Source organism: Pseudomonas sp. P8_241 (assembly GCF_034008315.1).
In the GTDB taxonomy this organism is placed as follows: Bacteria; Pseudomonadota; Gammaproteobacteria; order Pseudomonadales; family Pseudomonadaceae; genus Aquipseudomonas.
The window spans coordinates 2,139,521-2,254,863 of record NZ_CP125377.1 but is presented as its reverse complement, the minus strand read 5'-3'; the positions used below and the strand labels follow the sequence as shown (position 1 = coordinate 2,254,863).

At 59.5% G+C, this 115,343-nt stretch carries 102 protein-coding genes and 4 pseudogenes (2 of these 106 running past the window's edge); 57 read left to right on the top strand and 49 right to left on the bottom strand.

Annotated features, from left to right (window positions below; translation table 11 throughout):
* Positions 1-312: the beginning of a DUF1302 domain-containing protein gene (locus QMK58_RS10325; protein ID WP_320396226.1), read on the bottom strand. 1,560 nt of this gene lie to the left of the window's left edge; only the first 312 of its 1,872 coding nucleotides appear in the window; its start codon is at positions 310-312; the stop codon falls past the left edge of the window.
* 722 nt (positions 313-1,034) lie between these two features.
* On the opposite strand from QMK58_RS10325, the gene QMK58_RS10320 reads away from it, so the two are divergent.
* Complete coding sequence (locus QMK58_RS10320) at positions 1,035-4,853, top strand: SIR2 family protein (RefSeq protein ID WP_320396225.1); 3,819 nt, start codon at positions 1,035-1,037, stop codon at positions 4,851-4,853.
* A 542-nt stretch (positions 4,854-5,395) separates the two neighbouring features.
* Here the strand turns inward: QMK58_RS10320 and QMK58_RS10315 are convergent.
* The 4 genes from QMK58_RS10315 to QMK58_RS10300 all read right to left on the bottom strand — a co-directional run bounded on the left by QMK58_RS10315 (position 5,396) and on the right by QMK58_RS10300 (position 10,140).
* On the bottom strand, positions 5,396-5,869 hold the full coding sequence (locus QMK58_RS10315) for a GNAT family N-acetyltransferase (RefSeq protein WP_320396224.1): 474 nt from the start codon (positions 5,867-5,869) through the stop codon (positions 5,396-5,398).
* Between the two features lie 750 nt (positions 5,870-6,619).
* Complete coding sequence (locus tag QMK58_RS10310) at positions 6,620-7,615, bottom strand: AraC family transcriptional regulator (RefSeq protein WP_053157831.1); 996 nt, start codon at positions 7,613-7,615, stop codon at positions 6,620-6,622.
* Between the two features lies 1 nt (position 7,616).
* Complete coding sequence (locus QMK58_RS10305; protein ID WP_172681815.1) at positions 7,617-8,630, bottom strand: AraC family transcriptional regulator; 1,014 nt, start codon at positions 8,628-8,630, stop codon at positions 7,617-7,619.
* 259 nt (positions 8,631-8,889) lie between these two features.
* Positions 8,890-10,140, bottom strand: a complete 1,251-nt coding sequence (locus QMK58_RS10300) for an OprD family porin (RefSeq protein WP_053157828.1) — start codon at positions 10,138-10,140, stop codon at positions 8,890-8,892.
* Between the two features lie 360 nt (positions 10,141-10,500).
* On the opposite strand from QMK58_RS10300, the gene antA reads away from it, so the two are divergent.
* The 15 genes from antA to QMK58_RS10225 all read left to right on the top strand — a co-directional run bounded on the left by antA (position 10,501) and on the right by QMK58_RS10225 (position 24,644).
* Positions 10,501-11,904, top strand: a complete 1,404-nt coding sequence (gene antA / locus QMK58_RS10295; protein WP_053157825.1) for an anthranilate 1,2-dioxygenase large subunit — start codon at positions 10,501-10,503, stop codon at positions 11,902-11,904.
* A gap of 3 nt (positions 11,905-11,907) precedes the next feature.
* Complete coding sequence (antB, locus tag QMK58_RS10290) at positions 11,908-12,399, top strand: anthranilate 1,2-dioxygenase small subunit (RefSeq protein WP_320396223.1); 492 nt, start codon at positions 11,908-11,910, stop codon at positions 12,397-12,399.
* A 19-nt stretch (positions 12,400-12,418) separates the two neighbouring features.
* Positions 12,419-13,441 carry an anthranilate 1,2-dioxygenase electron transfer component AntC gene (antC, locus tag QMK58_RS10285; protein WP_320396222.1) on the top strand — a complete coding sequence of 341 codons (1,023 nt, stop codon included), beginning with the start codon at positions 12,419-12,421 and terminating at the stop codon, positions 13,439-13,441.
* A 105-nt stretch (positions 13,442-13,546) separates the two neighbouring features.
* Positions 13,547-14,707: an ABC transporter substrate-binding protein gene (locus QMK58_RS10280; RefSeq protein WP_320396221.1), complete on the top strand. Its 1,161-nt coding sequence runs from the start codon at positions 13,547-13,549 to the stop codon at positions 14,705-14,707.
* A gap of 66 nt (positions 14,708-14,773) precedes the next feature.
* Positions 14,774-15,685 carry a branched-chain amino acid ABC transporter permease gene (locus tag QMK58_RS10275; RefSeq protein ID WP_053157813.1) on the top strand — a complete coding sequence of 304 codons (912 nt, stop codon included), beginning with the start codon at positions 14,774-14,776 and terminating at the stop codon, positions 15,683-15,685.
* 10 nt (positions 15,686-15,695) lie between these two features.
* Positions 15,696-16,712, top strand: a complete 1,017-nt coding sequence (locus tag QMK58_RS10270; RefSeq protein ID WP_053157809.1) for a branched-chain amino acid ABC transporter permease — start codon at positions 15,696-15,698, stop codon at positions 16,710-16,712.
* On the top strand, positions 16,709-17,458 hold the full coding sequence (locus tag QMK58_RS10265) for an ABC transporter ATP-binding protein (RefSeq protein WP_053157807.1): 750 nt from the start codon (positions 16,709-16,711) through the stop codon (positions 17,456-17,458). Before QMK58_RS10270 ends, QMK58_RS10265 begins: the two co-directional genes overlap by 4 nt.
* Positions 17,451-18,137, top strand: coding sequence for an ABC transporter ATP-binding protein (locus tag QMK58_RS10260; protein ID WP_053157805.1), 687 nt, complete (start codon positions 17,451-17,453; stop codon positions 18,135-18,137). The genes QMK58_RS10265 and QMK58_RS10260 overlap by 8 nt, the downstream gene beginning before the upstream one ends.
* A 6-nt stretch (positions 18,138-18,143) precedes the next feature.
* Complete coding sequence (locus QMK58_RS10255) at positions 18,144-18,947, top strand: alpha/beta hydrolase (RefSeq protein WP_320396220.1); 804 nt, start codon at positions 18,144-18,146, stop codon at positions 18,945-18,947.
* 242 nt (positions 18,948-19,189) lie between these two features.
* Positions 19,190-20,134, top strand: a complete 945-nt coding sequence (locus QMK58_RS10250) for a PDR/VanB family oxidoreductase (RefSeq protein ID WP_320396219.1) — start codon at positions 19,190-19,192, stop codon at positions 20,132-20,134.
* Positions 20,135-20,151: 17 nt separating this feature from the next.
* Positions 20,152-21,483 (top strand): aromatic ring-hydroxylating dioxygenase subunit alpha, encoded by a 1,332-nt coding sequence (locus QMK58_RS10245; protein WP_320396218.1) that lies wholly within the window; start codon positions 20,152-20,154, stop codon positions 21,481-21,483.
* On the top strand, positions 21,473-22,006 hold the full coding sequence (locus QMK58_RS10240; protein WP_320396217.1) for an aromatic-ring-hydroxylating dioxygenase subunit beta: 534 nt from the start codon (positions 21,473-21,475) through the stop codon (positions 22,004-22,006). The genes QMK58_RS10245 and QMK58_RS10240 overlap by 11 nt, the downstream gene beginning before the upstream one ends.
* The gene (locus QMK58_RS10235) at positions 22,006-22,599 is read left to right on the top strand and encodes a cysteine hydrolase (protein ID WP_320396216.1); all 594 of its coding nucleotides are present in this window, start codon (positions 22,006-22,008) and stop codon (positions 22,597-22,599) included. Before QMK58_RS10240 ends, QMK58_RS10235 begins: the two co-directional genes overlap by 1 nt.
* Entirely contained in the window at positions 22,596-23,384 is a 789-nt protein-coding gene (locus tag QMK58_RS10230) for an SDR family oxidoreductase (RefSeq protein WP_053157792.1), read from the top strand. The genes QMK58_RS10235 and QMK58_RS10230 overlap by 4 nt, the downstream gene beginning before the upstream one ends.
* Before the next feature lie 27 nt (positions 23,385-23,411).
* Entirely contained in the window at positions 23,412-24,644 is a 1,233-nt protein-coding gene (locus QMK58_RS10225) for a dienelactone hydrolase family protein (RefSeq protein ID WP_053157789.1), read from the top strand.
* A 68-nt stretch (positions 24,645-24,712) separates the two neighbouring features.
* On the opposite strand, the gene QMK58_RS10220 is transcribed toward QMK58_RS10225, so the two are convergent.
* The 3 genes from QMK58_RS10220 to QMK58_RS10210 form a co-directional block, all read right to left on the bottom strand.
* The gene (locus QMK58_RS10220; RefSeq protein ID WP_053157786.1) at positions 24,713-26,230 is read right to left on the bottom strand and encodes a nucleobase:cation symporter-2 family protein; all 1,518 of its coding nucleotides are present in this window, start codon (positions 26,228-26,230) and stop codon (positions 24,713-24,715) included.
* A 341-nt stretch (positions 26,231-26,571) separates the two neighbouring features.
* Positions 26,572-27,408 carry an arylamine N-acetyltransferase family protein gene (locus QMK58_RS10215; RefSeq protein WP_053157783.1) on the bottom strand — a complete coding sequence of 279 codons (837 nt, stop codon included), beginning with the start codon at positions 27,406-27,408 and terminating at the stop codon, positions 26,572-26,574.
* A 113-nt stretch (positions 27,409-27,521) separates the two neighbouring features.
* Positions 27,522-28,316 carry an exodeoxyribonuclease III gene (locus tag QMK58_RS10210; RefSeq protein ID WP_320396215.1) on the bottom strand — a complete coding sequence of 265 codons (795 nt, stop codon included), beginning with the start codon at positions 28,314-28,316 and terminating at the stop codon, positions 27,522-27,524.
* Between the two features lie 186 nt (positions 28,317-28,502).
* On the opposite strand from QMK58_RS10210, the gene QMK58_RS10205 reads away from it, so the two are divergent.
* Positions 28,503-28,820 carry a hypothetical protein gene (locus tag QMK58_RS10205; RefSeq protein WP_320396214.1) on the top strand — a complete coding sequence of 106 codons (318 nt, stop codon included), beginning with the start codon at positions 28,503-28,505 and terminating at the stop codon, positions 28,818-28,820.
* Between the two features lie 54 nt (positions 28,821-28,874).
* On the opposite strand, the gene QMK58_RS10200 is transcribed toward QMK58_RS10205, so the two are convergent.
* The 3 genes and pseudogenes from QMK58_RS10200 to QMK58_RS10190 all read right to left on the bottom strand — a co-directional run bounded on the left by QMK58_RS10200 (position 28,875) and on the right by QMK58_RS10190 (position 32,541).
* Positions 28,875-30,281, bottom strand: coding sequence for a DUF1254 domain-containing protein (locus QMK58_RS10200; protein ID WP_320396213.1), 1,407 nt, complete (start codon positions 30,279-30,281; stop codon positions 28,875-28,877).
* Positions 30,282-30,424: 143 nt separating this feature from the next.
* Positions 30,425-30,688, bottom strand: a pseudogene (locus tag QMK58_RS10195) (diguanylate cyclase); the annotation flags it as partial.
* A gap of 98 nt (positions 30,689-30,786) precedes the next feature.
* The gene (locus QMK58_RS10190; protein ID WP_053157771.1) at positions 30,787-32,541 is read right to left on the bottom strand and encodes a L,D-transpeptidase family protein; all 1,755 of its coding nucleotides are present in this window, start codon (positions 32,539-32,541) and stop codon (positions 30,787-30,789) included.
* An 81-nt stretch (positions 32,542-32,622) separates the two neighbouring features.
* Between QMK58_RS10190 and QMK58_RS10185 the strand changes: the two genes are divergently transcribed.
* The 4 genes from QMK58_RS10185 to QMK58_RS10170 all read left to right on the top strand — a co-directional run bounded on the left by QMK58_RS10185 (position 32,623) and on the right by QMK58_RS10170 (position 36,293).
* Positions 32,623-33,324: a murein L,D-transpeptidase catalytic domain family protein gene (locus QMK58_RS10185; RefSeq protein WP_053157768.1), complete on the top strand. Its 702-nt coding sequence runs from the start codon at positions 32,623-32,625 to the stop codon at positions 33,322-33,324.
* Between the two features lie 179 nt (positions 33,325-33,503).
* On the top strand, positions 33,504-34,319 hold the full coding sequence (locus QMK58_RS10180) for an alpha/beta fold hydrolase (protein WP_053157765.1): 816 nt from the start codon (positions 33,504-33,506) through the stop codon (positions 34,317-34,319).
* On the top strand, positions 34,309-35,511 hold the full coding sequence (locus QMK58_RS10175) for a PAS domain-containing sensor histidine kinase (RefSeq protein WP_053157761.1): 1,203 nt from the start codon (positions 34,309-34,311) through the stop codon (positions 35,509-35,511). Before QMK58_RS10180 ends, QMK58_RS10175 begins: the two co-directional genes overlap by 11 nt.
* Positions 35,508-36,293: a transporter substrate-binding domain-containing protein gene (locus tag QMK58_RS10170; protein ID WP_320396212.1), complete on the top strand. Its 786-nt coding sequence runs from the start codon at positions 35,508-35,510 to the stop codon at positions 36,291-36,293. The genes QMK58_RS10175 and QMK58_RS10170 overlap by 4 nt, the downstream gene beginning before the upstream one ends.
* Before the next feature lie 66 nt (positions 36,294-36,359).
* Here the strand turns inward: QMK58_RS10170 and QMK58_RS10165 are convergent, their stop codons facing one another.
* Positions 36,360-36,581, bottom strand: a complete 222-nt coding sequence (locus QMK58_RS10165) for a hypothetical protein (RefSeq protein ID WP_053157755.1) — start codon at positions 36,579-36,581, stop codon at positions 36,360-36,362.
* A gap of 188 nt (positions 36,582-36,769) precedes the next feature.
* Between QMK58_RS10165 and dusA the strand changes: the two genes are divergently transcribed.
* Positions 36,770-37,765, top strand: coding sequence for a tRNA dihydrouridine(20/20a) synthase DusA (dusA, locus tag QMK58_RS10160; RefSeq protein ID WP_082344444.1), 996 nt, complete (start codon positions 36,770-36,772; stop codon positions 37,763-37,765).
* A gap of 52 nt (positions 37,766-37,817) precedes the next feature.
* Here the strand turns inward: dusA and QMK58_RS10155 are convergent, their stop codons facing one another.
* Positions 37,818-38,654: an undecaprenyl-diphosphate phosphatase gene (locus QMK58_RS10155; protein ID WP_053157751.1), complete on the bottom strand. Its 837-nt coding sequence runs from the start codon at positions 38,652-38,654 to the stop codon at positions 37,818-37,820.
* A gap of 544 nt (positions 38,655-39,198) precedes the next feature.
* Between QMK58_RS10155 and QMK58_RS10150 the strand changes: the two genes are divergently transcribed.
* The 3 genes from QMK58_RS10150 to QMK58_RS10140 all read left to right on the top strand — a co-directional run bounded on the left by QMK58_RS10150 (position 39,199) and on the right by QMK58_RS10140 (position 42,662).
* Entirely contained in the window at positions 39,199-39,939 is a 741-nt protein-coding gene (locus tag QMK58_RS10150; RefSeq protein WP_053157748.1) for a winged helix-turn-helix domain-containing protein, read from the top strand.
* 294 nt (positions 39,940-40,233) lie between these two features.
* Positions 40,234-40,893 carry a winged helix-turn-helix domain-containing protein gene (locus QMK58_RS10145; protein ID WP_053157745.1) on the top strand — a complete coding sequence of 220 codons (660 nt, stop codon included), beginning with the start codon at positions 40,234-40,236 and terminating at the stop codon, positions 40,891-40,893.
* A gap of 374 nt (positions 40,894-41,267) precedes the next feature.
* A complete protein-coding gene (locus tag QMK58_RS10140; RefSeq protein WP_053157742.1) occupies positions 41,268-42,662 on the top strand; it encodes an undecaprenyl-phosphate glucose phosphotransferase in 1,395 nt (464 codons plus the stop codon).
* A 122-nt stretch (positions 42,663-42,784) separates the two neighbouring features.
* On the opposite strand, the gene QMK58_RS10135 is transcribed toward QMK58_RS10140, so the two are convergent.
* Entirely contained in the window at positions 42,785-43,648 is an 864-nt protein-coding gene (locus QMK58_RS10135; RefSeq protein ID WP_053157739.1) for a LysR family transcriptional regulator, read from the bottom strand.
* A gap of 96 nt (positions 43,649-43,744) precedes the next feature.
* Between QMK58_RS10135 and QMK58_RS10130 the strand changes: the two genes are divergently transcribed.
* On the top strand, positions 43,745-44,644 hold the full coding sequence (locus tag QMK58_RS10130; RefSeq protein WP_320396211.1) for a DMT family transporter: 900 nt from the start codon (positions 43,745-43,747) through the stop codon (positions 44,642-44,644).
* Between the two features lie 140 nt (positions 44,645-44,784).
* Here the strand turns inward: QMK58_RS10130 and QMK58_RS10125 are convergent, their stop codons facing one another.
* Positions 44,785-45,678: a LysR family transcriptional regulator gene (locus QMK58_RS10125; protein WP_053157733.1), complete on the bottom strand. Its 894-nt coding sequence runs from the start codon at positions 45,676-45,678 to the stop codon at positions 44,785-44,787.
* Between the two features lie 160 nt (positions 45,679-45,838).
* Here QMK58_RS10125 and ampC point away from each other — a divergent pair, with 160 nt between their 5' ends.
* Entirely contained in the window at positions 45,839-47,005 is a 1,167-nt protein-coding gene (gene ampC, locus QMK58_RS10120; RefSeq protein WP_053157730.1) for a class C beta-lactamase, read from the top strand.
* A gap of 279 nt (positions 47,006-47,284) precedes the next feature.
* Here ampC and QMK58_RS10115 read toward each other — a convergent pair whose 3' ends face one another.
* The 3 genes from QMK58_RS10115 to QMK58_RS10105 all read right to left on the bottom strand — a co-directional run bounded on the left by QMK58_RS10115 (position 47,285) and on the right by QMK58_RS10105 (position 49,719).
* Positions 47,285-47,836, bottom strand: coding sequence for a DUF4174 domain-containing protein (locus QMK58_RS10115; protein ID WP_053157727.1), 552 nt, complete (start codon positions 47,834-47,836; stop codon positions 47,285-47,287).
* Between the two features lie 227 nt (positions 47,837-48,063).
* Positions 48,064-48,849 (bottom strand): sulfite exporter TauE/SafE family protein, encoded by a 786-nt coding sequence (locus QMK58_RS10110; protein WP_053157724.1) that lies wholly within the window; start codon positions 48,847-48,849, stop codon positions 48,064-48,066.
* Between the two features lie 189 nt (positions 48,850-49,038).
* On the bottom strand, positions 49,039-49,719 hold the full coding sequence (locus QMK58_RS10105; protein ID WP_256220610.1) for a hypothetical protein: 681 nt from the start codon (positions 49,717-49,719) through the stop codon (positions 49,039-49,041).
* A gap of 288 nt (positions 49,720-50,007) precedes the next feature.
* Here QMK58_RS10105 and QMK58_RS10100 point away from each other — a divergent pair, with 288 nt between their 5' ends.
* On the top strand, positions 50,008-50,829 hold the full coding sequence (locus QMK58_RS10100) for an aldo/keto reductase (RefSeq protein ID WP_053157718.1): 822 nt from the start codon (positions 50,008-50,010) through the stop codon (positions 50,827-50,829).
* A gap of 29 nt (positions 50,830-50,858) precedes the next feature.
* Positions 50,859-51,329, top strand: a complete 471-nt coding sequence (locus tag QMK58_RS10095; protein WP_053157715.1) for a DUF1810 domain-containing protein — start codon at positions 50,859-50,861, stop codon at positions 51,327-51,329.
* On the opposite strand, the gene QMK58_RS10090 is transcribed toward QMK58_RS10095, so the two are convergent.
* The gene (locus QMK58_RS10090) at positions 51,294-53,654 is read right to left on the bottom strand and encodes a DNA polymerase II (protein WP_320396210.1); all 2,361 of its coding nucleotides are present in this window, start codon (positions 53,652-53,654) and stop codon (positions 51,294-51,296) included. The genes QMK58_RS10095 and QMK58_RS10090 overlap by 36 nt on opposite strands.
* Positions 53,655-53,926: 272 nt before the next feature.
* Here QMK58_RS10090 and QMK58_RS10085 point away from each other — a divergent pair, with 272 nt between their 5' ends.
* Positions 53,927-54,367: a CBS domain-containing protein gene (locus QMK58_RS10085; RefSeq protein WP_053157709.1), complete on the top strand. Its 441-nt coding sequence runs from the start codon at positions 53,927-53,929 to the stop codon at positions 54,365-54,367.
* Between the two features lie 53 nt (positions 54,368-54,420).
* On the opposite strand, the gene QMK58_RS10080 is transcribed toward QMK58_RS10085, so the two are convergent.
* Complete coding sequence (locus tag QMK58_RS10080; RefSeq protein ID WP_053157706.1) at positions 54,421-55,044, bottom strand: glutathione S-transferase; 624 nt, start codon at positions 55,042-55,044, stop codon at positions 54,421-54,423.
* Positions 55,045-55,318: 274 nt separating this feature from the next.
* On the opposite strand from QMK58_RS10080, the pseudogene QMK58_RS10075 reads away from it, so the two are divergent.
* Positions 55,319-55,639 (top strand): annotated as a pseudogene (locus tag QMK58_RS10075) (hypothetical protein); the annotation flags it as partial.
* 162 nt (positions 55,640-55,801) lie between these two features.
* Here the strand turns inward: QMK58_RS10075 and QMK58_RS10070 are convergent.
* A complete protein-coding gene (locus QMK58_RS10070) occupies positions 55,802-56,896 on the bottom strand; it encodes a DUF1615 domain-containing protein (protein WP_053157698.1) in 1,095 nt (364 codons plus the stop codon).
* 208 nt (positions 56,897-57,104) lie between these two features.
* On the opposite strand from QMK58_RS10070, the gene QMK58_RS10065 reads away from it, so the two are divergent.
* Entirely contained in the window at positions 57,105-59,315 is a 2,211-nt protein-coding gene (locus QMK58_RS10065; protein WP_320396209.1) for a TonB-dependent siderophore receptor, read from the top strand.
* A gap of 107 nt (positions 59,316-59,422) precedes the next feature.
* Here QMK58_RS10065 and QMK58_RS10060 read toward each other — a convergent pair whose 3' ends face one another.
* Positions 59,423-59,692, bottom strand: coding sequence for a hypothetical protein (locus QMK58_RS10060; protein ID WP_053157691.1), 270 nt, complete (start codon positions 59,690-59,692; stop codon positions 59,423-59,425).
* Between the two features lie 157 nt (positions 59,693-59,849).
* Here QMK58_RS10060 and QMK58_RS10055 point away from each other — a divergent pair, with 157 nt between their 5' ends.
* A complete protein-coding gene (locus tag QMK58_RS10055) occupies positions 59,850-61,385 on the top strand; it encodes an FAD-dependent monooxygenase (protein ID WP_053157688.1) in 1,536 nt (511 codons plus the stop codon).
* Between the two features lie 115 nt (positions 61,386-61,500).
* Here QMK58_RS10055 and QMK58_RS10050 read toward each other — a convergent pair whose 3' ends face one another.
* A complete protein-coding gene (locus QMK58_RS10050; protein WP_053157685.1) occupies positions 61,501-62,211 on the bottom strand; it encodes a glutathione binding-like protein in 711 nt (236 codons plus the stop codon).
* A gap of 369 nt (positions 62,212-62,580) precedes the next feature.
* On the opposite strand from QMK58_RS10050, the gene QMK58_RS10045 reads away from it, so the two are divergent.
* Positions 62,581-63,252 carry a histidine phosphatase family protein gene (locus tag QMK58_RS10045; RefSeq protein WP_371259783.1) on the top strand — a complete coding sequence of 224 codons (672 nt, stop codon included), beginning with the start codon at positions 62,581-62,583 and terminating at the stop codon, positions 63,250-63,252.
* Between the two features lie 64 nt (positions 63,253-63,316).
* Here QMK58_RS10045 and mnmH read toward each other — a convergent pair whose 3' ends face one another.
* The 4 genes from mnmH to QMK58_RS10025 form a co-directional block, all read right to left on the bottom strand.
* Positions 63,317-64,420 carry a tRNA 2-selenouridine(34) synthase MnmH gene (mnmH, locus tag QMK58_RS10040; RefSeq protein WP_053157679.1) on the bottom strand — a complete coding sequence of 368 codons (1,104 nt, stop codon included), beginning with the start codon at positions 64,418-64,420 and terminating at the stop codon, positions 63,317-63,319.
* Complete coding sequence (gene selD / locus QMK58_RS10035) at positions 64,420-65,454, bottom strand: selenide, water dikinase SelD (RefSeq protein WP_053157676.1); 1,035 nt, start codon at positions 65,452-65,454, stop codon at positions 64,420-64,422. Before selD ends, mnmH begins: the two co-directional genes overlap by 1 nt.
* Positions 65,455-65,624: 170 nt before the next feature.
* Complete coding sequence (locus QMK58_RS10030) at positions 65,625-66,581, bottom strand: quinone oxidoreductase family protein (RefSeq protein ID WP_053157673.1); 957 nt, start codon at positions 66,579-66,581, stop codon at positions 65,625-65,627.
* Between the two features lie 102 nt (positions 66,582-66,683).
* Positions 66,684-67,463, bottom strand: coding sequence for a helix-turn-helix transcriptional regulator (locus tag QMK58_RS10025; protein ID WP_320396208.1), 780 nt, complete (start codon positions 67,461-67,463; stop codon positions 66,684-66,686).
* A 146-nt stretch (positions 67,464-67,609) separates the two neighbouring features.
* Here QMK58_RS10025 and QMK58_RS10020 point away from each other — a divergent pair, with 146 nt between their 5' ends.
* Positions 67,610-67,837: a DUF6555 family protein gene (locus QMK58_RS10020; protein ID WP_053157668.1), complete on the top strand. Its 228-nt coding sequence runs from the start codon at positions 67,610-67,612 to the stop codon at positions 67,835-67,837.
* 56 nt (positions 67,838-67,893) lie between these two features.
* On the opposite strand, the gene QMK58_RS10015 is transcribed toward QMK58_RS10020, so the two are convergent.
* From QMK58_RS10015 to QMK58_RS10005, 3 genes are all read right to left on the bottom strand, one after another.
* Positions 67,894-68,052, bottom strand: coding sequence for a metallothionein (locus QMK58_RS10015; RefSeq protein ID WP_082344443.1), 159 nt, complete (start codon positions 68,050-68,052; stop codon positions 67,894-67,896).
* A gap of 80 nt (positions 68,053-68,132) precedes the next feature.
* Positions 68,133-68,588 carry a DMT family transporter gene (locus tag QMK58_RS10010; RefSeq protein ID WP_172681813.1) on the bottom strand — a complete coding sequence of 152 codons (456 nt, stop codon included), beginning with the start codon at positions 68,586-68,588 and terminating at the stop codon, positions 68,133-68,135.
* Positions 68,588-69,082, bottom strand: coding sequence for a DMT family transporter (locus QMK58_RS10005; protein ID WP_320396207.1), 495 nt, complete (start codon positions 69,080-69,082; stop codon positions 68,588-68,590). Before QMK58_RS10005 ends, QMK58_RS10010 begins: the two co-directional genes overlap by 1 nt.
* A gap of 112 nt (positions 69,083-69,194) precedes the next feature.
* Here QMK58_RS10005 and QMK58_RS10000 point away from each other — a divergent pair, with 112 nt between their 5' ends.
* Positions 69,195-70,127 carry a LysR family transcriptional regulator gene (locus QMK58_RS10000; protein WP_053157662.1) on the top strand — a complete coding sequence of 311 codons (933 nt, stop codon included), beginning with the start codon at positions 69,195-69,197 and terminating at the stop codon, positions 70,125-70,127.
* 118 nt (positions 70,128-70,245) lie between these two features.
* Here QMK58_RS10000 and QMK58_RS09995 read toward each other — a convergent pair whose 3' ends face one another.
* Positions 70,246-71,562 (bottom strand): Na+/H+ antiporter family protein, encoded by a 1,317-nt coding sequence (locus QMK58_RS09995; protein ID WP_172681816.1) that lies wholly within the window; start codon positions 71,560-71,562, stop codon positions 70,246-70,248.
* Positions 71,563-71,886: 324 nt separating this feature from the next.
* Between QMK58_RS09995 and QMK58_RS28935 the strand changes: the two are divergent.
* The 3 genes and pseudogenes from QMK58_RS28935 to QMK58_RS09980 all read left to right on the top strand — a co-directional run.
* Positions 71,887-73,176 (top strand): annotated as a pseudogene (locus QMK58_RS28935) (HAMP domain-containing protein); the annotation flags it as partial.
* 102 nt (positions 73,177-73,278) lie between these two features.
* Positions 73,279-74,034, top strand: coding sequence for a methyl-accepting chemotaxis protein (locus QMK58_RS28930; RefSeq protein WP_371259782.1), 756 nt, complete (start codon positions 73,279-73,281; stop codon positions 74,032-74,034).
* Between the two features lie 311 nt (positions 74,035-74,345).
* The gene (locus QMK58_RS09980) at positions 74,346-76,022 is read left to right on the top strand and encodes an MFS transporter (RefSeq protein WP_053157653.1); all 1,677 of its coding nucleotides are present in this window, start codon (positions 74,346-74,348) and stop codon (positions 76,020-76,022) included.
* A gap of 127 nt (positions 76,023-76,149) precedes the next feature.
* Here QMK58_RS09980 and QMK58_RS09975 read toward each other — a convergent pair whose 3' ends face one another.
* Genes QMK58_RS09975 through QMK58_RS09960 form a run of 4 tightly spaced genes read right to left on the bottom strand, consistent with a single transcriptional unit; the run spans position 76,150 to position 78,763 of the window.
* Entirely contained in the window at positions 76,150-77,466 is a 1,317-nt protein-coding gene (locus QMK58_RS09975; RefSeq protein WP_053157650.1) for a sensor histidine kinase, read from the bottom strand.
* The gene (locus tag QMK58_RS09970; RefSeq protein ID WP_053157647.1) at positions 77,463-78,131 is read right to left on the bottom strand and encodes a response regulator transcription factor; all 669 of its coding nucleotides are present in this window, start codon (positions 78,129-78,131) and stop codon (positions 77,463-77,465) included. Before QMK58_RS09970 ends, QMK58_RS09975 begins: the two co-directional genes overlap by 4 nt.
* 3 nt (positions 78,132-78,134) lie before the next feature.
* Positions 78,135-78,455 carry a PepSY domain-containing protein gene (locus QMK58_RS09965; protein ID WP_053157644.1) on the bottom strand — a complete coding sequence of 107 codons (321 nt, stop codon included), beginning with the start codon at positions 78,453-78,455 and terminating at the stop codon, positions 78,135-78,137.
* Positions 78,455-78,763, bottom strand: coding sequence for a PepSY domain-containing protein (locus tag QMK58_RS09960; protein ID WP_320396206.1), 309 nt, complete (start codon positions 78,761-78,763; stop codon positions 78,455-78,457). Before QMK58_RS09960 ends, QMK58_RS09965 begins: the two co-directional genes overlap by 1 nt.
* Before the next feature lie 211 nt (positions 78,764-78,974).
* Between QMK58_RS09960 and QMK58_RS09955 the strand changes: the two genes are divergently transcribed.
* From QMK58_RS09955 to codA, 3 genes are all read left to right on the top strand, one after another.
* Positions 78,975-80,054, top strand: a complete 1,080-nt coding sequence (locus QMK58_RS09955; protein ID WP_053157638.1) for a hypothetical protein — start codon at positions 78,975-78,977, stop codon at positions 80,052-80,054.
* A gap of 74 nt (positions 80,055-80,128) precedes the next feature.
* A complete protein-coding gene (queD, locus tag QMK58_RS09950; RefSeq protein WP_008056290.1) occupies positions 80,129-80,485 on the top strand; it encodes a 6-carboxytetrahydropterin synthase QueD in 357 nt (118 codons plus the stop codon).
* Between the two features lie 202 nt (positions 80,486-80,687).
* Positions 80,688-81,932, top strand: coding sequence for a cytosine deaminase (gene codA / locus QMK58_RS09945; protein WP_053157635.1), 1,245 nt, complete (start codon positions 80,688-80,690; stop codon positions 81,930-81,932).
* A gap of 125 nt (positions 81,933-82,057) precedes the next feature.
* Here the strand turns inward: codA and QMK58_RS09940 are convergent, their stop codons facing one another.
* A complete protein-coding gene (locus QMK58_RS09940) occupies positions 82,058-83,044 on the bottom strand; it encodes a DeoR family transcriptional regulator (protein WP_053157632.1) in 987 nt (328 codons plus the stop codon).
* 164 nt (positions 83,045-83,208) lie between these two features.
* Between QMK58_RS09940 and QMK58_RS09935 the strand changes: the two genes are divergently transcribed.
* Complete coding sequence (locus QMK58_RS09935; RefSeq protein ID WP_053157629.1) at positions 83,209-84,360, top strand: MFS transporter; 1,152 nt, start codon at positions 83,209-83,211, stop codon at positions 84,358-84,360.
* 197 nt (positions 84,361-84,557) lie between these two features.
* On the opposite strand, the gene QMK58_RS09930 is transcribed toward QMK58_RS09935, so the two are convergent.
* The 3 genes from QMK58_RS09930 to QMK58_RS09920 form a co-directional block, all read right to left on the bottom strand.
* Entirely contained in the window at positions 84,558-86,981 is a 2,424-nt protein-coding gene (locus QMK58_RS09930; protein WP_320396205.1) for a TonB-dependent siderophore receptor, read from the bottom strand.
* 98 nt (positions 86,982-87,079) lie between these two features.
* Positions 87,080-88,063, bottom strand: coding sequence for a FecR family protein (locus QMK58_RS09925; protein WP_320396204.1), 984 nt, complete (start codon positions 88,061-88,063; stop codon positions 87,080-87,082).
* Between the two features lie 145 nt (positions 88,064-88,208).
* Complete coding sequence (locus QMK58_RS09920; protein WP_053157620.1) at positions 88,209-88,709, bottom strand: sigma-70 family RNA polymerase sigma factor; 501 nt, start codon at positions 88,707-88,709, stop codon at positions 88,209-88,211.
* Positions 88,710-88,941: 232 nt separating this feature from the next.
* On the opposite strand from QMK58_RS09920, the gene tynA reads away from it, so the two are divergent.
* Entirely contained in the window at positions 88,942-91,230 is a 2,289-nt protein-coding gene (tynA, locus tag QMK58_RS09915) for a primary-amine oxidase (protein WP_320396203.1), read from the top strand.
* 172 nt (positions 91,231-91,402) lie between these two features.
* Here tynA and feaR read toward each other — a convergent pair whose 3' ends face one another.
* The 3 genes from feaR to paaY form a co-directional block, all read right to left on the bottom strand.
* Positions 91,403-92,317 (bottom strand): transcriptional regulator FeaR, encoded by a 915-nt coding sequence (gene feaR / locus QMK58_RS09910; RefSeq protein ID WP_320396202.1) that lies wholly within the window; start codon positions 92,315-92,317, stop codon positions 91,403-91,405.
* Between the two features lie 102 nt (positions 92,318-92,419).
* Entirely contained in the window at positions 92,420-93,343 is a 924-nt protein-coding gene (gene paaX, locus QMK58_RS09905; RefSeq protein ID WP_320396201.1) for a phenylacetic acid degradation operon negative regulatory protein PaaX, read from the bottom strand.
* A 158-nt stretch (positions 93,344-93,501) separates the two neighbouring features.
* Positions 93,502-94,098 carry a phenylacetic acid degradation protein PaaY gene (gene paaY / locus QMK58_RS09900; protein WP_053157607.1) on the bottom strand — a complete coding sequence of 199 codons (597 nt, stop codon included), beginning with the start codon at positions 94,096-94,098 and terminating at the stop codon, positions 93,502-93,504.
* 347 nt (positions 94,099-94,445) lie between these two features.
* Between paaY and paaF the strand changes: the two genes are divergently transcribed.
* The 6 genes from paaF to paaK all read left to right on the top strand — a co-directional run bounded on the left by paaF (position 94,446) and on the right by paaK (position 100,654).
* Positions 94,446-95,219 carry a 2,3-dehydroadipyl-CoA hydratase PaaF gene (gene paaF, locus QMK58_RS09895; protein ID WP_053158000.1) on the top strand — a complete coding sequence of 258 codons (774 nt, stop codon included), beginning with the start codon at positions 94,446-94,448 and terminating at the stop codon, positions 95,217-95,219.
* Positions 95,220-95,270: 51 nt separating this feature from the next.
* Complete coding sequence (gene paaG / locus QMK58_RS09890; protein ID WP_053157604.1) at positions 95,271-96,062, top strand: 2-(1,2-epoxy-1,2-dihydrophenyl)acetyl-CoA isomerase PaaG; 792 nt, start codon at positions 95,271-95,273, stop codon at positions 96,060-96,062.
* Between the two features lie 3 nt (positions 96,063-96,065).
* Positions 96,066-97,583 carry a 3-hydroxyacyl-CoA dehydrogenase PaaH gene (paaH, locus tag QMK58_RS09885; RefSeq protein WP_053157600.1) on the top strand — a complete coding sequence of 506 codons (1,518 nt, stop codon included), beginning with the start codon at positions 96,066-96,068 and terminating at the stop codon, positions 97,581-97,583.
* On the top strand, positions 97,576-98,025 hold the full coding sequence (gene paaI / locus QMK58_RS09880) for a hydroxyphenylacetyl-CoA thioesterase PaaI (protein WP_053157598.1): 450 nt from the start codon (positions 97,576-97,578) through the stop codon (positions 98,023-98,025). Before paaH ends, paaI begins: the two co-directional genes overlap by 8 nt.
* Positions 98,018-99,229: a 3-oxoadipyl-CoA thiolase gene (gene pcaF, locus QMK58_RS09875; RefSeq protein WP_053157595.1), complete on the top strand. Its 1,212-nt coding sequence runs from the start codon at positions 98,018-98,020 to the stop codon at positions 99,227-99,229. Before paaI ends, pcaF begins: the two co-directional genes overlap by 8 nt.
* A 99-nt stretch (positions 99,230-99,328) precedes the next feature.
* Positions 99,329-100,654 carry a phenylacetate--CoA ligase PaaK gene (gene paaK / locus QMK58_RS09870; protein ID WP_053157592.1) on the top strand — a complete coding sequence of 442 codons (1,326 nt, stop codon included), beginning with the start codon at positions 99,329-99,331 and terminating at the stop codon, positions 100,652-100,654.
* A 60-nt stretch (positions 100,655-100,714) separates the two neighbouring features.
* Here paaK and QMK58_RS09865 read toward each other — a convergent pair whose 3' ends face one another.
* The 7 genes and pseudogenes from QMK58_RS09865 to QMK58_RS09835 form a co-directional block, all read right to left on the bottom strand.
* Entirely contained in the window at positions 100,715-101,680 is a 966-nt protein-coding gene (locus tag QMK58_RS09865) for a hypothetical protein (protein WP_320396200.1), read from the bottom strand.
* The gene (locus tag QMK58_RS09860) at positions 101,677-101,931 is read right to left on the bottom strand and encodes a hypothetical protein (protein ID WP_053159893.1); all 255 of its coding nucleotides are present in this window, start codon (positions 101,929-101,931) and stop codon (positions 101,677-101,679) included. The genes QMK58_RS09865 and QMK58_RS09860 overlap by 4 nt, the downstream gene beginning before the upstream one ends.
* A complete protein-coding gene (locus QMK58_RS09855) occupies positions 101,928-102,830 on the bottom strand; it encodes a hypothetical protein (protein WP_320396199.1) in 903 nt (300 codons plus the stop codon). The genes QMK58_RS09860 and QMK58_RS09855 overlap by 4 nt, the downstream gene beginning before the upstream one ends.
* 34 nt (positions 102,831-102,864) lie before the next feature.
* Entirely contained in the window at positions 102,865-104,016 is a 1,152-nt protein-coding gene (locus tag QMK58_RS09850) for a hypothetical protein (protein WP_320396198.1), read from the bottom strand.
* On the bottom strand, positions 103,994-106,135 hold the full coding sequence (locus QMK58_RS09845) for a toxin VasX (protein ID WP_320396197.1): 2,142 nt from the start codon (positions 106,133-106,135) through the stop codon (positions 103,994-103,996). Before QMK58_RS09845 ends, QMK58_RS09850 begins: the two co-directional genes overlap by 23 nt.
* Positions 106,132-106,983 (bottom strand): DUF4123 domain-containing protein, encoded by an 852-nt coding sequence (locus QMK58_RS09840; RefSeq protein ID WP_320396196.1) that lies wholly within the window; start codon positions 106,981-106,983, stop codon positions 106,132-106,134. The genes QMK58_RS09845 and QMK58_RS09840 overlap by 4 nt, the downstream gene beginning before the upstream one ends.
* Positions 106,980-109,006: pseudogene (locus QMK58_RS09835) on the bottom strand (type VI secretion system tip protein VgrG). The gene QMK58_RS09840 and the pseudogene QMK58_RS09835 overlap by 4 nt, the downstream one beginning before the upstream one ends.
* A 676-nt stretch (positions 109,007-109,682) precedes the next feature.
* Between QMK58_RS09835 and paaA the strand changes: the two are divergent.
* The 7 genes from paaA to QMK58_RS09800 all read left to right on the top strand — a co-directional run.
* Entirely contained in the window at positions 109,683-110,672 is a 990-nt protein-coding gene (gene paaA, locus QMK58_RS09830) for a 1,2-phenylacetyl-CoA epoxidase subunit PaaA (protein WP_320396195.1), read from the top strand.
* A gap of 126 nt (positions 110,673-110,798) precedes the next feature.
* Entirely contained in the window at positions 110,799-111,080 is a 282-nt protein-coding gene (gene paaB / locus QMK58_RS09825; RefSeq protein ID WP_053157074.1) for a 1,2-phenylacetyl-CoA epoxidase subunit PaaB, read from the top strand.
* Between the two features lie 8 nt (positions 111,081-111,088).
* Positions 111,089-111,850, top strand: a complete 762-nt coding sequence (paaC, locus tag QMK58_RS09820; RefSeq protein WP_320396194.1) for a 1,2-phenylacetyl-CoA epoxidase subunit PaaC — start codon at positions 111,089-111,091, stop codon at positions 111,848-111,850.
* A complete protein-coding gene (gene paaD, locus QMK58_RS09815; protein WP_053157070.1) occupies positions 111,837-112,370 on the top strand; it encodes a 1,2-phenylacetyl-CoA epoxidase subunit PaaD in 534 nt (177 codons plus the stop codon). The genes paaC and paaD overlap by 14 nt, the downstream gene beginning before the upstream one ends.
* A gap of 34 nt (positions 112,371-112,404) precedes the next feature.
* Complete coding sequence (paaE, locus tag QMK58_RS09810; RefSeq protein WP_320396193.1) at positions 112,405-113,481, top strand: 1,2-phenylacetyl-CoA epoxidase subunit PaaE; 1,077 nt, start codon at positions 112,405-112,407, stop codon at positions 113,479-113,481.
* Between the two features lie 147 nt (positions 113,482-113,628).
* Positions 113,629-113,937 (top strand): DUF485 domain-containing protein, encoded by a 309-nt coding sequence (locus QMK58_RS09805; RefSeq protein WP_053157064.1) that lies wholly within the window; start codon positions 113,629-113,631, stop codon positions 113,935-113,937.
* Positions 113,934-115,343: the 5' portion of a cation acetate symporter gene (locus tag QMK58_RS09800; RefSeq protein ID WP_053157061.1), read on the top strand. 237 nt of this gene lie beyond the right edge of the window; 1,410 of the gene's 1,647 nt are visible here — the first part of the coding sequence; the start codon lies at positions 113,934-113,936; its stop codon lies off the right edge, out of view. The genes QMK58_RS09805 and QMK58_RS09800 overlap by 4 nt, the downstream gene beginning before the upstream one ends.

Below are 115,343 nucleotides of genomic sequence, written 5' to 3'. Positions count from 1 at the left end.
TTTGAGTTCCAGGTCATGCACGCCCTTGAAGATCTTCGAGAAGGTCTCGCCTTTCTTGAAGTTCAAGCGATTGTCATCTGACACCCGGGTCGACGCCTCGCCACGCTTGCCCTGGGAATTGAAATTGGAAATGAAATCCGGGTCCGGACCACGCACGGCCCAACTGGCACCAACCGATAACGATGAATCGAATTGCCCCTGTACCTCCCCGATATTGAAATTTACAGCGTTTGCCTGGGCACTGAAGCCTGAAGCGACAGCGATGGCCAACAGGTGTGGCCGAAAGCCTCTGTGCATTGTTGTTCTTATCATGCAGCACTCCGATTACGGATGAGGAAAAATGAGCGTCAATCGCTCAGACGAGTCAATAGCGCACCAATTGCTTCAAGCCCTGGGAGGCACTCGTAGGTTTCGGGAGCGGTGATTGCTCGGTGACTTTTTGTGTTTTTTTCAGTTACCGCGACGCGATGCTATGAGTCAGATCGCGTAATACGGCCCCTCAAAGGAGGGGAAAACGGGGGGGAGTGGGGGTGAGTTGGTGGGGTACTCGAATAGATCACCCTCAAGCATCTATAAACTCTGAAGATTTGGGACGAATTGGCGCCTCCAACTGCGCTGGAGACCGGGAAGGTGGACGTTAATCGGGGGGCTCTTTGATGTTTTTGCCTGTTACACAGGTATAGGGGTAACGCCAAGCTTGTTGACCTCTATGGGTCGGTTTCAGCCGGCCGTAAAAGGCAGAAATCGGCCGATTCTGTTGAAAAAGTCGGGCATGGTTTGCGCGTCGGAAAAGTACGCGTCCGAGATTGAAATCTTTACTTTTAGCAGAGGCTTCCGGACTCGGATTTCACGTAGCAGCGTGCAAAAAAGGCGTTTTAACCAGTCAATGTTCAGGCAGTTTGGGCAGACCGACTTTTTCAACAGAGTCGGCCAAAAGCGGCCATTGAGTGACTACGAAACCAGGGGCGAATCAGTCTTCCTCTTACCCCCTTTTCTTTTGAGAGATAGCTTAGTAGTTTGGCCGGTATCTAAATTTGAGTGGCACTTCGTCTATGCGCTTTTTTTGTGACGGACCAAATATTCCTGACTTATTACTAGAGCGACGAGATCAAGGCCGAGTCGTGTTTCTCTGTGGGGCTGGCGTTTCCCTAAATGCTGGAATGCCAACATTTCTTGACCTCACCAAACACGTCATGGATTTTTTTGATCCGCCCGAGTCGTCTCAGGTAGCGACATCCTTTCAGCCATGGGTAGAGGAGGACGAAGGTCCAAAGACCCCTCTAGACCAAATTTTTCACCTGCTCTATCAGGAATACGGAAGGGCCGATGTTAACGCGTTAGTCGCAGAGCGCCTTTGTGCTGACTCAGGGGGGAGTGAAAGCAAAGAACATAAAATTGTTTCGAGAATATCGTCAGACCAAGCGGGAAATCCTCAGGTCGTGACCACTAACTTTGACCTTTTATTCGAGCAGACCCTAGATGGAAAGTCGGGCATTATCTACGAGCCGCCAGCGTTTCCAGACATCAGCCTCGGAGTACCATTAACGGGTCTCATTTATCTTCACGGCCGACTTAAGGAACCGGATGCCTCTCAGCATTCCTATGTGCTTAGTAGTGCAGACTTTGGACGAGCGTATTTGTCTGAGGCTTGGGCGACAAACTTTATACGTGCCCTCCTAGGCAGTTACACCGTTGTTCTGGTTGGCTACCAAGCTGAAGACCCGCCAGTGAGATACCTCCTTCAGGGGTTGAACCATGATGGTTTGTCGGACCGATCCAACCTTTATGCATTTGATAAGGGAGATCCCGAGGAAATTGAAGCGAAATGGCGTGATCGCGGCGTAACTGCAATTGCTTACAAGGATCACCCCCATCTTTGGCAAAGTTTGGGAGCCTGGGCAGATCGGGCCGATAACGCTCGGGGGTGGAGGTCCAAAGTAATTGATTTGGCGATGCAAAGTCCCCGTCAGATCGCTGCCTTCGAACGAGGGCAAGTAACCCATCTGGTACGTACTGCTCCAGGCGCACGGTTGTTCGCAAGCGCTGATCCCTCTCCTCCGGCAGAGTGGCTGTGTGTTTTTGACTCCGCTTGTCGAGTGGCTAAGAAAAGTAAAAGTTACGGCGAGGATGCCGAGATTTTCGACCCTTTTCAGGAATATGCCCTCGATGACGATCCTCCTCGGCCCTTAGCGCCTGGACGCCTTCTCCGTAGTCTGCATGACAATATATTTGAATGGCGTCGTGGCGATACCAATCCATCTGCCTCTCACAGGCTTGGAGGTCGGCAGGCAGTAGGCTTCGAAGAAATGCCTCCAAGATTAAATTATCTCTCCAACTGGATTTCCAAGAATCTGGGCAGCACTGTTACTGCCTGGTGGGCTCTGCGTCAGAATGGACTGCATCCGAGATTGATGGCTGGAATTCGACGTGAACTAAGGAAAAAAACAAAACTTCACCAAGAGGGAAGACGCATTTGGAATCTCATTCTTGAACACCAGTCCGACAGTCGAAATTTTTCCCAAGACAGTGACTGGTTCGAGCTAAAGGATAGGATTGAAGTCGAGGGATGGACCTCAAGCGTACTCAGGGACTTCGAGGACGTAACTAAGCCTATTCTATCTTACAGTCTACCGTTTGGTATTGGGGCATCGAAGCCACCATTTCAATCTTGGGAAGAAATCTGCTCCACAGAGTTGGCCGTATGGGAAGTAAAATTTCCTGATAGACACGGGGAGGCAATAGACATCCCCGATGAGGCTCTGGAATCCGTATTCAATATTGTTGAAGGGCACCTTCACAGAGCCGCTGGGTTGCTGAAAGATCTAAACATAAATTATTTTACCACGCCTACGTGCTACCCGAACCGGGAGGTAGATGGTCAAGAGCATGAACGCGACGCCACATTTCGGTGGTTCGTCGAACTGCTTATACGGATGATTAGACATCTCCCTACCAAAACACGTGCACACGCGATAATGTGGTCGACCGACGACAAATATTATTTCAGGAAGCTCAAACTATTCGCAATGAATCATGCTGATTTGTTTGAGGCTGACGAAGCCGCTGAGGTTGTATTAAACCTGAATCAGGAGCTGTTTTGGGATGACGGAGTTATCCGAGAGTTGATGTTTTTAATAAATGACCGGTGGGAGTCATACTCTGAAGCTAACAGGATTGCACTGGCAGACCGGATACTGAACGGACCAGACAAGAGAGAACAATGGTCGGAAGATGAATTTCTGAACTTCAAGCTTCAGATTGCATGCCGCTGTACAAAGTGGTTGACTCTCCAAGGTCGAGATCTTTCCAAAGACCAAACAGCGCGATTAGACGAAATGATTGCCAAATTGCCTGAATGGAATGACGGTTGGGCCTCAAGTTTTGTTACTCAACACTACGGCTATTCTGGAAGCGTCGTCGTGGATGAAGCCCCTGACACAATAATTGACTTGCCTGTAAAAGAGGTTTTGGAGCAGGCTAAAATATGCCAGCAGCGTGCCTTTCGCAGCTTTACAGAAAAGCGTCCCTTCAGCGGACTAGTCAAAGCTAATCCACGTAAAGCACTAGCATCACTGTCGTATGAAGCCAGAAAAGGTGAATATCCTCAGGAGTTTTGGTCTACTCTGATCCGAGAATGGCCAGAGAATACTAAGTCCCGGTTGTTCCGGTTTTTTTTAATTAGGTTATGTGGGCTACCAGATGAAAGCATTAAGGAGCTTCGGTACGCGATAGGGCAGTGGATTGAAAAGAGATTCTTGACGGCCTATCAGTTCGATAAAGACCTTGCTTGGAAAACATTTGACCATTTGGTGTCGGGATTGACAGCTGGTAAAGGGGGCGCCGGCGAAAGTGGAGATGGGGAAATACGTGGATTTGGCGAAATAGTTCGACGCTCTCGGCGTACTGTTGATTACGCATTTAACCGACCAATTGGAAACACTACAGAGGGGCTGCTCAATACATTGAACTCCCTGGGTTTGAGCGAAGGGCAAGGGATTCCAGAGGATTTCAAGACACGTTTAGAGTTGCTGATTGCTGCCCCTGGGGATCAATCAGACCACACTGTATCCTTACTTACCCAGCAGATTAACTGGCTTTATTACCTCGACCCCAAATGGGTTATGGGTCGGATCATGCCATGGTTCAACTTTGAGAATTCTGCATCAGAACCAGCGTGGAATGGTTATTTGTCGGCAGCGAAGATACCTCCGCTAGAAATTGGCATGGAGCTCAAGCCACTGTTGCTCGAGTTGTTCCCGACCATCTACCTATGGGACTGGGATCACGGCCTTGTCGAAATAGCAGCTCAGATTGTTGTAGAGCTTGCAGTCTTCCACAGTGACAAGCCGGATGGGTTAAACGTCAAGGAAGCCCGACACTGCCTTCGCTCTATGAATGACCAAAACCGGCAGGACTCAGTAACGCAGCTAGGGAAAATAGGTCAACGTGAGGAAAACGGTTGGTCTATTCATGTTATCCCATTTATCAATACAGTATGGCCGAGGGAGCGTGCATTCAGGACTTCAACTCTTGTCCGCTCGTGGGTCTCTCTACTATTACAGACTGGAGAGAGCTTTCCGACGGTACTTAATTCTGTTTTCCGATTTTTGGTTCCGGTAGAGGGAGTGAGGCATTGGCTTTATCGCTTCAGTAGAGGCGCAAGGGATGAACAGTCTTTGACTGTTATGTATCCAGAGGCTGTCTTGCAGTTAATTGATGCGGTCATCCCAAATAGTGCGGAGAATATTCCGTACGAATTGGCCCAGATACTCGAAATTTTAGAAGAAACTGATCCGAATCTTGTGCAGAGTCGCAGCTTCCTACGATTGATCAACCTAGTTGAGGGGTCGTAGATAAATCAATTACTTCGAACAATCCCTCATCGGTGCGGCAGCAGCTTACCTTTGAGGGGGATAGCTCGCGGATAAAATTATCTAACCCGAATGGTTCAGCTGACTCGTACCTGGCTTTTCTAGGTGTCACGACAGGCCGCTTTTGGGCCGATGCCTGTCTGTCGCCACCGTCAGCTATGGGGCGAAAACAGAGCCACGTGACCGTCCGCTACTGGCCGTTTCCTGCCCCTCGTGATAGGCAGAAAACGCCCAAGAGCGGTCGTCGGTTAAATGCGGCATCAAGGTGCACTCGCAGAGCTGAGGTTTCCACCGCGCCAGGTCGTGCCCATTACTCATAAGCTTCTGCTGGTCGGCCATACGAAGCTGGAGAGCACCATTCGATTATGGGATCGAGGTCGATGACGCCTTGGAGATGGTGGAACAGACTGAGGTTTGACTATGCATAGCGACGGTCGAAGTCAGGCCGTCGCTAACCGACCCATAGTTGCCTGTTGCCAAGGACTTTAGGTTACCCGAAGTGGTCGCTGATCCAACCCGAGCATTCATGTGCCGCATTTTAGGTTTTTCTGCATCAATGCATTCTGAAGAGTTATACCCCGACGGATCGGAAATCCTCGTCGCACTACATGAAAACCGTGCAATTCAAAGAACGGTTCAGCCGTTATGCTGACATCTGAAGTTAGCTCGTCAATGCCAAGAAACCTGGCTTCTTCATGAATTCGGTTCATGAGTAAGGTGCCTATTCCTTGCCGAGGATGAGTACCCGAGACAAAAAAATGGTCGATGTAACCGTTCGGTTGGATGTCGGCATAGCCCACTATTTTCCCTTCTGACTCGGCGACGAACGGGCGGAGATTTCGGAGGTGCTCCGCCCAAAGCGCCTGATCAAGATCAGCAGGGGCCCAAGCATCGATTTGATCGGCAGTGTAATCGCGTGACGCGACTTTATGGATGGCAGAGTAAAAAACTTGGAACAACGCAGTCTCATCCCCGATTCTGAACTGGCGAATCTCCATAGTTTACTCGTAAGGCGTCCGCGAAAGACGAGGAGTCTGCCATACCTGGTAAAAATCGGAAATAAACGATCTCAGGTTCCATAGGAACAACTGAGTGGCTGCTTTCGGTCTGCAGCCCTTGGCGGCAGGAAACAATCGGCCTATTTCAGCCGATGCTGACCGGCAACATGACTGGGTTGTTGCCGCGCACGGATTGCCATATATGTTAGGGATTATTTCATTAAAGTTGGTTAGGCCTTAGCCCACCAAGCCTCGCAATACGAAAAAGCTATCATCTGAAATACGCTTCCAGAAAGTAGCCGCGAGGTGAAGTGTCATGCGATGCACCATCACTGAGATCGCCCGACGCGTCGGCATATCAAAAGCCGCCATCATTCAGGCGCGCAATCAGGGTCGAATTCCTGAATCAATTTTCGTCGTGACGGAAAGCGGACAGACTTGCATCGCTGACGCTGAGCTGGCGGAGCAGATACTGAAGGGGACCATTGGGTTTAGGATGAAGAGCATGCTGCGAATGCCTAGGTTCTAGGTGACCGTTTGTCGCCTCGCAGTGGTTTCTTATTTAGGGGTACGTGAAGGGGTACGCCGTTGTTTTAATTTGGGAGTTTCCCTGTATTTATGCGGCCTACAGGTGCCATGTTCGAGTCCAGGTCGTGGAGCCATATAAGGTTCCAGAGAAGGCTTCAAAGATCTCTGAAACCCCCGAAAAACCCGCCTTCTGGCGGGTTTTTTCGTTTTGGCATTTCCTGCTCATGCCTGAGACTTCATCGTCTGCTTCGGCAACTCTCCAAACCGCTGCCGATAATAATTGGCAAACCGCCCCACATGTCCGAACCCGAACTCCAGCGCCACCTCAGTCACACTGGAGTGCGGCCGCGCCAGCAAGTAATCCCGAGCGGCTTCAAGCCGTAATCCGCGCAAACGGTCCATCGGGCTTTGACCGTATTCGCGCTGGCATAACGTGTGCAGGCTACGAATACTCACCCCGGCAGCAACCGCCAATTCAGCCAGGGTGATGCCCTGCGCAAGGTGATCGCGCATACAGCTGTCGATTTTTTGCAGTTGGCGGGCGGGCTGGCGCGGCGAAGGCGACGCCTGTTGCGCAACACCACAATGGCTGAGCAGAAACAGCGGAAGGCTTTGCTCCAGATGCTGTAACCAGCGTGAAGGCGTTGCGCTCGCCTCGCCCTCGGGCAAGTGCTCCAGCAACTCGCTCACCAGACGAAACCAGCGTATCGCCAGTGGGCGCTGCAAGCGGCTGACCGGCGCCAACGTGAAGTCAGACGGCAAGTCATCGGCCAGCGCCCTCTGGCCGGCATCGAGCAAGGTCCGGGGCAGTTTGAGAATCAGTTGCTCACACCCCTCTTCCCACACCACTCTCGCGTGTTCACGCGGTGACAGAATCGCCACTTCTCCGGGGCTCACGCCATAGCCCATGCCGTCGGACTCAAGGGTGGCCTTGCCGCGCAAGGGCATCTGGACCAACACGAAATCTTCGAATGGTTGCGGCCGGATTTCTACCTGGCCGCCGTAGCGCAGCGCATAGAGCTCGCAGCTGGCGACCTGGCCGCGATAGAACGCCGTATCAACGCCGCCACGTGGCCAATCCAGCTCATGTTCCACCAGCGCTTGCCCCATCAAGCGCTGGGTTTCCTGCGCCGAGCGACTGGTAAAAACCGGCTCGCGGCACATCAGCGACAGGTTCAGACCTACGCTGTTGGCGGTGGCGGCTTGTAATGTCGTCATCTCAAAGCGACCGATTGCGACGGGCTTCGCTGCGTTGCAGGGTGGCACTGGGCGTTTCGTTGAACAGCTTGCGGTACTCGCTGGCAAACCGACCCAGATGCGAGAACCCCCAGCACATAGCGATCACGGAAATGTTACGTACCGAGGCGTCTTCGAGGATTTCCTGGCGCACGGCGCCGAGGCGAAATTTTTTCAGGTACGCCATGGGCGAGACGCCGAAATGCTTGCGAAAGCCTTCGAACAGTTTGAAGCGGGACACACCTGCCGCCGCCTCGATGTCTTCCAGGTGCATGTCTTCGCGGGCGTTGCTTTCGATGAAGTCCTTGGCGCGTACCAGGTAGTACGGCAACTTGGCGCCCAGTTGGTCGCGCAGCTCGGCACTGTAGTTGTTGGGCTGGGAAAGAATAAGTCCCTTTATCATCGCGCTTTCGATATCGCGGGTGAAATACACCTGATTGAACAGATCGTGACCGCGCTCCAGCTCATCGATGTAGTAACGGGCCAGCCGCCACCAGGAGGCAGAGGCACCGTTGACGGCGTCCATCACCGGCTCGAATTTCAGCGGCATTTCCAGCGGGCGTTGCAGCATGCCTTCCAGGGTCTGGCGCATGGCCATGCGGGTGATCACCACGGAGATCTTGTGGCAGTCTCCGGCCATGGTCAGTGCCTGGGTTTCATGGGGCGTCACGATCAGCCCCTGGTCCTGGCTGGAGTACAAACGACGGCCGTCCTTGATCAGCTCCTGCTCGCCGCGAATCGGCAGGCTGAGGCTGTAGCAATTCAGGTGTTCTGCATCCTCGACGCCGATGGTCACGTCGGTGCCGTATTCCATTCGGCCCAAGGTCGTGGACATGGATTTGAATACATTGGCCTTGTGGTGAAACTGAATCCGGTTTGGCTGGCTCGTCTGCAGTTCGTGCGGCCCGCAAATGCCTGCCATCCACGCACGGGCACCGGCCAGGTCGTAGCGATCTATGCGGATATCTCGAAACTGGGCAACATTTGGTTCGGTCATCTCAGTACACCCACGGCAATAGACATCGACACGCTCTTCGGCGCGTATTTACATTGGGTCTGCAAGGGCTATGCCCAGCCGGTGCGAACAGGCGATATCCGCATTTTTTGGCTAGTAATCGGAAACTATCTGGATATCGAACGCGTTGAGCGGTGTTGATGCGCACAGCAACGGTGCCGGCCATGGTCAACGCCATGGGTAATGCGCTACCCAAGGCGTCACTTCAGCGCACAACCGCGTTCGATTTGAGGGCAGGACGTTACCAAAATTTCCAGGTGTAGGTGGTGATCAAGCGGTTCTCCGCCCAGTCGTTGCCGTGACTGAATTTAGAGACAACGTTTCCGGCCTCTACACCCACGCCTTTGAGCGGACCGCTTTGCACCACATAAGACAGCACGAGATCGCGCTCCTGTTCCGCTGCCTGGCTGAGGTTGTCGCCACGGTCCACCGACGTACCCTTGAAGTAGCGGGTCATGAAATTCAGGCCGGGCACGCCGAGGGCGGCGAAATCGTAGTCATAACGAACCTGCCAGGATTTCTCGTTGGGCTTGATGAACCCCACGCGCGACCAGTTCACCAGAAACGGCTGTGGTACATAACCACCCAGGGTCGGGAAGTTACTGTCGCCAAGCATGCGCTGGTATCCCACACCGAAGCGGTGCCCGCCTTTTTTCAGCGAGGTCATGGCGCCGTAGGAGCGGTTGTCGATGTCCCCGTAGAGTGCGTCGCCGTCTTCGTTGTTATTGAAGTAACGCAGGTCGGTCTTCAGCCCATAACCGTCGCCCAGGTCTGCCAGATGAGTAATGCCCAGGTAGTGTTGCTGATAGATGTCCTCCAGTTGCGCGTAGAAGTAGGTACCGGTCAGCGAGGGCGTCAAGGCATAGCTGGCACCGGCGAGGTTCAGGCCGTCACTGCCATGGCGCACGCCGGAACCGGTCTGCAGGTACAGCTTTTCGTAGTTGGAGGAGTTACGCGCCCCGATCTCCGTCAGCCGTCCGGCGGTCAATGTCAGACGGTCGACCTCCTTGGACTCAAGCAAGGCACCGCGATAGGTCGTGACCAGTTGGCGCGAATCGTCAATGATCACCACCGGCAGAAACGGCCGCAGCTCACCGACTTTCAGCTCGGTTTTCGAATAACGCATCTTCAGCGTCACACCGCCGCGGCCGTATTCATCGGCCTGCTCCTGACGGCTTTGGCTGTAAGGGATGATGGTGTCGTCGCCGCGCCCGCCTCCGCCGTCCAGACGATAGGCATACTGACCCTCTGCATCGAGGCCGAACTGCACCGGGCCTTCGGTGTAGCCGGAGGCGAAACGCAGGTCGAAACCCTGGGTCCAACTGCCCACTCGAGAATGGGGTGGGTTGTTCTCCTTGTAATCCCGATCAATGTAAAAGTTTCGGGTGCCCAGCGTCAGCTTGCTGTCATTGACCACATCCGCCTGTGCCAACAATGGCGCCAACAAACCAAATGTTTGAACTCCACGAACCAGCCACGCTTTATCCAACATATTATTTCTTCCCCTGCTGCTTATAGAGCAACACATAAATAGAAGGCACTTCTGGCACAGAACCCAAGGCCGTTAGCAATGGCAGTTTTTACTGACCTGAAGCGAGACACTCTGGTGGTGCTTGGATCGAGATTAAGCCGCAACAAGTTCATCAGCGGCTATCCCGTTACTGGAAGACAAATAGCCATTTGCTCAGCCACCCGGCGCGTAAAAACCCAATTATTACTGGGTCATACCGCTAACCACAGGGGATCAGGGCTTATTTTCCGGATGAGTTTCCACTATTAAGCGGATAGACCCTGTTCGCCACCCCGTCATTAAATGAAGGCGTGAATTAGCCCATTGGCCGAGGACTGGGAAATGACAACTGCACGAAGTATCGAACAGTGGAAAAGCTATATAGAAAGTTGCCTGGACTTCCGCCCGCAAGACGGCGTTTATCGTATTGCCCGCGATATGTTTACCGACCCGGAACTTTTCGATCTGGAAATGGAACTGATTTTCGAGAAGAACTGGATCTACGCCTGCCATGAAAGCGAAATCGCCAATAATCACGACTTCATGACCCTGCGTGCCGGTCGCCAGCCGCTGATCATCACCCGCGACGGTGAAGGTCGTCTCAACGCCCTGATCAACGCCTGCCAGCACCGCGGCACCACCCTCACCCGCGTCGGCAAGGGCAACCAGTCGACCTTCACCTGCCCTTTCCACGCCTGGTGCTACAAAAGCGATGGCCGCCTGGTGAAGGTCAAGGCGCCGGGCGAATACCCCGAAGGCTTCGACAAGGCGACCCGTGGCCTGAAAAAGGCTCGTATCGAAAGCTACAACGGTTTTGTGTTCGTCAGCCTGAACGTGGATGGCACCGACACCCTGGAGGACTTCCTCGGTGACGCCAAGGTGTTCTTCGACATGATGGTGGCCCAGTCGCCAACCGGTCAGCTCGAAGTGCTGCCGGGCAAATCGGCCTACACCTATGACGGCAACTGGAAACTGCAAAACGAGAACGGCCTGGACGGTTATCACGTCAGCACCGTCCATTACAACTACGTGGCCACCGTGCAGCACCGCCAGCAGGTCAATGCCGAGAAAGGCCTGACCGCCAGCGACACCCTGGACTACAGCAAACTGGGCGCCGGTGACAAGGAAACCGACGACGGCTGGTTCGCTTTCCACAACGGCCACAGCGTGCTGTTCAGCGACATGCCCAACCCGGCCGTGCGCCCGGGTTACGCCAGCATCATGCCGCGACTGGTCAAGGAACATGGCCAAGGCAAGGCCGAGTGGATGATGCATCGCCTGCGCAACCTGAATGTCTACCCGAGCATGTTCTTCCTCGACCAGATCAGCTCACAGCTGCGGATCATCCGTCCACTGGCCTGGAACAAGACCGAGATCAACAGCTTCTGCCTGGGGGTCGTCGGCGAGTCGGATACCGATCGGGAAAACCGTATTCGTCAGTTCGAAGACTTCTTCAACGTCTCCGGCATGGGTACCCCCGATGATCTGGTGGAGTTCCGTGAAGCCCAGCGCGGTTTCCAGGCCCGCCTTGAACGCTGGAGTGACATTTCCCGCGGCGAAGGCAAGTGGGTCAAGGGCGCCACCCGCAACAGCGAAACCATTGGTATCGCTCCGGCACTGACCGGCACCGAATTCACCCATGAAGGCCTGTACGTCAATCAGCACGCCAACTGGCAGCGCTTTTTGCTCGAAGGCCTGGCGCGCAAGGCGGCCGAACAACAACCGTTGAAACTGCGTGAGGTGTGAAACATGAATTCGCAACTGCAATACCGCGTCGAGCAATTTCTTTATCGCAACGCCGAGGCCTGTGATGCCCAGGACTGGGACACCTACCTGGCCATGTTCAGTGAGGACAGCGAATTTCACCTGCCGCAATGGGATTCCGAGCATGTCTACACCACTGACCCGAAAAAAGGCATGTCACTGATCTATTACCCCAATCGGGGCGGCCTGGAAGACCGGGTGTTCCGCATTCGCACGGGCAAGGCGGCGTCGACCATTCCGATGCCGCGCACCCTGCACCTGATCAGCAACGTGCGCATCGCGCCGCTGCAGGATGATGAGCTCGAGGTGCACGTCAACTGGAACACCCTGTATTACCGCATGCAAACCGCCGAGCAGTTCTTCGGCCGCGCCACTTACCGCCTGCGCCCCGACGGCGAGAGCTGGAAGATCGTCCGCAAACACGTGGTTCTGCTCAACGACACGATCAACTCCGTGCTCGATTTCTACCATCTCTGAACCCTGCGGATTAACGCTCATGACGTACAAGGTCGCCTTCAGTTTCGCCGATGGCAAAACACTTTTCTGCAACGTGCAGAACAATGAAATCCTGCTCGACGCGGCCCTGCGCAGCGGGATCAAGATTCCGCTGGATTGCCGCGAAGGGGTTTGCGCGACCTGCCAGGGCCGCTGTGAATCCGGGCAGTACACCCTGGACTACGTGGACGATGAAGCGCTGTCGGCCAGCGACCTGGCCGAACGCAAGGTGCTGAGTTGCCAGACGCGCGTGCAATCGGATGCTGCGTTCTACTTCGACTTCGACTCGAGCCTTTGCGGCAGCAGCGGCCCGAGCAGCCTGCAAGGCACCGTAAGTGAGGTGCGACAGGTCTCCCCGACCACCGCCATCGTGCACGTGGAAGTCGGCGCAGCGGGCGCGGCGCTGGACTACCTGCCGGGCCAGTACGCTCGCCTGCAAGTACCGGGCACCGAGCATCGCCGCTCGTATTCCTTTGCCTGCGCGCCGGGCAGCAGCAACCTGCAATTCCTCATTCGCCTGCTACCCAGCGGCGTGATGACCGACTACGTGCGCGATCGTTGCCAGGTCGGTGACGTGATTCACATGGAAGCGCCGCTGGGTGCCTTCTACTTGCGCCACATCGACCGCCCGCTGGTGATGGTGGCCGGCGGCACCGGGCTGTCGGCGTTCCTTGGCATGCTTGACCAGATAGCCGACCAGCACGGCTGCGATCACCCGGTACACCTGTATTACGGCGTACGCGAGGCCGCGGACCTGTGTGAGCTGTCGCGCATCGAGGCCTATGCCGCACGGATCCCGGGGTTTCGCTTCACGCCGGTGGTCAGTAACTCCAACCCTGACTGGTCGGGCAAGACCGGCTATATCGCCGAACACCTGGAGTTGGCCGAACTGCGCGACCAGCCGTTCGACCTGTACCTGTGCGGCCCGCCGCCTATGGTCGAGTCGATCAAGGACTGGCGCCAGCAGCACGGCCTGGATCACAGCCGTCTTTACCTGGAGAAGTTCACCGAGAGCAACAGCTGACACAGCGCCCCCATAACAACAATCAATCGGCCCGACCGAACACTGAATCACTGCCCTCATCGACATCTATCGTGCGTTGGCACGACCTACTTCATAGGCCGCCTCATGAAAAATCTGGTATTGCGTGCATGTCTGGCAACCTCCCTCTGCGCAGCATCCGCTGCACAGGCCGTGGAACCTGTCCGAATCGGCTTCATCACCACCCTCTCCACCCCCGCCGGCTACCTGGGAGAAGACTCGCGAGACGGCTTCCAGCTGGCGATCGATCAGGAAGGCGGCAAGCTCGGCGGTGTGCCGGTGCAACTGATCGTGGAAGATGATGGCCTGCAACCGGCCAAGGCCAAGCAGATCGCCGACCGCATGAGCCTGGATGGCGTCTCTCTGTATACCGGGGTGATTTTTTCCAACGTGCTGGCGGCCGTGATCAATACCACCACCAAAGACGCTTTCTACGTCAGCAACAACACCGCGCCTTCGACCCTTGCCGGTGAAAAGTGCATGGCCAACTACTTTGTCGGCTCCTACCAGAACGACACCCCACACGAAATGGCCGGTGTCGCCGCCAATGAGCTGGGCTACAAGAAGATGGTGATCCTGGCGCCCAACTACCAGGGAGGCCGTGACGCGCTGGCCGGTTTCAAGCGCACCTTCAAAGGTGAAGTGACCGAGATCTATACCAAGCTCAATCAGCTGGACTTCTCGGTGGAACTGGCACGCGTGCGTGCGCTGGCGCCGGATGCGATCTTCCAGTTTCACCCGGGTGGCGGCGGCATCAACTTCGCCAAGCAATACGGCGGCTCGGGCCTGTCGGCGCAAATACCGATGATAGTGCCGGTATTCTCCATGGATGAGCGCATGCTCGCCGCCACCGGCGATGTGGCCAAGGGCACCAACATCGTCACGCTGTGGAACCCGCAATCAGACAACCCGGCCAACCAGGCCTTCATCAAAGCCTTCACAGAAAAATACAAGCGTGTCCCGACGGTGTATGCCGCCCAGACCTACGATACGGCACGGCTGATCGGCGCGGCCCTGAAAACCTCCCAGGGCAATCTCAAAGACCAGGCGGCCTTCCGCGCCGCCATGAAGAACGTCAAGTTCGATTCCATTCGCGGTGACTTCAGCTTCGCCCAAAACCGGCACCCGGTGATCGACTGGTACCTGCTGCAGGTGCAGGCTGGCCCCGACGGCAAGCTGATCGAAGTGCCGATCAAGACCCTGGCGACACGCCACGTCGACAGCTACGCCGCTCAGTGCTCGATCTGACCGGCACCTGAATCCCGTCCTCGCCCTGCAGCACAACTGCGGGGCGTTTTCATGAGGAACGCAGCAATGCTATTGCTCGAACAGATTCTCAACGGCCTGCAATACAGCGCCTTGCTGTTTCTGCTGGCCTCAGGCCTGACATTGATATTCGGCATCATGGGCGTGATCAATCTGGCCCACGGCGCTTTTTACATGGTCGGTGCCTTCTGTGCCGCTTACACCGCCATGGCCACCGGCTCGTTCTGGCTTGGCGGCCTGGCCGCACTGATCGGCTCAGCCTGTTACGGCGCGCTGATCGAATTATCGATCATGCGCCGCCTTTACAAACGCGATCACCTGGATCAGGTGCTGGCGACCCTGGCGGTGGTATTTTTCAGCAACGAATTACTGACCGTGATCTTCGGCCGCAGCCCACCGGCGATGCCCACGCCCGAATGGTATTCAAGTTTTGTCCAAGTGCTGCCCGGGCTGATGTACCCGGTCAGCCGGCTGTTGTTCATCGCCGCAGGGCTGGTGGTGGCGCTCGGCATGTGGCTGCTGATCAACCACACGCGCCTGGGCATGCTCATTCGTGCCGGTGCAGACGATCACGAAATGGTCGGCGCGCTGGGCGTCAACATCGCCCGTCTGTACACCCTGGTTTTCGTATTCGGGTGCGTACTGTGCGGCCTGGCCGGTTTCATGGCGGCACCGCTGCTGTCAGTGGAGATCGGCATGGGCGAGAAGATCCTGATCACCACCTTCGTGGTTATCGTCGTCGGCGGTGTTGGCTCGGTGCGGGGTGCTTTGGTGGGCGCTTTGCTGATCGGCATGGTCGACAGCCTGGGCCGTGCCTACATTCCGCCGCTGCTGGACCAACTGCTGCCCAGCGAAACCAGCGGCACCCTGAGCGGCGGTCTGATTTCCGCCAGCGCCTACATCGTCATGGCCCTGGTGCTGCTGGTACGCCCGCGCGGCCTGCTGCCGGCCCGTGCCTGAGGAGAACGCCATGTCACCACGCCTTATCATTGACCTTGCGTGCCTGGCGACCTTCGCCTGCATGCCGTTGCTGGCCCATTGGCTACACGAACCCTATCTGGTCAGCTTCTTCACGCGCCTTGCGATCTACGGCATGGCGGCCATCAGCCTTGACCTGCTGATCGGCTACGGCGCCATGGTCAGCTTCGGCCATGCCGCGTTCTTCAGCCTGGGCGGCTACATCGTTGGCATCATTGCCTTTCACACGTCCCAAGGCATGCCGCTGTGGGGCTGGGAGGGCAGCAACAGCGCGATGGTGGTGTGGCCACTGGCCCTGCTGGTCTGCGCGCTGTTCTCGCTATTGGTGGGTTATCTGTCACTGCGTACCAGCGGCGTGCAGTTCATCATGATCACACTGGCGTTCGGTCAGATGCTCTACTTCGTGCTTGGCTCACTGTCGCTGTACGGCGGCGACGACGGCATTCTGCTCAACGAGCGCAATACCCTCGGCACGCTGGATCTGGGTGATGCCAACCACTTCTACTACCTCTGCGTGATCTTGTTGGCCGGCTGGATGCTGCTGTGCCGACGACTGGTCAATTCACGTTTCGGTTTTGTCCTGCGCGGACTCAAGCAGAGCGAGCGGCGCAGCGTCAGTCTGGGGCTCTCGCCCTTGCGCTATCGCTTGACGGCGTTTGTGATCGCCGGCACCGGCGGTGGCCTGGCGGGGATTCTGTGGGCCAACTACGCGCTTTTCGTCAGCCCCGACATGGGCGCCTGGCAGAAGTCCGGCGAGCTGATGGCGATGGTAATCCTCGGCGGCGTCGGCACCCTGCTCGGTCCACTGCTGGGCGCGGCCACCTACCTGGGCCTCGAACAGGTGCTGAGCCAGTGGACGGAGCACTGGATGCTGATCTTCAGCCCCCTGCTGTTGCTGGTGGTGCTGTTCGGCAAGAAAGGCGTTTACGGATTACTGCTGAGCCTGTTGCTGCGCAAACCGAAGGTGATGTCCGTCCAACCGGACGCCGTCGTGGAGGCACGCCCATGAGTGCACAACTGTCGATTCGTGATCTGCACAAGACCTTTGGTGCAGTGAAAGCCACCAACGGCGCCAGTCTTGAACTGGCCAAGGGCGAGTTGCACGCCATCATCGGCCCGAATGGCGCCGGTAAATCCACACTGATCGCGCAGATCGCCGGGGAGGTTTTCCCCGACCGCGGCCAGATCCACCTCAACGGCCAGGACATCACCCGCGTACCGGCCTGGCAGCGCCCGCGTCTGGGTCTGGCGCGGGCTTTCCAGGTCAGCCAGCTGTATAGCGAGTTCACCCTGCTGGAGAACGTCGCCCTGGCTATCGCCGCCCGCGAGGGCAAGGCGTTCGGCATGTGGCGTGCGCTTGGCCGCGACACCCGCCTGCTGGATCCGGCACTGGGGTACTTGCAACAAGTAGGCCTGGACGCTCGCGCCCAAGACTCCGTCCACGAGCTTTCCCATGGCGAACGGCGGCAACTGGAGATCGCCCTGGCACTGGCTCAGGAAGCTTCGGTGTTATTGCTCGATGAGCCGATGGCCGGAATGGGGGCTGACGAATCCGCGCGCATGACCGAGCTGTTGCACAGCCTCAAGGGTCGCTACGCGATCTTGCTGGTTGAACACGACATGGACGCGGTATTCGCCCTCGCCGACCGCATCACGGTGCTGGTGTACGGCCAGACGGTGCTGACCGGCAGCGTCGAACAAGTGCGCAACGACCCGCAAGTGCGGGCCGCTTACCTGGGAGAAGAACATGCTTGAAGTTCAAGGCTTGAAAGCGGGTTATGGCTTGAGCCAGGTGTTGTTCGACATGCACCTGAGCATCGAGCAGGGCCAGGTGGTGTCGCTGATCGGGCGCAACGGCATGGGCAAGACCACCACGGTCAAATCGATCATGGGATTGCTCAAGCCCAGTGCCGGCAGCATCCGCATCAACGGCACGGAAATGCGCGGTGCAGCGCCCTATCGCATCGCCAAGGCTGGCCTGGGGCTGGTGCCAGAAGGCCGCCGCGCCTTCGGCACTTTGAGCGTGCGGGAAAATCTGCTCGCCACCGCCACGCGGGGCAAGTGGGACCTGGCACGGGTCTATGAACTGTTCCCGCGCTTGCTGGAGCGTCAGGACCAGCTGTCACGCACGCTGTCGGGCGGCGAGCAACAGATGCTGGTGGTCGGTCGCGCGCTGCTGACCAACCCCAGCCTGCTGATTCTGGACGAAGCCACTGAAGGCCTGGCGCCGATCATTCGCGAGCAGATCTGGAGTTGCCTGGCCACTCTCAAGGCCGAGGGTGAGACGATTCTGGTGATCGACAAGAATCTCAAGGAAATGGCGCGGGTGGTCGACCGTCATCACATCATCGAGAAGGGACGACAGGTCTGGGATGGCACACCACTGGAACTGGCCGCTCAACCCGAACTGTCGCAACGCTACCTGGGAATATGAGCAGCCATGGACCTTGATCAGGCTTACAACAACGTCGCCGCCGTGGGCAATTTCCCGCAGATCATGCAGCGTTTTCGCCAGCGCAGCGCCGAGACCTATGCGAACCACGCTTGGCAGCGTGATGTGTCGTATGGCAATGCCAGGCGCGAGCGTTTCGACTGGTACGCCCAGGCGAATGCCGGGGCGCCGACACTGCTGTTCATTCATGGCGGTTACTGGCAAGCCTCGGACAAGGACGACTACGCCTTTATCGCAGAGGGCCTGATCGAAGCGGGTTTCAATGTCGGTTTGCTGGAATACACCCTCGCGCCCGAGGCGAGCATGGGCACCATCGTCGGACAGATCGGCAAGGCCCTGGACTACTTGGTGGCGCATCGCGAAGCCTTGAACATCGGTCAACAGGTGGTGCTTTGCGGGCATTCGGCAGGCGGGCAATTGAGCGCGCTCTATCGCCAGCATCCGCTGGTGACCCTGGCCATGCCGATCAGCGGCCTGATGGAGCTTGAACCCATCAGCCGCTGCTGGCTCAACGACAAGCTGCAACTGAGCGAAGACGAGATCCATCGCTATAGCCCGCAACGGCTGATCGGCGAAGGCGCACCGTTGCTGGTGACCGTGGGCGGGGATGAGTTGCCGGAGTTGATTCGGCACTCGCGCGAGTACGCCAGTGCCTGCCTTGAGGCCGGGCAGGCCGTGAGCCTTGTCGAGCTTGCCGGGTGTCATCACTTTGCGGTGCTGGAAGATCTGGCCAGGGCTGATGGTGAACACTTGCGGGCACTGTTGAAACACCTGCCCCCCGATTCCCTGTAGGAGCGAACTTGCTCGCGATGAACCAGAGAACACCACGGGGAATCAGGTTCCCCGCGTCATCGTTGACAACCATCGTGAGCAATCTCGCGCCTACAGTGAATGGGGTGCCGTATCCAGATTGCGCGCGGTGTTTTCAGGAAGTAGATCAGTCTCGCCAGAAGTGGATACCGGTTTGCCGTTTGCGGCTTTTTTGACCCCCTCAAGCTTCATACAGTGACTACGAATTCAGACAGGAATTGCGTATGTCCAGCCTCTCGCTCAGGGTCCAACAGATCGATCCTCTGACCCCCGCAATCCGCCGCGTGCTGCTGGTGTCCAACGATGCCCAGCCGCTACCGGACTTCACTGCCGGAGCCCATCTGGAGCTGCATGTACCGGGCAGTCGCGCCCAACGCCGGGCCTATTCGCTGGTCAACCTGACCGACAGTAAACACTACGAGATCGCCGTCCAGCTTGAAGAAGCGAGTAGCGGTGGATCGCGTTGGGTGCACTCACTCAAGGTCGGCGATGAACTGCTGGCCGATGCGCCACGCAACCACTTTCCACTGTGTGAAAACACCGAGCATGCCCTGCTGATCGCTGGAGGCATCGGTATCACGCCCATGCTTGGCATGGCCCGGTCGCTGCAAGCAGCCGGCAAGCCGTTCACCCTGCACTACGCCGGTCGCGATGAAGCACAGATGGCCTATCTGCCAGAGGTCCGCGCTTGCCTGGACAGCCATTGCTGGATCAGCGGCGGCGACCCGCAAAAGCGCTTCCCTGCCGCCACGATTCTGGCCGCGCCGAGACCCGGCCTGCACCTCTACATCTGCGGCCCGAGCGCCATGCTCAACAGCGTGCTGGCCTGCGCTCGCGAACAGGGTTGGGCAGAAGATCACCTGCATTACGAACTGTTCAGCGGTGCCCTGGAAGTGGCCGACGATCAAGGCTTTGAGGTGCACCTGCGCGAAAGCGGCGTGAACCTGCAAGTGGCCGCCGGGCAAAGTGTGCTCGACGCCATGCTCCAGGCCGGCCTGGACCCGATGTTCGACTGCCGACGGGGTGACTGCGGGGTGTGCGTCGCCCAGGTCATCGACGGTCAGCCCGATCACCGCGACATCTGCCTGTCGGAGCGCGATCGCGCCAGCGGCAGTTTCTGTACCTGCGTCTCCCGTGCCAGCAGCGCGCTGCTGGTGCTCGATCTGTGACAAGCCGAGGACATCCCGTGATACCGACAAACGAGCAAATCGCTGCCTTGATCCGCGAGGACAGCGTGCATAAGAGCGTCTACACCGACCCGACCCTGTTCAAGCTGGAGATGGAGCGCATCTACGGCAACGCCTGGATCTACGTCGGCCATGAAAGCCAGGTCAAGAACCCCGGCGACTATCACACCACGCGCATCGGCGATCAGGATGTGATCATGGTGCGCGGTGCCAACCAGCAGGTCAGCGTGCTGTACAACCGCTGCCCGCACAAGGGCGCAAAACTGGTGGCCGACGGTGACGGCAGTGTTGGCAAGTTCTTCCGCTGCCCGTACCACGCCTGGACATTCAAGCTTGATGGTCAGCATCTGTCGGCACCGCTCAAGAGCGGTTTCGAAGGCACCTGCTACGACCCCAAACACCCGGATTTCTCCATGGTCAGCGTGGCCCGCGTCGAGGCCTATCGCGGCTTCGTGTTTGCCAGTCAGGCAGCGTTCGGACCGGACCTTAAATCATTCCTGGGCGGCGTCATCACCTCCATCGACAACCTGTGCGAGCGCTCACCGGTCGGTGAGGTCGAGGTGGCTGGTGGCATCTTCCGCGTTCAGCAGCGCTCGAACTGGAAAGTGTTCTACGAGAACCTGCACGACACCATGCACGCCCGCGTAACTCACGAATCATCGGTAGACGCTGCGCGTGGCGAAGCCGAAGCCATCGGCGAAATGCCCTTCGAGCTGCTGATCATGGACGGCAATGGCGAGCCTTACGACTTCTGGGAAAAGCTCGAACTGCGCGCCTACCACAACGGCCACGGTTATATGGAAGCGATCTTCGACCCGGGCGCCGCCGAACGCGACGAGGTCGCTCGCGCTCACTTCGAATGCCTGAGCCAGGCCTACGGCGAACAGCGCGCCAAGGGGATCCTGGGCATGAACCGCCACAACACGGTGATCTACGGCAGCGGTTCGCCGCACACCGTGTTCATGCAGTTCCGGGTGATCCGCCCCATCGCCGTGGATCAGACCCTGGTCGAGATCCAGACCTTCCGCTGCAAGGGTGCTCCGGATGCCGTGTTCGACCGCGCGCTGACTTACGCCAACGTCATCAATTCGCCCTCCTCCAACGTGATGCCCGACGACGTCGAAGTCTATGCTCGCTGCCAGGAAGGCAACATGACTCGGGGTGGCGAGTGGATCAGCATGCACCGCTACGCCGGCACCGACACAGTGCTGGAAGACGGTGCAGTGTCCACCAACGGCACCAGCGAACTGCCTATGCGCAACCAGTTCGCCGCCTGGAAACAGTACATGACCGCCACCCTGATCGCCAAGGAGAGCACCCATGCTGCTTGACCGCCGAATCGACGTCGACACCCGCCAATTGACCCCTGCCCAGGTCCCTGCCGAGACCTTGCGCCAGATCGAACAGTTTCTTTATCAAGAGGCGCGCCTTCTGGATGAGCGGCGCTTCTGGGAGTGGGACAAGCTGTTCACCGACACCGGCATGTACTGGGTGCCACACAAGCACGAGCAAGCCAACCCGTTCGACCATATTTCGCTGTTCTGGGAAAACCGCATGCTGCGCGAGGTGCGGATCCGGCGGGTGGAAAACGCCCGCAATTGGTCCCAGCAACCACAGACCCAAACCGCGCACCTGATCGGCAACGTGATGGTCGAAGGTCTCGACGCCCAGGGCCTGCTGGTGGTCAGCGCCAGCTTTCAGTACAGCGAATGGCGCCTGGAACAACGCCAGCTCGCCGGTCGCTACACCTATAAATTGGCCGCGCAGGATGCCGGTGGCTGGCAGATCCAGCTCAAGCGCGTAGACCTCATCAACTGCAACGATGTGTTTGCCAACCTTGAGGTATTCGTCTGATGAACGCGCCGGTGGTGATCGCACTTCATTATCAGAACGATGTGTTGCACCCCGAGGGCAAGATTCGGGTCGGGCTGGGGGACGATGACAGCGTGCGTGATGCAGTGCTCGACGCTGCCGGCAGATTACTCGCAGGGGCACGGGCCAAGAGCTGGCCGATCGTCCACGTACGCGTGGCGTTCCGACCGGACTACGCCGATCTGATCCAGAACGCGCCGATCCTGCGCACGGTCGCCACCCTTGGCGCGGTCCGGGAAGGCAGTTGGGGCGCGGAGTTCCTCAGCGCTCTGGCTCCACTGAACAGCCGTCAGGAGTTCGTCGTCACCCATAACCGGATCAATGCGTTTTATGGCTCACCGCTGGAAACCGTGGTGCGCCGGTTCAATCCCTCGCACCTGTTGATCGCCGGCGTAGCAACCCACTCGGTGGTGGAAAGCACCGTGCGCCATGCGGTGGATTGCGGTTTCGAAGTGACGGTCGCAGCGGATGCCTGCGCCAGCGCGGACGGCGGCGCACACGCGGCCTCGCTGGCGAGCATGGCGCTGATCGCCCGTATCAGTCACGTCAACGAAGCTCTGGAGGACTTGTCATGATGCTCGAAGGCAAAGTGGCGATTGTGACCGGCAGTACCCAGGGGCTGGGTCTGGACATCGCTCGGCAGCTGTTGTCTGAGGGTGCTCGGGTGATGCTGGTGGGGCGCAACGCCGACAGTGGTCAGGCCTTGGCGCAATCATTGGATTGCGGGTTTTCCGCCTGCGACGTGGAGCGCGACGAAGACATCGACGCCTGTATCACGGCCACCCTCGCCCGCTTCGGCAGGCTCGACATTCTGGTCAACAACGCTTGCCTCTACGCCGATCAGGGGCTGGCTTCGGATCGCGCGCAATGGCTGAAAACACTCAACGTCAATCTCGTGTCGGCGGCGATCTTCACCCAGAAGGCCGCCGTGCACCTGCCCAGCGGCGGCGTGGTGATCAACATCGGCAGTACCGGCGGCAAGTTCGGTGCGGCCGGGCGGGCGCTCTATCCAGCTTCCAAGGCCGGCATCCTGCAACTGACGAAAAACCTGGCGATGACCCTGGCCCCGGAGCAAATCCGGGTGCTGAGCGTGTCCCCAGCCTGGACCTGGTCGCCCAGCGTCGCAGAGTTCAGCGACAACGATCCGCAACTGGCCGATCGGGTCGCAGCCCCTTTTCATCCGCTCGGGCGCATCGGCCGGGGCCATGAGGTCGGCAGCGTGGTGGCGTTTTTGTGCAGTGCCGGTGCGGGCTGGATGACCGGTGTCGACGTGCCCGTGGACGGCGGCTTTTCGATTCTCGGACCAGACCGCGGCGTGTCGCCGCGCGTGTGGTTCCAACAACACCGTGACAGCCAATAAATCTGATAACCGAATGAGGTAGATGACATGGGCAAGATGATCGAGATCCGGGCAACGGACAGCAACGCCACGTTCAGCGGCTACCTGGCCCTGCCGGCCAGCGGCAAAGGCCCCGGCGTGGTGATTGGGCAGGAGATTTTCGGGGTCAACGCGAACATGCGCGCAGTCGCCGACTTCTATGCCGAGGAAGGCTATGTGGCGCTGGTGCCCGACCTGTTCTGGCGCCTGCAACCGGGCATTGACCTGGGCTACACCGAAGCCGATTTTGCGCGGGCCATCGACCTGTTCCAGCGTCTGGATGTGGACAAGGCCGTCACTGACATCGACGCCAGTTTCAACGCCCTGCGTGCACTGCCTGAAGTTGAAGGCGCGGGTCTGGGTTATGTCGGCTTCTGCATGGGCGGCAAGCTGGCCTGGCTGACCGCCACGCGCACCAACGTGGCCTGCGCCGTCGGCTACTACGGCATGGGCATCGAACACCTGCTGCACGAATCGGAAAACCTCAAGGGCCGCCTGGTCCTGCATTTTGCCGAAAACGATGGCTACTGCGACGCCAGTGCCCGCGCCCAAATCAGCCAACACCTGGCCGGCAACGACAAGGCCGAAATCTACGTGTACCCGGGCGTCGACCACGCCTTCGCCCGGGCCGGGAGTTCACACTACGACAAACCGGCCTCGCTGATGGCCCATGAACGCAGTATCGCCGCCCTCAAGCGTGAGATCGGTCCCCACTTCAACCTGTCAGCCCTGTGGGAAGACCACATCCGCCACGAGTTCGACACCCGCGACGTACCTGCCACCATGGCAACCATGGTCGCCGAGCCCTACGTCAACCATATTCCCACCATGACCGGCGGCGTCGGCGCCAAACAACTCAGCCGCTTCTACCAACACCATTTTGTCCACGGCAACCCGCCGGACATGAAGCTCATCCCGATCTCCCGCACCATCGGCGCCCTTCAGATCGTCGACGAATTCATCATGTGCTTTACACACAGCACCGAAATCGACTGGATGCTGCCCAACGTGGCACCGACCGGAAAATACGTCGAGATTCCGATGCTGGGCGTGATCAAGTTCCGCGGGGACAAGCTGTACCACGAGCATATCTACTGGGATCAGGCCAGCGTGTTGGTGCAAATTGGCTTGTTGAACCCTGAAGGACTGCCGGTGGCGGGGGTGGAAACGGCGAGAAAGCTGCTGGATGAACAACTGCCATCCAATACGCTGATGGGGCGCTGGGCGCAAAGCGAGCAATAGAGACCACATGAATGCAAAAGGCCGATCTGTCACTCGACAGATCGGCCTTTTTTCATGCGTTTGAAACGTCAGACATGTTCACTGTTTTTCGCATGCACCGCGCGCGGCTCGCCATGCCCGTGGTCTACCTCAACCACTGGAATCTCCTTGCCATCGCAGTCATGCAGTTTTCCGTCGCTGAAGTAGTCCCCTTCGCGCAACGCCGCCAGATCCTGATAGCGCAATACCCGCTCGGTACCCGCCGCAAACACCGACTGCCCCTCGGAGTTACCCGCCGTGAGGTGGTTGAAGGTCAGGTTTAGAACGATCGCCATGATCGCCGAGGAACTGATACCGGAATGGAAAATCGTGGCGAACCAGCTCGGGAAGTGATCATAGAAGTTCGGTGCCGCGATCGGGATCATGCCGAAGCCGATCGAAGTAGCGACGATGATCAGGTTGACGTTGTTGCGGTAGTCGACCTTGGACAGCGTACGGATGCCACTGGCCGCCACCGTGCCGAACAACACAATGCCGGCACCACCCAGCACCGAAGTCGGCACCGCTGCGATGACCCGCCCCATGAAGGGCAGCAGGCCCAGGAGCACAAGGAACAGACCGCCGGTGGCAACCACGTAGCGACTCTTGATCCCGGTGACCGCCACCAGCCCGACGTTCTGGGCAAAGGCGCTTTGGGTGAAGGAGCCGAAGATCGGCGCAATCATGCTGGACAGCATGTCGGCACGCAGACCGTTGCCCAGGCGCTTGGAGTCAACCTTGGTGTCGATGATTTCACCGACCGCCAGGATATCCGCCGAGGTTTCCACCAGCGTCACCATGACCACGATGCACATCGACAGGATGGCCGCGAAGTGGAACGTCGGCATGCCGAAATGGAACGGGGTCGGGAAGCCGAACATCGGACCTTCGCTGACGGATGAGAAATCGGCCATGCCCAGGAACACCGCGACGACCGTGCCGATGACCATTGCGAGCAGGATCGAGAGACGTGAGATGGTCGCGCTGCCGATCTTGCTCAGCAAGAGCACCAACACCAGCGTCATTGCGGCCAGGCCGATATTGGCCATGCTGCCGAACTCTGGGGAATGGCTGTTGCCGCCCATGGCCCAGCGTGCGGCCACCGGCATCAACGTCAGGCCAATGGTGGTGATCACGATGCCCGTGACCAGCGGTGGAAAGAACTTGGTGATTCGCGAGAACACCGGTGTGATCAGCAAACCAATCAATGACGCGGCTATCACTGCCCCGAGAATCGACTGGAAACCACCCTCCCCGCCACTGCTGACAATCGCCACCATGGTGGCGACACCCGAGAAAGACACGCCCTGCACCAGCGGCAACTGACAACCAAAAAACGGTAGACCGAGGGTTTGCAGCAGCGTGGCCAGCCCCCCCGCAAACAATGAAGCAGCAATCAACAAACCGATGTCCGCCGGCGACAGCCCGGCAGCCTGACCAATGATCAAAGGCACCGCGACGATGCCACCGTACATGGTCAGAACATGTTGCAGGCCGTAAGCCATATTCGCGCCGATCCCTAGGTTTTCGTCCTCGGGCCGTTGGTGTGAAACATGGGGCGTTTTCATGTTAGGGGGTTCCCTGGTTTTTGTTATGCGCACACTGTATGCAAGACACAGGACAAATGTCTATAGAGTTGTATACAACTTACCGGTCACAAAATGGATACCTGTCCATTTCTCCTGACCATCCTCCAGCGAAGCACCGCCTAAAACCTTGAAATACATCCCCAAACGCTCGGCGCGCTCGGCTTACCAGTCTTTGGACTCCTGGCGACGAGCTGAAAAGCCTCCAGCAAAAACTGTCGCAAGCGCTACGAGAAACTCAACCCATGATGGAGCCAAAACGCTCGGCCTTGAAACGAAAACGGGCCGATCAACCAGACCAGCCCGATTTTTAGCTCATGGGGCTAAGCCTGTTTCGGCGCCGCGATCAATCGTTCAAGCGTTTGCCGCAACTGCCCATGCTCCGGCACACGAATGGCGAACTCGGCCTGCAGCAGCTCAATCAACTCCTGCACATCACTCAGCTGCCGTCGCTCGCTGTCCTCGCCGACCCGGTGAATGGCAAAGCTGCCGTTGTTGAGTGTGCGTCGCCAACCCTCCCCGGTGCGCGCCACCATCAGTTGCCGGGCGAATGAAGATTCGGGGTGGGTCGAGACGTACCAGTTGCCGACAGTGAAATCGATGTCTTCCTGGCGTTGCAGATCGAATATGTACATCGGGCGCCATTCGCCAGCGACATTGGCGCGCAGGGTGTAGCCGTCGACATGCTGATCGATGCGATAGGGTTCGTGAGGCGTGAACTGCCCGATTCGAGAGTCCAGCAGCAGTGGCGCGGTCGGCACCATGCCGCCGAAGCCGACGTCAGAGATGTATCGCACGTCATCGATAATGACCAGGCTCAAGCGATGAGTCCGCGCCGTCCACGCACCCTCCGGCTGCCCCATCACTACCCGGCCGCTGATGGCCCGCGCGTCGTAGCCCAGTTCCTGGAGCAAGGCCAGGAACAGATTATTGAGTTCGTAGCAGTAGCCGCCCCGACCCTCGTGCAGGACTTTCTGCTCGATCGACGGCAGGTCGATGAGTACTGGCTCGCCGGACAACGTAGTGAGGTTTTCAAACGGGAACGCGCCGGTGTGGCGCAGCTGTAGCAGTCGCAAGTTTTCCAGGGTCGGTGCCGGGGGCGCATCGAAGCCCAGGCGTTGCAGGTATAGCCCAAGGTGGGTCAAATGTGGTTCGCTCATCGTTCAATCCTTATGCACGCAAGCGACGGATCGCTCCGTCATTGGCCGCTATGTATAAGGGATGAAGCGGTGTCACCGACAATTGATTTAGCCAATCACCCCGCACGGAAAAATCAACGCCGCTTACGCGAATTCAACTGGATCCAGGTCGGCGCATGGTCACTGGCGTGAGGTTCGTTGCGTACCCACGCATCAACACCGGCCTCCTGCAGATAAGGACTCAAGGCAGGATTGAGCAGCAGGTGATCAATACGCAAACCGGAATTTTTCTGCCAGTGCTGACGAAAATAATCCCAGAACGTGTAGAGCCGATCGTTTGGATACAAGTGGCGTAACGAGTCGGTCCAGCCCTGGTCCAGCAGACGCTGATAGCACTCGCGACTCTGCGGTTGCAGCAATGCGTCCTTGAGCCAGGAGCGCGGATTGTAGATGTCCAGATCGGTGGGTACGACGTTGTAGTCGCCGGCCAACACAACCGGGTGCTCGCTCCCCTGGAGAGACTCGGCATAGCGGATCAAGCGCTCGAACCAGGCCAGCTTGTAATCGAACTTCGGCCCCGGCTGCGGATTGCCATTGGGCAAATACAGGCAGCCCACTAACACGCCGTGAACCGCCGCTTCCAGATAACGGCTGTGACTGTCGCTCTCGTCGCCCGGCAGTCCACGCCGGCTTTCCAGCGGTTGCACCTCGCGCGCCAGAATCGCCACCCCGTTCCACGACGCTTGACCGTGCCAGATCGCGCCATAACCGGCCGCTTCCAGTTCAGCGACCGGGAAGGCACTGTCGACCGATTTCAGCTCCTGCAAGCAGGCAATGTCGGGTTTCTCGCGCTCGAGCCACGCCAACAGGTTTGGCAGCCGGGCGCGTATGCCGTTGACGTTGAATGTCGCGATTCGCAACTTCTTCATGAGCGGACTCTCCTGAGCACGAGATGCCCAATGTCTGACACTAGCCCCTTTCGGTGGTTGCGTTTGGTGTCTCGTCCGGTTCGCGTGCAGGCTTTACGCAGAAGACACCACTCGTCATCCGGCGGGCACCAACCACCCCGCCCTTCAGACCAACATCAGGTAACGACTCATTCCGGGAGACGGACCATGATGAACATCAGAGTGACTTCCCTGATTCTGGCCGGTTTGTTGTCTGCCGCGTCCGTGACGACCTTTGCGGCGTCCGGCGATGGCGCTGACGCGACCGGCGCGCAATCAGGCTCGATCAAAGGCTCGGCCATGCCGCCGGATAACACCCCCGCATCCCCTTCCGGTGGCAGCGGAGCAGACGGCGGTGCGACCGGCTCATCCAGCGGCAGTTCCGGCAGTAACACTGGCTCCAGCGGGTCCGGTTCTGGCGCCGGTGGCGGGACTGGCGGAGCAGGTGGAGGGACGGGTGGAGCGGGTGGCGGGACAGGTAGCTGAACGCGTGAAGGCAACCGATGAAGGATGAACATCGGCTGCCTTCTTACCCACGTTTCACAATTGCTTGACCGGTGCAGGGTCCCATTTTCCATTCAACGCTTCAGGCTTCGGACCGTACAAGCGCATGGTCAGATTGAACGGCCCTTTGGGCGCGGGCAACCAGTTGGCCTCAAGATCCTTGCCGGGGCTTTCGTTCTGGAAATAGATATCCAGCGAACCATCGGCGTTGGTCTTGAACGGCATCCAACTGCTGAGCGCAAAACGGTCGAGCGAGTTGGCGACCTGAAACCCTTCAGGGTCATACAAGGTGATTGACCAGAAGGCATTCACCGGCGGCGTCTCGCCTTTGTTGAAATGCAGTATGTATTTGTTCGCACCGTTGAGTGGCTTGCCGTTGCTGTCCCCGATATTCAACGGATAAATCGCATCCTCGGGAAGATTGGCACCTAGCCCGACCTGCGCCACGATGGCGCGTTTGAGGTAGTAGTTTCCGTAAACGCCCATGGTGTCGGTGTTCATCGACCAGCCATTGACGACGCGGGCCAGGGTCGGGACTTTCCAGGTCATCAGTGCCTGCGCATCCTGGGGCACGGTCTGCAACGCCGCTTTGATTTGTGGGTCCAGGGCCTGCATGTCGAACGGTTTTCCCGCCTCGATGCCGATACGCTTGATCTGCGCGAGCATCGGTTGATCGGTACTGTGGGGAGGGTTCACTTTCAGCAGTTCGGCCGCATAGGCGAAGTAGTTGGCCGCTGACATCGTATCGACCTGTATCTTCGGCGGCGTTTTCATGTCCACTGCCGGGTCGACTTTCACACTGACCGCTTCAGGCTCCTTACCCACTCGGGATAACGGCGTCACGGTGTAGCCGGCCTGGATCTTGTGCACTGCCGCGTAATCGGCCGCGCCGTCCGTCTTGGTGCGACCGATGACCCAGACAAACGGCGTCGGCGCCGGCAAATGATCCATTGCGTCGGGCACCTTGCCGGTCCAGCCCGGCGGCGTCACCAGAAACTGCCCCATTTCGGTTCCGGTGGTGCGCCAGCCGGGCGAAGCGAACACATCACTCCACATGTCGAGCATTGGCAGCAGATAGAAACGTCCATCCGTGTCCGGCGCCGCGATCACCAACGGTTCCTTGGTCAAGTCGAGCCAGGCGATCGAATACAGGGTGTCGAAATTGGAGCGCACCACACCCTTGAAATCCGCAGGTGGATACTGCGGCACGCTCACAAACATGTTCATCGGACCTTTGCCGAACTCCTTGCCCGGCTCGATATTGGTGAATTGTTTGCGGGTGATGTCCATGGTCAACAACGGATAGAAATACACGTAGGCATCCACGCCGATGGCATGAGCTTCTTCAGCTGTGAGTTTCGATTGAGCGTGGCTGGCGAGCGGAAAAACAGCGAAAACGGCGACGGTTAGAGCAACGGCTGTCAATGTTTGGGGGATCAACATGTTGGCGATCGTCCGTGCGTTGGGGAGTGCAGCCTGGGTCGGCGGCGCTAACGGAACTCTAGACGATCAATTCACGAGAAAATGACAGACGGACGACTGGCGCTTCAGGTGTAAAGACAATGAAACAGCGCGAAAAATGCGCCTTAACGATCCGAGCGCATCAGCGCCTCGGCAGCGACATCCATGGACAATGTGGCCGTTCGGTTTCGCCCCGAATGCTTGGCTTGATACAGCGCCGCATCCGCTCGCTGGATGAACACGTCCATGTTGTCTCGGCCCGTCGGCACAAACGAATAGCAGCCGAGGCTGACCGTCACGCAGCCATTGGGCGAGCCGGTGTGGCTGATATGCTTGTCGATAACACTGCGGCGGATCTGTTCGGCGATGGTCAGGGCACCCTGAATGTCGGCGCTTGTTGCGCCATTGCCCGCGTCAGGTTCGACGATGCCTCTTGCGCCTGAGATAAATGACGACCACTTGCCGGGTGGCCGCACCCAGGTTTGTGCTATGGCTTGTTTTCTCCCGTCACCACCAGCGGAGTCTGCGCGTTGCGCAGATCCAGCGCCGGCAATCTGGTCGGCACATTCAGCCCCTTCAGGACCCGGGCGTCGTAATCGTAGATATCCGGCTTGAAGGTCACCCGCCCCTCGTTGCTCAGGTCTACGGTCCAGTAAGCCAGCAGTACCGGCACTTTTACCGGTAGCCGGATGTTCTCGGTTCTGCCATTGGCCAATTGCTTCTCAATACCTGCGCGGTTCCAGCGTACCGGGTCGTTGAACAACAACTCGACCAGTTGCAACGGATTTTCCACCCGGATACAGCCCGAACTGGTGGCCCGAACGGTTTTGGCAAACAATTCGCGATGGGGGGTGTCATGCAGATAAATCGCATAGTCGTTGGGGAAGCGAATCACCACCTGACCCAGCGAGCTGTCAGGCCCGGCGTCCTGGCGCAGGCTGATGCCCCGCGGATTGCTCCAGTCGACGCTCGACGGACTGAGCACATTGCCTTGGCGATCCAGCACACGAATGCGGTTGGCAGCCAGATAGCCCGGGTCGTTTTGAATCTTCGGAATCACATCCTGCTTGAGGATCGTCGGGGGTACGGTCCAGGTCGGGTTGAACGTGATGTAGGTGATCTCGGCCTGGAACACCGGCGTGCTGCGTACCGGTTTACCAACCTGCACCCGCGAGCGCCAGATCGGCAGCCCATCGCGATACATCGCCACCTTGTACCCGGCGATATCGACAATGACGAACGTGCCCTGAAGCTTGTACAACAGCCAGCGCGCACGCTCCATATTGACTCGCACCTGATCGATCCGCGCCTCGACGGGGACGTTCAACGCCGCCAGCGTCGCCGCCCCCGCCACACCATCAGCGCCCAGGTATTGCTCGGTCTGGTACTGTTTCACCGCTGCGATGACTTTGTCGTCGTAGAGGGCTTTTTTCGACGCGCCAGGCGCCAGATATCCACCCGCCACCAGGCGCGCACGCAGTTGCCCGACCGCCACCCCGTCCATACCGGGCTTGAGCGATTGGCCCTCAGTGACTTTTGGCCAGCCACCGGCACTGCGAACCTGACGCAACTTCGCCAGCCCTTCACGCAGGTCGCGGTAGATGATCTCTTGCGGAGGCGCCTGGGCGAATGCACGTGCCACGTCATGGGCATCGAGGGCGGCGAACAGATTGTTCATGTCCTCGCGGGGATCGACACCGGCCGGGTCAAAGTTCCAGTGAATGTCCAGCCGCGACGGATCAACTTTACCCCTGCGCAACTGAAGCAACGCGGTAATGAAACTGCGGGTCGCCGCCAGGTCGAACATTGCCCGCTGGGTCGTCGAAGGCATCGCCGCCACCAGCGCCTCATGGGCCTGCGCCAACTCCGTGATGCTGAAATCCGCCGGATTCAGACCATCGATCTGGGTGTCGTTGAGGCTTTTGAGCAACTGCGTCACATCGCGGTCGTCCGTCCACGCCGCGCGATAGTGGCGATGCATGTAAAAGTCCATGACCACCCGATCGACATCCACACGCTGATGGCGTCGGGCCGTGAGCACTGGTGGAAACGCCGAGCGCAGCGGTTCCAGCGTTGCCTGGATCGCTTGGCCGATTGCATCATCCGGCGCTGCGGCATCAATTTCGTTGCTTGCCGGAGATACCGGCTCAATCGGCGAAGTTTGCGCGATCGCTGCACCGCTGATCAGAAAGCCCATAAAAAACATGCGGCTTATGACGAATAACCTTGTTAATTGCACCATGGATAATCCTTAATCTCCCGTTTCAAACGGCTTGCTTCCTGCTCGCTGCTAGACTCGAAATTATCACGATGAGACCCGAATATGGCGCTAATCCGCTCTGGCCTTTTATTTGCCATTTTACTGACGAGCCTTTCAGTAACGTCAGCCTACGCCGATTCGCTTGAAAACGCGCTGGTCAAAGCCGCACCAGACGCCAATGCCAAAGTCATTGCCCTCGCCGTCCGTGCCTCCCAATGCAGTCGTGCCCAAGGCAAGCCTGCGGCCCAACGACTGGCAGTGATCGACTACTCCCTGCCTTCGACCGAACAACGCCTGTGGGTGTTCGATCTTAAACGACGCAAGTTGCTGTTTCACGAACTGGTCGCCCATGGTCGCAACAGTGGCGAAAACATGGCCACCCTGTTCTCCAACCAGAACGAAAGCCACGCCACCAGCCTCGGATTGTTCCGCACGCAGCAGAGTTATCGCGGCCAGAACGGTTATTCGCTGCGCATGGAAGGCCTGGAGCCCGGCTTCAACGATAACGCTTTTGACCGGGCCATCGTCATTCACGGCGCCCCTTATGTCAGCCCCGTGCTGGCCCGCGCCAATGGGCGGATCGGCAGAAGCCTGGGTTGCCCGGCGGTGAGACCGGCGATTGCACACCAGCTGATCGACTCGATGAAAGACGGCCAGTTGTTGTTCTCCTATTACCCGGACCAACGCTGGTTGAAATCGTCTTCGTACATCAATTGCGGCGGCGACACCGTTGCGTCATCGGACAAGACCACCTCTCGCCAATAATCAGCCATCCACCTGGCAAAACCGAGCCCGCCAATGGCCGCACAGGGGGCATCGGTTTCCGCCGTCAGCCTGTTGAACGTGTCGTCGAGGCTGACGGTCGGTACAACGCGTGACCGCATGAGCCTGACTATCTACACTCCCGGAGGCATCAATACTCACTCGCCATCGGGAACCTCTGCATGGACCTTCAACATCGCAACAACATCAACGTGATGGGCGACGGTCCGGCGACACTGATTTTTTCCCACGGTTTTGGTTGTGACCAGACCATGTGGGGCTATCTGCTCCCGCACTTCATCGCACGCTTCAAGATCGTACTGTATGACCTGGTCGGTGCCGGCCAGTCAGATCTGGGCGCCTACGACAGGCAAAAATACAGCTCACTGTCCGGCTATGCCCGAGACCTGGGAGAGATCATCGATCAGTTCGCCAGTGGCCCGGCGATCGTGGTTGGCCACTCCGTCAGTGCCATGATCGGTGCCTTGGCCGATCGCCAGTCGCCGGGTCGAATCGCTGCCCACGTGATGATCGGCCCTTCACCTTGCTACATCGATCGCGACGACTACGTCGGCGGATTCAAGCTCGAGGACATCCACTCATTGCTCGATACCCTCGACAGCAACTACCTCGGCTGGTCCAGCAACATGGCCCCGGTCATCATGGGGGCACCAGGGCAGCCGGCCCTGGGTGAAGCGCTCACCAACAGCTTCTGTCGCACCGAACCCGAGATCGCCAGACAATTTGCCCGAGTGACGTTCATGTCCGACAATCGCCAGGACGTCGCCGGGCTGCCCACGCCAACACTGATTGTGCAATCGAGCGACGACATCATTGCCCCGGTGGCCGTGGGTGAATACCTGCATGACGTCTTGCCCGACAGCACGCTGTGCCTGGTCAGCAATGTCGGACATTGCCCACACATGAGCGCCCCGCAAGCCTGCGCCGAGGCCATGAACGATTTCCTGTCGCCTTGGGAAAACGCCCATGTCGACTGACCAACCACCCTTACCCGATTCGCACACCCTGTTCGAAAACGCGCCATGCGCCTTGGTGGTGACGAAAGAGGACGGCACGATCCTGCGGGTCAACCTGACCTTCAGCCACTGGCTCGGTTACAGCCAGAACGAGCTCTGCGGCCGACGCTTCCAGGACTTGCTAACCATGGGCGGGCGTATTTTTCATCAGACCCATTGGGCGCCGCTGATGCAAATGCAGGGCTCGGTCGCCGAGGTGAAGCTCGACCTGATCCATCACGACCGCCATGCCCTGACCATGCTGCTTAACGGCGTACGGCGCGAGCACGCCAACGGCGCGTTTTATGAACTGGCGCTATTCGGCACCACCGACCGTGACAAGTACGAACGCGAGCTACTCAACGCCCGCAAACTCGCCGAAGCGCTGCTGCACGAAAAAACCGTCGCCGAAAACGCACTCCAGCACGCGCAGGCCGAACTCAACCTGGCCTACGAAAAAGCCCAGCGCCGCGCCTTGTTCGCTGAGCAAATGGTCGCCATTGTCAGCCATGACCTGAAAAACCCGCTGACCGCCATCAAGATGGCCTCGGACATCCTCGCCCGAGGCCAGCGCACAGCCAAGGAAACCCAACTGCTCGGCCACATCAGCCAATCGTCCGAGCGCGCCCAACGCATGATCGCCGACCTGCTCGACTTCGCGCTCGCCCGCGTCGGTCAGGGCCTGGGCATCTCGCCATCGCCCATCGACCTGCACACTGTTACTGACCAAAGCACTGACGAACTGCGCGTCGCATTTCCAAAGGCCAGCCTGATCCACAACACCTTGGGCAATGGCAGCGCCCATCTGGATGCCGACCGTGTTCAGCAAATCATTGGCAACCTCGTCGCCAACAGTGTGGCCTATGGCGACCTGAAACAGCCCATCACAATCATCTCGCGAATTGACGATGACGTGGCGTCGGTGTCCGTGCACAACGCAGGGCCAGCGATCACGCAATCGTTGATCGACGTGCTCTTCGAGCCCATGACCCGCGGCACCGAGAGTGACAGCGAACTGCGCAGCGTAGGGCTGGGATTGTTTATCGTCAGGGAAATCGCCCAGGCCCATGGCGGCGATGTTTCGGTCAGTTCCAGTGCAGAAAACGGCACGGTGTTCAGCGTTTGTTTTCCCCGTGACCCAAAAAATTCCATCACAGAAGCCCGAGACCCATGAACCACATAAAAAGCACCTTGATGCTCGGCGGCCTGCTCGCTTTTTCCTGCGGCGTTCAGGCAGCACCCTCGCATCTGGACAGCGTCATGCAACAAGGCCAACTGCGCGTTTGCACCACCGGCGACTACAAGCCCTACACCGCCAAAGCGGAGAACGGCGAGTACTCCGGTATCGATATCGCCATGGCCCGCACACTGGCCGACAGCCTCGGCGTCAAGGTCGAGTGGGTCCCGACCACCTGGAAAAACCTGATGCCCGACATGCTCGCCGGCAAATGTGACATCGCCATGGGCGGGATCTCGGTCACCCTGGAACGGCAGAAGAAAGCCTTCTTCAGTACCCCGCTCGACGTCGACGGCAAAATTCCCCTGGTGCGCTGCGAAGACCAGTCGAAGTATCAAACCATCGAACAGATCAACCAATCGTCGGTACGCCTGGTCGAACCCGCTGGCGGCACCAACGAAGCGTTTGTCCACGCCTTCCTGCCCAAGGCGCAGCTGCAGCTGCACGACAACGTGACGATCTTCCAGGAGCTGCTGGACAAGAAAGCCGACGTGATGATCACCGATGCCTCGGAAGCCCTGTACCAGCAGAAACAAAAACCTGGACTCTGTGCGGTCAACCCGACGCAGTACATGCAATACGGCGAGAAGGCCTACCTGCTACCCCGCGATGACATGAACTGGAAGCTGTATGTGGACCAGTGGCTGCACCTGGCCAAGGTGACGGGCAACTACCAGAAAGTTCTGGGTCAGTGGGTGGCAGTGCCTGAGGCGAAGTAACAGAACTTTTTATGCAAAAAAAGGGGCGATCCTGTTGGAGCGCCCTTGTTCATTGCGGGCCATGTATCAGTCGTCATGGAGTAACCCGCAACTGTACTCACCGAAGCTATTGCTCAGCGCATTACCGTGGAAATTCATCCGGCTGGAGTTGCTGTTGGCTGGCCCTGGCCCAAAACCGGCAAACGGCACCGAGTCGGCCGAATAATCCCGATGGGAGCTCACCCCCGAACAGGCGCTCAATAGCAAAGCGCCGGCAACCAACGAGACTTTGACGAGGCTTTCGATCATTTTCAGATTCCTGTGGAGGGTGGGCAGCGATAGTCATCCTGCGCCGCGTCATTGCCAGGCACGATGAAACCTTGCGATGTGACAGCTGCCGTTCAGGTACTAATCCAACCCGCCGGTCTCTCCTCCACCCCTTGAACCCAATCCTGATAAACTCCCCACCTCCCAGCCTCACCGATTCCAGATCCCCCATGTCCGTAACCACCGCCACACCCGCACCGCTCTCCCGCCGCTTTTCCGTGGCGCCCATGATGGATTGGACCGATCGCCACTGCCGGTTTTTCCTGCGCTTATTGTCGAAAAACGCTCTTCTCTATACCGAAATGGTCACCACCGGTGCTTTGCTCAACGGGGATCACGAACGTTTCCTGCGCCATGACGAGGCCGAGCATCCGCTGGCGTTGCAGCTCGGTGGCAGTGTTCCGCTGGATTTGGCGGCTTGCGCGCGCATGGCTCAGGAGCATGGGTACGACGAGGTGAATCTGAACGTCGGCTGCCCGAGTGATCGGGTGCAGAACAATATGATCGGCGCGTGCCTGATGGGGCATCCGCAATTGGTCGCCGATTGCGTGAAGGCCATGCAGGACGCGGTGTCGATTCCAGTGACGGTGAAGCACCGGATCGGGATTAACGGGCGAGACAGTTACGAACAATTGTGTGATTTCGTCGGCACGGTTCGGGATGCCGGCTGTACCAGTTTTACCGTGCACGCGCGGATTGCGATTCTGGAGGGGTTGTCGCCGAAGGAAAACCGTGACATTCCGCCCCTGCGTTACGACGTGGCGGCACAGCTGAAGGCGGATTTTCCGGAGCTGGAGATCATACTCAACGGCGGCATCAAGACACTCGAAGCCTGTCACGAGCATTTGCAGACCTTCGACGGGGTGATGCTGGGTCGGGAGGCGTATCACAATCCTTATGTCATGGCGCAAGTTGATCAGCAGCTGTTTGGCAGTACGTCACCGATCATTACTCGCGCCGAAGCGCTGGCGCAGTTACGGCCTTATATCGCTGCGCACATTGATGCGGGCGGTTCGATGCACCACATCACTCGCCATGTGCTCGGGCTGGGCACCGGGTTCCCGGGGGCGCGCAAGTTTCGCCAGTTGTTGTCGGTGGATATTCACAAGGCCAAAGAGCCTCTGGCATTGCTGGATCAGGCAGCGGAGTTGCTTGAAGGGCGTTGATGCGCTGCAGATAGCCCTCCAGCCAGGCGGTATGATCCGCCTGGTTCTGTCGTCAGCCTGCTGCGGCGGCCGACGTCCAGCTCACCCAACCGAACGCCCAGGTTGCCAGGATCAACAATCCAAAAGCGATCCGGTACCAGGCGAATGCTGCATAGCTATGGTTCGCAATGAACTTCAGCAGGCCTCGAACAGCGATCATCGCGAAAAAGAAGGCTGTAACAAAACCGAGGGCAAATACCGGCAGATCACTCCCCTCGAACAGGTCCCGGTACTTGTAGCCCGAATACACCGCTGCACCGACCATCGTTGGCATCGCCAAAAAGAACGAGTACTCCGTGGCAGCCTTGCGCGACAGGCCAAACAGCAAGCCACCGATAATCGTCGATCCGGAGCGGGAAGTACCCGGAATCATCGCCAGGCATTGCGCGAAACCTACCTTTAAGGCATCTGACCAGCGCATGTCATCAACATGATCGATGCGTACAACATGCTCGCGCCGCTCAGCCCACAACATGACGATGCCACCGGCGACCAATGCAACAGCCACAGTGATCGGATTGAACAGATACTCATGAATCCCGTCAGCGAACAACACGCCCAGCACAACAGCCGGAAGAAAACCGATCAGCAAGTTGAGGGTAAAACGTTGTGCATTGCGTTGGTTCGGCAAACCTTTGATGATTGTGCAGATTTTTTCACGAAACTCCCAAACCACAGCCAGAATGGCGCCCAACTGAATAATGATATTGAACGCCATGGCGCGTTCACCGCCAAATGCCAACACGTCTGCAACAATTATCTGGTGACCTGTACTTGATATGGGCAAAAACTCAGTCAAGCCTTCTACAGCACCTAAAATCAACACTTTGAAAAGGGTCCAGAAATCCATTACTCCTCCATCAGGTCGCTTATAAAAAAACGGCCCCTCAACTGCACTCAGATGTTGAGATGCTCAAATAAATCAATCGCTACACCCGCGGCCATTACCTGACTTGGCGCGGCAGAATATGCCCTGCCCAAACAAACACTCAAGCCATGTTATTAATCGTCCGCCTACGAATAACTTTTGAAAAATTTAGTGCTGAGTGGAAAAAGTCTCTGCGCCTGATAAAATGTGACCGCTCTCACACATTCAGAATTCACACTGGACTTTTCATCCTGGACACCCAGAGAGATCAACAGTGGCAAAACGACATAAAAACAAATCGCCATCAATGCAAAATAGTGGCACAATTCCATAATGCCACCATCTAACGATGGCTATTTCACTAGTTCAGCCAGCCGAGAAAAGCAACTAAAAGCTTGAAAAGCTTAATTATTGTTAGAAAACTCGGGAGCCACGTCTAAAATCCGCGTAAATGTTACCAATTGTCAGTCACAGATGAGAACCGGTGCTTTAACATCCCGATGTCAGCACCTATTCGAGTCAATGCATGATGCTTACAGGGAACTTAGCGACTAGAAGCCAGCGCCAGACAAACGATGAACCCGGTGTTCTCACTCTGGGTCGTACCCGTGGCGTGGCTGAACACTTTAGAGCGCTAGTCGCAAGGCATGTGCGGACCGATATCGCACTAGAAGCCCATTCGTACATTAGTTCACCCAAGAACAATGAACACCTCGGTTCGTATCGAGCCATCTTCATCATCATCGACAGCCCCCAGGCCCTCGAAGAAAGCCTGGCGCTGGTGGAGAACCTGCGCACCGGCAACTTGAAACCCATCATTTGCGCGGTCATCACGGGGCGGGGCGCCTTCAACAAGATAAAGTACTATCTTGCTGGGGCCGACTTTTGTATCAAACTCAATACTCTTTCCGACGAAGGCTCCGAGTTGCTTGCCGAATTCTTCAATAGTGAAGAATGGCAAAGCGACCTCAACCTGACATTGGACCCCACACGAATTTGCTTACTGGGCACCAGCAAGAGGCTGGACATTTCTTTTGCAGAAATGAAGATCCTGGAAGCATTCGCGCAAACCAGCAACCATATACTTAGCCATGACGAAATCGCCAACATCATGGGTCTGAACAGTCACTTTTATGACCCCAGAGCGCTGGAAAAATCGATCAGTCGTCTTCGCGGAAAAATCAAGGACATGTACGGCACGAACGCGATCCAGAGCATTCGCGGGCATGGGTACCGCTTGATGAGAGGACTGATTTCGACCACCTGACGCCAACCTGGCAAGGCACTTTGATATCAATTAGCCAGATAAAATCAACGATACAAAGATATCGGCATCATCGTTTATCCGGCACTTCAAACTTGATGGGAATTTATCGCCTCCGTGACCGTAGCAACACCGAACCATAACAATAAAAGTTTATTCTATTGCAGCAGATCGAGTGGAACCTATCGAGGGCCAATTTTGGGCCCAGACCCTGCCTTTCGATTACTTCCGTGGGAGTCGTTACTCCCCTGCCGATCATCTTTTAGCCAAATTTGGTGTGTACGTTAGGAGAGAGACATGGAAACCAGTACAACCCTTCCAAGAAAATATTTTGTGGTCGTGACCCATAGCACTACGTCGCAGCGTGAACTCGAAACCATCCTGTCCAGTGAGCGCTTCAACTCGTTTGGCACCGCCCAGGCACAAATGTTTATTGAAGGTATTGCTCCGCCCTCTAACGCTCCGGTGCTGATGGAATTCACCTACCCAAGCGTTTCAAGGAAAAATGTCGCGCGCAGTATCGAACACGACACACAAAGAATACTGGCGACACTTGAGTCCGAATGGCTGGCTGCACAACCTCCGAATCCCTTCCATCGCCTGCCGGCAATAACAGGTGACATCAGTCATACCTCCCGAACAATCGAGGATGACGCGCTATGCGGCAAAGCCTGGCAACTCGACAACGATCAAAGCGTATTGGTCAAAGAGGGTGTCGAGGTCAGCTTGACTGGTTTGGAAGCCGCGCTGATCAAGAAAATGCTGCACCACGAAGAGCGTGTCGTCAGTCGAGACGAACTGATACTCAGCATCGGTAGAGAACCGGAACATTATCGCGGACTTGAAATGTGCCTGAGTCGCCTGCAGGACAAGTTCAAAAGTGCCAGTAACGGTGAGCGACTGTTTCGTGCCGTACGCAACCGTGGCTATTGCCTGATCCAGGAAGTCGTAGCCTGAGCCCGTACTACTGATAAATAAAACAAACAGAAAAGTGCGACTACAACAATAAAAAAGCACTCTGTTTGGCCTCCTTCGCCAGTTGACTCTATCCCCCGCCCCTACAATATCAATACAATATTTATTATTCACCCCATCCTCTACGACGTTTTCTAACACCCAACCTTTTCAACAACTTTAATAGTTGGCATTGTGCCACCTTGTTAGAACTCGTCAGACAGCATCCCCACCAATAACTTAGTCTATTGACTGACGACAGTTCGGCCTATCGACGTTGTTACCTCAGGACACTCGCTCTAACAACAATAATAAGTCTACTTAACAACTCGGTTTTCAACTGTTGAAACCTGGATGGACGTCTTTTGGGGATATCTATGGATCTTACTCTTCGCATCAATCGAAACACCGGCCTCAAGGGACTTACCTTTTGGGGGCAATGGGCGCTGGCGCAGGGCTTTGTTGTTTCATTGTTGTTTACCCTCGCCGAGCAACAAACGGGCACAGTCGAGTTCTATTACCGAATGTGCGCCACGCTGGCTGTTTTGGCCTCGGTTCCGGCTTACACATTCAGCGGCGTGTATCGAAAAAGGGACAACTACCTGACGGGCCTGGGACGTTTGCTCATGGGCTGGTCCATGACCATGGCAGCGCTGGCCTGCATTGCGTTTATCTGCAAGGCCGATGAGTTGTTTTCCAGGCAGGTGATCCTGAGCTGGGCGGTGTATGGCTTCCTCGGACAGGCGCTGCTGTATGCGCCCCTGCATGCGTTCTCGAAGTTCTACCAACGCTCGCGTAAAAGCGAGCATAAAACCCTGATCGTCGGTACTGGCGAATTGGCGCTGGGGTTGGCAAACAAGCTGAGCACCCTAGAAAACCTTCCACTGGTAGGCCTGGTCAGCAACGGCGCCCTCCCCACTCTGGAGCCAGGAGCACCGCCCATCGTCGGCGCCCAGGAAGATCTGCTGGATCTGATCAAAGCCCACCACATTCGTCGTTTGTACATCACCTTGCCGCTCTCGGAAGCGGCAAAGATCGAAGCCATGTACGTCGATCTGCTGGATGCCAACGTAGACGTGGTCTGGGTGCCGGACTTGAACAGCCTGACGCTGCTCAATCACTCGGTGAAAGTCGTGGACGGCCTGCCAGCGATTTACCTCAACGAAAGCCCGCTGACCAGCCGGCCTACCGCTGCGCTGAGCAAGAGCCTGGTGGAAAAAAGCGTTGCGCTGTTGGCTATCATCTTTCTGAGCCCGGTGCTGCTGGTCATTGCACTGGCAGTGAAGATCAATTCACCGGGCCCGGTATTCTTCAAGCAGGACCGCCACGGCTGGAATGGCAAGGTGATTCAGGTCTGGAAGTTCCGTTCGATGCGTGTGCACGATGATCATGAAGTCAAGCAGGCCAGCCGTAACGACTCGCGCATCACCGCCGTCGGGCGCTTCATCCGCCGCACTTCGCTGGATGAGTTGCCGCAGCTGTTCAATGTGCTTCAAGGACACATGGCGCTGGTCGGTCCGCGCCCACATGCCATCGCGCACAACAACTATTACTCCGGGAAAATCCTCGCCTACATGGCGCGCCACCGAATCAAGCCGGGCATTACCGGTCTTGCGCAAATCAACGGTTGCCGGGGTGAGACCGATACCATCGACAAGATGCAGAAGCGTGTCGAGATCGACCTCAAGTACATCAACAACTGGTCGTTGTGGCTGGATGTAAAGATCCTGGTGAAGACACCGTTTACGTTGTTGTCGAAGGACATTTACTGATGGATTAGGACTGTACAACGCAACATTGCGAGGGGACGCCAGTCCCCTTTTTTGTGGCTGTAATTCGGGTTTTGGCGCCTGTCATACAGGCACATCGCCTGCGCGCTTGCGCAGGAACTGCGTCAGACAAACTCTTCGCGCAGCATCGCCACAAACGCCTCTCGCGCCGGGTGCACCCCGGCGTTTTCATGCCAGTAGAACAAGTTCTCGACCGCCGTCAGTTCGGGGAACTCATAGCCTACACAACCGGCGCCTTTGGCGAATTGATCGAACACACCTTTGGGCACCAGCGCCACACCGGCGCCAGCACTGACACACCCTACAATCGCGCCATAACTGGCCAGACTGACAATCGGCAACGCTAGCCCCTGCCGCAACAACCAATGCTCAAGGGCCGCCCGATATGGACAACCCTGGGGCCACATGAATACGGTTTTGTCGTGCAAATCAGTCATGTCGCGCACCGGCCCCAACGACGTAGAGGCAATCAGCAGAAGATCTTCGCGGTACATCGGCGTGCGCTTGAGGTGGGGACGCTCGACATCCACCGCGACAATCGCACCGTCGAGTCGATGGCTCAACGTGTCGTCGAGCAACTGGCCCCAACTGCCGGTGGTCAGTTCCAGCGCCACAGCGGGGTATCGCTTGTGAAACTTGGCCAGCAACCGAGGCAAACGACCGGTGGCCGAAGACTCGATGGCACCAATGCGCAGCGGTCCTGAAGGTTCGGCCGAAGGGTCCACTGCACGCTTGGCTTCAGCGGTCAGCGCGAGAATTTTCGAGGCGTAGGCCAGGAACGTCTGACCCGACGGACTGATGCGCAGTCCGCGCCCCTCGCGCAGGAACAGCGCAACACCCAATTCCGCTTCCAGCGACTTGATCCGTGCCGTGATATTCGACGGCACGCAATGCAGCAATTGGGCGGCACGCGCGATGCTGCCCTGCTCGGCCACGGTCTTGAACATGCGAATCTGCGCCAACTCCATACATCACCAAAAGTGAACGTTTTACGCAGTATAAGTCAGTTGTGGTGAGCAACATGCATTCTGATACTGGCTGCATTCACCCACTGGTGCACGACCATGAAGCCGCTCAGCCCCTCCCCATTGAAAATCATCCTGACCATGGCATTTGTCGTGACCTGCTGGGGGTATTCCCCCACCGGCATCCATATCGGTTTGCAAGCTTATGATCCAGGGCATCTGGCGCTGCTGCGCTTTTTGATCGCGTCCGGGTTCATGGCGCTGGTAGCGGTGTTCAGAGGCATCCGCCTGCCGGCCCTTCGCGATCTGCCCCTGCTGTTCGGGTTGGGTTTCTTTGCCGTGAGCCTGCATCACGTGGCGATCAACTTCGGGCAACAAGGGGTCAGCGCCGGCGCATCGAGTGTCCTGGCGCAAACGACACCGCTGTTCAGTACGCTACTGGCGCGCTTCGTGTTCAAGGACCGGGTGACTCTGTGGCGCTGGGGTTGTGTCTTGCTCGGCCTGATCGGCGCGGTGATTGTGGTGACGGGGGATCACGGGCTGGCCAGCATCGACGCCCACGGCTTGCTGATTTTGTTGGCGGCGGTTTCCTGGAGTCTCTATTTTGCCCTGCAAAAGCATCACACCGGGCGTTATGACGGATTGACGCTGGTCTGCTACACGGTCTGGTCCGGGACAGTATTGCTGTTGCTTTTTTTGCCGGGGTTGGCGGAGCAGGTGGCGATTGCGCCGCTGCGAGTGCAGTTCGCGGTGGTTGCCCTGGGAATCTTCCCGAGTGCGCTGGCGTACCTGGCCTGGGCCTATGTCCTGGCGCATGTCGACCTGAGCCGGGCGACCATGACGCTATATCTGACGCCGCCGACGGCAATGGTCATTGCATCGGTTGCCCTTGGCGAGCGGCCGACACTGATGATTGTGAGCGGGGCGTTGGTGGTGTTGGCAAGTGTGCTGGCCTTGAATCTGGAGCGCAAGCCAGTGGCTCGGGTGGCCAGTGTCTGATCGTAAAGGTGAGCTCCGGCAATTGGCATGTTCGCGCGATCATGACAAAGACATGGGGGCGCGGGACGCCAGCGTGGCGATGCAGTTTTTAATCCCGGGCTGGACGTTCGATCACAAGCGGCCGTGCTGGTACGCTGACATCAACAGTCGCGCAAGGCCTGGCTTTGCGCGGCGTCGACAAGCCAGCTACGGAACGCCGTCATCGCGGCGGTTTCCGGGCGGGATTGCAAGCGAGTCAGCCAGTAGCTGCCGGTGACGATGCCAATTGCGAACGGCTGACGGATCCTCTGTTCCGTCAGTTGCCGGGCAAACATCATCGGGGGGGCCAATGCCACACCGAGACCTTGAATAGCCGCCTCCATCATTGCCAGCGAAGAGTCGAATACAATGCTGCGCGGCGGTGCCGCCTGATCGGTCAAACCGGCTGCGTGGAACCATTGTGACCACTCATCCATGCGATATGAGCGCAACAACGTCTGTTGCAACAAATCGGCCGGTGTTTCCAATCGACGGGCAATGTCCGGCACGCAGAGCACCGACAATGGCGCCTCGATCAAGCGCAACGCTTCGATCCCGTGCCAGGCCCCCGCACCGAAGCGAATGGCGTAATCGAGCCCTTCGGCGGCCACGTCCACGCGGTTGTTGTTGGTCGACAGACGCAAGTCAATCAGCGGGTATCGTGCCTGGAAATCCGCCAACCGAGGGAGCAGCCAGCCCACCGCAAACGTTCCGACCGCCCCGACCGTCAACACTTCGCGGTAGTGCCCGTCTTCAAACCGCTCAAGGGTCTCGGCAATTCGGTCGAAGCAATCGCGCAACACCGGCAACAGGGTCTCGCCTTCGCTGGTCAACATCAGGCCACGGGGCAAGCGTTTGAACAGCGTGACGCCCAGCTGCCCCTCAAGCCCTTTGACCTGATGACTGACGGCAGCCTGAGTGACACACAACTCTATCGCCGCCCGGGTGAAGCTCAAATGCCGTGCCGAGGCTTCAAAGGCGCGAAGTGCATTCAATGGCAACTGAGGCCGGATCATGCTCACCCCCTAGTTTTTCTAATGACTCGTGCGAATTATCGTCGTTTGTCGAGCGTGACTGAACTGCTTAGATTTGGCTCGCCTTTCAGCGCCCCCAGACGAGAGGGCGCCCAAGGCACGTCAGCTACAATAATCAAAACTCAGGGAATGTGACTTGAAAATGTTCACGCTAAACATTCAGAAGGCATTGTCCTACAGTACTTTCGGACTTTTCCTCGGCGCCGGTCACTGCGTTGCCGCTACGCCCACGGACGCACAACTTGAAAACGTGGTGACCGCCGCCATCAAGCCTGTCATGCAGCAACAAAAGATCAATGGCATTGCTGTCGCGGTCACGCAGAATGGCAGGCAGCATTACTTTAACTACGGTGTAGCCAGCAAAGAAGACGGTAAACCGGTTGATCAGAACACCCTGTTCGAAATCGGCTCCGTCAGCAAAACCTTCACCGCGACCCTCGTTGCCTACGCACAGACCACCGGCAAACTATCTCTGACCGAAAAGGCCAGTGACGTGTTGCCAGCGTTGCGTGGTAGCGCGTTCGATCACGTCAGTCTGCTCCAACTGACCACCTACAGTGGCGACGGCCTGCCTCTGCAATTCCCTGCCCAGTCAGATTCGCCGGATAAAATGCTCGCCTACTTCAAACAGTGGAAGCCGGTTAGCGCGCCCGGCAGCAAACGGCAGTATTCAAATCCGAGCATCGGGTTGTCCGGCTACCTCGCCGCACGACGCATGGGTCAGCCGTTCGATGAGGCCATTGAAAACACCTTGCTGCCCAAACTCGGCTTGAAGCACACCTACCTCACGGTGCCGCAAGATCAGATCGCGCTGTACGCGCAAGGCTATGACAAGAACGGCAAACCCGTGCGAGTCGGGCCCGGCGCACTGGATTCCGAGGCGTACGGGGTCAAGACCAGCGCGGCAGACCTGATCGCCTATGTCGAAGCCAACATGAAACCCTCGCGTCTGGATAAACCGCTGCAACAGGCTATCGCGCTGACCCACACCGGCTACTACACCGTTGGCGACATGACCCAGGGCCTGGGCTGGGAATTTTATCGCTACCCGATCACCCTGGATCGATTGGTGGCGGGCAACTCGACGCCGATGGCGATGGAGGCGCACAAGGTTCAGTGGCTCAACCCACCACAAGCGCAACCAGAGAACGTACTGTTGAACAAGACCGGCTCGACCGGTGGATTCGGCGCGTACGTCGCGTTCGTGCCGTCAAAGGACATTGGCATTGTGATTCTGGCCAACAAGAATTATCCCAATGCGGAGCGCGTCAAGATTGCTCATCAGGTATTGAGTACGCTGGCCGAGTAATCCCGACACAACGCCACGCATCAGGCCTGCGACGCTTTCAGATAGCTTCGGGACTACGCTGAACAGGACATGAGGGCTGATCCATGAAAGTGCTGTGGGTTGATGACCACGCCGTCGTGCGCATGGCGATCGGGATGATTCTCGCTCGGGAAGGCCATGAGATTGGTCGGCTCGGGTACTGTTTGCCTTGATGACAAATCAAAACGAATACAAGCCAGATTCTATGCTCGGGGGTTCCCCCAAAAACATGGAATTTCCCACAGAAAAGCCCGCCCCTGGTCAGTCATCAGGCATTTCAGGTGGCTTGACGGGTTTGCCCGCCTTGCCCGGTTTGGTGCCCTTGGCGCCTTTGGCCGCGGGCGCTTCAGGCTCCGGAGTGGCCACTGTTGGCGGCGGGGCTTCCTTCTCGGCTGCCGGCAATTGATCGACGGCCGTGAAAATATCCGCCAGCTTGATGTTCTCCGACTGTTCAAGCTTCTTTTCGCCATCCTTGCCAACCAGTATCACCTTGGTCTTGGCCCCTGCCCCCAATTTCAGCGAGCGGATCAATGCCGCCGTGTCCTGCGGCCCTAGGTCCTTGCCTTCGCGCTGACCCATCAGGTTGAGCACGGTGTACAGCACCATGTTGCGATCAGTGAAACCCTTGCGATTGGCCGGCTCATCCAGCGACTGTTTCAGGCTGACCCACATTGGGTCAACGGTGCTCGGGGCGATGACAATCAGCGGTCGGGACCGGCCCTTGTCCATGTCCAGTGGTGAGTCGCCATCGGCAGCGAACAGGGGGCCGGCGATTGCCAGCAGGGTAGCCAGGGTCAGTGACCTGATGAGCATGCGCCTCTCCTTTTGATATCCACGCTCTAATGATTGCGCATCGCGGCGTTCGTTCCGGTGACGCTTGGCAAATGTGCTTTGCCTTGCCCCAAGCTTAGGTCAGCGCGGTCATTGCGCAACAGGTCGGAGCAATCTCGGGCGGGAGGCAGCGGGTGTATATCGATGTCCTGGACAAGCATCTGCCGGACAGTATTCACCCGCGAATGAGATTGGCGCAGCGGATCGAATCAGAACGCCAGCTTGTAGCCGATCAGCATCAGCATGGTTGCCAGGCAAGGGCGCAGCATTTCATCGGAGATACGCCCGGTCAGGTGGCTGCCCAGATAAATCCCCGGCAACGAACCGACCAGCAAGTAACCCAGCACCTGCCAATCCATGTTGCCCATGCTTGCGTGGCCGAGACCGGCGACCAGCGTCAGCGGAACGGCGTGGGCAATTTCCGTTCCCACCAGACGGCGAGTCGGCAACAACGGATAAAGGATGAACAGTGCCACGGTGCCCAGGGCGCCAGCGCCGATGGAAGTCAGTGCAACCATGGTGCCGAGGACCAGGCCGGTAATGACCGTCATGACATTGAGGCGCGGGCCACTCGGGTTGTAGTTGCCACCGGCGCGCTTGTGAGCGAAATCCAGCAAGCGCTTTTTGAACAGGATTGCCAGCGCCGTAGCGAACAACACAAAGCCCAGGGCCTGCTTGATGATGGCGTTCATCGCGTCGGGACTTTCGTGCAACGTGCTGAGGAACCACAACGTCAGCACCACCGCCGGGACACTGCCCAGGGTCAGCCAACCGGTAATCGCCCAATCGATGTTGTTGTTCTTTCGGTGAACCAGCACCCCACTGGATTTGGTGATAGCCGCGTAGAGCAGATCGGTGCCGACGGCAGTGGCCGGGTTGATGCCGAACCACAGCAGGATCGGGGTCATCAACGATCCACCACCTACGCCAGTCATGCCGACGATAAAACCAACCACCAACCCTGCAATGACCAACCCGATGTTCACTAAATCCATTGATACGTCCACAAAGATCGCAGGGAAATCCGGCCCGCAGCATAGCGATATTTCTTATAACCAGTTATATCGATACGATCTATCTTTATACCCGAACCTCATCAGCGCTCTGTAAGAAGAGCCTGCTCTCGAAGACTGAGTGCCCGTCAACCCTTGGTCTATTGACGCACAGTAATCGCGAGCAAGGGTCTACTGCACCGGCAGGAAATTCAGGAACAAAAGGCTCTGCGCATAATTCAACCCGATACGCCGGTAGCGCTCGTCGAGCATCTGGGTCAGCAGATCCAGTCGGGCGACGATCTTGCCAAATTCCACGGCGAAGCTCAGGTTGCTGCCTTCCTCCGAAATCTCATTGGAGAACAGCAACGGCTGGCCCTCCTTGTTTTGCCGCTGGCTCAAAATCCAGGTGGCGATCTCGATATTGCGCGCCGCGTTGCTGACGAACACCGGATTGATCGCATCCGTCATGTAGAACTCCAGGCGATCGCCGTGAGCGGTCACCAGCATGCTGCCGATGGCGTAGATAAACGCCCCGACCCGATCTCCCAGGAACTCCGGGCTCATGGCAAAACGCAGCGCCGCCAGGTCCTTCTTGCCACCGAGGGTGGGCAACGGCTCCTGCCGTTCGATGGCCATGCGCACTTGCTTGCCTGCGGTGCGGGCATCGAGGAAACCGGACTTTTTGAGTTCTTCGGGGTTACGCAAGTACAGCTTGCCCATCAACAGATAAAGGCTGTCGAGGTTGTCGCGCATCGCCAGGGTCGCCATGCGGTCAACACTGGTTTGCAAAAACTCCTGGGGCCTGCCTTCACGCATCTGAGTAAAAATGTCGCTGCCCTGCTGCTGGCTGCAACCGGTAAAAAGCAACATCGACAGCGCGGCTGGCAGCCAGCAATGCCTTTTGAAAAGTGCGCAGATGAAAGGTAACGCTGTGGCCATGATTGCTTGAACTTGGGCATGGGCCGACGGTGGGGATCGCCGCGGGCTGCCAAGGATAGAGCCAGTCATTTGCAAAAAGTGCAGTGCCGGCCGACACCAATCGATCACTGGACACGTCGCGGATCGAAAAATCGCCGCTTGCGACAGACGCCTGAACAGCAATCCATGGTCTATTCTGCTGCGCACTGAAGTATCGACAGATTCACCACGGGGGTAGACATGCGCGTTCTCCAATTGGCTGGCGCCAACGTGCCAGTCATCGGCCAGGGCACTTGGCGGATGGGCGAAGACCGCTCACGACAGGCACAGGAAGTCGCTGCGCTGCGCCTGGGCATCGAGATGGGCATGACCCTGATCGACACGGCGGAAATGTACGCTGAAGGCGCGGCCGAAGAAATCGTGGGCCAAGCCATCGCCGGGCATCGCGACAGTGTCTTCCTGGTCAGCAAGGTCTACCCGCACAACGCCAGCCGTCAAGGGGTTGCCCAAGCGTGCGAACGTAGTCTGCGGCGCCTCGGCACCGACTACATCGATCTCTATTTACTGCACTGGCGTGGCCAGTATCCCCTTGAAGAAACCGTCGAGGCCTTTGAGCGCCTGCGCGAAGCGGGCAAGATCGGTCGATGGGGCGTGTCCAACTTTGATCTCGACGACCTGCATGAACTGGCCGCCCCCGCCTGTGCCACCAATCAGGTGCTCTACAACCTGGAAGAACGCGGCATAGAATTTGATTTGTTACCCTGGAGCCAGCAGCAACGGCTTGCCGTCATGGCGTACTGCCCGATTGGCCAAGGAGGCAAAATGCTGGCCAATGCTACGCTTAAACAAGTGGCCGCCCGTCACAGTGTGACGCCGGCCCAACTGGCGCTGGCATGGATTCTGCGTCAGGATGGCGTGATCGCCATCCCCAAGGCGGTCAGTCCCGAGCACGTGCGACTCAACGCCCAAGCGGCGGGTGTGCAACTTGAACCCGGGGACCTGGAGGCGCTGGACCAAGCGTTTCGCGCGCCACAACACAAGCAGCGGCTGGCCATGGTCTGAGCCATCGCGGAGTGTCAGAGGATTTCGGCATGAGAAGTACCGATCCGCTGGACGCCTTTAATCTGCAACGCTTCATTCAGGCGCAGGACCCCGTGTTTGACCGGGTCCAGGCCGAATTGAATGCAGGTCACAAGCGCAGTCACTGGATGTGGTTCATCTTTCCGCAATTTTCCGGGCTGGGAGGCAGCGAGATGTCGCGACATTTTGCCATCCGCTCCAGGGAAGAAGCCCAGGCCTATCTGGATCATCCATTGCTGGGCGCCAGGTTGCGCGCCTGTACACAAGATGTGCTGAACATTACACAGGCTTCGGTAGCGCAGATATTTGGCCATCCGGACGACCTGAAATTTCATTCATCCATGACCTTGTTTGCCCAGGTCGCGCCCGACGACAGCCTCTTCCATCAAGCCCTGAATCGGTATTTCCACGGCATTCTGGACGCATGGACCCTGGAGCTGATGGATTCAAAAAAGGCCCAGTTGCCCTCCAATCAGGGTTGAGAAATCGTCGTCGACAAAGGGCAGTATCGCGTCCGCCACCGGTTGCAGTTGCCGCGTGATGTAATGGTCATAATCGATTGGCGCGCTGCGGATTTCCAGCGGCTCAGGGCCGGCGACGGTGATCACGTAACTGATCCAGCCGCCATTCTGGTATTGCCGTGGGCGGCCCTGGCGGTCGTTGTAGTCGTCGGCGATGCGCGCCGCCCGCACGTGGGGTGGCACGTTGCGTTGATAGTCGTCGAGGGTTCGACGCAGGCGTTTGCGGTAGATCAGCCGGTCATCGAACTCTCCAGCGAGGGTTTTGTGCACGTAGTCGCGCACATAGTCCTGATACGGCTGGCGCTGAAAAATCCGCAAATACAGCTCCTGCTGGAATTGCCGGGCCAACGGCGACCAGTCGGTGCGCACGGTTTCCAGGCCTTTGTAGACCATTTCCTCGCTGCCATCGGTGCGGGTCACAAGTCCGGCGTAGCGCTTCTTGCTGCCCTCCTCGGCACCACGGATCGTGGGCATCAGAAAGCGTTTGTAGTGGGTTTCGTATTGCAGTTCGAGGGCGCTCTGCAGGCCGTATTCTTCCTGCACATGTTCGCGCCACCACTGATTGACGTGATCCACCAGGGCACGGCCGATCTGCGCGGCTTCCTCCTGGCCATGGGCGCGGCGCAGCCAGACGAAGGTCGAGTCGGTGTCGCCGTAAATCACCGCGTGGCCCTGGGCTTCGATCAACTGCCGGGTACGCAACATGATCTCGTGGCCGCGCAGGGTGATGGACGACGCCAGGCGCGTATCGAAGAAGCGGCAACCGCTGGAGCCGAGTACTCCGTAGAACGCGTTCATGATAATTTTCAGCGCCTGGGACAGCGGCGCGTTATTTTCGCGCTTGGCGATCTCCCGGCCTTCGGCGACCCGCGCGACGATCGACGGCAGGCAATGCCGGTTGCGGGAAAACCGCGCCCCGCGAAAACCCGGTACAGACTCGCTGTCATCCGGGTGCGCGAGGCCTTCGATCAAGCCCACCGGGTCGATCAGAAAGGTGCGGATGATCGAGGGATAAAGGCTTTTGTAGTCGAGCACCAGCACCGATTCGTATAACCCGGGTTGCGAATCCATGACGAACCCGCCGGGGCTGGCTTGCGGCGGTTTGCTGCCAAGGTTCGGCGCGACGAAGCCCTGGCGATGCATCAGCGGCATGTACAAATGGGTGAACGCCGCCACCGAACCACCCATGCGATCGGCCGGTAACCCGGTGACGCTGGCCCGCTCCAGCAGGAACGTCAGTAACTGGGTCTTGGCGAAAATCCGTGTGACCAGCTCGCAATCCTTGAGGTTGTACCTGGCCAGCGCCGGCTTGTCCTCGGCGAACATGCGGTTGATTTCGTCCATGCGCTGGTACGGATTGTCGATCGACTTGCCCTCGCCAAGCAGGGTCTGCGCGACATTTTCCAGGCTGAATGACGGAAAACTCCAGGTCGCCGAACGCAAGGCCTCGATGCCGTCGATGATCAGCCTTCCGGCAGCGGCAGCGAAATAGTGGTTGCCGCTGCCATGCTCGCGCCACTGCATCTCCTCGCCGCCACGCCCCAGCCGCAATGGCACCGCCAGGCGGCGGGCGTGCTCGTGAAGGATCCGCAGATCGAACTGCACGACGTTCCAGCCGATAATCGCGTCGGGGTCGAAACGCGCAAACCATTCGTTGAGTTTTTTCAGCAATGCCACGCGAGAATCGCAATACTCGAGCTGGAAATCCACCTCACTGTCGTCGCCGTTCGGCGAACCGAGCATGTACACCTGGCGTTCGCCGCAACCTTGCAGCGCGATGGAATACAACTCGCACTGGGCTGTGGTTTCGATGTCCAGGGACACCAGTTTGAGGCTGGGCCGGTACGTCGGGTCGGGTTTCATTTGGGCGTCGAGCAGCAGGCCATCGTCACCCGGCGAGCCATGAAACCGTACCGGCGCGGTGATGAAGCGCTCCATCATGTAACGCTCCGGCGGCCGCACGTCGGCCTCGTACACCTCAACGCCAGCCTTGCGCAGCGCGGTTTCCAGGCGCATCAACTGACCGTGCTGCTGGCAATACAGCCCCAGGACCGGACGGTGCTCGAAATCCTGCAACGCCAAGGGTTTGAGCTCGACGTTTTTCTCGTCGTGCAGCAGCGCTTCGGCTTGCGCTCGCTGCTCGGCGGGTATGAACGCCACCGACGGTTGATGAGGCAGGCGGATGCGCCGGGGCCCGCTGTCGGTCGCCAGCCAGAACTCGACTTCCGTGCCGGCCGGGGTGTCGCGCCAATGCCGGGTCAGGACGAATCCCTGCGCTAAATCCACCACTGCAAACCTCAGATTTGATTCAAGGTGATGATTCTACCCGTGATCACCCAGACTTAGCCGCCGGCCGGGAAAAGATCGCAGCCTTCGGCAGCTCCTGCGCGATTATGTGATCTCCCGTAGGAGCTGCCGAAGGCTGCGATCTTTTCGAGGATTGCAGAAGAAAAACCGCCAAATGGCGTTTTTTGCGTGTTATCTGCCGCTTTCGCCCTTGCCCTCAGCGCTTGGGTCTATGATCCTTCAGGAACAACGACAACACCCGAGTAACCACCATGAAAACCGTCGCCCAACTGCTCAAGCTCAAAGATCAGAAGAATCAGGAAGTGCACCAGATCAAGCCCGATCACATGGTGCTGGAAGCGCTGATGAAGATGGCCGAAAAGAACGTCGGCGCCTTGCTGGTGGTGGACAATGATGAAGTGCTCGGCATCATCAGCGAGCGGGATTATGCGCGCAAACTGGTACTGCATGGACGCTCTTCGGTGGGCACTCCGGTGCGCGACATCATGGTGTCGCCGGTGATTACCGTGGACACCCACCAAACCGTCGACACGTGCCTGGGCATCATGTCCGACAAGCGCCTGCGTCACTTGCCTGTGGTTGAGGATGGCAAGTTGATCGGCCTGCTTTCCATCGGCGACCTCGTCAAGGAAGCCATCGCCGAGCAGGCTGAACTGATCCGCCAGTTGGAGCAGTACATTCGCGGCGACTAATGCGAGCCCTGCAGGAGCTGGCTTGCCAGCTCCTGCAGGGCTCGACGGAGTTCTCAGGCGGGCCAATGCCGCGCAAACACCGGCGCCAGCACCGGGTGACGGTCAATCCGCTCCAGCCAGGCAAAGAACCCGGGCCGGGCATTGCGCAAATGCTCCCGGCTACCCGCCCACCGCGATATCACCGCCGCCAGCACATCCAGCGCACCAGGCGTTTCACCGCCCAGATACAAATCCCCCGAAAACTGATCGGCAAACACCTCCCAACTCCAGTGCAAACGTCGACGCGTGCCGGCCATGAGATTGTGCCTCGACGACTCATCGGCCTCGGCCAGCCAGCGCTCTGGGTAATCGATGATGCCGATGGCGGCATAGCAATTGGCGACGATATACGTCATGCCCCGGATTGCCTGGTCGCGCTCTGCGGGATCGTCCGGCAACAACCCCGATGAGGGAAACGTAAGCCCGAGGTGAATCAGGATCGCCGCGCTCTCGGTCAGGACACCGCCGTCGGGCCGCTGCAATGTCGGAATCTGTTTAAGCGGATTGAGCTTCTCGAGCGCCTGAGCGGCTTCCGTTGAGGCCTCGACATCAATAAAACGGTAAGGAATCTCACAAAGCTCCAGTGCGGCCTCAATCGCCGCCGCACCGGAATTCTGATGGCCGTAGAGTTGGTACATAAACATCTCCTAGCAGATCACAAGCACCCGGTGCCCCAATCAAATCCGCCGTCATGACAATCGCATGGGCATAAGCGCCAGCTATCCAGTGTAGAAGCCGCCACCTGCCTCGCCGTGGCCATCCGACGACCGCACCATCAAACCCACAGGAGGTATTGCACAACGCTCATCATTGCCATCGATGTTCACCATCACGTCAATGAAGTTCTCATAAAAAATCCGCGGCGTAACATCGGGTCCATACCCACCCGTAAGCACCCCGGAGCACACACTCATGAAACGCCAAATCCTTCTCGGCATCGCTTTCTCGGTTTTTGCAGTCAACGCTTTCGCTGCTACCTCTGCTCACCCGGTTGTCGCTGAAGGCGGCTCGGATCGTCTGATTGAAAGCCGCGTGGCCGAGGGTGATTCGGATCGCCTGATCGAGAATCGTGTGGCGGCTGATGGCTCTGACAAGCTGATCGAAAACCGCGTCGCCGCTGACGGCTCCGACAAGCTGATCGAAAACCGTGTCGCTGCTGACGGCTCCGACAAGCTGATCGAAAACCGTGTCGCCGAAGGTGCCTCCGATCGCCTGATCGAAAACCGCGCTGCCTGAATGAATGGTTCTACCGATAGCCTCGACAACCCCGCCTCACCCCGCCGCTTTTGTAGGAGCGAGCCTGCTCGCGATGGACTCATGCACGACGCGTTTAACCAGTAAACACGCGTTATCGTTAACGTCCATCTCGAGCAAGCTCGCTCCTGCCCCATGGGATTACTTCCCGGCCCGCGCCATACAACGCTGATAACGCTCATCGACCCGTTTGGCGAACCACGCCGTGGTGAGTTTGCGGGTGATTTTCGGACTTTGCAGCACGATGCCCGGCAACACCGCACGCGGCAGCGACCGCCCCTCTGCCTGTTCGGCCAGTTCGAAAACCCTCCGGTACAACGTAGTGTCCTCGAACGCCAGGCTATTACCCTTCTCCAGTTGATCGCGAATTGTCGGGTTGCGCATATCCAGGCGCTTGCCGAGGCTGCGCACGGCCAACTCCGTAGTGCCGGGCATGATCGAATCGTAGCGCACCAGGTCGCCGTCCAGCGCCAGCGGGATTCCCGAAGCCCGGCTTACCGCGTTCTGAAAGGCCGCATTGCGGCTGGCGTACCAACCGGCGTTGAAATCGGCGAAGCGATACAGCGGCTGTTGATAACTCACCGGGTAACCCAGCAAATGGGCGATGCCGAAATACATGCCCCCGCGCCGCGTGAACACTTCACGACGGATCGAGCCCTTTACCGGATACGGATAGCCCTTGGCATGCTGCTCGGCGAAATCGATGCTGACCTGCATCGGTCCGCCGGTATGCACCGGATTGAAGCCGCCAAACAGGGTTTTGCCCATGGGCACCATGCCGATGAAGTCATCGAAAATCCCGCTCAACTCCTTTTCACTGCGCGCAGCATTGAGGCGATCGCTGTAGGTTTTGCCGCTGGGCGATTTGAGCCGCAACGCACCACTGACCAGCAATCCGGGGATGTGCGCGGTAGCGGCACGGCGATCGATTTCATCACGGGCAATCTTGCCCAGGCCGGGTACCGTCGGGTCCACCTGAAAGGTTGATTCCTGCTCGGTCACGGCCAGTACAGAACACAGGTTCTGAGTGCTCGGGTAGAGGTCTTGCGCGGCAAATGCCGCATAAATATCCGTGGCCCAGCCCTGTCGGTCGGCGGTCTTGGCCGGTAGCAAACGTACTATCTCGGCGCGAACTTCGTCGGGATTGCGCGGCGCGGGTTCCTGGCTCCGTTGACTGGCGCAACCGGCCAGCAACAGTAATGCGACGACGCCTGAAATCAATCGTATGGCTTGCATGTTGCTCCATCAAATCCGTTAAGCCGCCGTCACCATACGACCAATGGCCGATTTCTGCACCGACCGGAATTTCCTTTGTACCTTGCAGAAAACGCATTGCACGACGTTACTGAGAACAACTACCATTTGTGTCTGGAGTCGTATTAGCGCAAGGAGTTCCCGCGCCGCCCCCTTTTCCAATCGGCCGCGCGCCGCTCAGGAACGAAACATGACCCCTCCAGCCCGACTCCGCGTGCCTTTTCGTGCAACGTTACTGGCCCTGTTCTGCTCCCTGTCCGTAACGGCCCATGCCGAAACACCTGAAACGCCCGAAACTCAAGGCAAGCCGTTGGTGCTGGGCGACGTCAATGTCAGCGCCCAGGCCCCGACATCGTTCGACCTGCCACCCGTGTACGCCGGCGGCCAAGTCGCACGCGGCGGTCAACTGGGTGTTCTGGGCAATCAGGACATCATGGATGTGCCATTCAGTATGACGGCCTATACCGAAGAATTGATCCGCGACCAGCAAGCCGAAACCATCGGCGACGTGCTGCTCAATGATTCGTCTGTGCGCCAGGCCTCGGGTTTCTCCAACCAGGCGCAGACGTTCATGATCCGCGGCCTGCCGCTCAATGGCGACGACATTTCGTTTAACGGCCTGTACGGCATCCTGCCGCGGCAGATCGTTTCCACCGATGCGTTGGAACGTGTGGAAGTGTTCAAGGGCCCGAATGCCTTCATCAACGGAGTAACCCCGACCGGCTCCGGCATCGGCGGTGGCGTCAACGTGCAACCCAAGCGCGCCGATGACCTGCCGCTGCGTCGTTTCAGCACCGACATCAGCGATGACGGGCGCATCGGCGAACACCTGGACATCGGCCAGCGCTTCGGCGAAGACAACCGATTCGGCGCACGTCTCAACTTGTCGCAACGCGAAGGCGATACTGCCATCGACGATGAAAACCAGCGCTCCAAGCTGTTCGCCCTCGGCCTCGACTACCGTGGCGATGCCCTGCGCGTTTCCGGTGATTTCATCTATTCGAAAGAACGCATCAACGGTGGCCGCAGCTCGGTCAACCTGGGTGACGCCACGCATATTCCGGATGCGCCTTCGGCCGATACCAACTACGCGCAGAAATGGGGCTACAGCGAGATCGAAGACACCTTCGGTATGCTGCGCGCCGAATACGACCTGAACGACAGCTGGACCGCCTATGCCGCCGGTGGCGCAAAGCACAGCCGTGAAGTCGGCAACTACGACTCCACCACGCTGGTGGGCAACGATGGCAGCTCGGTGACCAGCGGTTCGTTCATTCCCCACGACGAAGACAACACCAGTGCCATGACCGGCCTCAATGGCCGTTTCGCCACCGGCCCGGTTACCCATAAACTCAATTTCGGCCTGGCCGGGATCTGGACCCAACAGCGCAACGCCTTCGATTTCGACTCCAATAGTTACCCGAACAACATTTACCATCCGATTGACGTTCCGGCGCCAGGCCCGGGTTTTTCCGGTGGCGATCTGGGTGACCCGGGGATCACCAGCAAAACCTTCATGCGCAGTGCCGCCGTGTCGGACACCTTGGGCTTTATCGATGATCGCCTGCTGGTCACCCTCGGCGTGCGGCGTCAACAACTGGTCGTCCAGGGCTACGACTACAACACTCAAGAGCGCACGTCCAACTACGACGAATCAATCACCACGCCGGTGTACGGCATCGTGTTCAAACCGTGGGACCACGTGTCGTTCTACGCCAACCGTATCGAGGGGTTGGCCCAAGGGCCGACGGCACCGACCACGTCTGGTTCGCGTGTCGTGATCAACGGCAACGAAGTCTTTGCCCCGGCCCGCTCCAAACAGATCGAAGCCGGCGTGAAAGTGGACATGGGTACCTACGGTGCGACGCTGGGTGTGTACCGCATCGAACAACCGGCGAATGGTTACACGCAAGTCATCGACGAAACGACCGCCGAGTTCATTCATGACGGTGAACAGGTGAACAAAGGCGTGGAACTCAATGTGTTCGGCGAACCGATCGACGGCCTGCGCTTGCTCAGCGGTGTGACCGTGATGGACACCGAACTGAAGAATACCCAGGACGGTCTCAACGACGGCAATCAGGCCATCGGCGTGCCGAGCTTCCAGTTCAACGCCAGTGTGGATTGGGACGTGCCGGGCCTGCCAGGCGTCGCCCTGAACGGTCGTATGTTGCGCACCGGCGGCCAGTACGCCGACGCGGCGAACAACCTCAGTTTGCCAACCTGGAACCGCTTCGACGCCGGTGCACGTTACGCATTCAAGGTTCAGGAAAAAGACGTGACCGTGCGTTTCGGCGTGGAAAACGTTGCCAACAAAAGCTACTGGGAATCGGCCCAGGGCGGCTACCTGACCCAAGGCGAACCACGATCCGCGAAGTTGTCGGGCACCATCGACTTCTAACCGCCAACTCGGTGTAGGAGCGAGCATGCTCGCGATGGACTCAAACCCGCCGCGTACTTCCAGAAAGCCCGCGTCATCGTTGACGACCATCGCGAGCAGGCTCGCTCCTACAGAGTTGTGAGCAGTACACAAAATCTGCCAACCGCAAAAATCCCTGTAGGAGCGAGCATGCTCGCGATGGACTCAAACCCGCCGCGTGCATCCTGAAAGCCCGTGTCATCGTTGACGACCATCGCGAGCAGCCTCGCTCCTACAGTGTTGTGGGTTGTCCACAACATCAGCGACGCAACAAAAATCCCTGTAGGAGCGAGCATGCTCGCGATGGACTCAAACCCGCCGCGTGCATCCTGAAAGCCCGTGTCATCGTTGACGACCATCGCGAGCAGGCTCGCTCCTACAGTGTTGTGGGCAGTACACAAAATCTGCCAACCGCAAAAATCCCTGGCTCCTACAATGTTTTTCCGTTGGGCGCACAAGCCGGCTGTCCTGTTCCAGTGGGCCATACTTGTCCCACGAACGAGGAGAACAGGCCCCATGCAACGTAGCGACGTGTTGATTACCGGTGCCGGCCCGACCGGGTTGGTGCTGGCGTTGTGGTTGAGCAAACTTGGCGTGCGGGTGCGGATCATCGACAAGTCTTCGGCGCCCGGCACCACGTCCCGGGCGTTGGCGGTGCAGGCACGAACGCTGGAGCTGTACCGCCAGCTCGACTTGGCCGACACCATTGTGCAAAACGGCCATCGTGTCGCGGCGGCCAATTTCTGGGTCAAAGGCGAACCCGTGGCGCGCTTGCCGCTGAGCCGCGTTGGCGAAGGTTTGACGCCTTATGCATTTCTCGAAATTTTCCCGCAGGACGAGCACGAGCGGTTGTTGATCGACCGCCTCGAAACCTTCGCTATCACGGTTGAACGCAACACCGAGCTGCTGGGTTTCGAGGAAACCGCCGACGGCATCACGGCCATTTTGCGCCTGCCGGACGGTCAGCATGAAACCTGCCAGGCCTGCTATCTGGCCGGTTGCGACGGTGCCCGCTCGATCGTGCGCAAGAACCTGGACACCGGTTTTCCCGGCGGCACCTATCAGCAGATTTTCTACGTCGCCGATGTGCAGGCCAGCGGCCCGACGTTCAACGGCGAACTGCACGTGGACCTGGATGAAGCCGACTTTCTCGCAGTGTTTCCATTGGCAGGTTCGGGCCGCGCACGCCTGATCGGCACTGTGCGCGACGAACGCACCGAACAGGCCGAGACATTGCGCTTCGAAGACGTCAGCAGCCGGGCCATCGAACACATGAACGTCAATATCGAGCAACTGAACTGGTTCTCGACCTACCGCGTGCATCATCGGGTAGCGGATCACTTTCGCACCGGTCGCGCCTTCTTGCTGGGCGATGCCGCCCACGTACACAGTCCGGCGGGCGGTCAGGGCATGAACACCGGGATCGGCGACGCCATCAACCTGGCGTGGAAACTCGCCGCCGTGCTGAGCGGTGAAGCCGAACTCAAATTACTCGACACCTACGAACCCGAACGCATCGCGTTTGCCCGCAAACTGGTGGCCACCACCGACCGGGTGTTCACCTTCGTTACCGCCGAAGGGCGCATGGCCGACTTGCTGCGCACACGTCTCGCGCCCTTCCTGATTCCGAAAATGGCCTCGTTCGAAACCTCCCGCGAATTCCTGTTTCGCACGGTGTCGCAAATCACCTTGAACTATCGCGGCATGCCCTTGAGCACCGGCGTCGCCGGGCACGTGCATGGCGGTGACCGCTTGCCATGGGCTCACGACGATGAGGGGGATAATTTTGAATCGCTGAAGTGCCCGACCTGGCAAGTGCATGTCTACGGAGACACCAGCGAGGAGATGATTGCGTGGTGCCAAGAGCATCATCTACCCCTGCATGTCTTCAGCTGGCGCCCGGCGTTTGAATCCGCGGGCCTTGGGCGTAACGGCTTTTACCTGTTGCGGCCGGACACGTATGTGGCGATTGCCCAAACGTGTTCAGACCCGAAGGTGATCGAGCGGTATTTCCGTGATCACGGGATTCGGCCGTTCTTCGGCCTACCCTGAGAACACCACATCCCCCGTAGGAGCAAGCCTGCTCGCGATGGCGTAGTGTCAGGCAACAGCAAAGTGACTGACCCATCGTATTCGCGAGCAAGCTCGCTCCTACAGGGAAAGGTGTTTAACTGGAAACGGGGCTTGGAATCTGCAAACCACGTACCACCGCCGGCCGCGCCAGGAAGCGCTCCAGCACCCGCGTGACGTTCGTGAAGTTCTGGATGCCCACCAGATCGCCAGCCTCATAGAAACCAATCAGGTTGCGCACCCACGGAAAGATCGCGATGTCGGCGATGGTATAGCGCTCACCCATGATCCAGTCGCGACCTTCAAGCCGGCAATTGAGCACGCCGAGCAGGCGTTTGCTTTCTTCGACGTAGCGGTCGCGAGGGCGCTTGTCTTCATAGTCTTTACCGGCGAACTTGTTGAAGAAGCCGAGCTGGCCGAACATAGGACCGATGCCGCCCATCTGGAACATCAACCATTGAATGGTTTCGTAGCGTGCGGCCGATTCCTGGGCCAGCAGCTGCCCGCTCTTGTCGGCCAGGTAGATCAGGATCGCCCCGGACTCGAAAAGCGCCAAAGGCTGGTCATCGGGGCCATGAGGATCGAGGATGGCCGGGATCTTGTTGTTGGGGTTCAGTGACAGGAACTCGGGGGACATCTGGTCATTGGTGTCGAAACCGACGCGATGCGACTCATAGGGCAGGCCGATCTCTTCGAGCATGATCGAGACCTTGACGCCGTTGGGGGTCGGCAAGGAGTACAGCTGAATCCACTCCGGGTACTGGGCCGGCCATTTTCGAGTGATGGGGAACACGGACAAATCGGTCATGGGAAGGATCCACGAGAAAATTGAGAACTCCGATCATAATGGAGAGAGCGCGGGTTGCGACGCCTGTTGCCATCAATATCGCTGATGGTGGAGATCATCAGAGTTCACACGCTTTTCACACCGACAACGGTAGGGTGTCCACAATTCCGCAACATCCTGTCGATAACCTAGACTGCAATCTGTTGATGGTTACCGGTAAATTGCTGCGCTCTCGACCGGTATCGAACCAAATGAGTGTCAGAGGACTCTGAGCACCACTCCTTTGGAAACGGACCGGTTCAACGACATGGAAAACACCCGACGCAGGAAACGCGTGGTGTAAAGGTTTGTCAGCCTTAACCGAATTGCGCTGAAGAACCCTTTTCGATGATGAACCCGCTGAAATTCGCCAAACGTCTCAAACATCGCGCCTATATTGTGCTTCCCACCTTGTTGGCGGTCAGTGCGGTGTTTCTGTCGCTGGAATCCAGCCATACCCGCGCCCAACCGATGGATGGCACGCAGACGCTGGTGTTCCTGCGTCATGGCGAGAAGCCCGCCGGCGGTCTCGGCCAGCTTAATTGCCAAGGCCTGAACCGCGCCATCGACCTGGCCACCCTGCTCCCGGAAAAATTCGGCAAGGCCGACTACGTGTTCGCCGCGAACCCGACACGCAACGTCGAGGAAGGAGAGCTGGACAACTCCTATAGCTATATCCGCCCGCTGATGACCATCAGCCCCAGCGCCATCAAGCTTGGCCTGCCGGTGAACATCAAATTCTCGGCCAATGACACCAGTGACCTGGCCGATGAACTGCTGCACGACAAGTATCACAACTCGGTCATTTACACCGCTTGGTCCCACGGTTACCTGCCGGAGCTGATCAACAAGGTTGCAGGTGACGCCGTGGGCAAAAAGATGAAGATCACCGAGGACTGGGAATCCAGCGACTATGACTCGCTGTATGTGCTCACCCTGACCTGGCACAACGGCAAGGCCAGCCTGGAGAGCCGTACCTATCAGCAAGGGCTGAACAATGGGCAGGAGACTTGCCCTACCTGAGTTTTTGCATTGCTTGAGCGGGCCTCATCTCGAGCGAGCCCGCGACGAGGTCGGTAGAACACCATCACCCCCGTTGGCTGCCCCGCTCCCGCAAATACTCCAGCACCGCCGTGCGCTCCCCGGCGAACTCGATCCGCGCACCCTTCTTCTCCCGTTGAAAGGCATACATCGGGTCGTAGTACTCACTCAGCAACCCTTCGATCCAGCCCCGGTGCAAATCCACCGCACCGCTGCGCCCCTGCTCGGCCAACGCCTCTTCCATCAAGATCAACATCCGTCGATGACGCTCACCGCCGAGGCGCTTCTGCACGTTGTTCAGGCTCTCCAGCAAGCGCTCAGAGAACAGCGCAAAGCCTTGATCGCCATGCACACTTATGAATTCGGCGCACAAGTCCACCACGTAATCGCGCAAGATCCGCTCGACCCGCCCTTCAAGGCTGTCTTCCAGCCAGACCATCGGAAATTGCTGCATGCCCTGATACAGCGGCAACGGCAACGCACAACTGCCGACGGCGCGGCTCTCGTCTTCGAGCACGAACTGCTCGATGCCCTGGGCACGCTTTTTCAGCACGTCCACGGCGAGGCGGTTCTCAAAATCGATGTTGGAAGGCTGTCCGGTGGCGCGCTTGCCGAAACTGGAGCCGCGGTGATTGGCGTGGCCTTCAAGGTCCAACCCGTTGCACAGTTGCGTCAGAACCTCGGTCTTGCCGGTGCCGGTCATGCCGCCCAGCAGGACGAAATCGCACTGGGCAACGGCTTGATCCAGCGTGTCGAGCAGGAACGTACGCATGGCCTTGTAGCCGCCACCAATGCGCGGATAATCGATACCCGCCTCGTCCCTGAGCCATTGCTGGACAATCTGCGAGCGCAGCCCGCCGCGAAAACAGTACAAATAGCCATCCGGATGCACCCGGGCAAATTCGGTCCAGGCCTGGAGGCGTTCGGCCTTGATTTCGCCGGACACCAATTGATGCCCCAGCGCAATGGCCGCCTGTTGACCGTGTTGCTTGTAGCAGGTGCCGATGCGTTGCCGCTCGTGATCGTTCATCAGCGGCAGGTTGACCACGCCGGGAAACGACCCCTTGGAAAACTCGACCGGCGCACGGGCGTCCATCATCGGCCGGTCGTTGAGAAAGATGTCGCGGTAATCGGTGTAGTCGGCAAACATCAAAACACCTCGACCGCGTTACTCTGTCGCTCGACCAGTTCGCCGATGGGCTCCAGGTTCAGGCCCTGTTCGGCAGCCACCGCGAGGAACTGCTCGTTGCCCTCGGGGGTTACGGCAATCAGCAAGCCACCGCTGGTCTGCGGATCGCAGAGCACGCGCTTGTGCAGCTCCTGAAGACGGCCGAGCTTGCTGGCATAACTGTCGTAATTACGCAGCGTCCCGCCTGGCACACAGCCTTGTTCGAGGTAGTACTCGACCCCCGGCAGGCGTGGCACGCGGTCATATTCGATACGTGCGGTGAGCTGGCTGCCGTCCGCCATTTCCACCAAATGGCCAAGCAGGCCGAACCCGGTGACATCGGTCATGGCGGTCACTCCGTCGAGTTTGCCGAAGCGGCTGCCGGGCTTGTTCAGGGTGCACATCCAGTCACGGGCCAGGCCGATGTCGGCATTGCGCAACTTGCCCTTCTTCTCGGCGGTGGTGAGGATGCCGATGCCCAGGGGTTTGGTGAGATAGAGCAGGCAACCGGCAGTGGCCGTGTCGTTGCGCTTCATGTGGCGCTTTTCCACCAGGCCGGTCACGGCGAGGCCAAAGATCGGCTCCGGTGCGTCGATCGAGTGTCCACCCGCCAACGGGATGCCCGCTGCGTCGCACACCGAACGCCCGCCGCGAATCACTTCCCGGGCAATTTCCGGTGCCAGCACGTTCACCGGCCAGCCCAGAATCGCAATCGCCATCAACGGATCACCGCCCATGGCGTAGATGTCGCTGATAGCGTTGGTGGCGGCAATACGGCCGAAATCGAAGGGATCGTCGACGATCGGCATGAAAAAGTCGGTGGTCGAGACCACGCCGCGCTCTTCATCGATGGAGTAGACCGCGGCGTCATCACGCGAGGCGTTGCCGACCCAGAGTTTCGGGTCCAGGTTCTGCGCCCCGCTGCCGGCCAGAATCACTTCCAGCACCTGTGGGGAAATCTTGCAACCGCATCCAGCGCCGTGGCTGTATTGCGTCAGGCGAATCGGCTCGCTCATCAGGGGTGCCTCATTGGGTCAATGAGGCCGATTCTAGCAGAGCGAGGCACGCCAAGGCGTTGCTCGCCCGCGCCATCTTGTGGGAGCGATCCTGCTCGCGAATGCGGTACCAGCATCGATGTGCCTGATACACCGCTTTCGCGAGCAGGCTCGCTCCCACAGGGTTCAAATCAGGGCAGCAGAATCACCTTGTCCCCGCGTCCCTGATTCACCTCGGCATAACGTTCCAGCCCTTCTGCCAATGGCGACTCCAGCAATCCTTGCGGCAACGGCAACAAGCCCTCATCGAAGAACTGGCCGAACTGATCAAGCATCGCCGCGCAAGCCTGCACGCCATACAACAATGTGTTGGTCCCGACTACCGAACCGCCCTTGCGATACAACCCCAGTGCCGGCAGTTGCACGTACCCGTCCACCGGCGCGGCGATGATCGCGATGCGGCCGAAGGTTGCCAGGGCCGCGACCGATGCGGGCAGCCAGAAACCGGTGGTGTCGAAAATCACCTCGGCGCCACCGGCATACACGGCGTTGACCTGCGCGCCAAGGTCTTCAGGCTTGTCCAGCTGGATCGTCTGGTAGCCCTGATCCTGCAAGTCTTTGACCTGCTCCGGTCGCCGCGCCGCTGCCAACACCGTGGCTCCCCGTACTTTAGCCAGCGCCAGTGCGGCACTGCCGACTGCCCCGCCGCCAATCACCAACAACTTCGTCCCGGTCGTTACCAGGCTGCGTTCCAGCGCATCCCATGCCGTGGTGTAAGGCACGCCAAGGCTGGCGGCCTGGGCGAAACTCAGCTGCGCAGGCTTGAGTGCCACGCCATTGGCCGGCAGTTTGACGAACTGCGCATGGGAGCCGTCGGCAAAAAAGCCCAGCTCCCGGCCCGTGCCCCAAACTTCCTGACCCAGTAACGCCTGCGGGCCTGCCACGACTACACCGGCAAAGTCACGCCCGGGAATGCGTGGCAACGTGGTGTAGGGAAAACGCCCCAGCACATTCTTTACATCGCTGGGATTGAGGCCCGCCGCCTTGATCTCGACCAATACTTCATCGGCGCCAGGAACGGGCGTGGCTACTTCAACGTAGCGCAAGGCCGAGAGGTCGCCGGTTTTGTCGAACTGCAATGCTTTCATGGCTATTTCCATCTAACAGGGATGCGCCGAGTCTAGAGACTGGCGCTGGCGTGCATCGGCCAAGTACTTCTGGATGTCGGCCAAAGCAGCCTGCCGGCACCTTCAGCCCTGGCGTTGCGCCGAGGAAAACTGCGAAGGCGCGACCCCCAGTTCGCGGCGGAACATGTCGCTGAAGCTGCTTGGCGAGTAGCCCAGCTCCCGGGCAATCACACTGACCGGCACGCCCTGAATCAGCTCGGCCACCGCTGTCACCAATTGCACCTGTCGCCGCCACTCGGCGAAGCCCATGCCCAGGCCGTCCTTGAACAATCGCGCCAGGGTGCGCACGCTGGCCCCGGCATTTTGCGCGTGTTGCTCAAAGGGTATGTCCAGCGACGGTGCGGCCATGACGGCCTGGCAAAGATTCATCAGCCGTCGGTCGGAATCGTCCGGCAGCGGGATGTTCAGCTGTGAGCGCTTCGCCCGCTTGAGCTCCAGCAGCGCCAGGCCAACCAACGCCTCGTAATACTCCGGTGAACCGTCATCGCCCTGCTCTACCAGCCCGACGATCAGCTCGCGCAGCAAGCCGCCGACCTCGATGACCTGAACACTGTCATCGAGCGTCGCCGCCAGTGTCGGGCGCAGGTAGATATTGCGCATCTGCAGGTCCGACACCACGCGAATGCCGTGGGCAATACCGGGTGGCAACCAGACGGCTCGCTGGGGCGGGACCACAAACGCTTCGTGCGGCGTCTCGACCCACATCACGCCGCTCATGGCATACAGTAACTGTCCCCAGACATGTTCATGGGGCTCGATGAACAACCCTCGCGGATAGGTGCGCGCCAGCGGTTGCACGGGCACGTCGGTGTCACTCAGGTCGGGTGGCGTGGCAAGGGCCATGGTCAATAATCATTGGGGCTGAAGGAGTCTGCATGGTAACGATGCACCCCGCTTGCCGCCAGCGACCGACACCGCCTGAAAATCCGAATGAATTTTCCGAGTGGCAAACGATCCTTCTATGTACAACAGGGAGGAACAGGGGCTTTATGAACAGCGCAAAACTTTTCGTCATTGAATACACCCTTCATGGCACGCCCAAGTCGTTCATTATCCGACTGGATAAAATGGACAACGCGGACGCCTGGCATTGGGCGAGCTGTGATGCGGGTGTGGGGCGCATCCCTCGCTTTGGCCGTGAAAAGGTGCAAAAGACCAGCAAGCCAATGGCGGAGAAATTCGGCGTGGAGAACGTCAAGTGGCGTCCGGCTAACTAGTGCCCGGCAGTCGTCGAAAAGTGGAACCTGAACAGGCTCCACTTTCATTCAGGCGGTCAGTGAGCACACTTGCATCCTTGATGGACACATTCCTCACCGTGCTCATGATGTTTGGCACAAGCTTCACAGCAATAGTGCTTGCCATGTCGCACGATCGGATGCTCACCGAGCTTGCAGTTGCATTTCGGACAGTCACAGGTGCGGTCATCGGTCATGGAGTCGACTCCTCTGGGTGGTGGTCGTCGGGGTCTCGACAATGCGACCCGTAGTACCAGTGTAGAAGTCAGGCGCCAACTCACACTTGGCGCACACTGCTGCGATACATGAACACCAGGGCCAGGCCAAGGCACACCATTGCAAGCATCCGACTGCCGGACAATTCAATCGGCGGGTTGCCCAGCCAACCAAAGTTGTCGATCAGCATACCCATTCCCAACTGCCCGACGATCACCGCGACGGTCGCCACCGCTGTACCCACTCGCGGTACCGCCCCGACCATTACCATCATGTAAACCACGCCGAACAGCGCCCCGCCGAGTTGCCATTTCGGCACATCCAACAGGCTCACCGCATGGGCCGGTTCGACAAACAGGATCAGCAAACCGGTGCTCACGGCGCCCACCACAAAGGTCAGCAAACTGCTTCGCAATACACCGACCGTTTCACCCAGTCGCCCATTGATCGCCGCCTGCACACTCAACACCGCACCGGCCGCAACCACCACAGCCAATAAAATAATCAGGTTCATCATCAACCCCGAGCAATCAGGACAAGAGCCGCGACAATCAGCAGCAAGGCTAGCCAACGTTCAGCGTTGACCTTTTTCCGGGGGGCGCCGAACCAGCCGAAGTGGTCGATCAACACACTTTTGCCGACTTGCCCGGACAGGATCGCAATCATGGTCATCGCGATGCCGATATGGGGCGTGGCCAAGGTCAGCACCACCACGTACATCGGCCCGAGGAATCCGCCAATCAATTGCCAGCGCGGCAATTCACTGAAGGCTGGACCGCGCTGCGGACCGCTGAACAGCAACAGTAAAAACAGAATCGCCGAGCCAACACCAAAAATGCTCAACGTGGCCCATAGATGCCCAACCTGAACCCCAAGAGGCCCGAGCAACCCGGCCTCTACCGACAACCCCATGCCGGCGAGGATCACCAGTGGCAACAGCAATAAGCGCAGAACGGGTTTGACGGCCGTTGCGGGCAACGCGCCAACCTCAATGGATGAAGAAGACTGCATGGGAAATTCCTGAGGAAGTGAACAATGGCGCGCATTATCGATTGGCATAGCTGTGCGATAAATGGGAGCATCCTGACAACACTTTTGCGTAACTCGCACAGCAGGAATGTTTATGCACGGCTTCAATGAACTGGGATTCAAGGCACTTCGGCTGTTCGTCGCGGTGCTCGATCAGGGCAGTTTTTCCGAAGTGGCGCGCCGCGAGGGCCTGGCGCCCTCTTCGATCTCTCGACAAATCCAGTTGATGGAACAGGCCCTGAACCAGCAATTGCTCTACCGCCACACCCGCGCCGTGACCCCCACCGAAGCGGGGCGCGTGCTCGGTCAACATGCACGACTGGTGCTGGTGCAATTAGAGGAAGCCGAACAGGCGCTGCAAGAGCAGCAAAGCGAACCCAGCGGACTGGTGCGCATCAATGCGCCGGTGGTTTTCGGCCAACGGCACCTGACACCGTGGCTGGGCCAGTTGTGTGAGCGCTACCCGAAACTGCAGCTGGATATCCAACAGACCGACCATTACGTTGACCCACTGCAAGAAGGCGCCGACCTGTTGTTTCGCATCGGTCCGCTGCACGACTCGAGCATGCAGGCGCGGATTCTCGCCCCCCATCGTTTTCAGGTGGCGGCAAGCCCCGCGTACCTTGAACGTCACGGCACGCCACAACACCCCAGCGACCTCCTCGCTCACCATTGCCTGGCCTACAAAGGCGCGACCGGGCAGCAACGCTGGTTTTTCCGCCAGGCTCAGGAATGGACGGCGTATTCGGTAAAAGGCCCGATCACCGGCAACCACGCCGACACACTGACCCAAGCCGCCGAACAAGGCCTGGGGCTGGTGATGTTTCCGTCATGGCTGATTGGCGAGGCGGTACGAGACGGCACGTTGGTACCGGTGCTGGAGGACTATCAGGTATCCAACAGTCTGGAACCGCAACAGATCGCCGTGCTTTGGCCGGGCAGCCGACGCTTGTCGGTGAAGGTCAGGACGGTGATCGATTTTTTTGTGGCGTGTTTTGGAGACATTCCGTATTGGGACAGACCCTGACGGCTATGCACATACCTGTAGGAGCGAGCTTGCTCGCGATTGCGGTCTGTCAGCGAATTAGCTGCTGACGGTTTCACCGCCATCGCGAGCAAGCTCGCTCCTGCAAGGTGGAACCGGGTTACAGGACCATCGCGGCCACCCAGCCGAACGCCAGCAATGGCAGGTTGTAGTGCAGGAATGTCGGGACCACGGTGTCCCAGATGTGGTGGTGCTGACCGTCGATGTTCAGGCCGGAGGTCGGGCCGAGGGTCGAATCCGAAGCGGGCGAACCGGCATCGCCCAGCGCGCCGGCGGTGCCGACAATGCACACGATCGCCAACGGACTGAAGCCCAGTTGCACGCACAGTGGCACGAAGATCGCCGCCAGAATCGGCACGGTGGAGAACGACGAGCCGATGCCCATGGTCACCAGCAAACCCACCAGCAACATCAACAAGGCACCCATGCCTTTGCTGTGATCAATGTACGAAGCCGACGACTCGACCAGCGTCTGAACGTCACCTGTGGCTTTCATCACTTCGGCAAACCCCGAGGCGGCGATCATGATGAAACCGATCATCGCCATCATCTTCATGCCTTCGGTGAACAGATCGTCGGTGTCGCGCCACCTCACGATGCCCGAGACCGAGAAAATCAGGAACCCGGCCAGCGCGCCGATGATCATCGAGTCCAGCAGCAGCTGAATGATGAACGCCGCGGCGATAGCCACGCCGGCGACAATCAGGCTCAGCGGGTTGTACTGCACCGCCACCTGTTCGACCTGCTCGATTTTCGCCAGGTCATAAACGCGTTTTTTGCGGTAGCTGATGAAAGCGATCAACAGGCCCGCCACCATGCCCAGTGCCGGGATGCCCATGGCGTGAGTCACGTTGATCCCGCTGATGTCGACACCGCTGCGGGCGACGTTGGCCAGCAGGATTTCATTGAGAAAGATGTTGCCGAAGCCAACCGGCAGGAACATGTAAGGCGTAATCAGACCGAAGGTCATGACGCAGGCGATCAGGCGACGGTCCAGTTGCAGCTTGGTCAGCACGTATAACAGCGGCGGCACCAGCAACGGGATAAAGGCGATATGTATCGGCAAGATGTTCTGCGAGGCGATGGCCACCACCCAGAGCAAACCGATCAACAGCCACTTGACCTGGCCGCCGCCCGTTGCGTGCTGGCGGTCAACCATCGCCAGGGCTTTGTCGGCCAGTGCATGGGCCAGCCCGGACTTGGCAATGGCCACCGCAAACGCACCAAGCAAGGCGTAGGACAACGCAACTGTCGCGCCACCGCCCAGCCCACCGTTGAATGCCTTGAGGGTCGCCTCGATACCCAGGCCACCGGTCAGGCCGCCCACCAGCGCGCCGACGATCAGCGCGATCACCACATGCACGCGGGACAGGCTGAGGACCAGCATGACGCCAACCGCGGCAATTACTGCATTAATCATCGTTACCTCTGGGCAAGCGAAAAGAGTCCGGCCGGCAGTCTGCGTGAGCCGCCAGCGGATTGAATAATGGGTTTTATTAGAGGGCGCGCACTTTGCCGCAGAGTGCACGCGGTGTCAAAGCCAACCCAATCCTCGTAGGAGCTGCCGCAGGCTGCGATCTGTTGATCTTTAGCGGTATCCAGAGAATTGACATCAAAAGATCGCAGCCTGCGGCAGCTCCTACGGGGGGAGATGGGATATTCGAGGGACGGCATAAAGAAAGCCGGATGACGGCCGTTACAGTGCAAAGTCTCAGATATTTATCGAATAAAGGACGCCTCCATGTCGCTCAGACAACTTTCCATTCAATGGAAAATCACCCTGCTGACCGGGCTCTGCCTGGCCGGTGTCGTGACCCTGCTGGTGGGTCTTTCGCTGTATCGCATGGAGCACAGCTCTGCGCTGGTGAAAGCCTCGAGCATGGAGATGCTGACCGACGCGGCCCAGGCGCGGATCGAGTCCCAGGGCGAAAACCAGGCGCTGGGCATTCGCCAACAATTCATGGACGCCTATCAGTACGGCCATGGCTTTTCACGGCAGGTGTTGTTTTTGCGTGATCAAGCCGAAAAACGCTTCCTCGATGCCTTCGACCTGCGTGAAGACCTGACCCGCCAGGTCAAGTCGGCCCTGCAAGCCAATCCGGAACTGCTCGGCCTGTCGCTGGTGTTCGAACCCAATGGGCTGGACGGCAAGGACGAACTGTTCAGCGGCCAGGCCGAACTGGGCAGCAATGACAAGGGCCGTTTTGCCCTGTATTGGTCACAGCCAACGCCAGGAAAAGTGACGTCGATGGCGCTGCCGGAATCGGACATGGCCGACACCCGCACCGGCCCCAGCGGCGAAGCGGCCAACGCCTGGTTCACCTGCCCACGCACAACGCTCAAGCCATGCGTGATCGAACCTTACTTCTATGAGATCGACGGCCAGAACGTGCTGATGACCAGCATCGTCTTCCCGTTGTTGGTCAACGGCAAAGTCATTGCCTCGCTGTCGGTGGACATCAACCTCAACAGCCTGCAAACCCTCAGTCAGAGCGCGAGTAAAAAACTTTACGACGGCCAGACCAACGTCAGCATCATCAGTCCCGCCGGTTTACTGGCCGGTTACAGCCCCGACGCCGGCAAGCTCAGCCAGCGCCTGGATACCGTCGACAGGACCAGCGGTGCCGAGCTGCTGCGCCTGCTCACCGCCAGCAGCACAACCACCAGCCTGCACAGCAATCACCAACTGAAAGTACTGGCGCCGTTCCAGCCGATTCCGGGCGGAAAATCCTGGGGCGTGCTGCTCGACGTACCGGAGAAGGTCCTGGTCGGTCCCGCGCAAGTGCTGAAAAAGCAACTGGATGAAAGCAACACCGCCGGCACCCTGATGGAACTTGGCCTGGGCGTGCTCGCGGCGCTGATCGGATTGTTGATGGTGTGGTTAATGGCTCGCAGCGTCACCAAGCCGATCCTCGGCGTCGCGCACATGCTCGAAGACATCGCCAGCGGCGAAGGAGACCTGACTCGCCGCCTGGCCTATGACAAGCAGGATGAACTGGGCCAGTTGGCCGGCTGGTTCAACCGTTTCCTCGACAAACTGCAACCGATCATTGCCGACGTCAAACGCTCGGTTCAGGACGCACGTGACACCGCTGACCAGTCCTCCGCCATTGCCACCCAGACCAGCGCCGGCATGGAGCAGCAGTACCGTCAGGTCGATCAGGTCGCGACCGCGTCCCACGAAATGAGTGCCACCGCCCAGGATGTCGCCCGCAGCGCCGCGCAAGCCGCCCACGCCGCCCGCGACGCCGATCAGGCGACGCGCCAGGGCCTGACCGTGATCGACCGCACCACCGCCAGCATCGACAACCTCGCCGCCGACATGAGCGCGGCGATGGTCCAGGTCGAAGGCCTGGCAGCCAACAGCGAAAAAATCGGCTCAGTGCTGGAAGTGATCCGCGCCATCGCCGAACAAACCAACCTGCTGGCACTCAACGCCGCGATCGAAGCGGCCCGGGCCGGAGAAGCCGGCCGCGGATTCGCCGTGGTGGCCGACGAAGTGCGCAATCTGGCGCGACGAACCCAGGAGTCCGTGGAAGAAACCCGCGTGGTGATCGAGCAACTGCAAAGCGGCACTCAGGAGGTGGTGGGTTCGATGAACAACAGCCATCGCCAGGCCCAGGGCAGCGTCGAGCAAGTCGGCCAGGCCGTGACGGCGCTGCGCCAGATCGGTGACGCAGTCACGGTGATCAACGACATGAATATGCAGATCGCCAGCGCCGCCGAAGAACAAAGCGCGGTGGCCGAGGAAATCAACAACAACGTGGCGACCATTCGCGACGTGACCGAGTCTTTGTCCGGCCAGGCCAACGAATCGGCGCGGGTCAGCCAGTCGCTCAACAGTCTGGCCAATCAGCAGCAGAGTTTGATGGATCAGTTCCGCGTTTAAGCACCCGCAAAAACATCCCCTGTAGGAGCGAGCCTGCTCGCGAAAAACCCGAGGGCGCCGCGGGGAGTCAGATTCCCCGCGGTATTGTTGACGATTTCCACAAGCAAGCTCGCTCCTTCAGGTTTTTGTCCGCACTCAATGATGGCGAGTGGATATCTACCAGAACCTGATTAAGCTTCTAGGAACCTTGCAACGTTCCGAGGCGTCACTTGTCTGCAAGACTGGTAATCCGATGACATCAGCCCCAGGGCCAGGGTGCGGCAACAATTGAGAGGTGCTCCGGCCTAAAACAAGAACCACGGAGAACACTCATGGCGGCAATCGACAATACAACCACGGGCAGCACGCCCAACCGAGGGATGACCAAGGAGGAGCGCAAGGTCATCTTCGCCTCGTCCTTGGGCACCGTGTTCGAGTGGTACGACTTTTACCTGTACGGCTCACTCGCCGCGATCATCGCCAAGCACTTCTTCGCCGGCGTCAACGAGACCACGTCCTTCATCTTCGCCCTGCTCGCCTTCGCCGCAGGCTTTGCCGTCCGGCCTTTCGGGGCGATTGTGTTTGGGCGCCTGGGTGACATGATCGGCCGCAAACACACCTTCCTCATCACCATTGTGATCATGGGCGTATCGACGGCGGTGGTGGGCTTGCTGCCCGGCTACGCGACCATCGGCGTGGCGGCCCCGGTCATTCTGATCACCCTGCGCTTGCTGCAAGGTCTGGCGCTGGGCGGTGAGTACGGCGGCGCGGCGACTTATGTGGCCGAACATGCGCCCAAAGGCAAACGGGGGTTTTTCACTTCATGGATTCAGACCACCGCGACCCTGGGCCTGTTTCTGTCGCTGCTGGTGATCCTCACCTGCCGCACCGTTCTGGGCACAGAAGCGTTTGAAGCCTGGGGCTGGCGCATCCCTTTCCTGCTGTCGATCCTGTTGCTGATCGTCTCGGTGTACATCCGCTTGCAGCTCAACGAGTCGCCGGTGTTCCTGAAAATGAAGGCCGAAGGCAAGTCGTCCAAGGCACCGTTGACCGAATCCTTCGCCCGCTGGGATAACCTGAAGATCGTCATCATGGCCCTGCTCGGCGGCACCGCCGGCCAGGCCGTTGTCTGGTACACCGGGCAGTTCTATGCGCTGTTCTTCCTGTTGCAGACGCTGAAGATCGACCCGCAGACCGCGAACCTGCTGATTGCCGGCTCGCTGCTGATCGGCACGCCGTTCTTTGTGATATTCGGCAGCCTCTCCGACCGCATCGGCCGCAAGGGCATCATCATGGCCGGGTGCATCATCGCGGCCCTGACCTACTTCCCGATCTTCCATGCGCTGACTCAGTACGGTAATCCCGATGTATTCATCGCGCAGGAGAAGAACCCGGTCACGGTGGTCGCCAACCCCGATCAGTGCTCCTTCCAGTTCGACCCGGTGGGCAAGGCCAAATTCACCAGTTCCTGCGACTTGGCCAAGACCATACTGGCCAAACGGGCCATCCCCTACAAGAACGTGAGCGCCGAGCCGGGCACCGTGGCGCAGGTGCGCATTGGCGAGAAAGTGATCCAGAGTTTCGAGGGCACCGGCATGCCGGCCGCCGACTTCAAGACCCAAAACGACGCCTTTACCGCGACCCTCGCCACAGCGCTCAAGGAAGCGGGTTATCCCGAGAAGGCCGATCCGGCGAAAACCAACTATCCGATGGTGCTGCTGCTCCTGACCATCCTGGTGATCTACGTGACCATGGTCTACGGGCCGATTGCTGCCTGGCTGGTGGAACTGTTCCCGGCGCGCATCCGCTACACCTCGATGTCACTGCCTTATCACATCGGCAACGGCTGGTTCGGTGGCTTTCTGCCGACGGTGGCGTTTGCCATGGTGGCGGCCACGGGGGATATCTACTACGGCCTGTGGTATCCGATCGTCATCGCGGTGATGACGGCCGTGCTGGGGATTTTCTTCATGCCTGAAACCAAGGATCGGGAGATTCATCACACCTGAACCTGGCACAACACAGTTCACTGTAGGAGCAAGCTTGCTCGCGATAGCGTCGGCACATTCGACATTGATGTGACGGTCAGACCGCCATCGCGAGCAAGCTCGCTCCTACAGGTTTTGCGGTGCGGCTTCAGCCGCGTTTTGGCAACTCGATAGCCACTTTCAACCCACCCCACTCGCTCTCCACCAGCGATAACCGGCCGCCCCAGGTATCGACGATGTCGCGCACGATACCCAACCCCAACCCATGCCCATCGGTTTGCTCATCCAGCCGCGCACCGCGACTGAAGACTTGATCTCGACGGTCTTCGGGGATGCCCGGCCCGTCGTCTTCAACGCTGAGTTCAAACCCATCAGTCGTCTCGACAACGCTCAAACGCACTTCGGCATCCGCCCATTTGCAGGCGTTATCCAGCAGGTTGCCCAGCAGCTCCAGCAAGTCTTCGCGATCCCACGGCAACTGCAATCCGGCCGGCGCCCGGTAGCTCAGCGCCAGGTGTTCGCCATGGATCATGTTCAAGGTCGCGAGCAACCCCGGCAGTTCGGCGTCGCAATCAAACAGCGCGCCCGGCAGCGCATCGCCGGACAGCCGCGCCCGGTTGAGCTCGCGATTGAGCCGTTGCTGGACTTGCTCCAGTTGCGCCTGGAGGACTTTGCGCAGTTGTGGGTGAGCGTCGAGTTGCTCGCTGGAGGCCAGGCTCAACAACACCGCCAGCGGTGTCTTCAGGGCGTGACCGAGATTGCCCAAGGCATTGCGCGAGCGCTTGAGACTGTCCTCGGTGTGCGCCAGCAAATGGTTGATCTGCGCCACCAGCGGTTCCAGCTCCACCGGCACTTGATCATCGAGTTGCGAACGCTGGCCCTGTTGCAACTGGGCAATCTGCTCGCGGGCCTTTTCCAGCGGTCGCAAAGCGCGGCGCACGGTGAACCGTTGCAGCAGCAGAATCAGCACCAGCCCTGCCAGTCCGAGGGCCAGACCGAGTTGCTGCATGCGCCGGAAACTCTCGCGCACTGGCGTGTAATCCTGGGCGACGCTGATCGAAATCGACTGGCCAAGGCGCCGGTAGTCAGTGCGCAACACCAGCAACTGCTGCCCTTCCGGCCCCAGTTGCAGATTGCTGTGCAAGCCCGGCTGATCGAGTTTTGGCAACTCCTGATCCCACAATGAGCGGGAACGCCAATGGTTGTCGGCGAAATCGATGCGGAAGTAATGCCCGGAAAATGGCCGCTGGTAGGCCGGGGACAAGTGCCGCTCATCCAGCTGCAAGCCTTGCGGCCCACGCACCAGCGCCACCAGCAGGCTTTCGCTGTCGTTGCGCAGCCCGGCTTCGAGGTAGCGCTGCAACCCCATTTCGAACAGCCATGAACTCGATTGCGCCAGCACCAGGCCGACGATCACCATCACGCTGATCAGACCCAGACTCAAGCGCCGCTGGATTGATCTCACTGAGCCAGCCCACCGAACAGATAACCCTGGCCACGACGGGTTTCGATCACGCTTTTGCCAAGTTTGCGCCGCAGATGGTTAACGTGAACTTCCAGCACATTGGAGTCGCGCTCGGTTTCGCCATCATAAAGATGCTCGGCGAGATGGCTTTTGGAGAGGATCTGCTCCGGGTGCAGCATGAAATAACGCAGCAGGCGGAATTCCGCGGCTGTCAGTTGAATGTCGGCGCCGTCGCGGACAACGCACTGGCGACCTTCGTCCAGATGCAACCCGGCGGCCTTGAGGGTCGGCTGGTTGGCCTGGCCGTGGGAGCGGCGCAACAGGGCCTGAATGCGTAAGTGCAGCTCTTCGGGATGGAAGGGTTTGGTCAGGTAATCGTCGGCGCCAGCCTTGAGACCTTCGATACGTTCCGCCCAGGAGCCGCGTGCGGTAAGGACCAGCACCGGCGTCGCCAGTCCGTCCGCCCGCCATTGCGCCAGCACGTCCAGCCCCGGCACCCCCGGCAAACCGAGGTCGAGGATGATCAGGTCGTAGGGTTCGGTGCTGCCCTGATGCAGCGCATCGCGCCCGTCGGCCAGCCAGTCCACGGCGTAGCCCTGACGGTTGAGGCCGGCCAACAGTTCATCGGCCAGGGGGACATGGTCTTCCACCAGAAGCAAACGCATCGGTCAATCTTCCTTGTCTTTGATCAGTTGGCCGGTGGTGGCGTTGATGTCCAGTTCACGGACCACGCCTTCGGTGGTCAGTAACTCGACTTCATAAATGTAGACGTCGTGTTTCTCTTCAAGCTCGGCTTCCAGCAGTTTCGCGCCGGGGTAGCGGTCCAGTGCCTGTTGCAGCAATTGTTCCAGCGGCAGGATCACGCCTTGCTGACGCAGGCGCAAAGCTTCGTCCTGATCCAGGTCGCGGGCCATCACCACCGAGCAAAACGCCAGAAGCACCAGGGCGATTCGAGCGCCGGCACATCGCTTGGAAAAAAACACCTTCATTACGAATCCTGATGATCCTTGAGTACCTGCCCGCTGACCGCGTCTAATTCCACATCCCAGTGAATGCCCTGCGGATCGCGCAGCTCCACCTGATAGATGTACTTGCCGTACTCTTCTTCCAGTTCGGTTTCAGTCACGGTCGAGCCTGGGTGTTTGGCCAGTGCGGTGGCGTTGAGCTTCTCGAAAGACACAATGGTACCAGCGTCGCGCAATCTCAGGGCTTCATCGGGGCCGAGGTCGCGAGCATGGGCGACACTGACGGTCAGGCCGATGACGGACGCGGTGAACAGGGCAGTCAGGGTTTTCATGGGTATCTCCATATTCTTTTCGGTGTTGCGTACGCGAGCCACGTTAACTGGGTGAACTTAATTGAAACTGAATGGCCATCATTGGCCACCCCGCAAAACCTGTAGGAGCTGCCGCAGGCTGCGATCTTTTTCTCGAATTCACTTGAGTCGTCAGGCGAAACCTCCAAAGATCGCAGCCTTCGGCTGCTCCTGCACAGACACAGAGACCGGTATGACCGCCATCCACATCAAGTTTCCCTCCCTGACGCTCAAGGCCGGTCCTCGTGCCTTGGCGCGCATCCGTGAAAACGGCCTGAACGCTGCCGACGTCGGCACCCTGCCCGGCGCGGCGGGCGGGCCGAAGGCACTGGGGATTCAAGGTCTGGACCTGGCGCTGTTCGGTGAATGGCTGCCGTCGGCGCCACGGGAGCGTTCACTGATCGGTGCCTCGGTGGGTTCCTGGCGCTTCGCCAGCGCCTGCCTGCCGGACGCCGCCGAAGGCATCCGCCGTCTCGGGAAGTTGTATACCGAGCAGAACTTCGCCAAAGGCGTGACCATGGCGCAGATCAGCTTGAGTTCGCAGCGCATGCTCGATGACCTGCTTGAGGGCCGCGATGCTGCGATCCTGGACAACAACGATTACCGGCTGAACATCATGGTGGTCAAAAGCCACGGTTTGCTCGCGGACGATCATCGCGGCCGACTGGGCCTGGGCCTTTCATCCGTGATCGCCGACAACCTGCGCGGTCGCGCCCGCCTGGCCCGACACTTCGAACGCCTGATCCTCCATGACCCGCGACGGGCACCACCGGTTGAGGCCTTGAACGACTTTCCCTCGCGCTTCATCGCCCTCAACACCGGCAACCTGCGCCAGGCCCTGCTGGCCTCAGGCTCGATTCCGATGGTGATGGAAGGCGTGCGCGACCTGCCAGGTGCCGGCGCGGGCACGTTTCGCGACGGCGGTCTGCTGGACTATCACCTCGACCTGCCCTACAGCGGCAAAGACATCGTGCTCTATCCGCACTTCACCGACCGGGTCGTACCCGGCTGGTTCGATAAGACCCTGCCGTGGCGCCGCGCCTGCCCCAAGCGCTTGCAGAATGTGCTGTTGCTGGCGCCTTCGAAGGAATACCTGGCGCGCCTGCCCTACGGCAAACTGCCGGACCGTAATGACTTCAAGCGTTTCATGGGCGATGCCCCGAGCCGGCAGAAATACTGGCGCGTGACGATGGATGAAAGCCGTCGCCTGGGTGACGAGTTCCTCGAACTGGCCGCCAACGGTCGACTTGGCGAGCGCTTGCTGACCCTTTAGTCAGGACAAGCTGTTAAACTCGCCACCTGCCCGAATCGCTGCGGCGACGCCACCTCAACAGAGCTGAAAACACTGTGGAAATCTTCAAGGAATTTACGTTCGAATCCGCCCACCGCCTGCCCCACGTACCGGACGGCCACAAGTGCGGGCGCCTGCACGGTCACTCGTTCAAAGTGGCGATTCACCTGAGCGGCGATCTCGATCCTCACACTGGCTGGATTCGTGACTTCTCGGAGATCAAGGCGATCTTCAAGCCGCTGTACGAGCGCCTCGACCACAACTACCTGAACGACATCCCCGGCCTGGAAAACCCGACCAGCGAAGTGCTGGCCAAATTCATCTGGGCAGAACTCAAGCCGTTGTTGCCCGAACTCAGCGCGATCCGCATCCACGAGACGTGCACCAGCGGTTGCATCTATCGCGGCGAATAACCCGGCAAACAAACGCAATATCCCTGTGGGAGCGAGCCTGCTCGCGATAGCGTCGGCACATTGAACATCAATGTGACAGACAAACGCTTATCGCGAACAGGCTCGCTCCCACAGTCGTTCTACAGTGATCAATGTCACTGGCGGGGAACGCCGTAGTCGGGATAACGTATCGACTACACGATCTTCCAAAAGGACTCATCTCATGCACATCATCAACGCCCGTCTGCGCAACCAGGAAGGCCTGCATGAGTTGTACCTGGAGAACGGCCTGATCAGCAGCATCGCCCGCCAGACGGAGGCCCCGACCCTGGGGCCCGAAGATCTGGATGCCGGCGGCAACCTGGTGGTGCCGCCGTTTGTCGAGCCGCACATTCACCTCGACGCGACCCTGACCGCCGGCGAACCGCGCTGGAACATGAGTGGTACGTTGTTCGAAGGCATCGAGTGCTGGGGTGAGCGCAAGGTGACGATCACCGAGGAAGACACCAAGACCCGCGCCCGTAAAACCATCCAGAGCCTCGCCGCCCATGGCATCCAGCACGTGCGCACTCACGTCGACGTCACCGACCCACAACTGACGGCGCTCAAAGCCATGCTCGAGGTGCGCGAGGAAAACCGGCACCTGGTCGACATGCAAATCGTCGCGTTTCCCCAGGAAGGCATCGAGTCGTACCGCAATGGCCGTGAACTGATGGAAGAAGCGATCCGCATGGGTGCAGACGTGGTCGGCGGCATCCCGCACTTCGAGTACACCCGGGATCAGGGCGTGAGCTCGGTGAAGTTCCTCATGGACCTGGCCGAGCGCAGCGGTTGCCTGGTGGATGTGCATTGCGACGAAACCGACGACCCGCATTCACGTTTTCTTGAAGTGCTGGCCGAAGAGGCTCGCAGCCGCGATATGGGTTCGCGGGTCACCGCCAGTCACACCACGGCCATGGGCTCTTATGACAACGCCTACTGCGCCAAGCTGTTTCGCCTGCTCGGGCATTCGGGAATCAGCTTTGTCTCCTGCCCCACCGAAAGCATCCACCTGCAAGGCCGCTTCGACAACTTCCCGAAGCGCCGGGGCGTGACGCGAGTCAACGAGCTGCTGGAAGCGGGGATGAACGTGTGCTTCGGCCAGGACTCGATCGTCGACCCGTGGTACCCGCTGGGCAACGGCAACATTCTGCGGGTGCTCGAAGCGGGCTTACACATCTGTCACATGCTCGGTTACCGCAATTTGCAAAGCGCGCTGGACCTGGTGACCGACAACAGTGCCAAGGCCATGGCCCTGGGCGAGCGTTACGGACTGGAGCGCGGGCGTCCGGCGAACCTGCTGATTCTGTCCGCCGACAGCGACTATGAAGTTATTCGCAGCCAGGGTTTGCCCCTGTATTCAGTGCGCGATGGCAAGGTGTTGATGAAACGGACGATGCCGGTGGTGGAGTTCAGTGGTTTGAGCTGAGCTATGCATTGACTGGGCTGGCCCCATCGTCGGATCGCCGCCCGGAGCATGCTCACTCCTACAGGTTTTGTGACTGACACACATCCACTGTAGGAGCGAGCCTGCTCGCGATAGCAAACTCCAGGTCAATCACTCATTCGGGCCGTACCAAACAGGCTGACCCGACTCAACTCCCCCCGCTCCTCTTCCAGCAAAATCGGCGCCGTACCGCCCGGCATCGTCACCTTGATCTCACCCGCGCTGACCCAGCCCACCCGCCAGGCCGCACAGGCCACCGCGCTGGCGCTGGTCCCCGAAGATGCCGTCGGCCCCTCGCCCCGCTCGAATACCCGCGCGGCGATGTGCCCTTCGGACAAGCGCATTGCCCATTGCAGGTTGATTCCCGCCGGACACGGTTTGCCTGCACCGACCGGCATGGCGTAGGCAATCCGTGTCAGCCCCTCACCCAGTGCCGGCTCGCGCATCTGCTCGTTGCTCGGCAGATCATCGGCACTTTCCACCAGCGTCACGCAATGGGGATTGCCAACCCGCGCGAACTGACTGCACGACCAGGCACCGTTGAGCGCCGACAACTGTTCAACGTGGCTGAGTTCGCGACCGTTCAACAGCACTGTTTCAACCCCATGGGCACTGACCGCCGTCGGCCCGAAACCCGGTCGGCCCAGATCAAGCCAGAAACCGTTCACGCCGTCGACCTGGGCGGCTTTCACCGAGGTTTGCCCCGGTGACGGCGTATCGGCCTTGTCGTGATGAACCCTGAGTTCACAGCCTTCGTTCAACAACCCTTGATCGCTGAGGGCCTGGGAGAAAATCGTCAGCCCGTTGCCACTGCGTTCAGCGAAGGTCCCATCGGTGTTGACGATCAGCAGATCGAAGGGTGACGCGTTTTGAAACGGTCCGACCAGCAAACCATCGCTGCGATGTTCCTTGGCACCGGCCGGTTGCGTGCCGGGAGCCCAGCCACAGCAAGCCTCGATGGCGGCCAGCGCCCAGGTTTCACGCGACTGCGCTGCATCGCTGGCGTGGTCGGGCAAATCGATTCCCTGGCGGCGCAATTCATCAGGCGCCACCACGATGTAGATATTGCCCCGTGCATCGTATCTTTGCGCCATGACGCCCCCTACGTGTCATTGAATGGCCTCAACATATCGCGAAACAGACGGCGGCTGTGCAACGATGTCGCCCTGTATCACCGCGAAACCGCCCGGACAGAGATCGAACCTCGCCGTTCAATCCCTGTCCCTTGGGAACGCGACGTTTTTTGCCAAGGATTGATATGACCAGCCTCAACACCCAGACCACATTCGTTCCCGGGCGCCTGGAACAGATGTCCACGCGCATCGCGTTTTTTATCGCCGGGTTCGGTATCGCCGCGTGGGCGCCGCTGGTGCCTTATGCCAAGACCCGGGCCGCACTGGATGAAGGCACCCTGGGGCTGTTGCTGTTGTGCCTTGGCGTGGGTTCGATTCTGGCAATGCCGCTGGCCGGAATCCTCGCGACGCGCTTCGGCTGTCGGCGGGTGGCGACCGGTGGAACATTGCTGATCTGCGCCGCACTGCCACTGCTGGCGACGGTGTCGTCGATTCCGGCATTGATCGCGGCGCTGTTCATGTTCGGCGCGGGACTCGGCACGGTGGATTCTACGGTCAACCTGCAAGCGGTGATCGTCGAGCGCGCCAGTGGCAAGAACATGATGTCGGGCTTCCATGGCTTGTTCAGCCTGGGCGGGATCGTCGGCGCTGCGGGCGTCAGCGCCCTGCTCGGCCTCGGCCTTTCACCGCTGGGCGCAACGCTGGTGGTGATCGTGGTGTTGCTGATCGCGCTGACCAAAGCGGTCCCGCACATGCTGCCCTATGGCAGCGAAAGCTCGGGGCCGGCATTTGCCGTTCCCCACGGGATCGTGCTGTTTATCGGCGGGATGTGCTTCATCGTGTTCCTTGCCGAAGGCGCGGCACTGGACTGGAGTGCGGTGTTCCTGGCGCAGGAACGCGGCATCGACACCGCTTATGCGGGGCTGGGTTACGCGGCGTTTGCCCTGACCATGACCGCCGGGCGTTTAACCGGAGACAAGATCGTGCGACGCCTGGGCGCGACGCGGGTGATGGTGTTCGGGGGGTTGATTGCTGCGGCAGGACTGCTGTTGGCCACCTTCACGCCGAACTGGGAAGCCGCTCTGGTGGGTTATGCACTGCTGGGGGCCGGCTGCTCGAACATTGTGCCGGTGCTGTACACGGCCGTGGGCAAACAGACCGTCATGCCTGAGAGCATTGCCGTGCCAGCCATTACTACGCTGGGTTATGCAGGCATTCTGGCGGGGCCGGCGCTGATCGGCTTCATCGCCCATGGCAGCAGCTTGAGTTTTGCCTTTGCCTTGATGGCGTTGTTGTTGGTGGCGGTGGCGGTTGGCGGGAAGGTGTTGAAAGTCTGAAAAGCTTCGCCGGCAAGCCGGCTCCTACAAGGGATCTGTGTCGCAATCCAAACCTGCTCACACCCCGGGCGACTGTAGGAGCTGGCTTGCCAGCGAAAGCGGTGGGTCAGCCAACATTTTCGTCGGCTGTTAAGCCGTCTTCGCGGGCAAGCCCGCCACAAGGAACTGTGTACACCTGAGGGAGCGGGCGAAGGCTTTTAGAATCCGACACTGGCCTGCACAAAGAACGTGCGCGGCGCGCCGACGTACATGCCCGAGTTGTTGTCGCTGGAGCGGGTGAAGTACTGCTTGTCGAAGATATTCTTCACACCCGCGCCGAGTTTCAGGTTCGACACCTGCGGGCCGAAGTCATAGCCGGCCCGGGCGTTCCAGAGCACGTACCCCGGGATGTCGCCGAATTGACCGTCAGCCGTGCCTTCGGTGATGTAGTTCCCATTGAAGCTGCCGTCAGCGTTCACGCCGGTGCCCGGCGAGCGCTGCTTGGACTGAGCGAATGCATCAAGGTTGTAGGTCCAGCGGTTGATGTCGTAGCGCAGGCCTGCGGTGGCCACTTGCCGGGAGTAAAACGGCAGGTCACGGCCCTTGAAGCCCGGAATATCGCCTTCGTAGGTGGCGCGGGTGTAGGTGAAACCGGCATTGGCGGTGAGGCCGTCCAGCATCGGGTTCAGCGCGGCCATGTCGTAATGCACGGACGCTTCAATGCCTTGGTGCTTGGTCGCGCCCAGGTTGGTCCAGCCCACGTCGTTGCTGATGTATTGCAGCTCGTCGTCAAAGTCGATGTAGAACAGCGTCACTTCGCCGCCCCACACGTCATCGTTGTAGCGCGTACCGATTTCATAGGTCTTGGCCTTTTCCGGCTCCAGGCCGTTAGCCGTGTTGTCGCCGATACCGCCCTGACCCAACTGGAAATACTGCAGGGCGCCGAACGAAGTCTCGTAATTGGCGAAAAGTTTCCAGGCCTCGGACATGTGATACATCACGCTCAGGGCTGGCAGTGGCTCGTTGCTTTCGATGCTGCGCTTCTTCTCCTGCACCGGTTTTCCGGCGGTGTCGAGCACCGGACGCTCATGCCAGTCGGTGCTGATGTGCTCGAAGCGAATACCCGGCGTAACAGTCCAGTTGCCCACGTCGATCTTGTTGTCGATGTAGATCGAATTGGCCTCGGTGCCCCCTGTGCGGTCCTGATAGACATGGCCGTCCGAACCCGGACGCACGACGGGCTCGTTGTTGACCAGTGCCACACGGCTGGCCTCCTCGTGCATGCCCTCTTTCAAATAGCGATAACCGACGCTGACTTCCTGGGTGGTCGGGCCCACGTCAAAAATGTGCGACACGCGAGGCTCGATACCGAAGGTGTAATAGGTGCGCGGGTAAGAACTGAGGGTCTTCAGGTCACGGGCGGCGATGGTGCTGCCGCGAAAGCTGTCGGTGTAGTAAGTCAGCACTTCGGCCTGGGTGCGATCATCGATCTGCCGCGTCCACTTGAACGACACATCCTTGCGGCGGCCGCTGAAATTGTCGTAGTCGCGCACGGACTGGAACGGGTCGGCGTCGTACTGCGCCTGCGTCAGGCCGCCGGGCATGTCGGCCTTGGCGTCGTAGTAGTGGAAATTGAGGCTGAAGTCGTCGTAATCAGTGGGCGCCCAGTGGGTCTTGAGGATCACGTCGTCGATGTCGTTGCCGTTGTTGCTTTCACGGTAGCCGTTGCCGTTCACGCCTGAGTACAACAGCGCCACCCCCATGCCGTTGTCGGCGGTGCCGCCCATGAACGCGGTGTCGATGTGCTTCCAGCCTCCGTGCTGGGAGGTTTCCATTGTGGTGCCGATTTCCGCAGAAGCTTGCTGCGGAATCGCACGGGTCACGAAGTTGATCACGCCGCCAACGTTCTGTGGCCCGTAGCGCACGGAGCCGGCGCCACGTACCACGTCGATGCTGTCGAGGTTACCCGAGGAAATCGGCGCCATGGACAGTTGCGGCTGGCCGTAAGGCGCAAACGCCGCCGGGATGCCGTCGATCAGCACGGTGGAGCGTGGCGACAGGCGCGACGTCAGGCCGCGCACGCCCACGTTCAGGGAAATGTCGCTGCCACCGGTGCCGTTGGCGTCCTGCACCTGCACGCCCGGAACGCGCTTGAGCACGTCGCCGACGTTCATCGCGCCCTGCTCGACCATGGCCTCGCGGCGAATCACCGTCCGTGCGCCCGGATGGTTTTGCACCACAGCGGCATCGGCATCGCCGAGCCAGTCACCAACCACTTTGATGTCAGTCACGCCCAGTTCCAGTGGACCGTTGGCCGCCGAGGTCGTTACCGGCATCAAAGTCACTGAGCCTTCATCGATCTGGTATTGCAATCCGCTGCCTTGCAGCAGCTGACGCAGCGCTTCTTCCGGAGAAATATTGCCGTCCACCGCCGGCGCCTGCTTGCCGGCCACCAGATCAGGGCTGAAAAACACCTGTAGCGAAGTCTGCTGGCCCAACTGGCTCAAGGCCTGCCCCAGCGGTTGCGCCGCAATGTGGATCGCTTCGCCAGCATGGGCCTGAGGCAGCGCGAAGTTGACCGCCAGCGCAAGGGCCAAGGGCAACCAGGTGGGTTTGTTGTTTTTAGCGGTGGATTTCTTCACGTCGAACGTAGTCCTGTGGATCGCAAGAGTGTGCGCTTGTTAATGCAAACCAGTTGCAGTTGAACAGGAAGACGATGAACTCGAAAAAAACCTGAATTTTATTTTGAGATTATTTCCTGGCTGCCGTCATCGAGGGTGTGCACGGCCACCGGCAGGATGTTCGGCAAGGCTTTGAGCAGCGCGTCGGTGTTGTCGGATTTGAACACGCTGGTCAGGCGCAGATTGCCCACCGCCGGGTTGCCGACCTTCAGTGGCTTCTGGCGATAACGCGAGACCTGCTCCACGACGTCGGCCAGGCTGGCGTTGTTGAACACCAGTTTGCCGCTGCGCCAGGCCGTGAGTTCGGCCGGGTTGACCGCGTAAGCGGCCGCGACCTTGCCTTGGGTGTCGACATGGGTGCCAAGGCCTGCAGTGAGATTGATGAAATCACTGTCGGCGGCTTCACGTCCCTGAACCTTGACGGTGCCCTGCTCCACGACAACCCGGGTATCGCTGTTGCCTCGGCGCACATCGAAGCGCGTACCGGTGACCGTGACCTTGCCGCTCCCGGCCTCGACCACAAAGGGCCGGCTGGTGTCGTGCTGAACGCTGAACATCGCTTCGCCTTCGGCCAACTCGACGCTGCGACGATCCTCTTCAAAGCGCACCTGAATCCGGCTGCGGCTGTCGAGGTCGACCACCGAGCCATCCGGCAATGCCACTTGACGCCGCTCGCCCAAGGCTGTGGAAAACTCGGCGGTGTAAGGGGTTGGGCGATTCAATCCACTGAACAACCCCAGCCCGAGGGCCACAGCCAAAACACTCGCCGCCACCGCGTAACGCAACACTGGACGACGCTGGCGACGCTCCGGCGGCGGTTCACACAAAGCCCGCAACCGCGCGGCCGGCACCAGGTCGGCGGCTTTCCACAAACCCTGGAGCAGATCGAATTCGGTTCGGTGCTGGGGATGTTCGTCCAGCCAGTCCTGGAACCGGCGGCGCATATCGACATCGACGACAGGCTCCTGCAACCGCACAAACCACTGCGCCGCCTCATCGCGAACCGTTGTTTTCCCGCACGCACAATCACGAGTATCCATCATGGAAGTTCCTGTTTGGCTGGGTAAGGGAATTCACGCCGCGTAAGGGCGTAGGAGCTGCCGAAGGCTGCGATCTTTTGATCTTCAGCGATTTCAATGCCGCCAAAAGATCGCAGGCTTCGCCAGTGCCTAAACAAGCCACCGCATATCATGATTGCAGTCCTTCAAGGCGGTCGCGCAGATGCCGCAGCGTGCGGATCATATACTTTTCCACCATGTTCTTTGACAGTCCCAGGCGTTCGGCGATTTCAGCCTGGGTCAGGCCTTCGATTTTCTGCCAGACAAACACCTTGCGGCAATTGACCGGCAGCTCGGTGAGCGCCCGTTCGATGGAGTCGGCCAACTGGATCGCCTGCATGAAATGCTCCGGGTCGCCGTTGGGCGACTCACTGAGATCAATCGCCTCGGACTCCATGGCGCCCCGTCGATCCTCGCGCCGATAACCATCGACCGCGATATTGCGCGCGGTCTGGTGCAGATACGCCCGTGGTTGCTCCACCTTCGCCGAATCCGACTCGAGCACACGCACGAAGGTGTCGTGGGCCAGGTCCTCGGCCTGCTGACGATTTCTCAGTCGACGGGTCCAGGTGCCAACCAACTCTTCGTAATGCTCGAAAAAGCCGTGTCTGCGGGGCAACTTGAGGGTCATTGCAGTGTGCTGTGAGGACGGGGCGCGAATAGTAATGCTTCCTATTAACGCAAAGCAATGACTTGCGGCCCATTGGCCCCACACTTTGTCTGCTTGCCATTGCGCCATCCGTCAGCAAAGCTGGATGACGGCACAGAAGCAAAGAAATCTGGCAGGCATTCAAATGCAGTCATTGACCGGTTGTAACAAAGTGCAGGAATGCCCGTACCCGGCTTTTCCCAGGATCTCCCACATGTTCAGCTCCAAAGCGTCGCCCAAAAGATCACCCTTTGCCCGGCTCGCCCTGGCTATCTCCCTGAGCGCCATCGGCCTGCCTTTCTGGGCAAGCAATGCCCAGGCCCACGGCGGTCACGCCGAAATGGTGCCGCTGCAAGCAGGCCTTGAGGAGTTTGGCGCCACGGTGAAGTGGGACGACTATGCCAATCTGTTCACCATCGCCAAGGACGGGGTCTACCTCAAGGTCAAGCCGAACAGCAAAGTGGCCATGCTCAACGGTAAGCGTATGGAGCTGACGGTGCCGGTGGTGTTCAAGGACAAGACGGCCTTCATGTCCAAGGACTTCATCAATCAGGTGTTCCAGTCCGGACTGGACACGACCTTTGTCGTCGAAACCCGCCCCAGCCCGCTTAACCCGCTGAGCGCCGCTGAAATCACGGCAGCGGTGGACATCGTCAAGCAATCGGAAAACTACAAGCCCGGTTTTCGCTTCACCGAAATCTCGGTCAAGACACCGCCGAAGGATCAGGTGTGGAATTTCGTCTACACCGGACAAAACGTCACGCAGCCGCGCCAGGCCAATATTGTGGTGCTGGACGGCAAGCATGTGATTGAAGCGCTGGTAGACCTGGACAGCAAACAGCTCAAGTCCTGGAAGCCGATCGAAGGCGCCCACGGCATGGTGCTCCTGGACGATTTCATCGCGGTCCAAACCGCCGTGGAAACCAGTCCGGAATACGCGCAAGCCCTGGCCAAGCGCGGCATCAATGACGTGAAAAAAGTTGTAGCCACGCCGCTGACCGTCGGCTATTTCGACGGCAAGGACGGCCTGGCCCAGGACAAACGCCTGCTGAAAATCGTCAGCTACCTCAATGTCGATGACGGCAACTACTGGGCGCACCCGATCGAAGGTCTGGTGGCGATTGTCGATCTGGAACAGAAAAAACTGATCAAGATCGAAGACGATGCGCTCATTCCGGTGCCGATGAAACCGACGCCGTATGACGGCCGCGGACGCAAAGGCGTGGCGGTCAAGCCGCTGGAAATCACCGAGCCCGAAGGCAAGAACTACACCATCACCGGCAACAGCATTCACTGGCAGAACTGGGATTTCCACGTTCGCCTCGACTCGCGGGTCGGGCCGATCCTGTCCACCGTCACTTATGACGACAAGGGCAAGAAACGCAAAATCATGTACGAAGGCTCGCTGGGCGGCATGATCGTGCCTTACGGCGATCCCGATGTGGGCTGGTACTTCAAGGCGTATCTCGATTCCGGCGACTACGGCATGGGCACCCTGACCTCGCCGATTGCCCGTGGCAAAGACGCCCCGGAAAACGCCGTGTTGCTGGACGCCACTATCGCCGACTACACCGGCGCACCGACCGCGATCCCGCGCGCCATGGCGGTGTTCGAACGCTATGCCGGCCCGGAATACAAACACCAGGAAATGGGCCAGCCCAACCTCAGCACCGAGCGTCGTGAACTGGTGGTGCGCTGGATCAGCACCGTCGGCAACTACGACTACATCTTCGACTGGGTCTTCCAGCAGAACGGCACCATCGGCATCGACGCCGGGGCGACCGGCATCGAAGCGGTCAAGGGCGTGAAGTCCAAAACCATGCACGAAGACACTGCCAAGGAAGATACCCGCTACGGCACCTTGCTGGACCACAATATCGTCGGCACCACGCACCAGCACATCTATAACTTCCGCCTCGATATGGACGTGGACGGCGAGCAGAACTCGCTAGTTGAAGTGAACCCGGTGGTGTTGCCCAACGACCGTGGCGGCCCGCGCACCAGTACCATGCAGACCGACACCAAAGTGGTCACCACCGAGCAGCAAGCGGCGCAGAAATTCGACCCGTCGACCGTGCGCCTGCTGAGCAACCCCGGCAAGGAAAACAAGGTAGGCAACACCGTTTCCTATCAGCTGATTCCGTATGCCGGCGGTACGCACCCGGTGGCCAAGGGCGCCAACTTCGGCAAGGATGAATGGCTCTACCATCGCCTGAATTTCATGGACAAGCAGTTGTGGGTGACGCAGTACAACCCTGAGGAAAAATACCCGGAAGGCAAGTACCCGAACCGCTCGGATAAAGACTCGGGCCTGGGGCAGTTCACCCAGGACAACCAGTCCATCGAGAACACCGACGACGTGGTCTGGCTGACCACCGGCACCACCCACATCGCCCGTGCCGAGGAATGGCCGATCATGCCGACGGAGTGGGTGCATGTGCTATTGAAGCCGTGGAACTTCTTCGATGAAACGCCGACCTTGAACCTCAACGCACCGAAGTAAACACAAGAAGCTCGCAGCCTTCGGCAGCTCCTACAGGATCGGGTTTCCACACCGTCAATGTAGGAGCTGCCGAAGGCTGCGATCTTTTAAGGCCGAAAGAACAACACAAACCTCAAGACCGCCTTCGCCAGCAAGCCGGCTCCCACAGGGTCAAGCAGCGTCAGGCAAACAATCACGCATGCCGCTTGCGATACTCCCCCGGCGCAATGCCGAAGCGTGATTTGAACGCCGTGGAGAAGTAGCTCGAATCGGAAAACCCCCACGAATACCCCAGCACCGACAGCTTCTGTTCCTTGCCCAAGCCACGCAGGGATTCGGCGCACAAGTCCAGGCGGCGGTTCTTGATGTAACGCGCCACCACCAACCCCTTCCTGGCAAACATCCGGTACAGGCCACGGGTGGACATGCCGATTTCACGCGCCAGCCACTCCGGGCACAACTCTTCGGAGCGAATGTTCGCGTCGATGAAGCTCAAGGTCTTGCGGAAGAGGCGCTCATGCGCATCGGTGCACTCTTCGCCCTGACTGATCGCCGGGCGCAGCAGACTCACAATCGCTTCCAGGGTCGCTTCGCTTTCCTGCCGGGTCAGGTGCTGCTGGCGGGTAGCATCGAGGATCAGTCGGTGCGACAACATCGCGATGGGGGATGACGCGGCAATCCGGTGACCGCACTTGACCTGGTTGAAGCGCAGGGTTTGTTCGACCACTTGATGCGGCAGGATCAGCGACAACTGTCGGGAGTTTTCGCTGTAGGTGAAATCGCTGGGCCGTGCGGCATCGATCAGTGTGATGTCGCCGGGCGCCAGCAACACCTTGTCGTCACCCTGGGCCATGCCCGCCGAGCCTTCGAGCTGGAACACCGCAAAATACTTGCCGCCCTCGCCCGCCGCGACTTCCTGGGGTGTGCGAAACAGTCGGGCCTGGCACACGTCGACGAAACTGAGCCTGAGCGCGTCGCTCTGGTATTCGCGGATGCGCCCGGCAAACTCGCTACCCAGGGGCTGTGCGTTGAAGGCGCCACAGATCTGGTTGATCTGATGGATCCATTGATCGAACCTATCATGGCGCTGTGCAGTGGTAAAAATCATGTCAGGCCTCACGCAGGCTTATTTTTATTGTCTACGTCAATCCACACGACATCGGGATGCTTCAAGTCTCCTGAACCGCACCGCTCCCTGAACAATGACGTGTTACTTCAGTCCGCCGAAACGCCGATAGAAACTTTCACCGACATCCGGTAGCGGACCATCGGCCGTTTCCAGTGCGCTGTTGAGCCACTCTTCGGCCTTGGCGTAAATCAGACGGTAAATGTTGCGGCACAACTGCCGGGCGGCGCGGCCTTCCCAATCGCCGGGCAGCAATTCATCCGGCAGTTGCGGGTCGCGCAGCAGCAGTTTGCGGTATTCGTGAATCAGCAGGATCCGCGCCAGAAAGCAGTCGGCCGGTTGCAGGTTTTCCTGTTCGCGAAGTGCCTGCCACAACGGACGGAACAGCTGGATGAACTCGCTGTAATGGGTCGCCAGCTCTTCGATGTTCCAGCTCTCGCGCACTTGCAGGCGCAGCGCCTTGGAGGCCAGTACGTCCTGGACGGTGGTTTCGAAAACGATGGTGTCTTCCTGGGCGCCGAGGTCGAGCAGCGTCGCGTTGACGTCGGAACGATCGCTGCGCGGGCACGCCAGCACCACCGGCGAAATCGCGCCGAAGCCTTGCCATTCCAGCTCCTCGCGCACTTGCTTGCGCTTGTCCGGGGTCAGTTGCGACAGCATCACCAGGCACCAGGAACCATCCCAGGCCGGCATCGTCGTGCTGTAGACCCGCTTGAAGGCCTTGTCGAAACGGCGACGGCCGGTGCCCGTCAGGCTGTAGTAGCTGCGACGACCGACTTTTTCGGCGGTCAGCCAGCCTTCCTTGGTCAGGCGGAAAATCGAGGTGCGGATCAACCGTTCATTGATGCCGATCGGTTCGAGCAGCTGAATCAGGCTGCCCAGCCAGACAGTGCCGCCATGGGGTTCGATGGCATCCCCGTACAACGTGATGATCAAGGAGCTGGCGCGGATCGGCGTCTGCTCCTGGAAGCGGGTAATCAGATGGTTCAAGGGCGTCAGGGACGACATGGGCGTTCCGTGCGAAAAAAGAAAAGGAATATACCGAAAGCTAACTGGTTAAGACCAATCCCTTGTAGGAGCCGGCTTGCTGGCGATGGTGTGTCAGTCGACACCAAGGTAGCTGACACAGCTTCGCCAGCAAGCCGGCTCCTACTGGGGCTCTGTGTTCACAGGCTGCTGCCTTTGGGCCGCAACCCACTGTCACTGATCCGCGGGCGATCCGGCTCCGGTTCGCTCAACGGTTCGCAGACGTGCATCTGTGTCAGGCAACGCTGGGCCAGTTGCTGATACTCCCGGGTGCCAGCCAGCTTCCACGCGACTTCCTGATCGCTGAGGGTGCGTTTGACGCTGGCCGGGGCGCCCATGACCAGCGACTGCTCCGGGCATTCGAAACCGGCCTTGACGAAGGCAGCCGCCGACACGAACGAGCGTGCGCCAATCCGCGCGTTGTCCATCACCACCGCATTCATGCCAACCAACACGTCGGCCCCGATCCGACAACCGTGCAGCACCGCGCCATGGCCGATGTGGCCGTTGCGTTCGACCACGGTATCGCTGTCGGGAAAACCGTGCATCACGCAGGTGTCCTGCAGGTTGGCGCCTTCCTCCAGCACGATCCGCCCAAAGTCACCGCGCAAGCTCGCCAGCGGCCCGACATAACAATGCGGGCCGATGATCACGTCACCGATCAACACGGCGGACGGATGCACATAAGCACTCGGGTCAACCACCGGGGTCAGGCCATCAAGGCTGTAGCAGGTCATGGACGGCTCCTTCACAAAGCGATGCGGATAATGACTCATTTTGTATCACATCACTTTTAACATCACAAAGATTAAAAAGCGTATCACTTGAAATGCACCTTTCCGACGAATGCCAATTCGCCCCAAAAACCGCCATAAACCCCAATATATTCAGGACCAAATCCACTAAATCCACCCCTTCAACAGGCCACAATGAAATACAAACACCCCCCAATAAGACACATTAAATACATTTCAGTATTGCTTTTACGTATCACGTTATAGCTATACTTCGGCAAAACCGGCCCCTGCGGCCGATCCAATAACGAGCCGGCGCCACGCCGAGCGTGAACCGTGAGAGCATCGCCATGCCTCTGACCCTTGCCGTCGAATTGATCGAGCCTGGCGTCCGCCTGATTACCCTGCAGCGCCCGCAAGCCCTGAACGCTCTGACCACCGAGTTACTGGGCGAACTGGCCACTGAGCTAAGCACCGCGCAGGCCGACCCCGACACCCGCGCCGTGGTCCTCACCGGTAGCCGCAAGGCCTTCGCCGCCGGGGCTGACATCAAGGAAATGGCCGAGCGCAATCTGGTCGGCATCCTCGACGACCCGCGCCAGGCTTCGTGGCAAACCATCACCCGCTTCAGCAAACCGCTCATCGCCGCCGTCAACGGCTTCGCCCTCGGTGGTGGCTGCGAACTGGCAATGCACGCCGACATCATTATCGCTGGCGAAGATGCCCGCTTCGGGCAACCGGAAATCAACCTCGGGATCATGCCCGGCGCCGGTGGTACCCAACGCTTGCTGCGCGCCGTCGGAAAATCCATGGCCATGCAGATGGTCCTGACCGGCGAGGCAATCGACGCCCGCCAGGCCCAGCGCGCCGGGCTGGTCAGCGAAGTGACGCAACCGGAATTCACCGTCGAGCGCGCCCTGTACATCGCCCGCAGCATTGCGGCCAAGGCACCGCTGGCAGCGCGCCTGGCCAAGGAAGCACTGCTCAAGGCCATGGACACCGACCTGGCCAGCGGCCTGCGTTTCGAGCGTCACGCCTTCACCGTGCTGGCCGGCACCCGCGACCGCGACGAGGGCATTGCAGCCTTCCAGGAAAAGCGCAGCCCGACTTTCACCGGGCAATAAAGCGGCCAACGACATCCGAATTCGAACGACTGCCAAGAGAACGCCAAGACCATGAACTTCGAACACATCCTGTTTTCCATCGACGCCGGCGTCGCCCTGCTCAGCCTCAATCGGCCGGAGCAGCTCAACAGCTTCAACACCCAGATGCATGGCGAAGTCAAAGAAGCGCTCAAGCAAGTGCGGCAGAACCCGGACGTGCGTGTGTTATTGCTGACCGGTGAAGGCCGCGGCTTCTGCGCCGGCCAGGATCTGAGCGACCGCAATGTCGCGCCGGGCAGCGCCGTGCCGGACCTGGGCGAGTCCATCGAGAAGTTCTACAACCCGTTGATCCGCCAACTGCGCGACCTGCCAATGCCGGTGATCTGCGCGGTCAACGGCGTTGCGGCCGGGGCTGGCGCCAACATTGCGCTGGCTTGCGACCTGGTGCTGGCGGCGCGTTCGGCGAGCTTCATCCAGGCGTTCTGCAAGATCGGCCTGGTCCCTGATTCCGGTGGCACCTGGACCCTGCCGCGCCTTGTCGGCATGGCCCGCGCCAAGGCATTGACCCTGCTGGGCAGCCGTCTGAGCGCCGAACAAGCCGAGCAATGGGGCTTGATTTACCAGTGCGTGGACGACGCCCAATTGCGCGACGAAGCCTTGAAACTGGCCCGCCATCTGGCGACTCAGCCGACCTACGGCCTGGCGCTGATCAAACGCAGCCTCAACGCCAGCATGAGCAACAGTTTCGACGAACAGCTGGAGCTGGAACGCGACCTGCAACGCCTGGCCGGGCGCAGCGAGGACTACCGCGAAGGTGTCGGCGCCTTCATGGAAAAACGCACCCCAAGCTTCAAGGGACGCTGAGTCATGACCGCACTGAACATTTCTGCACGCATTGCGGTGATCGGCGCCGGCGCCATGGGCGCGGGCATTGCCCAGGTCGCGGCACAGGCCGGGCACCCGGTGCTTCTGCTGGACAATCGTCCCGGCGCTGCTGCGCAAGCGATTGAAGGCATCGACCGGCAACTGGGCAAACGAGTCGAGAGCGGCAAGCTGTCGGCCGAATCGCGCAGCGCGACGATTGCACGTCTGCAAGCGGCGCAGGCCATCGAAGCCCTGGCCGATTGCGACCTGATCATCGAAGCCATCGTCGAGAACCTTGAGGTCAAGCGCGCCCTGTTCCGCCAGCTCGAAGCCATCTGCGGCAAGCATTGCATCCTCGCAAGCAATACCTCTTCGCTGTCGATCACCAGCATTGGCGCACAACTCGAATATCCAGAACGCCTGCTCGGCCTGCACTTTTTCAACCCGGCACCGGTCATGGCGCTGGTGGAAATCGTCTCCGGTCTGGCCAGCGATCCGGCACTCGCCGAATGCCTGTACGACACCGCCAAGGCCTGGGGCAAAAAACCGGTGCACACCCGCTCCACACCGGGCTTTATCGTCAACCGCGTGGCACGGCCGTTCTATGCCGAAAGCCTGCGGATGCTTCAGGAAGGCGCGGCCGACTGCCCGACACTGGATGCGTTGATGCGCGAGGCCGGCGGCTTTGCCATGGGCGCCTTCGAGCTGACCGATTTGATCGGCCACGACGTCAACTACGCCGTGACCTGTTCGGTGTTCGATGCCTATTACCAGGACACTCGCTTCCTGCCGTCGCTAATCCAGAAAGAGCTGGTGGACGGTGGACGCTTTGGACGCAAGAGCGGTCAGGGCTTCTACAGTTATGCACAGGGCGCGGTGCGGCCGCAGCCTGCCGAAATCAGCAGCGATGCGGCCATCCAGGCTTGCGTGATCGAAGGTGATCTGGGCATCGCCCAAGGCCTGATTCCACGCTTGCAGGAACACGGCATCGAAATCATCCGGCGTGACGGGCAAGGCTTGCTGCGAGTCGGCGATGCCGTAATGGCCCTGAGTGACGGGCGCATGGCCTGCCAGCGCGCCAGGGAAGATGGACTGCGCAACCTGATCCTGCTGGATCTGGCGGCGGATTATGCACAGGCCAAACGCATCGCCATCAGCCACTCGGCTGGCATCGATCCGGTCGCACTCGAACAAGGCGTCGCCCTGTTGCAGCGGGCTGGTTGCAAAGTCAGCCTGCTCAGTGACAGCCCTGCCCTCGCCGTCCTGCGCACCGTGGCGATGCTCGCCAACGAAGCGGCCGACGCGCTGCTGCAAGGCGTGGCCTGCGCCGCCGACATCGATCTGGCGATGCGCGCCGGGGTCAATTATCCACAGGGGCCGCTGGCCTGGGCCGATGCCGTCGGCCTGCCGCACATTCTTCAAACCCTGGAAAACCTGCAAGCCAGTTACGGCGAAGAACGCTACCGGCCGTCGCTGCTGCTGCGCCGTCGCGTCGCCGAAGGGAGAAACTTCCATGACTAACCATGAAGCCATGACGTTGGCCAGCGAATGCGCCCAGGCCTTGCTCCAGCGTGACGCCGCCAGCCTGGGGATGGGCATGCGCCTGCTCTCGGCCGGTCCCGGCTGCGCCCGCGTGGGCATGACCGTGCGGGCCGACATGGTCCAGGGCCACGGCACCTGCCACGGCGGCTACCTGTTCGCCCTCGCCGACTCGGCATTCGCCTTTGCCTGCAACAGCTACAACGAAGCGACCGTGGCCATTGGTTGCAGCATCGATTACATCGCCCCAGCTCGCCTGGGCGACACACTGAACGCCGACTGCATTGAACAAAGCCGCTCCGGGCGCACCGGCAACTACGACGTACGCATTGAAAATCAGCAGGGCCAGTTGATCGCCCTGTTCCATGGCAAATCCTACAAAGTGCGCGGCCCGGTGCTGACGCGGGAGAATCCGAATGAATGACGCCCTGATCATCGACGCAGTCCGCACCCCGATTGGCCGCTACGCCGGCGTCCTGAGCGGCGTGCGTGCCGACGACCTCGGCGCGGTGCCGTTGCGTGAATTGCTGCGCCGTCACCCGCAAGTGGACTGGAGCAGCGTCGACGACGTGATCTACGGCTGCGCCAACCAGGCCGGCGAAGACAACCGCAACGTGGCGCGTATGTCGGCGTTGCTGGCCGGGCTGCCGGTCAGTGTGCCGGGCACCACCCTCAACCGCCTGTGCGGCTCCGGGCTGGATGCCATCGGCACCGCCGCCCGGGCCATTCGCAGCGGCGAAACCGGGCTGATGCTGGTGGGCGGCGTTGAATCCATGTCCCGCGCACCGCTGGTGATGGGCAAGGCCGAGCAGGCGTTTTCCCGGTCGGCCGAGATCTTCGACACCACCATCGGCTGGCGCTTCGTCAACCCGCTGATGAAAAAGGCCTACGGCATCGACTCCATGCCGGAAACGGCGGAAAACGTCGCCGCACAATTCAACATTTCCCGAGCCGACCAGGACGCCTTCGCCCTGCGCAGCCAGCAACGTGCTGCTGCCGCCCAGGCCAATGGACGCCTGGCCAAGGAAATCGTCGCGGTGGAAATTCCCCAGCGCAAAGGCCCGGCCAAAGTGGTCGAGCACGACGAACACCCGCGCGGCGACACCACCCTTGAGCAACTGGCCAAACTCGGCACGCCATTCCGCGAAGGCGGCAGCATCACCGCCGGCAACGCTTCTGGCGTTAACGACGGCGCCTGCGCGCTGCTGCTGGCCAGCCCCGAAGCCGCCAAACGACACGGATTGACCGCCCGGGGCCGCGTTGTCGCCATGGCCACCGCTGGCGTCGAACCACGGATCATGGGCATCGGCCCAGTCCCGGCTACGCGCAAAGTGCTGGAAGTAGCCAACCTGAGCCTGGCCGACATGGACGTGATCGAACTCAACGAAGCCTTCGCCGCCCAAGGCCTTGCCGTGTTGCGTGAACTGGGCCTGAGCGACACCGACCCGCGAGTCAACCCCAACGGCGGCGCCATTGCCCTGGGCCATCCATTGGGCATGAGCGGCGCGCGCTTGGTGACCACCGCCCTGCATGAGCTGGAGGAACGTAATGGCCGCTACGCCCTGTGCACCATGTGCATCGGCGTCGGCCAAGGGATCGCGCTGATCATCGAACGTCTATCCCACTAAAGAATCGCGATTCCCGAGGAGCCGAGAGGTATCCTTGGGACATGCACTCAAAGCCCTTGTGCAAAAGGGCTGGAACACAAAAACAATTCGAGTGAACACATGAACATGCCAATAGCCCAAGCAGAGCTCAATCCTGTGCTGGACCCGCTGGAAACCGCCAGCATCGACGAGCTGCGCCAGCATCAGCTGGAGCGCCTGCGCTGGAGCCTGAACCACGCCTACAACAACGTGCCGCTGTACCGTCAGCGTTTCGATGCGCTGGGCGTGCACCCGGACGACATCAAGTCCCTGGACGACCTGGCGAAGTTCCCCTTCACCACCAAGTCCGACCTGCGCGACAACTACCCCTACGGCATGTTTGCCGTGCCGATGAACGACATCGTGCGCCTGCACGCGTCCAGCGGCACCACCGGCAAACCGACCGTGGTCGGCTACACCCAGAACGACATCGACACCTGGGCCAACGTGGTGGCGCGTTCGATCCGCGCCGCCGGTGGCCGCCGTGGCGACAAGGTGCACATTTCCTATGGCTACGGCCTGTTCACCGGTGGCCTCGGCGCCCATTACGGTGCCGAACGCCTGGGCTGCACGGTGATCCCGATGTCCGGCGGCCAGACCGAAAAACAGGTGCAGCTGATCAAGGATTTCCAGCCGGACATCATCATGGTCACGCCGTCCTACATGCTCAACATCGCCGATGAAATCGAGCGTCAGGGCATCGACCCGCACAAACTGGCCCTGCGTCTGGGCATCTTCGGCGCCGAACCCTGGACCGCCGAACTGCGCAGCGCCATCGAGAACCGCCTGGGCATCACCGCCCTCGACATCTACGGTCTGTCGGAAATCATGGGCCCGGGTGTGGCGATGGAATGCGCCGAAACCAAAGACGGCCCGACCATCTGGGAAGACCACTTCTACCCGGAAATCATCGACCCGATCACCGGCGAAGTGCTGCCGGACGGGCAGATGGGCGAACTGGTGTTCACCTCCCTGAGCAAAGAAGCCCTGCCAATGATCCGCTACCGCACCCGCGACCTGACGCGACTGCTGCCGGGTACTGCACGGCCGATGCGACGCATCGACAAGATCACCGGGCGCAGCGATGACATGCTGATCATCCGCGGCGTCAACGTGTTCCCGACGCAGATCGAGGAGCAGGTACTGAAAGTCAAACAACTTGCCGAGTGCTACGAGATTCATCTGTATCGCAATGGCAACCTGGACAGCGTTGATGTGCATGTCGAACTCAAGGCTGAGCACCAGCACCTGAGCGATGAACAGCAGAAGGCTGTTTGCGGGGAGTTGAGCAAGCACATCAAGACGTACATCGGGATCAGTTCACGGATCGTTTTGCAGCCGCTCCATTCGATCAAGCGATCGGAAGGCAAGGCTTGCCACGTGTTGGATAAACGTCCTAAAGCATGACTGCTGCACCCCTTACTGCCCCGCTTTTGCGGGGTTTTTTTTGGATTCTGGCGGGTGTTGTCAAGCCAGCTCTCGCTCTTGCTGGCTAGCGAGTTCAGCCTCGCGGTTGGCGATGGCGGCTTCGAGCTCCGGGGAGCGTTTGGCCCATTGTTCCGGAGGGAGTGGTTTGGACCATTCGATGATATCGGGGTGGGTCAACGCGGGTGGCGGTGACAATTTCCACGCTTGCAGCATCATTGCCAGCGGTGCCCCGAACAGTACGGCGCCGATGATAAGCCACAATGCCTTGTCAATTTCCCAGGCTGCCAGATGTTGTCTGATGCCATTCAAGTAGTCACAGAAAACACCCCAGAAAACATTCCTTCCACGCAGTCTCTCTCGCTCCCCTTCAAAATCATTGGTTAACGGGAGAACTTGCAGCCCGATCTCCATGTAGCTGCGCATGCACTCCCACAACGCCATCGCCGTGGTGCCGCCGCCGCAGTGGAAGCCCAGCGAAAAGTGCTTGTTGTCTTCCTCGGCGTGGGGATCGGGATTCTCGAAGCCGATGACCAGCAAGCCCATCGTGTTGCGGCCAGCCTGGCTGACGGAAGAGTGCTGAGTGGCGGCGGCGGTCACGCTTTCCCAGGGGACGAGCCAGTATTCGCCGTTATCGCGTGGGACGCAGACTTCGCGGCGTTGGCGGTTGAAGCGCACAGGGAGCGGTACTTCGCGGAATAGGGCCTGGATCAAGAGAACGGTAGGCACACCAATAATGATGGTGGTCATCACCGCAAAAAGGTGCATTTCATCGTGATCATTTCTGAACAGATAACCCATAAATGCAAACAGTACCACCATCGGCCAGAGCACCATCACCGCTGAACCAATGCTGTAGTTGCCGACATCCAGAAACACCTCATTCTTGCGCCAAATGATGTTGAGCACATCACACGGCTTTTCTCCCGTAGGGATGGGCAGCGGCGCCAAATAATCATTGCGCGACAACAGCCGTTGTTTTGTGGTGCCTGCCTCGGGCGTGCTCATGGTTTGTCCTTGGGTTGCAGGTAAGAGGCACCGGGATGATCTTCGCCGAGCCGGTAGCGCGGGACACGATCCAGCTCAGGTGTCGGGTCGTTCCGCAGCGCGATCACGCCGGTGCTGTCGCTCAAGGTAAAGGCCAGCCTTGCTTCGCCACCGATGAAGGTCGGGGCACCAAGCATGGCGAGGAGTGGCGTGCGATAGCGCAACCGCAGGGAAACGGTGCTGGGCAACCGGCCTTGAGGATTTGTCGTCACGCCAGCTCTCGCTCTTGCTGGCTAGCGAGTTCAGCCTCGCGTTTGGCGATGGCGGCTTCCAGTTCCGGGGAGCGTTTGGCCCATTGTTCCGGGGGGAGTGGTTTGGACCATTCGATGATGTCGGGATAGAGCAGGTCGGGCGGTGGGTACAGCTTTTTCCTTTGCAGATAGGTGGCGAGAGGAGCATTGAAGATGAATACGCCGAACACGCCCTCCCACAACAGCGTCAAAATCCAACCGCGCTCTTTGGCCTTGTCGCTCATGTAATCGATGTAGTAGCGCAGGTTCGCTCCCGAGTTGAGCGCAGCCGCCTCCGGCGCTGCTGCCGGCCCGATCTCCATGTAGCTGCGCATGCACTCCCACAACGCCATCGCCGTGGTGCCGCCGCCGCAGTTGAAACCCAGCGAAAAGTGCTTGTTGTCTTCCTCGGCGTGGGGATCCGGATTCTCGAAGCCGATGACCAGCAAGCCCATCGTGTTGCGGCCAGCCTGGCTGACGGAAGAGTGCTGTGTGGCGGCGGCGGTCACGCTTTCCCAGGGGACGAGCCAGTATTCGCCGTTATCGCGTGGGACGCAGACTTCGCGGCGTTGGCGGTTGAAGCGTATGGGTAAGGGGACTTCGCGGAAGAGGCCTTGGATTACCAAACAGATAGGAATGCCCATAATAACTGCGCCCAATATCAAAATCTCTTGACTGAATTCAATGTCGAGATTTCGAGTAAAAAAAGACATGGCTAAAAACAGCATCACCCCCGGCCAAATGGTCATCACCGCCGAACCAATGCTGTAGTTGCCGACATCCAGAAACACCTCATTTTTGCGCCAAATGATGTTGAGCACATCACACGGCTTTTCTCCCGTAGGGATGGGCAGCGGCGCCAAATAATCGTTGCGCGACAACAGCCGTTTTTTGTGGTGCCTGCCTCGGGCGTGCTCATGGTTTGTCCTTGGGTTGCAGGTAAGAGGCGCCGGGATGATCTTCGCCGAGCCGGTATCGCGGGACACGATCCAGCTCAGGCGTCGGGTCGTTCCGCAGCGCGATCACGCCGGTGCTGTCGCTCAAGGTAAAGGCCAGCCCTGCTTCGCCACCGATGAAGGTCGGGGCGCCGAGCATGGCGAGGAGTGGCGTGCGATAGCGCAACCGCAGGGAAACGCTGCTGGGGGTTGTGCCCAAGACATCGCGTAGCGCCTTGAAGGGACCACTCAGGCGCAGACCCTGACCGTCCTTGAACGGTATCCACTCGCAAATGCTGCTGACCAGCCAGTGCGGCGTCATGTCCCGCCAGGGACGCGGCGGCTTGAAATGTTGGTTGGGGCTGTTCTTGATCAGATGGCGGTAAGCCTGGGTATCCACGGGATCACCGATCATGCTCAGTTCCAGGTAGGCACTGCCGGGCTCGGCCCCCGGTAAATCGATGGTCAGGGCCTTGATGGCGCTGACGAAGGCAAGGCCCGACGCGCCACTACCCAGGGTCGATTCCGTGCTGCTTTGCATGCTGACCCGAGGTGCATACAGGATGAAGTACAGCCTATCGAGTTCTTCCTCCTGGGCTTTGGCTGCGATGGGGGCCAGGTCGAGCGCCCGGGCTTTTGACCAGCAACAGAAGTTGAGGAAGTTTTGCAGCGGGGTTTGCTCGAAGACCCAAGTGATCAAGTGCAGCACGCCCAGCACGGCAATCAGCCAGTTCAACGGCCCCAGGTACAGCGTGTAGCGCAAGATGGCGGCTTCGACAGTTATGGAACCTGCCAAGGCTTTCATTGTGTAAGTAGTCCCCAACAATGCCTGGGCACCGAAGGCTGCGATTTGTCCACCAACCACAGTCTGGCGCATGTCCAGCCATGGATCGATTCGGCTCTGGGCATCTTCTAGTTGCTTTTGTAGCGATCTAAACTCCTGATACGCGGCACCTGCAGACAACCCGCCAATCACCCCACCAAACAGCGTCAGAGTCGGAGCTGCAGATGTTCGAATAAAGAACCTATCCTTCCCCAACCCCTTCCGCACCTGATGATCAATCACCGCCACCAACGCCGCCCCCGCATACAACGTCGCCGACACCGTGTCATACACCCGTCGACTGTCCATCCCTCCACCCCCCAGCCTCGCTCAAATAGTTCTGCGCATTCAGCACGTTCAATAACAACGCCGCCACTGGCACCACGCCGCCGCTGTTGGCCACCGCCGGCGAGTTGACGATCCGCTCCACCCGCCCGGCCCCAATGGCCTTGCCGGTGGTTTTCACCCAGCCGTCCAACGCGTCGGCCTGTTGTCCCAGCAGTTTCCACAGCTGCCGGCTCCCTTCGACGCCGAACTGCAAGCGCGCATCGCTGCCCAGACGCGCGGCGACGAAAATGCCCAGCCAGGCATTGCTGAAGGCTTTATCGCCTTTGAGCACCAGCAAGGCCGCCGCGAGCCGCTTGACCAGCACGCTCCACGCGCTGCCGACGTCACGGGCCATGGCCGCGATGTCGTGCAGGATCGGCTTGCTCAATGGCGCCAGCGCCAGGTGCGTGGCATTGAGGTTGTCGTCGGCCAGTGCCGCCATCAGTTCGCCCAGGCGGCTGACGTTATTGACGGCGGCGTCGATCGTGGGTGTCCAGGCGTTGAACAGGTGCGTCAGCGCACCACCGTCCGCCGCGCGCACATAGTCGGCGTACTGTTCGGCCCCCTGGGCGCGGATGCATTGGGCGGTCAGGCAGCCGGTGGCGAGTTCGGTCAGCCACTGGCGGGTCTCCAGGTCGTCGTAATCGACAAACCAGGTGCCGCTGCGCGAGCGTTTGAGGTACTGGCCGCGGTCGGCGAACAACGCGGTGTGACGCTGCTCGATCTGCTGGTAGTGCGCCGGCGCGGTCTCTTCGAGCCAGGTGTTCATCGCCTTGAGGTCGATGTACTCGCTGACTTTATCACTCAAGAAATGGTTGTTGAGGTTGGCGTGCTTTTGCGCGCGGTACTCGCGGACGACGAATTCCGCTTCGGTGTACAAGTCCGCCGGAATAAACGCCCGCACCGGGGCGACGATGGCGGCGATGCGCGCATCGCGGGCGGCCGCCTCGGCCTGTGTGGGCTGGCCGCCGTACTGGCGGGCACGGGTTTCGGCCTTGAGTTCCTCATCCAGCCGGTGCTGGGCCTTGAGCATCACCTCGCCCTGCTCGGGCGTGAGGCTGATGTCGCGATCCTTGTATCGGTAGCTGAGCGTGCCGGCCAGCTCGGCGCCGTCTTCGCTGATCAGGCTGCGAATGAACCCGCCGATGCTCAGGCGCAAGTTGTTGTCGCCCAGCCACTGTTCGTGACGCGCCTCCAGCCACTCTTGCTCATGGTTGATGTCCCGCAGCACGCCCAGATCGTCGTCCAGGCAGGCGAACACGCTGAACAAGGGCCCAGCCTGGGATCTGGCGCGGTCCAGCCAGTCCCGGGTGCCCTGCCCGTCCCACGGCTCGGCACTCCACTGACCCGGCGGCTGATCGCTGGCGTCGGGGTACTCGGCGAGGATACGTTCGCGCTCACGGGCGCGGTGCATGGCGTCGGTGTAGGCCTTGATGTTGGCCGGGGTCGGGGCTTTCATCGCCGTGGCGCCCAGCGCGCCGGTGTCTTCACCGCCCTGTTTTTGATCCGCTTTCATCGACCGGGCATAGGTGTCCGGGATGAGTTCGGCCAGCACTTGATCGGCGCTCGCCAGCGGCGGGCAATGGGGCGCTTGCAGCTCGTCGGCCACCGTGCGCAAGGCCACGTGGCGCATGTGCGCTGCGCGCTGGGCATGGCTGTCGCTCAGCGACTGGCAGTGCTCGGCGTTCAGCGGGAACTCGCTGTAGAGCATCCAGGCGTCGTGGATTTTTTCCAGGGCCAGCCCCGCCACGTTACCCTTCTGCAAGAGGGTCGTCTCGTCCTCCAGCGCTTGCTCGCTGAGCAAACCATCTGCCGCGACCGCATAGCGTTTCAACGGACCGTTGTTTTGCCACAGGTAGAGAAAACCGGCCCGCAGGCGCCGTGTCGCCAGGGGATGACTCTGCGTGCCAACCCCGGGCTGGCAGCAGGCCTGGGTGGCGTTTTCTTCCCCCAGGGCATAACGCACCGGCACCACGAACAGTACCGGCTGGTGGGCCGGGCAAGGGGTCAAGGGGCTATTGATATCTTCATGCGGCATCGCCTTGGCGGCACGGTCGGCCTGTGCCAGGCGATCGACCATCGCCAGTCTATCTGCGCTCATACAGAGAACTCCTTGTCGGTGAGCAACTGCCGTGTCAGTTCGGCATTCAGGTTTTCCAGGCGTTGTTCTGGCAAAACGCCTGCTTCGGCGAGAATCTGCCGGTAAACCCCATGGCCGGGGGCGCAGGGAAAGTCCTCACCCAGCACGGCGTGAAACTTGGCCCAGCACATGACTTCGTCGGCGGCACCGTAGCCCTGTCGCTCAGCGCTGCGTTGGCAGCTCGCAGCCCACTGCTGTTGTGCGGCGTGATCCAACCCTTGCAGGGACTGTGGGAAATGCTGCTGGCTATGCTCGATCAAGCGCCGGGCAAGGCATTGGCGCTTGGCTTGGTTCAAGTGATCCAGTTGTTGCGCAGAAAGGTATAACCAGGGTTTATCCGCGTATTGCGCCGCCGCTTGTTCAGGATTTTCCTGGCGAATAAAACCGGAGCGATCAACCGACTCCGGCAGCATGATGAGTCGAATCGGCCCCATCAGCCCATCACGCTCCGTGGGCAGCAGGTCAGCGAGCCACAAATGGGTGATGCGCGGGTCGTAATACCGGAAAAAGACCGTGACATCGCCCTCGACGCGGGCGTGAATCAGGCTGCGAAGGTGCACTAACAACACTGCCTCATCCGCCTCGGATTCCAGCCAGATACCCGCCGTCTCACTCCACTCTTGAATAAAAGTGCGTGCCAGCGGGCTATTTGGAAGCACCGGCACCAGCACCGGACCCACCGCGTCCAGAGCGTGATAAGCCGTCTGTTGATACAGGGGGTGAAACACCGTATTGCATCCCAATTCAAACAGACGGATCGGCAGGTTGGCGATCTGGGCTGCATCGAGCAGCAAATACGCCTGATTCATGGGTTCACCTGTGCCAGTTTTTGGCACACCGCACAGATCGGGGCAGCAACCTCAGCGGCTTGAACCAAAGCCGCTCCCTGTGCGGCCGGTGATGGAGCAACCGACGCTTCGATGTTCACGGGAGTATCCGAAAGGGCCGACTGCGCAGGAGGACCCGGCACCGGTGCTCCGCCGATTTGAATCTCTGTGCTGCTGAAAATGCCACCCGGCCCGATCACGATGTGCTGGCCGCCGGCTTTCAAGGTGATGCTGACCCCGGCATCGAGGATAAGATTCGCCCCGGCCTTGAGGTGCACCTGCTGGCCGGCTTCGGCCACCAGCGTCTGGCCGACACGGGTGTGGCTGCTGTGGGCCACCTGCAAATAATCGTTGGCCTTGAGCTCGACCTTGCGGTCGGCAGTCACGGTGCGCTGCTCTTGCCCCTTCCAGCACCGTGATGCTGTCGCCCTTGATGATTTCATGCCGCTGGTTACCCACCTCCAGCCGGCTGTCGTTGAGGACTTGCTGTTGTAGGTCACGCTGGGCGCGCAGGTAGATCAGCTCCTGGCCGGCGCGGTCTTCGATCGACAGCTCGTTGTAGCCACCATTGGCCGGTGAGCTGTGGCTGCGCAGCACGGTTCGGGTCTTGTGTTCCGGCAAGGGGTACGGCACGGCGGTAACCGTGTTCGGCACGCAGCCGGTGATCAAAGGCTGGTCGGGGTTGCCCTCCAGAAAGGTCACCAGCACTTCCATGCCGATGCGCGGGATAGTCACCGCGCCAAATTGTTCACCCGCCCACGCGGATGACACCCGCAGCCAGCAGCTGCTCTTGTCACTGTTGCGTTCGGCGCGGTCCCAATGAAACTCGACCTTGACCCGCCCATGTTCATCGCAAAAGATCTCCTCCCCCGCAGGACCGGTGACCCGGGCGGTCTGGCTGACCAGCTGCGAGGCGCGCGCGAGCAGCGGCGGACGATAAAACACGTCCCAGGGAATTGCGCCAAAGCTGTTGCGATAGCCCTGGGTAAAGCCGTCTTCAGGCTGGACGTCGCTGCTGACCGACTCTTCAAGCACCTGGGGTTGTTTGCCCCGGTGATGGACACTGAGCAGCAACCACAAGTCGTTGTAGGCTTGCCGCGGGTGCTCGCTCAGGCCAAAGAAATGACCGCTGCGCAGGCTCGGCTGGTCGCTTTGGCCTTCGGCCAGTTGGTAGTCGACACGGTGCCGCTCCAGCGCCTGACGGGCCAGTTGTCGGCCGAGTTTTTCATTCTCGATCAGCGCCGGGTAACGGTAGTCTTCGAGTGTCGGGGTAAACCCGGCGGTGATCTGGCTTTCCAGCAAGCGGCTGGGGCGTTTCAAGTCATAGCCGCGGCGCGTGGCCGTGCTGGTTCGGGTGCTCAAGCGCAGGGAAAACTGGCTGACCACCGGATGCTCGGCGACCAGGCCAGAACCTGGCTGACAAGGCGTTTCGCCGAGTTTGGGGAACCAGGTCTGATCGTCGCTGAAGACCAGGTGATGCCCATCCGGGCTGTGTTGATGGTGCCAGGCAATCCCGTCTTCGCTGCACAGCCGCTGGATGAAGTCGAAGTCGCTTTTCCCCGTATTGCGTGCAGTATTCACGCACGGGACTGGTGCTGACGTTGAAGGTCACGGCATCGCCGAGAATACCGTGCCCCTTGAGGACCTCGGCAATGATCTGCGGCACGCTCTGGTGCTGGAAAATCCGCTGGTTGTGGCTGAACTGCAAGTAGTGCAGCGCCGGCACCAGGGTCAAATGGTAGCGCGTCAGGCGCTTGCCGGACGCACCGACCGACACCTCTTCGATACGCCCATGAAGGCCTTCGCCGTTGTGACCGAACCGGAGAAAGGCCGGCTGGCTGAGCAGGCTCTCCAGGTCCAGATCCGGGTACTCGCTGACCAACTCCACCCGGATCGCATACAAGGTGCTGATGCTTTCGACACCGTCAAACGCCAGGACCTTGAAATCGTTGCGTACGGTGGGAATTTTCAGTTCGAAATGCGCGGTATGGGCCGGCGCGAACATAGACTTGTCCTTAAGCTGAAAAATGAGACTTGAAGGTTGAATTGCCCGCCAAGGTGCCGATTAACAGATCAAGGTTTGTGCCATATTTTTAAATACGCTTGAATAACAACAAGTTACGAAACAGCCATGATTGAAATCCATTTTTGACCTGGAAATTCCAGCCAAAAGTGCGCAAGAAGTTGCGCAGTACTGTGCAACTTCTTGCGCACTTGGCTACAGCCCTTGAACGGCCTGGTCTGTAGCAAGATCACCCGGTGTTTTTCAGAAAAAGAGTGCGCAACTTCTTGCGCATAATGGCCATACGCCCCTATTCAGATACTGAAGCCTTTCGAGCTCTATCGACTGACGCCATCCGATACAGGGGATGACGCCTGATCGCATGAAAAACGCTCTCTGCCCAACCCTTCCGCCATCGCTTGAAACTCCTTCCTGACACCTCCCCTGCGACGCCTTGGCTGCCGCCTTCACGCCCCGAGCCTCTTCGACGACAGGGTTTGGCTTTGGCCCGATGGCGGGGCAAGTCTTTTGCTTGCTCACACCACATCAAAAAAACACCTCGCCCTCCAAAGCGATACAAAAAACAAATGCGACACGTCATTTTGTGTTTGATATTAATTTGTGTATCGCTTATAAAGTTCTCCATGCCTCAGAACAGATTCAAGGCGGGAGAACAAAAATGTACGCACAGCTCGTAGACACAGGCGTCAAGCGCATCAAGGACCTCTCGGAAATGTCCGAAGAGGAACGCGCCTTCCAGGAAAAAATCGATTCAGAAATCAAGATCGAAGCCAAGAACTGGATGCCAGATGCTTATCGCCAGACCCTGATCCGGCAGATTTCCCAGCACGCCCACTCTGAAATCGTCGGCATGCTGCCCGAAGGCAACTGGGTCACCCGTGCGCCGTCGCTCAAACGCAAACTGCAATTGATGGCCAAGATCCAGGACGAAGCCGGCCACGGCCTGTACCTGTACAGCGCCATGGAAACCCTGGGCGCCGACCGCGATGAAGAAATCACCAAGTTGCACAGCGGCAAGGCCAAGTATTCGAGCATCTTCAATTACCCGACGCTGAACTGGGCCGACATGGGCGCCGTGGGCTGGCTGGTGGATGGCGCGGCGATCGTCAACCAGGTGGTGTTGCAGCGTACGTCCTACGGCCCCTACTCCCGGGCCATGGTGCGCATCTGCAAGGAAGAGAGCTTCCACCAGCGCCAGGGCTACGAAATCCTCCTGACCATGATGCGCCACGGTACCCAGGCGCAAAAAGACATGGTCCAGGACGCGATCAACCGCCTGTGGTGGCCGTCTCTGATGATGTTCGGCCCAAGCGACGAACACTCGCCGAACAGCGCGCAATCCATGGCCTGGAAGATCAAGCGCCAGAGCAACGACGAACTGCGCCAGCGCTTCATCGACCAGACCATTCCGCAGCTGGAGTTGCTGGGCTGCACCTGCCCTGACCCGGACCTGAAGTGGAACGCCGAAACCGGCCACTACGACTTCGGCGACATCCAGTGGAGCGAGTTCTACGAAGTGCTCAAGGGCAACGGCCCGTGCAACCAGGAACGCGTCGCCACCCGCCGCAAGGCGATTGAAGACGGTGCCTGGGTTCGCGAAGCCGCCGTCGCCCACGCCCGCAAAAAACAAAACAAGAACGCCGCATAAGGCAATCCGACCCCCTGTAGGAGCTGCCGAAGGCTGCGATCTTTTGGCGCTTTTGAAGCCGCTGAAGATCAAAAGATCGCAGCCTGCGGCAGCTCCTACAGAAGCAAACGATGTGGAGTAACTGAAATGTCCGAGTGGACCCTCTTCGAAGTTTTCGTGCGCAGCAAGCACGGCCTCAACCACAAGCACGTCGGCAGCGTGCATGCCGCCGATACCACCATGGCCATCGAGAACGCTCGCGAGTTGTACACCCGTCGCAGCGAGGGCGTGAGCCTGTGGGTGGTGCCTTCGGGGCTGATCACCGCTTCGTCGCCGGATGAAAAGGACCCGCTGTTCGATCCGTCGGACGACAAGGTTTATCGCCACGCCAGCTTCTACGAGCTGCCGGCCGAAGTCGGACACATGTGAGGTCGACCATGGACAACAAGACTGATCTGATCGAATACCTGCTGCGTCTCGGTGACAGCGCCCTGATCCAGGGCCAGCGCCTGTGCCAATGGTGCGGTAAGGCCCCGGCGCTGGAAGAAGAGCTGGCGTTGATGAACGTCGGCCTCGACCTGGTAGGCCAGGCGCGTAACTGGCTGGAATACGCCGCTGAACTGCTGGACGACGGCCGCGACGCCGATCACCTGGCGTTCCGTCGTGACGAGCGCGCTTATCGCAACCTGCTGCTGGTGGAACAACCCAACGGCGACTTCGCGGTGACCATGCTCAAGCAGTTCCTCTATGACGCCTGGCATTTGCCGGTGCTGCAAGGGCTGAGTCAGTCCAGCGACGAGCGCATTGCCGGGATCGCTGCCAAGGCGGTGAAGGAAGTGACCTATCACCTGCGCCGCTCCGGCGAATGGATCGAGCGCATGGGTGACGGCACCGAGGAAAGCCACAAGCGCATGCTCGCGGCAATCCCCGAAGTCTGGCGCTTTACCGTGGAACTGATCGCCGCCGATGACAGCGAACAGCGCTTGAATGCAGCGGGCATTACTCCGGACATCGCCAGCGTCGCCGCACAATGGCTGGCCAAAGTGGAGCAGATCTTCAGTAGCTCCACCCTGCCCGTGCCTGCCGCACCGAGTTATTTCTACCTGAATGCGCGCAAGGGTCTGCACACCGAACACCTGGGCATTCTGCTGGCCGAAATGCAGTTCCTGCCACGAGCGTACCCCGATGCAACCTGGTGATCTGATCGCCAGCGACCTCGGCGCCCGGCCGGCTCAACCGACCGACCTGGCGGCTGCGTGGGCAATTCTGTCCGAAGTCATGGACCCGGAAGTGCCGGTGGTCAGCGTGGTTGACCTGGGCATTGTCCGCGATCTGGATTGGCAGGCCGGCCACCTTCACGTGGTGGTCACACCGACCTACTCCGGCTGCCCCGCGACCGAAGTGATCGAGAGCGACATCCGCGAAGCGCTGGAACTCGCCGGATTCAAAGCGCCGCAACTGGAGCGCAAATTGACCCCGGCCTGGACCACCGACTGGATCAGCGCCGACGGTCGCGAACGCCTGCGCGCCTACGGCATCGCGCCGCCCGAGGGCAGCACCAGCAAACGCAGCCTGCTCGGCGAAAGCCCGCAGGTGGTGTGCCCGCAATGCGGTAGCGCCCACACCGAGGTGCTCAGCGAGTTTGGTTCCACCGCGTGCAAGGCCCTGTACCGCTGCGTCGATTGCCGGGAACCGTTCGACTATTTCAAGTGCATCTGAGCGGCGAATCGGCCGTCCCAGCTGGAGAATAACAATGAGCAAATTTCACAGCCTGACCATCAAGGACGTGCGCACCGAGACCCGTGACGCGGTGTCCATCGCCTTCGAGATTCCGCAGGAACTGCAAGACAGCTTTCACTACACCCAAGGCCAGCACCTGGTGATGCGCACCCAACTGGACGGTGAAGAAGTCCGTCGTTCCTATTCGATCTGCACCGGGGTCAACGACGGTGAGCTGCGCGTCGCCATCAAGCGTGTGACGGGTGGACGCTTCTCGGCGTTTGCCAACGAACAGCTCAAAGCCGGACACACCCTGGAAGTGATGCCGCCGGCCGGGCACTTCTGCGTCGAGCTCGACCCGGCGCGCCATGGCAATTACCTGGCCGTGGCGGCGGGCAGCGGCATCACACCGATCCTGTCGATCATCAAGACCACCCTGCAAACCGAGCCCCACAGCCGCGTCACGCTGCTATACGGCAACCGTTCCAGCTCCGGCGCGTTGTTTCGCGAGCAGCTGGAAGACCTGAAAAACCGTTACCTGCAACGCCTGAACCTGATCTTCGTGTTCAGCCGCGAGCAGCAGGACGTCGACCTGTACAACGGCCGGATCAACGCCGAGAAATGCGAGCAACTGTTCAGCCGCTGGCTCGACGTCAAAGCCCTCGACGCCGCGTTCATTTGCGGCCCGCAGGAAATGACCGAGACCGTGCGCGACAGCCTCAAGGCCAAGGGCATGCAACCTGAGCGCATCCATTTCGAACTGTTCGCCGCCGCCGGCAGCCAGCAAAAACGCGAAGCCCGTGAGGCGGCGCGCCAAGTGGATGCGGCGGTCAGCCAGATCACCGTGATCAGCGACGGCCGCGCACTGGCGTTCGACTTGCCGCGCAACAGCCAGAGCATCCTCGATGCCGGCAATGCCCAAGGCGCCGAACTGCCCTACTCGTGCAAGGCCGGCGTGTGCTCGACCTGCAAGTGCAAGGTCATCGAAGGCGAAGTGGAAATGGACAGCAACCACGCCCTGGAAGACTACGAAGTGGCCGCCGGCTATGTGCTGTCGTGCCAGGCGTTCCCGATCAGCGACAAAGTGGTGCTGGATTTCGATCAGCTCTGAAAAGCAACACCTCCCTGTAGGAGCCGGCTTGCTGGCGATAAGGCCAATGAGTTCACCGGTGATTTCACCGGCCTTATCGCCAGCAAGCCGGCTCCTACAGGGGGAAAACCGTGGTCACCCCAAAAAAAACAAAAAAGGACGCTACCCATGAGCCCGCAAGAAGTAGAACTCATCCGCCAGCACCCGGACTTCATCCAGCTGGTTCGTCGCAAACAGAAGCTGTACTGGTCACTGAGCCTGGCCATGCTGGTGATCTATTACGGCTTCGTACTGCTGGTGGCTTTTTCCCCTGCGACCCTCGGCCAATCCCTCAACGGTGGCGTGACCACCGTGGGCATGCTGGTGGGTGTGGTGATCGTGTTCCTGGCCTTCGCGCTAACGGGTTTCTATGTCTATCGCGCCAACAACGTGATCGACCCGCTGAATGAAAAACTCAAGCAGGAGTGTGCCCGATGAGCCGCCTACTTGCGTTGTTACTGCTGCCGCTGGTGGCGGTCACTGATATGGCGATGGCCGCCGACGGCGCCGCCCGCCCACTGAACTGGAACGCCATCAGCATGTTCCTGGTGTTCGTGCTGTTCACCCTGGGCGTAACTCGCTGGGCGGCACTTCGCACTCGCTCCACCAGCGACTTTTATACCGCCGGTGGCGGCATGACCGGTTTGCAGAACGGCCTGGCGATTGCCGGTGACATGATCTCGGCGGCCTCGTTCCTCGGCATCTCCGCGATGATGTTCCTCAATGGCTACGACGGCTTGCTGTACGCATTGGGCGTTTTGGCCGGCTGGCCGATCATCCTGTTCCTGATTGCCGAGCGCCTGCGCAATCTGGGCAAGTTCACCTTTGCCGATGTGGTTTCCTATCGCCTGGAACAAACCCCGGTACGCCTGACTTCGGCTTTCGGCACCCTGACCGTGGCCTTGATGTACCTGGTGGCGCAGATGGTCGGCGCCGGCAAGCTGATCGAATTGCTGTTCGGCATCGACTACCTCTACGCAGTGATGCTGGTGGGCGTGCTGATGGTGTTCTACGTGACCTTCGGCGGCATGCTCGCTACCACCTGGGTACAGATCATCAAAGCGGTGATGCTGTTGTTCGGCACCAGCTTCATGGCGTTTATGGTGCTCAAGCATTTCGGTTTCAGCACCGAAGCGATGTTTGCCGGCGCCACCGCCGTGCACGTCAAGGGCGGCGCGATCATGGCCCCAGGCGGTTTGCTGTCCAATCCGGTCGATGCGATTTCCCTGGGGCTGGGCATGATGTTCGGCACCGCCGGCCTGCCGCACATCCTGATGCGTTTCTTCACCGTCAGCGATGCCAAGGAGGCGCGTAAAAGCGTGTTCTACGCCACCGGCTTCATCGGCTACTTCTACTTGCTGCTGATCATCGTCGGCTTCGGCGCCATCGTCATGGTCGGCACTGACCCGACATTCCGTGACGCCAGCGGCGCGATCATCGGTGGCGGCAACATGGTCGCCGTGCACCTGGCCCAGGCGGTAGGCGGCAACCTGTTCCTCGGCTTCATCTCGGCGGTCGCTTTCGCCACCATTCTGGCGGTGGTTGCCGGGCTGGCACTGTCCGGCGCCTCGGCGGTGTCCCACGACTTGTATGCCTGCGTGATGCGTAAAGGAAAGGCCACCGAGCAACAGGAAATCCGCGTTTCGCGCATCGCCACCCTGTGCATCGGTGTGCTGGCGATCATCCTTGGCTTGCTGTTTGAATCGCAGAACATTGCCTTCCTCTCCGGCCTGGTGCTGGCCATCGCCGCGTCGGTGAATTTCCCGGTGCTGTTCCTTTCGATGTACTGGAAAGGCCTGACCACCCGTGGCGCCGTCACCGGCAGCCTGGCGGGTCTGTTTTCG

Bases quoted from the DNA above. Each gene is read 5' to 3' on its own strand.
- QMK58_RS09925 (WP_320396204.1), bottom strand. From the start codon at position 88,063: ATGATGGATACTCGTGATTGTGCGTGCGGGAAAACAACGGTTCGCGAT.
- QMK58_RS10315 (WP_320396224.1), bottom strand. From the start codon at position 5,869: ATGGAGATTCGCCAGTTCAGAATCGGGGATGAGACTGCGTTGTTCCAA.
- QMK58_RS10200 (WP_320396213.1), bottom strand. From the start codon at position 30,281: ATGTTGATCCCCCAAACATTGACAGCCGTTGCTCTAACCGTCGCCGTT.
- paaK (WP_053157592.1), top strand. From the start codon at position 99,329: ATGAACATGCCAATAGCCCAAGCAGAGCTCAATCCTGTGCTGGACCCG.
- paaE (WP_320396193.1), top strand. From the start codon at position 112,405: ATGAGCAAATTTCACAGCCTGACCATCAAGGACGTGCGCACCGAGACC.
- QMK58_RS10255 (WP_320396220.1), top strand. From the start codon at position 18,144: ATGGACCTTGATCAGGCTTACAACAACGTCGCCGCCGTGGGCAATTTC.
- QMK58_RS10235 (WP_320396216.1), top strand. From the start codon at position 22,006: ATGAACGCGCCGGTGGTGATCGCACTTCATTATCAGAACGATGTGTTG.
- QMK58_RS09805 (WP_053157064.1), top strand. From the start codon at position 113,629: ATGAGCCCGCAAGAAGTAGAACTCATCCGCCAGCACCCGGACTTCATC.
- QMK58_RS10260 (WP_053157805.1), top strand. From the start codon at position 17,451: ATGCTTGAAGTTCAAGGCTTGAAAGCGGGTTATGGCTTGAGCCAGGTG.
- QMK58_RS10145 (WP_053157745.1), top strand. From the start codon at position 40,234: ATGGAAACCAGTACAACCCTTCCAAGAAAATATTTTGTGGTCGTGACC.
- QMK58_RS10105 (WP_256220610.1), bottom strand. From the start codon at position 49,719: ATGTTGCTTTTTACCGGTTGCAGCCAGCAGCAGGGCAGCGACATTTTT.
- QMK58_RS10070 (WP_053157698.1), bottom strand. From the start codon at position 56,896: ATGCAAGCCATACGATTGATTTCAGGCGTCGTCGCATTACTGTTGCTG.
- feaR (WP_320396202.1), bottom strand. From the start codon at position 92,317: ATGATTTTTACCACTGCACAGCGCCATGATAGGTTCGATCAATGGATC.
- QMK58_RS10010 (WP_172681813.1), bottom strand. From the start codon at position 68,588: ATGATGAACCTGATTATTTTATTGGCTGTGGTGGTTGCGGCCGGTGCG.
- QMK58_RS10065 (WP_320396209.1), top strand. From the start codon at position 57,105: ATGACCCCTCCAGCCCGACTCCGCGTGCCTTTTCGTGCAACGTTACTG.
- QMK58_RS10225 (WP_053157789.1), top strand. From the start codon at position 23,412: ATGGGCAAGATGATCGAGATCCGGGCAACGGACAGCAACGCCACGTTC.
- QMK58_RS09850 (WP_320396198.1), bottom strand. From the start codon at position 104,016: ATGGACAGTCGACGGGTGTATGACACGGTGTCGGCGACGTTGTATGCG.
- QMK58_RS10045 (WP_371259783.1), top strand. From the start codon at position 62,581: ATGAACCCGCTGAAATTCGCCAAACGTCTCAAACATCGCGCCTATATT.
- mnmH (WP_053157679.1), bottom strand. From the start codon at position 64,420: ATGTTTGCCGACTACACCGATTACCGCGACATCTTTCTCAACGACCGG.
- paaB (WP_053157074.1), top strand. From the start codon at position 110,799: ATGTCCGAGTGGACCCTCTTCGAAGTTTTCGTGCGCAGCAAGCACGGC.
- QMK58_RS10025 (WP_320396208.1), bottom strand. From the start codon at position 67,463: ATGGCCCTTGCCACGCCACCCGACCTGAGTGACACCGACGTGCCCGTG.
- QMK58_RS10265 (WP_053157807.1), top strand. From the start codon at position 16,709: ATGAGTGCACAACTGTCGATTCGTGATCTGCACAAGACCTTTGGTGCA.
- QMK58_RS10170 (WP_320396212.1), top strand. From the start codon at position 35,508: ATGAACCACATAAAAAGCACCTTGATGCTCGGCGGCCTGCTCGCTTTT.
- QMK58_RS09920 (WP_053157620.1), bottom strand. From the start codon at position 88,709: ATGACCCTCAAGTTGCCCCGCAGACACGGCTTTTTCGAGCATTACGAA.
- QMK58_RS10060 (WP_053157691.1), bottom strand. From the start codon at position 59,692: ATGGTCGTCAACGATGACACGGGCTTTCAGGATGCACGCGGCGGGTTT.
- antA (WP_053157825.1), top strand. From the start codon at position 10,501: ATGACAACTGCACGAAGTATCGAACAGTGGAAAAGCTATATAGAAAGT.
- paaD (WP_053157070.1), top strand. From the start codon at position 111,837: ATGCAACCTGGTGATCTGATCGCCAGCGACCTCGGCGCCCGGCCGGCT.
- QMK58_RS10030 (WP_053157673.1), bottom strand. From the start codon at position 66,581: ATGAAAGCATTGCAGTTCGACAAAACCGGCGACCTCTCGGCCTTGCGC.
- QMK58_RS10055 (WP_053157688.1), top strand. From the start codon at position 59,850: ATGCAACGTAGCGACGTGTTGATTACCGGTGCCGGCCCGACCGGGTTG.
- QMK58_RS10135 (WP_053157739.1), bottom strand. From the start codon at position 43,648: ATGGAGTTGGCGCAGATTCGCATGTTCAAGACCGTGGCCGAGCAGGGC.
- QMK58_RS10185 (WP_053157768.1), top strand. From the start codon at position 32,623: ATGGCGCTAATCCGCTCTGGCCTTTTATTTGCCATTTTACTGACGAGC.
- QMK58_RS10005 (WP_320396207.1), bottom strand. From the start codon at position 69,082: ATGCAGTCTTCTTCATCCATTGAGGTTGGCGCGTTGCCCGCAACGGCC.
- QMK58_RS09865 (WP_320396200.1), bottom strand. From the start codon at position 101,680: ATGAGCACGCCCGAGGCAGGCACCACAAAACAACGGCTGTTGTCGCGC.
- QMK58_RS10210 (WP_320396215.1), bottom strand. From the start codon at position 28,316: ATGAAGAAGTTGCGAATCGCGACATTCAACGTCAACGGCATACGCGCC.
- QMK58_RS10080 (WP_053157706.1), bottom strand. From the start codon at position 55,044: ATGTACCAACTCTACGGCCATCAGAATTCCGGTGCGGCGGCGATTGAG.
- QMK58_RS10140 (WP_053157742.1), top strand. From the start codon at position 41,268: ATGGATCTTACTCTTCGCATCAATCGAAACACCGGCCTCAAGGGACTT.
- QMK58_RS09955 (WP_053157638.1), top strand. From the start codon at position 78,975: ATGACCGCCATCCACATCAAGTTTCCCTCCCTGACGCTCAAGGCCGGT.
- QMK58_RS10180 (WP_053157765.1), top strand. From the start codon at position 33,504: ATGGACCTTCAACATCGCAACAACATCAACGTGATGGGCGACGGTCCG.
- paaG (WP_053157604.1), top strand. From the start codon at position 95,271: ATGAACTTCGAACACATCCTGTTTTCCATCGACGCCGGCGTCGCCCTG.
- QMK58_RS28930 (WP_371259782.1), top strand. From the start codon at position 73,279: ATGGAGCAGCAGTACCGTCAGGTCGATCAGGTCGCGACCGCGTCCCAC.
- QMK58_RS09935 (WP_053157629.1), top strand. From the start codon at position 83,209: ATGACCAGCCTCAACACCCAGACCACATTCGTTCCCGGGCGCCTGGAA.
- paaX (WP_320396201.1), bottom strand. From the start codon at position 93,343: ATGTCGTCCCTGACGCCCTTGAACCATCTGATTACCCGCTTCCAGGAG.
- QMK58_RS10155 (WP_053157751.1), bottom strand. From the start codon at position 38,654: ATGGATTTCTGGACCCTTTTCAAAGTGTTGATTTTAGGTGCTGTAGAA.
- paaY (WP_053157607.1), bottom strand. From the start codon at position 94,098: ATGACCTGCTACAGCCTTGATGGCCTGACCCCGGTGGTTGACCCGAGT.
- QMK58_RS09940 (WP_053157632.1), bottom strand. From the start codon at position 83,044: ATGGCGCAAAGATACGATGCACGGGGCAATATCTACATCGTGGTGGCG.
- selD (WP_053157676.1), bottom strand. From the start codon at position 65,454: ATGAGCGAGCCGATTCGCCTGACGCAATACAGCCACGGCGCTGGATGC.
- QMK58_RS09980 (WP_053157653.1), top strand. From the start codon at position 74,346: ATGGCGGCAATCGACAATACAACCACGGGCAGCACGCCCAACCGAGGG.
- QMK58_RS10300 (WP_053157828.1), bottom strand. From the start codon at position 10,140: ATGTTGGATAAAGCGTGGCTGGTTCGTGGAGTTCAAACATTTGGTTTG.
- QMK58_RS10190 (WP_053157771.1), bottom strand. From the start codon at position 32,541: ATGGTGCAATTAACAAGGTTATTCGTCATAAGCCGCATGTTTTTTATG.
- QMK58_RS10020 (WP_053157668.1), top strand. From the start codon at position 67,610: ATGAACAGCGCAAAACTTTTCGTCATTGAATACACCCTTCATGGCACG.
- QMK58_RS10130 (WP_320396211.1), top strand. From the start codon at position 43,745: ATGAAGCCGCTCAGCCCCTCCCCATTGAAAATCATCCTGACCATGGCA.
- antC (WP_320396222.1), top strand. From the start codon at position 12,419: ATGACGTACAAGGTCGCCTTCAGTTTCGCCGATGGCAAAACACTTTTC.
- QMK58_RS10215 (WP_053157783.1), bottom strand. From the start codon at position 27,408: ATGAGCGAACCACATTTGACCCACCTTGGGCTATACCTGCAACGCCTG.
- codA (WP_053157635.1), top strand. From the start codon at position 80,688: ATGCACATCATCAACGCCCGTCTGCGCAACCAGGAAGGCCTGCATGAG.
- QMK58_RS10205 (WP_320396214.1), top strand. From the start codon at position 28,503: ATGATGAACATCAGAGTGACTTCCCTGATTCTGGCCGGTTTGTTGTCT.
- antB (WP_320396223.1), top strand. From the start codon at position 11,908: ATGAATTCGCAACTGCAATACCGCGTCGAGCAATTTCTTTATCGCAAC.
- QMK58_RS10250 (WP_320396219.1), top strand. From the start codon at position 19,190: ATGTCCAGCCTCTCGCTCAGGGTCCAACAGATCGATCCTCTGACCCCC.
- QMK58_RS10175 (WP_053157761.1), top strand. From the start codon at position 34,309: ATGTCGACTGACCAACCACCCTTACCCGATTCGCACACCCTGTTCGAA.
- QMK58_RS09840 (WP_320396196.1), bottom strand. From the start codon at position 106,983: ATGAATCAGGCGTATTTGCTGCTCGATGCAGCCCAGATCGCCAACCTG.
- QMK58_RS10305 (WP_172681815.1), bottom strand. From the start codon at position 8,630: ATGACCGAACCAAATGTTGCCCAGTTTCGAGATATCCGCATAGATCGC.
- paaF (WP_053158000.1), top strand. From the start codon at position 94,446: ATGCCTCTGACCCTTGCCGTCGAATTGATCGAGCCTGGCGTCCGCCTG.
- QMK58_RS09970 (WP_053157647.1), bottom strand. From the start codon at position 78,131: ATGCGTTTGCTTCTGGTGGAAGACCATGTCCCCCTGGCCGATGAACTG.
- dusA (WP_082344444.1), top strand. From the start codon at position 36,770: ATGTCCGTAACCACCGCCACACCCGCACCGCTCTCCCGCCGCTTTTCC.
- QMK58_RS10230 (WP_053157792.1), top strand. From the start codon at position 22,596: ATGATGCTCGAAGGCAAAGTGGCGATTGTGACCGGCAGTACCCAGGGG.
- QMK58_RS10240 (WP_320396217.1), top strand. From the start codon at position 21,473: ATGCTGCTTGACCGCCGAATCGACGTCGACACCCGCCAATTGACCCCT.
- paaH (WP_053157600.1), top strand. From the start codon at position 96,066: ATGACCGCACTGAACATTTCTGCACGCATTGCGGTGATCGGCGCCGGC.
- pcaF (WP_053157595.1), top strand. From the start codon at position 98,018: ATGAATGACGCCCTGATCATCGACGCAGTCCGCACCCCGATTGGCCGC.
- QMK58_RS09960 (WP_320396206.1), bottom strand. From the start codon at position 78,763: ATGAAAACCCTGACTGCCCTGTTCACCGCGTCCGTCATCGGCCTGACC.
- QMK58_RS10100 (WP_053157718.1), top strand. From the start codon at position 50,008: ATGCGCGTTCTCCAATTGGCTGGCGCCAACGTGCCAGTCATCGGCCAG.
- QMK58_RS10015 (WP_082344443.1), bottom strand. From the start codon at position 68,052: ATGACCGATGACCGCACCTGTGACTGTCCGAAATGCAACTGCAAGCTC.
- QMK58_RS10165 (WP_053157755.1), bottom strand. From the start codon at position 36,581: ATGATCGAAAGCCTCGTCAAAGTCTCGTTGGTTGCCGGCGCTTTGCTA.
- QMK58_RS10095 (WP_053157715.1), top strand. From the start codon at position 50,859: ATGAGAAGTACCGATCCGCTGGACGCCTTTAATCTGCAACGCTTCATT.
- paaI (WP_053157598.1), top strand. From the start codon at position 97,576: ATGACTAACCATGAAGCCATGACGTTGGCCAGCGAATGCGCCCAGGCC.
- QMK58_RS10150 (WP_053157748.1), top strand. From the start codon at position 39,199: ATGATGCTTACAGGGAACTTAGCGACTAGAAGCCAGCGCCAGACAAAC.
- QMK58_RS10280 (WP_320396221.1), top strand. From the start codon at position 13,547: ATGAAAAATCTGGTATTGCGTGCATGTCTGGCAACCTCCCTCTGCGCA.
- QMK58_RS10310 (WP_053157831.1), bottom strand. From the start codon at position 7,615: ATGACGACATTACAAGCCGCCACCGCCAACAGCGTAGGTCTGAACCTG.
- QMK58_RS10115 (WP_053157727.1), bottom strand. From the start codon at position 47,836: ATGCTCATCAGGTCACTGACCCTGGCTACCCTGCTGGCAATCGCCGGC.
- QMK58_RS10220 (WP_053157786.1), bottom strand. From the start codon at position 26,230: ATGAAAACGCCCCATGTTTCACACCAACGGCCCGAGGACGAAAACCTA.
- QMK58_RS10270 (WP_053157809.1), top strand. From the start codon at position 15,696: ATGTCACCACGCCTTATCATTGACCTTGCGTGCCTGGCGACCTTCGCC.
- QMK58_RS10110 (WP_053157724.1), bottom strand. From the start codon at position 48,849: ATGGATTTAGTGAACATCGGGTTGGTCATTGCAGGGTTGGTGGTTGGT.
- tynA (WP_320396203.1), top strand. From the start codon at position 88,942: ATGTTCAGCTCCAAAGCGTCGCCCAAAAGATCACCCTTTGCCCGGCTC.
- paaC (WP_320396194.1), top strand. From the start codon at position 111,089: ATGGACAACAAGACTGATCTGATCGAATACCTGCTGCGTCTCGGTGAC.
- QMK58_RS10050 (WP_053157685.1), bottom strand. From the start codon at position 62,211: ATGACCGATTTGTCCGTGTTCCCCATCACTCGAAAATGGCCGGCCCAG.
- QMK58_RS10125 (WP_053157733.1), bottom strand. From the start codon at position 45,678: ATGATCCGGCCTCAGTTGCCATTGAATGCACTTCGCGCCTTTGAAGCC.
- QMK58_RS10085 (WP_053157709.1), top strand. From the start codon at position 53,927: ATGAAAACCGTCGCCCAACTGCTCAAGCTCAAAGATCAGAAGAATCAG.
- paaA (WP_320396195.1), top strand. From the start codon at position 109,683: ATGTACGCACAGCTCGTAGACACAGGCGTCAAGCGCATCAAGGACCTC.
- QMK58_RS09845 (WP_320396197.1), bottom strand. From the start codon at position 106,135: ATGAGCGCAGATAGACTGGCGATGGTCGATCGCCTGGCACAGGCCGAC.
- QMK58_RS10000 (WP_053157662.1), top strand. From the start codon at position 69,195: ATGCACGGCTTCAATGAACTGGGATTCAAGGCACTTCGGCTGTTCGTC.
- QMK58_RS10275 (WP_053157813.1), top strand. From the start codon at position 14,774: ATGCTATTGCTCGAACAGATTCTCAACGGCCTGCAATACAGCGCCTTG.
- ampC (WP_053157730.1), top strand. From the start codon at position 45,839: ATGTTCACGCTAAACATTCAGAAGGCATTGTCCTACAGTACTTTCGGA.
- QMK58_RS09965 (WP_053157644.1), bottom strand. From the start codon at position 78,455: ATGAAGGTGTTTTTTTCCAAGCGATGTGCCGGCGCTCGAATCGCCCTG.